109 protein-coding genes and 4 tRNA genes (2 of these 113 only partly in view) are annotated in these 115,343 nt (G+C 51.5%); 64 read left to right on the forward strand and 49 right to left on the reverse strand.

What is annotated here, in order from left to right; genetic code table 11:
* Nucleotides 1-360, forward strand: partial view of a 3-hydroxybutyrate dehydrogenase gene (locus LOS15_RS05775; protein ID WP_263068733.1) — the final stretch only. Its footprint begins 414 nt before the window's first position; 360 of the gene's 774 nt are visible here — the last part of the coding sequence; its start codon lies off the left edge, out of view; the stop codon is at nt 358-360.
* 131 nt (nt 361-491) lie between these two features.
* On the opposite strand, the gene LOS15_RS05780 is transcribed toward LOS15_RS05775, so the two are convergent.
* Genes LOS15_RS05780 through LOS15_RS05790 form a run of 3 tightly spaced genes read right to left on the reverse strand, consistent with a single transcriptional unit; the run spans nt 492 to nt 2,766 of the window.
* Complete coding sequence (locus LOS15_RS05780) at nt 492-1,031, reverse strand: response regulator transcription factor (RefSeq protein WP_263068734.1); 540 nt, start codon at nt 1,029-1,031, stop codon at nt 492-494.
* A gap of 36 nt (nt 1,032-1,067) precedes the next feature.
* Nucleotides 1,068-2,342 (reverse strand): ATP-binding protein, encoded by a 1,275-nt coding sequence (locus tag LOS15_RS05785; protein ID WP_263068735.1) that lies wholly within the window; start codon nt 2,340-2,342, stop codon nt 1,068-1,070.
* Nucleotides 2,343-2,349: 7 nt separating this feature from the next.
* Nucleotides 2,350-2,766, reverse strand: a complete 417-nt coding sequence (locus tag LOS15_RS05790; RefSeq protein WP_263068737.1) for a hypothetical protein — start codon at nt 2,764-2,766, stop codon at nt 2,350-2,352.
* 162 nt (nt 2,767-2,928) lie between these two features.
* Between LOS15_RS05790 and pyrC the strand changes: the two genes are divergently transcribed.
* Nucleotides 2,929-3,969: a dihydroorotase gene (gene pyrC / locus LOS15_RS05795; RefSeq protein WP_263068739.1), complete on the forward strand. Its 1,041-nt coding sequence runs from the start codon at nt 2,929-2,931 to the stop codon at nt 3,967-3,969.
* 80 nt (nt 3,970-4,049) lie between these two features.
* Here the strand turns inward: pyrC and mtnN are convergent, their stop codons facing one another.
* Nucleotides 4,050-4,757 carry a 5'-methylthioadenosine/S-adenosylhomocysteine nucleosidase gene (gene mtnN, locus LOS15_RS05800; protein WP_263068742.1) on the reverse strand — a complete coding sequence of 236 codons (708 nt, stop codon included), beginning with the start codon at nt 4,755-4,757 and terminating at the stop codon, nt 4,050-4,052.
* 59 nt (nt 4,758-4,816) lie between these two features.
* Nucleotides 4,817-5,677: a bifunctional methylenetetrahydrofolate dehydrogenase/methenyltetrahydrofolate cyclohydrolase FolD gene (gene folD / locus LOS15_RS05805; protein ID WP_263068744.1), complete on the reverse strand. Its 861-nt coding sequence runs from the start codon at nt 5,675-5,677 to the stop codon at nt 4,817-4,819.
* Nucleotides 5,678-5,886: 209 nt separating this feature from the next.
* On the opposite strand from folD, the gene LOS15_RS05810 reads away from it, so the two are divergent.
* From LOS15_RS05810 to LOS15_RS05825, 4 genes are all read left to right on the forward strand, one after another.
* Nucleotides 5,887-5,963 (forward strand) — tRNA-Pro (locus LOS15_RS05810).
* 92 nt (nt 5,964-6,055) lie between these two features.
* A tRNA-Arg gene (locus LOS15_RS05815) sits at nt 6,056-6,132 on the forward strand.
* A 93-nt stretch (nt 6,133-6,225) separates the two neighbouring features.
* Nucleotides 6,226-6,300 (forward strand) — tRNA-His (locus tag LOS15_RS05820).
* Nucleotides 6,301-6,333: 33 nt separating this feature from the next.
* A tRNA-His gene (locus LOS15_RS05825) sits at nt 6,334-6,408 on the forward strand.
* 159 nt (nt 6,409-6,567) lie between these two features.
* Here the strand turns inward: LOS15_RS05825 and amt are convergent.
* The gene (gene amt / locus LOS15_RS05830; protein WP_263068747.1) at nt 6,568-9,981 is read right to left on the reverse strand and encodes an ammonium transporter; all 3,414 of its coding nucleotides are present in this window, start codon (nt 9,979-9,981) and stop codon (nt 6,568-6,570) included.
* A 334-nt stretch (nt 9,982-10,315) separates the two neighbouring features.
* On the opposite strand from amt, the gene LOS15_RS05835 reads away from it, so the two are divergent.
* The 4 genes from LOS15_RS05835 to LOS15_RS05850 all read left to right on the forward strand — a co-directional run bounded on the left by LOS15_RS05835 (nt 10,316) and on the right by LOS15_RS05850 (nt 14,496).
* Nucleotides 10,316-11,557: an NAD(P)/FAD-dependent oxidoreductase gene (locus LOS15_RS05835; RefSeq protein WP_263068749.1), complete on the forward strand. Its 1,242-nt coding sequence runs from the start codon at nt 10,316-10,318 to the stop codon at nt 11,555-11,557.
* A gap of 121 nt (nt 11,558-11,678) precedes the next feature.
* A complete protein-coding gene (locus tag LOS15_RS05840; RefSeq protein ID WP_263068752.1) occupies nt 11,679-11,888 on the forward strand; it encodes a putative motility protein in 210 nt (69 codons plus the stop codon).
* 204 nt (nt 11,889-12,092) lie between these two features.
* Nucleotides 12,093-13,682, forward strand: coding sequence for a peptide chain release factor 3 (locus tag LOS15_RS05845; RefSeq protein ID WP_263068754.1), 1,590 nt, complete (start codon nt 12,093-12,095; stop codon nt 13,680-13,682).
* Nucleotides 13,683-13,698: 16 nt separating this feature from the next.
* Nucleotides 13,699-14,496 (forward strand): TatD family hydrolase, encoded by a 798-nt coding sequence (locus LOS15_RS05850; RefSeq protein WP_263068757.1) that lies wholly within the window; start codon nt 13,699-13,701, stop codon nt 14,494-14,496.
* A gap of 3 nt (nt 14,497-14,499) precedes the next feature.
* On the opposite strand, the gene LOS15_RS05855 is transcribed toward LOS15_RS05850, so the two are convergent.
* A complete protein-coding gene (locus tag LOS15_RS05855; RefSeq protein WP_263068759.1) occupies nt 14,500-15,453 on the reverse strand; it encodes a YgfZ/GcvT domain-containing protein in 954 nt (317 codons plus the stop codon).
* A 189-nt stretch (nt 15,454-15,642) separates the two neighbouring features.
* Here LOS15_RS05855 and LOS15_RS05860 point away from each other — a divergent pair, with 189 nt between their 5' ends.
* The 7 genes from LOS15_RS05860 to LOS15_RS05890 all read left to right on the forward strand — a co-directional run bounded on the left by LOS15_RS05860 (nt 15,643) and on the right by LOS15_RS05890 (nt 23,331).
* Nucleotides 15,643-15,840: a hypothetical protein gene (locus tag LOS15_RS05860; RefSeq protein WP_263068762.1), complete on the forward strand. Its 198-nt coding sequence runs from the start codon at nt 15,643-15,645 to the stop codon at nt 15,838-15,840.
* Entirely contained in the window at nt 15,840-16,247 is a 408-nt protein-coding gene (locus tag LOS15_RS05865; RefSeq protein ID WP_263068765.1) for an OsmC family protein, read from the forward strand. The genes LOS15_RS05860 and LOS15_RS05865 overlap by 1 nt, the downstream gene beginning before the upstream one ends.
* Nucleotides 16,248-16,285: 38 nt before the next feature.
* The gene (gene uvrB / locus LOS15_RS05870) at nt 16,286-18,310 is read left to right on the forward strand and encodes an excinuclease ABC subunit UvrB (RefSeq protein WP_263068768.1); all 2,025 of its coding nucleotides are present in this window, start codon (nt 16,286-16,288) and stop codon (nt 18,308-18,310) included.
* A 3-nt stretch (nt 18,311-18,313) separates the two neighbouring features.
* Nucleotides 18,314-19,138: an endonuclease VIII gene (gene nei / locus LOS15_RS05875; protein WP_263068770.1), complete on the forward strand. Its 825-nt coding sequence runs from the start codon at nt 18,314-18,316 to the stop codon at nt 19,136-19,138.
* A gap of 179 nt (nt 19,139-19,317) precedes the next feature.
* Nucleotides 19,318-20,823 carry a fumarate hydratase gene (locus LOS15_RS05880; RefSeq protein ID WP_263068773.1) on the forward strand — a complete coding sequence of 502 codons (1,506 nt, stop codon included), beginning with the start codon at nt 19,318-19,320 and terminating at the stop codon, nt 20,821-20,823.
* A gap of 120 nt (nt 20,824-20,943) precedes the next feature.
* Nucleotides 20,944-22,362 (forward strand): cardiolipin synthase, encoded by a 1,419-nt coding sequence (gene cls / locus LOS15_RS05885; RefSeq protein WP_263068775.1) that lies wholly within the window; start codon nt 20,944-20,946, stop codon nt 22,360-22,362.
* Nucleotides 22,363-22,413: 51 nt separating this feature from the next.
* Nucleotides 22,414-23,331, forward strand: coding sequence for a LysR substrate-binding domain-containing protein (locus LOS15_RS05890; RefSeq protein WP_263068776.1), 918 nt, complete (start codon nt 22,414-22,416; stop codon nt 23,329-23,331).
* Between the two features lie 32 nt (nt 23,332-23,363).
* On the opposite strand, the gene LOS15_RS05895 is transcribed toward LOS15_RS05890, so the two are convergent.
* Nucleotides 23,364-24,458, reverse strand: coding sequence for a bifunctional nicotinamide-nucleotide adenylyltransferase/Nudix hydroxylase (locus LOS15_RS05895; RefSeq protein ID WP_263068778.1), 1,095 nt, complete (start codon nt 24,456-24,458; stop codon nt 23,364-23,366).
* A gap of 165 nt (nt 24,459-24,623) precedes the next feature.
* Here LOS15_RS05895 and LOS15_RS05900 point away from each other — a divergent pair, with 165 nt between their 5' ends.
* The gene (locus LOS15_RS05900) at nt 24,624-25,523 is read left to right on the forward strand and encodes a YihY/virulence factor BrkB family protein (RefSeq protein WP_263068780.1); all 900 of its coding nucleotides are present in this window, start codon (nt 24,624-24,626) and stop codon (nt 25,521-25,523) included.
* Between the two features lie 13 nt (nt 25,524-25,536).
* Complete coding sequence (locus tag LOS15_RS05905) at nt 25,537-25,812, forward strand: acylphosphatase (RefSeq protein ID WP_263068782.1); 276 nt, start codon at nt 25,537-25,539, stop codon at nt 25,810-25,812.
* An 8-nt stretch (nt 25,813-25,820) separates the two neighbouring features.
* Here LOS15_RS05905 and LOS15_RS05910 read toward each other — a convergent pair whose 3' ends face one another.
* On the reverse strand, nt 25,821-26,771 hold the full coding sequence (locus LOS15_RS05910; RefSeq protein WP_263068783.1) for a D-2-hydroxyacid dehydrogenase: 951 nt from the start codon (nt 26,769-26,771) through the stop codon (nt 25,821-25,823).
* A 205-nt stretch (nt 26,772-26,976) separates the two neighbouring features.
* On the opposite strand from LOS15_RS05910, the gene LOS15_RS05915 reads away from it, so the two are divergent.
* The 13 genes from LOS15_RS05915 to LOS15_RS05975 all read left to right on the forward strand — a co-directional run bounded on the left by LOS15_RS05915 (nt 26,977) and on the right by LOS15_RS05975 (nt 37,911).
* Entirely contained in the window at nt 26,977-27,261 is a 285-nt protein-coding gene (locus LOS15_RS05915; RefSeq protein WP_263068784.1) for an FmdB family zinc ribbon protein, read from the forward strand.
* 65 nt (nt 27,262-27,326) lie between these two features.
* Nucleotides 27,327-29,105, forward strand: coding sequence for an aspartate--tRNA ligase (gene aspS / locus LOS15_RS05920; RefSeq protein ID WP_263068787.1), 1,779 nt, complete (start codon nt 27,327-27,329; stop codon nt 29,103-29,105).
* Nucleotides 29,106-29,213: 108 nt separating this feature from the next.
* A complete protein-coding gene (gene ruvC / locus LOS15_RS05925; RefSeq protein WP_263068789.1) occupies nt 29,214-29,768 on the forward strand; it encodes a crossover junction endodeoxyribonuclease RuvC in 555 nt (184 codons plus the stop codon).
* Nucleotides 29,769-29,837: 69 nt separating this feature from the next.
* A complete protein-coding gene (gene ruvA, locus LOS15_RS05930; RefSeq protein WP_263068790.1) occupies nt 29,838-30,446 on the forward strand; it encodes a Holliday junction branch migration protein RuvA in 609 nt (202 codons plus the stop codon).
* Nucleotides 30,447-30,513: 67 nt separating this feature from the next.
* Nucleotides 30,514-31,551, forward strand: coding sequence for a Holliday junction branch migration DNA helicase RuvB (gene ruvB, locus LOS15_RS05935; protein WP_263068791.1), 1,038 nt, complete (start codon nt 30,514-30,516; stop codon nt 31,549-31,551).
* Nucleotides 31,548-31,946 carry a tol-pal system-associated acyl-CoA thioesterase gene (gene ybgC / locus LOS15_RS05940; RefSeq protein ID WP_263068792.1) on the forward strand — a complete coding sequence of 133 codons (399 nt, stop codon included), beginning with the start codon at nt 31,548-31,550 and terminating at the stop codon, nt 31,944-31,946. The genes ruvB and ybgC overlap by 4 nt, the downstream gene beginning before the upstream one ends.
* A gap of 115 nt (nt 31,947-32,061) precedes the next feature.
* The gene (gene tolQ / locus LOS15_RS05945; RefSeq protein ID WP_263068793.1) at nt 32,062-32,757 is read left to right on the forward strand and encodes a protein TolQ; all 696 of its coding nucleotides are present in this window, start codon (nt 32,062-32,064) and stop codon (nt 32,755-32,757) included.
* 11 nt (nt 32,758-32,768) lie between these two features.
* A complete protein-coding gene (gene tolR, locus LOS15_RS05950; RefSeq protein WP_263068795.1) occupies nt 32,769-33,206 on the forward strand; it encodes a protein TolR in 438 nt (145 codons plus the stop codon).
* Between the two features lie 13 nt (nt 33,207-33,219).
* A complete protein-coding gene (tolA, locus tag LOS15_RS05955) occupies nt 33,220-34,401 on the forward strand; it encodes a cell envelope integrity protein TolA (protein ID WP_263068796.1) in 1,182 nt (393 codons plus the stop codon).
* Nucleotides 34,401-35,687, forward strand: a complete 1,287-nt coding sequence (gene tolB / locus LOS15_RS05960) for a Tol-Pal system beta propeller repeat protein TolB (protein ID WP_263068797.1) — start codon at nt 34,401-34,403, stop codon at nt 35,685-35,687. Before tolA ends, tolB begins: the two co-directional genes overlap by 1 nt.
* Before the next feature lie 45 nt (nt 35,688-35,732).
* On the forward strand, nt 35,733-36,275 hold the full coding sequence (gene pal, locus LOS15_RS05965) for a peptidoglycan-associated lipoprotein Pal (RefSeq protein WP_263068798.1): 543 nt from the start codon (nt 35,733-35,735) through the stop codon (nt 36,273-36,275).
* A gap of 46 nt (nt 36,276-36,321) precedes the next feature.
* Nucleotides 36,322-37,116, forward strand: coding sequence for a tol-pal system protein YbgF (ybgF, locus tag LOS15_RS05970; protein ID WP_263068799.1), 795 nt, complete (start codon nt 36,322-36,324; stop codon nt 37,114-37,116).
* Between the two features lie 33 nt (nt 37,117-37,149).
* On the forward strand, nt 37,150-37,911 hold the full coding sequence (locus LOS15_RS05975; protein ID WP_263068800.1) for a YciK family oxidoreductase: 762 nt from the start codon (nt 37,150-37,152) through the stop codon (nt 37,909-37,911).
* A gap of 54 nt (nt 37,912-37,965) precedes the next feature.
* Here the strand turns inward: LOS15_RS05975 and LOS15_RS05980 are convergent, their stop codons facing one another.
* Nucleotides 37,966-38,670, reverse strand: coding sequence for an HAD-IA family hydrolase (locus tag LOS15_RS05980; RefSeq protein WP_263068802.1), 705 nt, complete (start codon nt 38,668-38,670; stop codon nt 37,966-37,968).
* On the reverse strand, nt 38,671-39,414 hold the full coding sequence (ubiG, locus tag LOS15_RS05985) for a bifunctional 2-polyprenyl-6-hydroxyphenol methylase/3-demethylubiquinol 3-O-methyltransferase UbiG (RefSeq protein WP_263068803.1): 744 nt from the start codon (nt 39,412-39,414) through the stop codon (nt 38,671-38,673).
* 218 nt (nt 39,415-39,632) lie between these two features.
* On the opposite strand from ubiG, the gene LOS15_RS05990 reads away from it, so the two are divergent.
* From LOS15_RS05990 to LOS15_RS06015, 6 genes are read left to right on the forward strand one after another with little or no spacing between them, the layout of a single operon-like run.
* A complete protein-coding gene (locus LOS15_RS05990; protein WP_263068804.1) occupies nt 39,633-40,931 on the forward strand; it encodes a nucleotide sugar dehydrogenase in 1,299 nt (432 codons plus the stop codon).
* A gap of 2 nt (nt 40,932-40,933) precedes the next feature.
* Nucleotides 40,934-41,767 (forward strand): hypothetical protein, encoded by an 834-nt coding sequence (locus LOS15_RS05995; RefSeq protein ID WP_263068805.1) that lies wholly within the window; start codon nt 40,934-40,936, stop codon nt 41,765-41,767.
* A gap of 42 nt (nt 41,768-41,809) precedes the next feature.
* Entirely contained in the window at nt 41,810-43,666 is a 1,857-nt protein-coding gene (locus LOS15_RS06000) for an autotransporter assembly complex protein TamA (protein WP_263068806.1), read from the forward strand.
* Nucleotides 43,667-43,714: 48 nt separating this feature from the next.
* Nucleotides 43,715-47,683 carry a translocation/assembly module TamB domain-containing protein gene (locus LOS15_RS06005; protein WP_263069647.1) on the forward strand — a complete coding sequence of 1,323 codons (3,969 nt, stop codon included), beginning with the start codon at nt 43,715-43,717 and terminating at the stop codon, nt 47,681-47,683.
* An 11-nt stretch (nt 47,684-47,694) separates the two neighbouring features.
* Nucleotides 47,695-48,315: a peptide-methionine (S)-S-oxide reductase MsrA gene (gene msrA, locus LOS15_RS06010; protein ID WP_263068807.1), complete on the forward strand. Its 621-nt coding sequence runs from the start codon at nt 47,695-47,697 to the stop codon at nt 48,313-48,315.
* 17 nt (nt 48,316-48,332) lie between these two features.
* Complete coding sequence (locus LOS15_RS06015) at nt 48,333-48,845, forward strand: c-type cytochrome (RefSeq protein ID WP_263068808.1); 513 nt, start codon at nt 48,333-48,335, stop codon at nt 48,843-48,845.
* Nucleotides 48,846-48,921: 76 nt separating this feature from the next.
* Here the strand turns inward: LOS15_RS06015 and can are convergent, their stop codons facing one another.
* Entirely contained in the window at nt 48,922-49,569 is a 648-nt protein-coding gene (gene can, locus LOS15_RS06020) for a carbonate dehydratase (RefSeq protein ID WP_263068809.1), read from the reverse strand.
* Between the two features lie 156 nt (nt 49,570-49,725).
* Here can and gorA point away from each other — a divergent pair, with 156 nt between their 5' ends.
* The 4 genes from gorA (at nt 49,726) to LOS15_RS06040 (ending at nt 53,766) form a co-directional block, all read left to right on the forward strand.
* Nucleotides 49,726-51,111 (forward strand): glutathione-disulfide reductase, encoded by a 1,386-nt coding sequence (gorA, locus tag LOS15_RS06025; RefSeq protein WP_263068810.1) that lies wholly within the window; start codon nt 49,726-49,728, stop codon nt 51,109-51,111.
* 235 nt (nt 51,112-51,346) lie between these two features.
* A complete protein-coding gene (ectA, locus tag LOS15_RS06030) occupies nt 51,347-51,925 on the forward strand; it encodes a diaminobutyrate acetyltransferase (protein ID WP_263068811.1) in 579 nt (192 codons plus the stop codon).
* 79 nt (nt 51,926-52,004) lie between these two features.
* A complete protein-coding gene (gene ectB / locus LOS15_RS06035) occupies nt 52,005-53,273 on the forward strand; it encodes a diaminobutyrate--2-oxoglutarate transaminase (protein WP_263068812.1) in 1,269 nt (422 codons plus the stop codon).
* Between the two features lie 100 nt (nt 53,274-53,373).
* A complete protein-coding gene (locus LOS15_RS06040; protein WP_263068813.1) occupies nt 53,374-53,766 on the forward strand; it encodes an ectoine synthase in 393 nt (130 codons plus the stop codon).
* An 86-nt stretch (nt 53,767-53,852) separates the two neighbouring features.
* Here LOS15_RS06040 and LOS15_RS06045 read toward each other — a convergent pair whose 3' ends face one another.
* A complete protein-coding gene (locus LOS15_RS06045; RefSeq protein WP_263068814.1) occupies nt 53,853-54,395 on the reverse strand; it encodes a DUF3833 domain-containing protein in 543 nt (180 codons plus the stop codon).
* 222 nt (nt 54,396-54,617) lie between these two features.
* Between LOS15_RS06045 and LOS15_RS06050 the strand changes: the two genes are divergently transcribed.
* From LOS15_RS06050 to yidD, 6 genes are read left to right on the forward strand one after another with little or no spacing between them, the layout of a single operon-like run.
* On the forward strand, nt 54,618-55,454 hold the full coding sequence (locus LOS15_RS06050; protein ID WP_263068816.1) for an ATP-dependent zinc protease: 837 nt from the start codon (nt 54,618-54,620) through the stop codon (nt 55,452-55,454).
* Between the two features lie 38 nt (nt 55,455-55,492).
* Entirely contained in the window at nt 55,493-57,016 is a 1,524-nt protein-coding gene (locus LOS15_RS06055) for an inactive transglutaminase family protein (RefSeq protein ID WP_263068817.1), read from the forward strand.
* Nucleotides 57,013-58,011 carry an alpha-L-glutamate ligase-like protein gene (locus LOS15_RS06060; RefSeq protein WP_263068819.1) on the forward strand — a complete coding sequence of 333 codons (999 nt, stop codon included), beginning with the start codon at nt 57,013-57,015 and terminating at the stop codon, nt 58,009-58,011. Before LOS15_RS06055 ends, LOS15_RS06060 begins: the two co-directional genes overlap by 4 nt.
* Nucleotides 58,012-58,042: 31 nt before the next feature.
* Nucleotides 58,043-58,489 carry a transcriptional repressor gene (locus LOS15_RS06065; RefSeq protein ID WP_263068820.1) on the forward strand — a complete coding sequence of 149 codons (447 nt, stop codon included), beginning with the start codon at nt 58,043-58,045 and terminating at the stop codon, nt 58,487-58,489.
* Between the two features lie 2 nt (nt 58,490-58,491).
* On the forward strand, nt 58,492-58,959 hold the full coding sequence (gene hisI, locus LOS15_RS06070; RefSeq protein WP_263068822.1) for a phosphoribosyl-AMP cyclohydrolase: 468 nt from the start codon (nt 58,492-58,494) through the stop codon (nt 58,957-58,959).
* Nucleotides 58,959-59,288 (forward strand): membrane protein insertion efficiency factor YidD, encoded by a 330-nt coding sequence (gene yidD / locus LOS15_RS06075; protein WP_263068823.1) that lies wholly within the window; start codon nt 58,959-58,961, stop codon nt 59,286-59,288. Before hisI ends, yidD begins: the two co-directional genes overlap by 1 nt.
* Nucleotides 59,289-59,304: 16 nt before the next feature.
* On the opposite strand, the gene LOS15_RS06080 is transcribed toward yidD, so the two are convergent.
* A complete protein-coding gene (locus tag LOS15_RS06080) occupies nt 59,305-59,721 on the reverse strand; it encodes a SufE family protein (RefSeq protein WP_263068824.1) in 417 nt (138 codons plus the stop codon).
* Nucleotides 59,722-59,760: 39 nt separating this feature from the next.
* Nucleotides 59,761-60,927, reverse strand: coding sequence for a tyrosine-type recombinase/integrase (locus LOS15_RS06085; RefSeq protein ID WP_263068826.1), 1,167 nt, complete (start codon nt 60,925-60,927; stop codon nt 59,761-59,763).
* 211 nt (nt 60,928-61,138) lie between these two features.
* On the opposite strand from LOS15_RS06085, the gene LOS15_RS06090 reads away from it, so the two are divergent.
* Nucleotides 61,139-62,173 carry a DNA-binding protein gene (locus tag LOS15_RS06090; protein WP_263068829.1) on the forward strand — a complete coding sequence of 345 codons (1,035 nt, stop codon included), beginning with the start codon at nt 61,139-61,141 and terminating at the stop codon, nt 62,171-62,173.
* A gap of 84 nt (nt 62,174-62,257) precedes the next feature.
* On the opposite strand, the gene nfuA is transcribed toward LOS15_RS06090, so the two are convergent.
* On the reverse strand, nt 62,258-62,863 hold the full coding sequence (gene nfuA, locus LOS15_RS06095; RefSeq protein WP_263068832.1) for a Fe-S biogenesis protein NfuA: 606 nt from the start codon (nt 62,861-62,863) through the stop codon (nt 62,258-62,260).
* Between the two features lie 268 nt (nt 62,864-63,131).
* Here nfuA and metH point away from each other — a divergent pair, with 268 nt between their 5' ends.
* The 4 genes from metH (at nt 63,132) to LOS15_RS06115 (ending at nt 70,473) form a co-directional block, all read left to right on the forward strand.
* Complete coding sequence (metH, locus tag LOS15_RS06100) at nt 63,132-66,827, forward strand: methionine synthase (RefSeq protein WP_263068834.1); 3,696 nt, start codon at nt 63,132-63,134, stop codon at nt 66,825-66,827.
* A complete protein-coding gene (locus LOS15_RS06105) occupies nt 66,827-68,146 on the forward strand; it encodes an MATE family efflux transporter (RefSeq protein WP_263068837.1) in 1,320 nt (439 codons plus the stop codon). Before metH ends, LOS15_RS06105 begins: the two co-directional genes overlap by 1 nt.
* Before the next feature lie 136 nt (nt 68,147-68,282).
* Entirely contained in the window at nt 68,283-69,941 is a 1,659-nt protein-coding gene (locus LOS15_RS06110; RefSeq protein WP_263068839.1) for a nitrite/sulfite reductase, read from the forward strand.
* Nucleotides 69,928-70,473, forward strand: coding sequence for a DUF934 domain-containing protein (locus tag LOS15_RS06115; RefSeq protein WP_263068841.1), 546 nt, complete (start codon nt 69,928-69,930; stop codon nt 70,471-70,473). The genes LOS15_RS06110 and LOS15_RS06115 overlap by 14 nt, the downstream gene beginning before the upstream one ends.
* Before the next feature lie 75 nt (nt 70,474-70,548).
* Here the strand turns inward: LOS15_RS06115 and smrA are convergent, their stop codons facing one another.
* Nucleotides 70,549-71,139 carry a DNA endonuclease SmrA gene (gene smrA, locus LOS15_RS06120; protein WP_263068843.1) on the reverse strand — a complete coding sequence of 197 codons (591 nt, stop codon included), beginning with the start codon at nt 71,137-71,139 and terminating at the stop codon, nt 70,549-70,551.
* A gap of 138 nt (nt 71,140-71,277) precedes the next feature.
* On the opposite strand from smrA, the gene LOS15_RS06125 reads away from it, so the two are divergent.
* The 3 genes from LOS15_RS06125 to LOS15_RS06135 are packed head-to-tail and all read left to right on the forward strand — an operon-like array spanning nt 71,278 to nt 72,820.
* Nucleotides 71,278-71,748, forward strand: a complete 471-nt coding sequence (locus tag LOS15_RS06125) for a gamma-glutamylcyclotransferase (protein WP_263068845.1) — start codon at nt 71,278-71,280, stop codon at nt 71,746-71,748.
* Between the two features lie 56 nt (nt 71,749-71,804).
* Nucleotides 71,805-72,431, forward strand: coding sequence for an NAD(P)H:quinone oxidoreductase (gene wrbA / locus LOS15_RS06130; protein WP_263068846.1), 627 nt, complete (start codon nt 71,805-71,807; stop codon nt 72,429-72,431).
* A complete protein-coding gene (locus tag LOS15_RS06135; protein WP_263068847.1) occupies nt 72,428-72,820 on the forward strand; it encodes a DUF2069 domain-containing protein in 393 nt (130 codons plus the stop codon). Before wrbA ends, LOS15_RS06135 begins: the two co-directional genes overlap by 4 nt.
* 58 nt (nt 72,821-72,878) lie before the next feature.
* Here the strand turns inward: LOS15_RS06135 and LOS15_RS06140 are convergent, their stop codons facing one another.
* Nucleotides 72,879-73,565, reverse strand: a complete 687-nt coding sequence (locus LOS15_RS06140) for a cytochrome b/b6 domain-containing protein (RefSeq protein WP_263068849.1) — start codon at nt 73,563-73,565, stop codon at nt 72,879-72,881.
* A gap of 164 nt (nt 73,566-73,729) precedes the next feature.
* Here LOS15_RS06140 and pdxH point away from each other — a divergent pair, with 164 nt between their 5' ends.
* Complete coding sequence (gene pdxH / locus LOS15_RS06145; RefSeq protein ID WP_263068851.1) at nt 73,730-74,374, forward strand: pyridoxamine 5'-phosphate oxidase; 645 nt, start codon at nt 73,730-73,732, stop codon at nt 74,372-74,374.
* A gap of 102 nt (nt 74,375-74,476) precedes the next feature.
* On the opposite strand, the gene LOS15_RS06150 is transcribed toward pdxH, so the two are convergent.
* On the reverse strand, nt 74,477-77,224 hold the full coding sequence (locus LOS15_RS06150; RefSeq protein ID WP_263068853.1) for a bifunctional acetate--CoA ligase family protein/GNAT family N-acetyltransferase: 2,748 nt from the start codon (nt 77,222-77,224) through the stop codon (nt 74,477-74,479).
* 105 nt (nt 77,225-77,329) lie between these two features.
* Between LOS15_RS06150 and LOS15_RS06155 the strand changes: the two genes are divergently transcribed.
* The gene (locus LOS15_RS06155) at nt 77,330-78,271 is read left to right on the forward strand and encodes a histone deacetylase family protein (RefSeq protein ID WP_263068855.1); all 942 of its coding nucleotides are present in this window, start codon (nt 77,330-77,332) and stop codon (nt 78,269-78,271) included.
* Between the two features lie 68 nt (nt 78,272-78,339).
* On the forward strand, nt 78,340-78,972 hold the full coding sequence (locus LOS15_RS06160; RefSeq protein WP_263068856.1) for a helix-turn-helix domain-containing protein: 633 nt from the start codon (nt 78,340-78,342) through the stop codon (nt 78,970-78,972).
* 16 nt (nt 78,973-78,988) lie between these two features.
* Here the strand turns inward: LOS15_RS06160 and LOS15_RS06165 are convergent, their stop codons facing one another.
* From LOS15_RS06165 to LOS15_RS06185, 5 genes are all read right to left on the reverse strand, one after another.
* Nucleotides 78,989-79,339, reverse strand: a complete 351-nt coding sequence (locus tag LOS15_RS06165; RefSeq protein ID WP_263068857.1) for a TusE/DsrC/DsvC family sulfur relay protein — start codon at nt 79,337-79,339, stop codon at nt 78,989-78,991.
* A 3-nt stretch (nt 79,340-79,342) separates the two neighbouring features.
* Complete coding sequence (tusB, locus tag LOS15_RS06170) at nt 79,343-79,630, reverse strand: sulfurtransferase complex subunit TusB (protein ID WP_263068860.1); 288 nt, start codon at nt 79,628-79,630, stop codon at nt 79,343-79,345.
* Nucleotides 79,631-79,645: 15 nt separating this feature from the next.
* Nucleotides 79,646-80,017 (reverse strand): sulfurtransferase complex subunit TusC, encoded by a 372-nt coding sequence (gene tusC, locus LOS15_RS06175; RefSeq protein ID WP_263068862.1) that lies wholly within the window; start codon nt 80,015-80,017, stop codon nt 79,646-79,648.
* A gap of 6 nt (nt 80,018-80,023) precedes the next feature.
* On the reverse strand, nt 80,024-80,413 hold the full coding sequence (tusD, locus tag LOS15_RS06180) for a sulfurtransferase complex subunit TusD (RefSeq protein WP_263068865.1): 390 nt from the start codon (nt 80,411-80,413) through the stop codon (nt 80,024-80,026).
* 99 nt (nt 80,414-80,512) lie between these two features.
* Nucleotides 80,513-81,193, reverse strand: coding sequence for a Bax inhibitor-1/YccA family protein (locus tag LOS15_RS06185; protein ID WP_263068868.1), 681 nt, complete (start codon nt 81,191-81,193; stop codon nt 80,513-80,515).
* A gap of 160 nt (nt 81,194-81,353) precedes the next feature.
* On the opposite strand from LOS15_RS06185, the gene LOS15_RS06190 reads away from it, so the two are divergent.
* Nucleotides 81,354-82,154 carry a dienelactone hydrolase family protein gene (locus LOS15_RS06190; protein WP_263068870.1) on the forward strand — a complete coding sequence of 267 codons (801 nt, stop codon included), beginning with the start codon at nt 81,354-81,356 and terminating at the stop codon, nt 82,152-82,154.
* An 88-nt stretch (nt 82,155-82,242) separates the two neighbouring features.
* Here the strand turns inward: LOS15_RS06190 and LOS15_RS06195 are convergent, their stop codons facing one another.
* A complete protein-coding gene (locus LOS15_RS06195; RefSeq protein ID WP_263068872.1) occupies nt 82,243-82,410 on the reverse strand; it encodes a hypothetical protein in 168 nt (55 codons plus the stop codon).
* A gap of 222 nt (nt 82,411-82,632) precedes the next feature.
* Entirely contained in the window at nt 82,633-83,463 is an 831-nt protein-coding gene (locus LOS15_RS06200; RefSeq protein ID WP_263068874.1) for a 3-keto-5-aminohexanoate cleavage protein, read from the reverse strand.
* 412 nt (nt 83,464-83,875) lie between these two features.
* Between LOS15_RS06200 and LOS15_RS06205 the strand changes: the two genes are divergently transcribed.
* Nucleotides 83,876-84,679, forward strand: coding sequence for an SDR family NAD(P)-dependent oxidoreductase (locus LOS15_RS06205; RefSeq protein ID WP_009096944.1), 804 nt, complete (start codon nt 83,876-83,878; stop codon nt 84,677-84,679).
* Between the two features lie 68 nt (nt 84,680-84,747).
* On the opposite strand, the gene LOS15_RS06210 is transcribed toward LOS15_RS06205, so the two are convergent.
* The 12 genes from LOS15_RS06210 to LOS15_RS06265 all read right to left on the reverse strand — a co-directional run bounded on the left by LOS15_RS06210 (nt 84,748) and on the right by LOS15_RS06265 (nt 97,034).
* A complete protein-coding gene (locus LOS15_RS06210; RefSeq protein ID WP_263068878.1) occupies nt 84,748-84,930 on the reverse strand; it encodes a hypothetical protein in 183 nt (60 codons plus the stop codon).
* Nucleotides 84,931-84,947: 17 nt separating this feature from the next.
* The gene (locus tag LOS15_RS06215; RefSeq protein WP_263068881.1) at nt 84,948-86,519 is read right to left on the reverse strand and encodes an ABC transporter substrate-binding protein; all 1,572 of its coding nucleotides are present in this window, start codon (nt 86,517-86,519) and stop codon (nt 84,948-84,950) included.
* A gap of 33 nt (nt 86,520-86,552) precedes the next feature.
* On the reverse strand, nt 86,553-87,290 hold the full coding sequence (locus LOS15_RS06220; protein WP_188638765.1) for a sulfite exporter TauE/SafE family protein: 738 nt from the start codon (nt 87,288-87,290) through the stop codon (nt 86,553-86,555).
* Between the two features lie 115 nt (nt 87,291-87,405).
* Entirely contained in the window at nt 87,406-87,996 is a 591-nt protein-coding gene (locus LOS15_RS06225; RefSeq protein ID WP_263068884.1) for a malonic semialdehyde reductase, read from the reverse strand.
* A 59-nt stretch (nt 87,997-88,055) separates the two neighbouring features.
* Nucleotides 88,056-88,919 carry an intradiol ring-cleavage dioxygenase gene (locus LOS15_RS06230; protein ID WP_263068885.1) on the reverse strand — a complete coding sequence of 288 codons (864 nt, stop codon included), beginning with the start codon at nt 88,917-88,919 and terminating at the stop codon, nt 88,056-88,058.
* Entirely contained in the window at nt 88,912-89,859 is a 948-nt protein-coding gene (locus tag LOS15_RS06235) for an NAD(P)-dependent oxidoreductase (RefSeq protein WP_263068888.1), read from the reverse strand. The genes LOS15_RS06230 and LOS15_RS06235 overlap by 8 nt, the downstream gene beginning before the upstream one ends.
* A complete protein-coding gene (locus LOS15_RS06240) occupies nt 89,856-91,241 on the reverse strand; it encodes an amidohydrolase family protein (protein ID WP_263068891.1) in 1,386 nt (461 codons plus the stop codon). Before LOS15_RS06240 ends, LOS15_RS06235 begins: the two co-directional genes overlap by 4 nt.
* Entirely contained in the window at nt 91,238-92,317 is a 1,080-nt protein-coding gene (locus tag LOS15_RS06245) for a maleylacetate reductase (RefSeq protein WP_263068892.1), read from the reverse strand. The genes LOS15_RS06240 and LOS15_RS06245 overlap by 4 nt, the downstream gene beginning before the upstream one ends.
* A gap of 83 nt (nt 92,318-92,400) precedes the next feature.
* Nucleotides 92,401-93,945, reverse strand: coding sequence for a sugar ABC transporter ATP-binding protein (locus LOS15_RS06250; protein ID WP_263068894.1), 1,545 nt, complete (start codon nt 93,943-93,945; stop codon nt 92,401-92,403).
* Nucleotides 93,942-94,901, reverse strand: coding sequence for an ABC transporter permease (locus LOS15_RS06255; RefSeq protein ID WP_263068897.1), 960 nt, complete (start codon nt 94,899-94,901; stop codon nt 93,942-93,944). The genes LOS15_RS06250 and LOS15_RS06255 overlap by 4 nt, the downstream gene beginning before the upstream one ends.
* 16 nt (nt 94,902-94,917) lie before the next feature.
* Nucleotides 94,918-95,928, reverse strand: coding sequence for an ABC transporter permease (locus LOS15_RS06260; protein ID WP_263068899.1), 1,011 nt, complete (start codon nt 95,926-95,928; stop codon nt 94,918-94,920).
* A 167-nt stretch (nt 95,929-96,095) separates the two neighbouring features.
* Nucleotides 96,096-97,034, reverse strand: a complete 939-nt coding sequence (locus LOS15_RS06265) for a sugar ABC transporter substrate-binding protein (protein ID WP_263068901.1) — start codon at nt 97,032-97,034, stop codon at nt 96,096-96,098.
* 356 nt (nt 97,035-97,390) lie between these two features.
* On the opposite strand from LOS15_RS06265, the gene LOS15_RS06270 reads away from it, so the two are divergent.
* The 3 genes from LOS15_RS06270 (at nt 97,391) to LOS15_RS06280 (ending at nt 101,439) form a co-directional block, all read left to right on the forward strand.
* On the forward strand, nt 97,391-98,710 hold the full coding sequence (locus LOS15_RS06270) for an acetamidase/formamidase family protein (protein WP_263068903.1): 1,320 nt from the start codon (nt 97,391-97,393) through the stop codon (nt 98,708-98,710).
* 411 nt (nt 98,711-99,121) lie between these two features.
* Nucleotides 99,122-100,369 carry a tyrosine-type recombinase/integrase gene (locus tag LOS15_RS06275; protein WP_263068905.1) on the forward strand — a complete coding sequence of 416 codons (1,248 nt, stop codon included), beginning with the start codon at nt 99,122-99,124 and terminating at the stop codon, nt 100,367-100,369.
* A gap of 44 nt (nt 100,370-100,413) precedes the next feature.
* Nucleotides 100,414-101,439, forward strand: a complete 1,026-nt coding sequence (locus tag LOS15_RS06280) for a hypothetical protein (protein ID WP_263068908.1) — start codon at nt 100,414-100,416, stop codon at nt 101,437-101,439.
* A gap of 99 nt (nt 101,440-101,538) precedes the next feature.
* Here LOS15_RS06280 and LOS15_RS06285 read toward each other — a convergent pair whose 3' ends face one another.
* The 11 genes from LOS15_RS06285 to LOS15_RS06335 form a co-directional block, all read right to left on the reverse strand.
* Nucleotides 101,539-102,024, reverse strand: coding sequence for a hypothetical protein (locus LOS15_RS06285; RefSeq protein WP_263068910.1), 486 nt, complete (start codon nt 102,022-102,024; stop codon nt 101,539-101,541).
* A 132-nt stretch (nt 102,025-102,156) separates the two neighbouring features.
* Nucleotides 102,157-102,777 (reverse strand): hypothetical protein, encoded by a 621-nt coding sequence (locus LOS15_RS06290; RefSeq protein ID WP_263068912.1) that lies wholly within the window; start codon nt 102,775-102,777, stop codon nt 102,157-102,159.
* Nucleotides 102,778-102,800: 23 nt separating this feature from the next.
* The gene (locus tag LOS15_RS06295; RefSeq protein ID WP_263068915.1) at nt 102,801-103,364 is read right to left on the reverse strand and encodes a hypothetical protein; all 564 of its coding nucleotides are present in this window, start codon (nt 103,362-103,364) and stop codon (nt 102,801-102,803) included.
* A 12-nt stretch (nt 103,365-103,376) separates the two neighbouring features.
* Nucleotides 103,377-104,339 carry a restriction endonuclease gene (locus LOS15_RS06300; RefSeq protein ID WP_263069648.1) on the reverse strand — a complete coding sequence of 321 codons (963 nt, stop codon included), beginning with the start codon at nt 104,337-104,339 and terminating at the stop codon, nt 103,377-103,379.
* A 105-nt stretch (nt 104,340-104,444) separates the two neighbouring features.
* Nucleotides 104,445-107,519 (reverse strand): type III restriction-modification system endonuclease, encoded by a 3,075-nt coding sequence (locus tag LOS15_RS06305; protein ID WP_263068917.1) that lies wholly within the window; start codon nt 107,517-107,519, stop codon nt 104,445-104,447.
* A gap of 106 nt (nt 107,520-107,625) precedes the next feature.
* Nucleotides 107,626-109,308 (reverse strand): RNA-binding domain-containing protein, encoded by a 1,683-nt coding sequence (locus LOS15_RS06310; protein WP_263068920.1) that lies wholly within the window; start codon nt 109,306-109,308, stop codon nt 107,626-107,628.
* Nucleotides 109,309-109,311: 3 nt separating this feature from the next.
* The gene (locus LOS15_RS06315) at nt 109,312-111,285 is read right to left on the reverse strand and encodes a site-specific DNA-methyltransferase (RefSeq protein ID WP_263068921.1); all 1,974 of its coding nucleotides are present in this window, start codon (nt 111,283-111,285) and stop codon (nt 109,312-109,314) included.
* A gap of 39 nt (nt 111,286-111,324) precedes the next feature.
* Nucleotides 111,325-111,987 (reverse strand): DUF4391 domain-containing protein, encoded by a 663-nt coding sequence (locus LOS15_RS06320; RefSeq protein WP_263068923.1) that lies wholly within the window; start codon nt 111,985-111,987, stop codon nt 111,325-111,327.
* Nucleotides 111,988-111,995: 8 nt separating this feature from the next.
* A complete protein-coding gene (locus tag LOS15_RS16985; protein WP_411537597.1) occupies nt 111,996-112,595 on the reverse strand; it encodes a retron system putative HNH endonuclease in 600 nt (199 codons plus the stop codon).
* Nucleotides 112,588-114,006, reverse strand: coding sequence for an AAA family ATPase (locus LOS15_RS06330; protein WP_263068926.1), 1,419 nt, complete (start codon nt 114,004-114,006; stop codon nt 112,588-112,590). Before LOS15_RS06330 ends, LOS15_RS16985 begins: the two co-directional genes overlap by 8 nt.
* A gap of 42 nt (nt 114,007-114,048) precedes the next feature.
* Nucleotides 114,049-115,343, reverse strand: partial view of a helicase-related protein gene (locus LOS15_RS06335; protein ID WP_263068927.1) — the end only. Its footprint extends 2,014 nt past the window's final position; only the last 1,295 of its 3,309 coding nucleotides appear in the window; the start codon falls outside the window, past its right edge; its stop codon occupies nt 114,049-114,051.

Below are 115,343 nucleotides of genomic sequence, written 5' to 3' on the forward strand. Positions count from 1 at the left end.
TCCATCCATGCCCACGTGGCATCACCGGGCAAGTCTGCGTACGTAAGTGCTAAGCATGGCATGATGGGGCTAACCAAAACGGCTGCACTGGAAGGCGGGGAGCAGGGGATTACCGCTAACGCGATTTGCCCTGCCTATGTGAGAACGCCGTTGGTCGATAATCAAATCGCCGATCAAGCCAAGCTGCACAATATGGATGAGCAAGAGGTGATTGAAAACATCATGCTTAAGAATGCTGCGGTCAAGCGTTTAATCGAACCGGCTGAAGTGGCACAGATGGTGGCGTATCTGGCTTCGGATGCTGCCGGAGCGGTCACCGGGTCAAGCTGGAATATTGATTTGGGTTGGACAGCCCACTAACGCTGTTTTCCCCTGTTACTGCTGATGGTTCTCGTCCTGAAACGTTGCGTGAAGGGCGTAGGTAGCAGGGGAAGGTTTTCTGCGCCACACAATTTTCATCAACCCATTGTTAATTTTATTTTGTACTAGCGTTAGCGGCGAACCGGGCGCTTTTGTAATTTGCGCTGCAGAGTGCGCCGGTGCATGCCTAGTGCGCGGGCCGTAGCTGAAATGTTGCCATCATGCTCTTGGAGTACTTTTTGGATGTGCTCCCAGGTAATACGGTTAATCGAAGGTGGGTTGTCTGCCAGCTGGATATTGGGGTCACCTTCTTGCTGTTCAAACGCATGGATCACGTCATCGGCGTCAGCAGGTTTACAGAGGTAGTTGACGGCTCCCAGTTTTATCGCTTCGACAGCGGTAGCAATACTGGAGTACCCGGTAAGCACTACAACACGGCAGTGGGGAACGGTAGTAAGCAGGTCAGGGAGCAGTTTGAGTCCTGAACTGTGTTCAAGTTTTAGATCCAACGTTGCCATCGTTGGTAAAAATTGTGCGGCTATTGTGAGTGCCTGATCGGCATCGTGGGCCACCATTACTTCAAAGCCACGGCGGGTAAGTGCTCGGTTTAATACATGGCAAAACATTTCATCGTCATCAACGATTAGAAGGCGTTGCTCGTGGGTCTGCATGATGTCCTCGATGTTGCTGCGGCTGCCATGCCGCTGTTACCTATCTGGGGCGGAGCAGCGCGGAAGTGTTACTTCCGTTAATGTGCCGCCTTCAGGGTGATTGTACAGTCTAACGCCTCCACCCAGGCGGTTAATCGTGGCATGGGTTAAAAACAATCCAATGCCCATACCCTTGCTCTTTGTTGAGATGAAGGTATCCCCCAGTTGATCAGCAATAGACATGGCAATGCCGGGGCCATGATCGCGGATATCGATAATAACGCTCTCTTCCTGCCAGTCTAGCCGGATGGCAATCTTCTCTGGATTGGCATCAGCGGCGTTGTTTAATAAATTGGTGAGGGCTTGGTCAAGGGTTGCATCCACGGCAAGCCAGGGGCGTCCACGTCGCTCGGTAACATCAAAGTGATGGCTAACATCGGGTCTGATGACCAGCCAGCGCTGAACGACGCCTGCTAGCCACACTTCCGCATCGAGCACTTCAGGTTCTGCCATACGCCGACGGTCCGCATTGGTCACCAGGTGTTGTAAGCGTGATTTGCATACATCAACTTGCTGGCGCAGTAACGAAATATCTTGCTGAAGCACGCTTCCCGAAGGCGCTTCATCTTGCATCTCTTTAAGTAATACCGCCATGGTAGAGAGGGGAGTGCCTAGTTCGTGGGCTGTGCCCGCCGCTTGGGTCGCCACCGCTAAAACCTGTTCGTTGCGCAGGGCCGATTCTCGGGTAAGCGATAAGGCTTTGTCCCGATTACGCAGCGCGTGCGCCATTTTATAAATAAAAAAAGTCACCAGGCCTGCGGAAAGACCAAAGTTGAGCCACATACCCAGCACATGAAGGCTGAGGGGGCCATCGCTATTGATATGGCCTAATTGTGGAATGGGGTAATAGTAAAACATTAAGAAGGTGTAGCCCGCCATGGAGCAGGCGGCCACTGCCCAGGCATGGCGCCAAGGCAGCGTAGCGGCGGCAATGGTGACCGGTACGAGGTAGTACGTGATAAACGGGTTGGTGGAGCCGCCGGAAAAATAAAATAGCAACGTTAAACCGGCCACGTCCGCCAGTAGGTGGGAAAGGTACTCAATATGCTTGACCGCCCGGGGCCTGCCAAGGCGCCACCAAGTGGCAATATTAAGCACGCCCATTGCAATAACGACACCAACGACCGCTGTCACCGGCAGATCAAAGGCTAAGAATTCGATGCCGACAATAATCGCTAGTAAAAAGCCGGTCCATGTAATGCCGCGAACAATGGTTAACCGGACAAGATTGCGGTTGGGCGTTGATAGAGGCAGAGGGAGTGCGGTCGGCATGGCGGTTTTATTTACCTGATGATTTAACACTATGAATCACAAACTTGATAAAGAGAGTCATAACAAAGGTTAACCACCCCGCTGAGGCTAAAAAGTTGAACAACAGCATTTTGGGAGGTAGCCAGGCGCTCCCCACCAGGGCTTCAAGCATAATGTGGAAAAACATTGCCAAAAGGAGCGGTAAGGCAAGCGTATGAATCCACATGTCTGTTCGCCGCTTGCGGATATGGTAGCGCCGCAATAAATAGCGCAGAGGGCGGTGTGCCCAGCAAATGAGCACTAAGGCACCAACCACAAATAGCATTGCAACGGTAGGCTCTGTGCTGCCTTTGTACATTGAAATGGAAATAGACCAGGCAAGCCCAAGCCACATTAAGCCTTCAATGCTGGCGATAATGTCCGCATAGCGTCGCACGTTCTGCATAAACAACGAGATCCTTGATCCTACAAAGTGCCGCCATGATACGACACTTGATAAGGGCTGTGGGGCACATCGGTAGATTTATACCCCGCTGTATTGGGTATACTGTGCGCTCTCGATTTCTCTGCCCGTTTACTCTACAACCAGATAAGCACAGGACAAGCCGTGGACGCTATTACGTTAACCCGCCCCGATGATTGGCACCTCCATTTACGCGATGACGAGGCGCTAAAAGCGGTGGTAGGCCACACCGCCGCCCAAATGGGCCGTGCTATTATTATGCCAAACCTCAAGCCTCCCGTGACCACCACCGAGCAGGCCATTGCTTACCGCGAACGCATCTTGGCAGCACTTCCCAGTGGTAGCCAGTTTGAGCCGCTCATGACGCTCTACTTGACTGATACAACCCCTGCCAGTGAAATTGAAAAAGCGGTTGAGAGCGGCGTGGTTAAAGCCGTTAAGCTTTATCCAGCGGGGGCGACAACTAATTCAGCCTCTGGCGTTACGGATATTGCCCACTGTGATGAAGCCATTACGATGATGGCCAAGCTGGGAATGCCACTGCTGGTACACGGTGAAGTCACCGATAGTGATATCGATATTTTCGACCGCGAAGCAGCGTTCATAGAGCGAGTAATGAAGCCACTGCTGGCGAGACACCCTAATCTCAAGGTGGTGTTTGAACACATCACCACCCAGCAGGCGGCTGAATTTGTTGCGGCCGCGTCCGATAACATTGCAGCGACCATTACGGCTCACCATTTGCTGTTTAACCGTAATAAAATGCTGGCGGGCGGCATTCGTCCCCATTATTACTGTTTGCCAATTTTAAAACGCGAACAGCACCGCCAGGCATTACTCAAAGCAGCGACCAGTGGAAGCCCTAAATTTTTCCTGGGTACCGATAGTGCGCCGCATGCTCAAGGTGATAAAGAGTCGAGCTGTGGCTGCGCTGGTGCTTATACCGCACCTGCGGCAATCGAACTCTATGCCGTTGCCTTTGAAGAGATGCAGGCGCTAGATAAGCTTGAAGCTTTTGCAAGCTTAAATGGGCCGCGTTTTTACGGGCTTTCCCCCAATGCAGAAACCGTGACGCTTGAGCGCCGTGAATGGCGTCTGCCGGAACGCTTCCCCTACGCTGATGGGCAGGACATTATTCCGCTCATGGCAGGTGAAACCCTGCCGTGGGCGCTTAAAGGTGCCTAAACAGCTTGCATAGGATAACCTCAAGCGTTTTACGCAAAACGGAGCCGCATGGCTCCGTTTTGCGTCACGATAAAGTGAACTTAAGCATTGCCGAGCGCGATTAGCATTTGATCAACCATACGGGCGGAGTGATCTGCGGCGATATCGAGAAACTGTTCAAAAGAGAGGTGGTTGTCGCCGCTGCCGGGAATATCCGAAAGCGCGCGGATAACCACAAATGGGCACCCGTAGAGGTGGCAGGTTTGTGCAATTGCGGCGCCTTCCATTTCAACTGCCAGCATCGTAGGGAACTGTGCGCGGGTAATGGCCACGCGTTCCGGATCGGCCATAAAGGCGTCTCCTGTGGCGATTAATCCTTCACGAACGTTCACTTCCCCCAGCGCTGTAATGGCGCCGCGTGCTACGTCGCGTAGCTGCTTATCAGCCTGATAAGCGGCGGGCATGCCGGGCACTTGACCTAACTCGTAGCCGAACACGACGGCGTCCACATCATGGTGACGAACTTCATCAGAAATGATGACATCGCCGATGCTCAGATCGGTAGCGAAGCCGCCTGCTGAGCCGGTGTTAATGATAGCGTCAGGTTGATGGCGCTCAAGCAGTATCGCAGTGCCCACCGCGGCGTTGACTTTGCCAATGCCTGACTGCAAAACCACAATTTCGAGGCCATGACGCGTGCCGGTATAAAAGACAAAGCCAGCGTGTTCATAACGCTCAGCATTTTCAAGCTGGCTTGCTAATAGGCTAACTTCTTGCGCCATCGCGCCAATAATTCCAATCCGTCGCACGTTAGGGTGCTCCTTGGTTATTTAGTGCCATCGGTAAGTGGCGTTAATAATTAGCCTTATTACGGCGTTTGGTCGTGGCGTTCAGCGGCCTCTAGGGTGTTCTCAAGAAGAGTGGCAACGGTCATCGGTCCTACGCCGCCGGGTACCGGCGTTATAAAGCTGGCGCGTTCAGCGGCGATGGCAAAGTCGACATCTCCCGCCAGTGAACCATCTTCTTGTCGGTTAATACCTACATCGATAACAATCGCGCCAGGCTTGATCCATTCGCTATTGACGATACCCGGTTTTCCGACAGCAACCACCAGCAGATCAGCACGGCTAACATGCGCCTGAAGGTTTTGGGTAAAACGATGACAAACCGTTGTGGTGCAGCCTGCAAGCATCAGCTCCAGTGCCATAGGGCGGCCCACGATGTTAGAGGCGCCGACAACGGTGGCATCTAACCCACGCACTGCAATGCCGGTTTGTGCCAGCATCGTCATAATGCCTTTGGGTGTACAAGGGCGGAGTGACGGTATGCGCTGTGCCAAGCGGCCAATGTTATAGGGGTGAAAGCCGTCAACGTCCTTGTCAGGGCGAATGCGTTCTAAAATTGGTCTAGCATCCATATGCTCTGGCAACGGTAGCTGAACCAGAATACCGTCTACCGCTGGGTCATCGTTTAAACGATCGACTAAAGCCTCTAGTGTTGCCTGCGTCGTATTGGCGGGCAGGGCATGTTGGAAAGAGAGAATGCCCGCCTGCTCGCAGGCGCGATGCTTATTACTGACATAAACGTGAGACGCTGGGTCTTCGCCAACCACGACAACGGCTAGTCCGGGTGCTCGAACGCCGGCTTGTTGGCGTGCGCTGACTTTTTCGGCAACGGCGTGACGGACATTAGCGGCAATGGCTTTGCCATCGATGAGTTGGGCGGCCATGTAGAGATCCCTATACGAAGTGGAAGAGCGAAGCAGGCTGCTAAACGTGCGCAGCAAGGTGCTTTCTATAAGGGGCAATTTTCGCATGCTAGGGCGGGAAGGCAAAGCGTCTATCGAATCAATCACTTTAAGTGTTGACTTTAAAATTAAAAGTAGTAATATAAGCCTCGCTTGAGACGGGATATGCAGCAGCGTCTAAGGTAAGAAATCGGGATGTAGCGCAGTCTGGTAGCGCGCCTGCTTTGGGAGCAGGATGTCGGGGGTTCGAATCCCTCCATCCCGACCACATACCTAGCGCGGAAGGTGGTAGCTTGCTTTTCCAGACTTTGGTTGTTGTCAAGTGCTCATCAGTATTCTGAACATTGGAATGCCTCATGTGCGCCTATAGCTCAACCGGATAGAGCAACGGCCTTCTAAGCCGTAGGTTGCGGGTTCAAGTCCTGCTGGGCGCGCCATTAATTTAATCACTTTATCTTTCAAGTGGCTAAATTGATAATAGCGTTCACATGCAGCGATCAAAAAGTTGTTCTTGAAGTACTTCATCTATGGTGGATGTAGCTCAGTGGTAGAGCCCCGGATTGTGGCTCCGGTGGTCGTGGGTTCGATCCCCATCATCCACCCCATTGATGATATGTACTTTCCAGTTTTAGGTTGTGGTGGATGTAGCTCAGTGGTAGAGCCCCGGATTGTGGCTCCGGTGGTCGTGGGTTCGATCCCCATCATCCACCCCATTAACCTTTCCCCTCCTTGTATGCTTCCCCATTAATTCCAATAAGCTTTTTTTGCTTTCCAGCGCTTATCAACTCTTATCTTCGTTAATATTCATAGCTTTAAAATTACATATCTTTAAGACGATAGTTCTTCTCTCCACGATGTACCCCTCAGCGTTTTCACCTCGGCATTAATTTGATATTGGTATCGACGGTATCAGTAATCGGTTCAGGCTCCCCCAGTAAGTACCCTTGTGCAAAATCAATTCCCAATGACTGCAGTTTAGCTAGCGTTTCTTTTGTTTCGACATGCTCTGCGATGGTGTCCAAGGCTAGTGCTTTGCTAACAGAGTGAATGGCTTCCACCATTGCGCTATCGATGGGATCTTGGTGGATGTTGCGAATAAAACTGCCATCTATTTTTAAAAAATCCACTGGCAGATGTTTTAGGTAGCTAAACGATGACAGCCCGGTGCCAAAATCATCTAAGGCGAACCGGCAACCACACTTTTTTAATGCGTGAATCAGCTCGCTGACTTTTGAGAGCTGAGCAATGGCCGCACTTTCTGTTATTTCAAAACACAAACTTCCTGCGGGTAAATCTGCGCGTTGCACCTGTTGAATGAGGTCGCGGCAAAAATCGCTGTCTGAAAGTGAATCGCCCGATAAATTGATTCCCCAATAACCAACCTTACTCGTCTCACTATCAGGTGTCGCATCCTGGCTGACTAAGCAGCGATAGCGATCGGTGAGCCATGCAAGCGTATTACGAACTACCCAGCGGTCGATGCGCACCATAAAATGATAACGCTCAGCCGCAGGCATAAAGCTGCCTGGGGAGATAAGCGTGCCGTTCTCTTCAAGGCGCAGCAGAATTTCTCGATAGCCAGGGCCTGTGCCGCATACCGTTTGAACAGGTTGTGAGAAAAGTCTGAAGCTATCATTGTCTAGTGCGTTTTGAAGCCGCTGAAACCACGCTAATTGCCCATGGCGCTCTAACAAAAAGTGGTCGTCTGGTTGATGGCAGTGAATACGGTTACGTCCCGCTTCTTTGGCACTATAGCAGGCGGCATCGGCGGCATGCAGCGTGTCGGATAGGCGCATCGGTTGTTCTGATGCGATAGGGACGATGCCAATGCTGACCCCTATGCCGAACGTGTGGTCTTTCCAGGCAAAGCGGAAACATTCGATGTCGCGTCGCACTGCTTCGCAAATCAGCTTGGCTTTATCTAGCGGGCAATCTGGCAGGATAAGAGCAAACTCATCACCGCCAAGTCGGGCAACGGTATCGCTGTTGCGCACGTGGGATTTGAGTTTCACCGCGACCTGTCTTAACAGCTCATCGCCCGCCAAGTGGCCGCAGGTGTCGTTCACTATTTTGAATTGATCAAGGTCCAAGTAGCAGAGCACATGAGAGCTTTGGGGTTGCTCAAGCAGCTCGGTTAGCAGTGTTTCAAACGCCCGACGATTAATTAAACCGGTCAAGTTATCGTGAGTGGCTTGGTAATTGAGTTGTTCAGATAGTTTGTGGGTCAAGCTTACATCTTGGAAAACAACCACCGCCCCTAGCGTTAAGCCATTGCGTGAGCGAATGGGGGCTGCACTGTGCTGGATAGGGTGGCGTTTGTTGTTTTGATCGACTAATTGGCATTGTTCTCTAAAGTGAACGGCCTTGTGTTGGGTGAGTACCTGACGGGCAGGGTTGTTGAGAGGCTGGTCGTGGAGTTCGTCACGCAATTGATAAATCATTTGAATCGGTTTGTTGAGAGCTTCTTTAAAGTCCCATCCAGTGAGCCGCTGGGCCTCTGCATTCAGAAAGGTGACGTTGCCACTGGCGTCACAGGTAATGACACCATCGCCGATGGAGGCTAACGTTGTGCGAGCAAGGTCTCGTTCGCGATTGAGTTGCTCTTGGAGCTGTTTGCGCTCGGTAATATCGCGCACCATGCCAGAACACTCCGAGGCAGAGCCAAGCGCACCCTCACTGACCTGCACCTCCAGATAGCGTATTTGCTGCTCATCGGTGCGCCTTTTGACTTCATGGCGCGCTCCCGGGGTGAGTGGGTGGTCGGGCAATAGTTCACTGACGTGTTTGCCAATCAGTTGGTCAGCAGTGACACCAAAGAGTGCCTCAGCCCCTGGGTTAAGGTCGGTCAAGATGCCGTCCGCCTGCCAGGTAATGACGCCGTCACGTAAATTGCGCAGCATCACCTGGGTGTGGCCTACCGCTCGTTCTAGTGCCGCTGACACGCGGTTGTAACCGGCGGCGATTTCGCCTACCTCAGTAAACGGGTCTGCATCTATGCGTTGTCGCATATCGCCTTGTTGCTCATGCTGACGCATATGTTCCAACAGCTGGTTGAGTTCGTTTTTCGCACCGTGCTCGGCGAGGTTCAGGCCCATTTTTTCAGCGTCAGCAGAGACGCGTAGCGGTAAAACGTTGGGTAATAAACGCTGCGTGGTTTTAAATAGCAGCCACGCCATGCCAAAGCTCCAAGCACCGCATACAAGGACACCTATCAGCTGAACGCCAAATTGATCTGCTCTGCTCAGCGATAATCCTAATGTGTTTGGGTCGGCAAACCAGGGAAGGGCGAGGGTTCCCCATATGCCCGCCACTAAGTGCGCGGGTATTGCCCCTACGGCATCATCAATATGCCGTTTTAATAACCACTCGCTCGATAACACCATTAATATGCCGCTAATACTGCCCATTAAAAATGCCGCTGACAGTGAAATAACGTTGGCGCCGGCGGTAACCGCCACAAGCCCAGCGATAGCACCGTTAATGGCATACATGACATCGGCATAGCGGCGTACCCGCCAGCCCATCAGCATGGCTGATAAAATACCGCCTACTGCGCCGAGTATGGTGTTGGCGATAATCCCAGGAACGTCACTGCTGAGCGCGAGAGTGCTTCCCCCATTAAACCCAATCCAGCCTAAAATCATAAAGAGCGCGCCAAGCATGGCGAATGGTAGATTGCCAGCAGGAAACATGGCGGGTGGTTGGTTGGGTTGGAACCTGCCACGGCGAGGGCCGATAATCAAGACAGCGGCTAATGCCACCCAGCCGCCTACGCTGTGAACGACGGTTGCACCGGCAAAGTCCATAAAGCCAAGTGCTTCGAGCCATCCGGGCGCTCCTCCTAATAAACCACCCCAAGCCCAGTGACCGAAAAGGGGATAGATAAGTAGCGCTATCCAAAATGACGCCCAAAGGTAGCCAAGAAACGCCATCCGCTCAGCGACAGCACCGGCAACAATGGTGGCGGCGGTGGCGCAAAACATGGCTTGGAAAATAAACACGGTTAGCGTCCAACTACCGGCTGACTCAAGTTCCCAGCCAAATAAAGAGGTGCCCATCCAGCCTGAATGAGACGAGCCAAACATAACGCCAAAACCCACAAACCAGAAAACGCTGACAGCAATGGCAAAGTCAGCCAAGTTTTTCATGGCCACGTTGATCGTGTTTTTGGTTCTAGTGGTACCCGCTTCAAGGCAGAGAAAACCGGCCTGCATAGAGAAAACTAACGCTGCTGCCCATAATATCCAAAGCGTATCGATTAATGTGGTGTCAAAAGCGTGAGGCATGGGGCAATCCTTGTGCAATATTGGTGCGCATGGAGCACTGCTCTGGTGCTGCTCACTGACAGCCGCGCCACAGAGCGGTTGGGTTTGCCTCTTTATGGACGCGTTAGCAGGTGCTTATAAGCAAGTGCTCATAATGATTAAGCAATTGCCGTGCCGTATTTAGTTAACTCATCTTTATTTGTGTTTTTTACGGTATTAATAACTAAAAAAATCAGTAAAAACAGTTTTTAAAACTGTATAAAAGCCAGATAAATGGTGATATTTTTCAATCAGTTGGGTTTTGTGACATTCACTGGCAAAAGCTATTTAATAACGTTCGCAGGAGTGCATCAGAATGGCGCGTCAAACGGTGGTTTTAGGGGCAGGCATGGTAGGTGTCAGCATTGCGTGGCATTTACAGCAACGTGGTCATCAGGTGACATTAGTTGATCGCTGCCAGCCTGGCCGCGAAACCTCCTTTGGTAACGCGGGTATTATCCAGCGGGAAGCCGTTAGACCTTATCCTTTTCCAAGGGATATGAAGACCATTCTCAGCGTATTGCCCAATAACCGTGTGGATATTCGCTATCGCCCGGCAGGTATGATTAATGCGGCATCGCCTCTGCTGAGTTATTGGCACCACTCTTCCTCGCGTCTGTATAAAAAGATTATTCCTGAGTGGGCCTCACTGATTCAGCTTTGCCTAGAGACGCATGGGCCGATGATTGAAGCCGCAGGTGCAGAGCATTTAGTGCGCCGTGAAGGCTGGCTGGAAATTTATCGCACGCCGGCAAAGCTTGCGCAGCGAGTAAAAGAGGCTGAAGAAGCACGCTCTCTATACGGTGTGCAGTTTGCGGTGCTGGATCGAGCGGCCCTCACGGAAAAAGAGCCGGATTTAAGCAGTGATATTATCGGAGCGATTCACTGGCTCGACCCATGGACAGTGGCTGATCCAGGCGGTTTGGTAGCTGCATACGCTGCTTCGTTTGTTGAGCAAGGCGGACGAGTGCTTCAAACCGATATTAATAGCTTCCAGCAACAGGGAGATGGTTGGACAATCGATACCGCTGCTGAGCAATTAGAAGCAGATGAGGTAGTAGTAGCGCTCGGGCCTTGGGCAGGAGAGTGGCTGAAGAAATTGGGCTATCACTTCCCGACGTTTGTTAAGCGTGGTTACCATATGCACTATGCAACTCAGCCGGATGCTAAGTTGCACTACTGGTTGATGGACGCTGAGGTGGGTTATTTGCTGGCGCCAATGAATGCTGGCATCAGGCTTACAACAGGCGCCGAGCTGGATCGCCTTGAGTCACCGGCCCATGAACAGCAGCTGGGTGCTGCCGAAAAAGTGGCACGCACCGTTTTCCCTCTTGGCGAGCGTCGTGATGCTGCAGCGTGGAAGGGAGCACGACCATGCTTACCGGACATGAAGCCTGTTATTGGCCCAGCGCCACGCCACCCTGGATTATGGTTAGCGTTTGGTCACGGCCACCAAGGATTTACCCTAGGGCCAGCGACGGGGCAGTTGCTGGCCGATATGATGGAAGGCAAATCAACCGCTATCGATATGGCCCCATTTAGAGCAGAGCGTTTTTAATTCGAACTGCTTGATGCTGTCTGCATACCAAAATAGCTGAATCTAGATAATGAGAAAGTTGGTGTGGGGAGTGTGGTTTTGCTACGCTGGTTGTATGCATTTCTGAAATGTGGGGTGAAGTATGGACGTATCAGCAAGTAGTGCAGTCAGCACCGCGCTTTATATGAACCAGGCGCAGACCGCTGAGCAAGCCCAAATGGAGGTTTTTAGACAAGCACTTGAAGATCAGTCTGATCAAGTGACTGAAGTCTTAGCATCGGCTGACACCAGTGCTCAGCCAGATCTAGCAAAAGAAGGAAGCTTGGGCACTAACGTCAACACCTTCGCGTAAGCCCCTGCCGCTTGAAGATCAGTCTGACAAGTATACAAACGCCGGTTATCCGGCGTTTTTTTTGCTTTATTTTTACCTGAGCATTGCGATGGCGATGTCTCCTGGTATGCCGATATCGCCTAGTTGCGTTACCATATGCACACTTAAGCGCCGCTGCTGCGCGCGCTCCCTAGGATTGAATTGCATCATCTTTCAGAGAGTCTAATGTCTGACGCTAACATAGCGCGCGAAGCTGAACTGCGCCGTACCTTTGCTATCATTTCACACCCTGACGCGGGTAAAACAACTATCACCGAAAAGCTGCTGCTGTTTGGGAACGCTATCCAGATGGCTGGTTCGGTAAAAAGCAAGCGCAATGACCGCCATGCCACTTCCGACTGGATGAAAATGGAGCAGGAGCGGGGCATTTCAGTGACGACCTCTGTGATGCAGTTCCCTTATGGTGGACGGATTGTCAACCTATTGGATACGCCAGGGCACGAAGACTTCTCCGAAGATACTTACCGTACGCTGACAGCCGTTGATTCAGCGCTCATGGTGATTGATGGGGCGAAAGGGGTTGAGGATCGCACCATTAAACTTATGGAAGTATGTCGCCTGCGTACCACGCCTATTCTGACCTTTATTAACAAAATGGATCGCGATATCCGCGACCCAATCGAAGTCATGGATGAAGTGGAGACGGTGTTGAACATCCAGTGCGCGCCCATGACCTGGCCTATCGGCATGGGGCGGCATTTCAAAGGGGTATATCACCTTTATAACGATGTTATCCATCTCTATACCCAGGGGCAGGGGAGCCGTATTCCTGATGATAAGCGCATTGAGGGATTAGATAATCCAGAAGTAGACGCCGTGTTGGGTGAGGAGCAGGCAGAAGAGCTTCGTATGGAGGTTGAGCTGGTGCGCGGGGCGTCGCATGAGTTTGATCTTGATGCCTATCGCCGCGGCGAGCTATCGCCGGTCTATTTCGGTACCGCGATGGGGAACTTTGGTGTGCGTGAAATGCTAGACGGCTTTGTAGAACATGCGCCGGCTCCGCAGCCTCGTGAAACCAATACCCGTGAAGTGACCGCCCATGATGAGCGTTTCACCGGGTTCGTATTTAAAATTCAAGCCAATATGGACCCGAACCACCGGGATCGGATTGCCTTTTTGCGTGTCTGCTCCGGCAAGTACGAAAAGAACATGAAGATGCGCCACGTGCGTATCGGTAAAGATGTAAAAATCGCTGATGCACTGACGTTTATGGCCTCTGACCGTTCCCAAGTGGAAGAGGCGTGGCCAGGCGATATTATCGGCCTGCATAATCACGGCACTATCCAGATTGGCGATACGTTCACCGTAGGCGAAGATATGCGCTTTACCGGCATTCCACACTTTGCCCCTGAGCTGTTTAAGCGTGTACGTTTGAAAGATCCTCTCAAAATGAAAGCACTCCAGAAAGGCCTTCAGCAGCTTTCTGAAGAGGGGGCGACCCAGGTCTTTATGCCGATAGATAATAATGACCTAATCCTTGGTGCGGTAGGTACGCTGCAGTTTGATGTGGTCGCCCACCGCCTTAAAGAGGAGTACAAGGTCGACTGTCTGTATGAGGGCGTTAACGTGCAAACCGCTCGCTGGATATATTGTGAAGATGCCAAGATGCTTGAAGAGTTTAAGCGTAAAGCTAGCAGCAACCTTGCCATTGATGGCGGCGGCTACCTGACCTACATTGCACCCACGCGGGTGAACCTACAGATGACTCAGGAGCGCTGGCCAGATATTCGTTTCCAGCCCACTCGCGAGCATTAATACTTTAGGAGTTAGCGTGCTGATAGACGCCCACTGCCACTTGGATGCTGTAGAGTTTGATACGGATCGTGATAGCGTGTTTTCCGCAGCTCAAGCAGTGGGCGTTGGCCATTTTATAGTGCCTGGAACGCGTCGCGCGCGTTGGCACAATGTGCTCGCCCTGGCTGAGCGTGATGAAGTCAGTATCTGCTTAGGACTTCACCCCTACTTTGTTGCGCAGCATCAATTAAGTGATCTCGGTGCGCTAGAAACGTTAGTGAACCAGCAGCTTTCAGGCGCCAGCCCTGCTCGCCCCGTGGCTATTGGTGAGTGCGGTATTGATGGGCGTTTTTCGGAGAGCCTGAGTGAGCAGTGGCGCTACTTCGATGAGCAGCTACGCATTGCTAAACGCTGCAAGTTGCCTGTTGTCGTGCATTGTGTGAAAGCCAACGATACGGTGAGTAAGCGGCTTCGCCAGCTCTGCTTGCCTGAAGCTGGGCTTATCCATGCGTTTGCCGGTTCCTATGAGCAGGCGGTTAGGTTTTTAGATCTTGGCTATGTATTAGGAGTAGGCGGCGCTGTTACTTACGAGCGTGCTCAGCGTTTACGTCGCGTGGTAGCGAAGCTGCCTGATGATGGCTTTGTACTGGAAACAGATAGCCCTGATATGCCGTTAAACGGTTATCAAGGCCAGCGAAACGAGCCTGCGCGGTTAGCTCAGGTGGCACAAGAGGTAGCCAAGCTGCGTGGCCAGCGCTTAAGTACCGTTGCGTCACTCAGTAGTGCCAATGCCGCGCGGGTATTTAAGCTACCCCACGTTGACAGTAGGCGTTGACGTTCAGGCAAGCTGCGCCGCCACTTGTTCAGGGTCTAGGCGCTCTATAGGGTAGGGCAATGCATGCAATGTAATAGGCAGTTGATGCCAATAGACCGCTAGCATCTCATCCATCACTTTCGTATTCATCACGGCCAAAAACTCAACCTGTTGGTCGTTATTAAACGCGCTACTGACCACTTCGCCCAGCGACTTTCCGCTCTCGTCAACGATGGACTCCCCAATGTCAGGTAACGTACTGGCATCAACACTGGCGTGAACCAAGCGCTTTTTGACTTGACCGCGAAAGTGCGCACGAGCGACAACCTCTTGGCCTGTATAGCACCCCTTTTTAAAGCTGATACCAGCCAATGCTTCCCAGTTCAGCATTTGGGGTAGAAAGTGATCCTGCTGGGCATCGGTAAGCCATGCAAGTCCGCTACGAATATCGGCCAGCAGCCATTCGTTGCGCAAGGTCTCATCGTTGCTAACTAGGCTAGTTGCCGGGTCTTCTTCAAACATGAACAACCAGCGAGGGCTGCCGGGCATCTTCAGAGCCGTCCCTTTATCGCTGGTAGCATGCGTATAAGGTTGCCCAGGTAGGGTGAGGTTAAGTTGTTCCGCCAACGCGTCTGCGCACTGGCTGGCGCCTACAAAGGTGAGTGTCGGCACCCGTGTCAGCTCGGCTTTGTAAAAGGCGGCGAACTTTTTCAGGTGGTTGGCGAGTGTTTCCGCCAGCGAGGCATTGAGCACTAATCGGAAATGGTCGCTGCCAAGCCGCAATAACTGGCCGTTAGCCAGCATTCGTCCTTTAGGAGTACAGAAGCAGGTGAGCGGTGCAAATATGCCGTTCGCCAGACTCACCTGCGCGCTCGTTTGGCCTTGTAAAAATGTCTCCGCATCGGCCCCTTTGATATCAAGCGCGGCATACTGGGTTAAGTGTACGGCGCTAGAGAGCTGCGTGTTGGCGATGGCCATAGTCACTCCTGGGCGTGTCAGTGAGATGTGTTTGTAAATAGCTGTATGGGTCAAAGTGTGGGCATGATAGGCAGATTGCAAGGCCATGGGAGCATGCTAGACTCTTTAACCTGTATCAGGTTTGCATAGATAATCGTCTGTATACTGTAGCGTTAACAACACTGGCAATCGTTGAGCAAAGGATGCGGCATGGCATTTCAATCATTAAGTTTTCAGGGTGTCACGACTACTGAACAGGTTAATAAAATTACCACAGCGCTAATGATGCTCGATAGCGTGGAGAGCGTTGAGGTAGGCCGCCATGGAGCAGAAGTGGAGGGACGCGCTAGACGTGAAGCTCTCATCAACGCTATCGAAAAACTTAACCTAGGGGTCAAGGTATCGTAATGCATAAGCCCATCACTATTATTAGCGAGCGCAATCACGTTTTTCGTCAACGGGTTGAGGTTGATGGGCTTGAGGCGTTGTATGCGGATGTGCCCCCGGTTGTTGGGGGAGATGGTAGCGCCCCCGACCCGCATGATTACTTCGATATTGCACTAGGGACGTGTAAAGCCATTACTGTACAAATGTACGCCAAGCGGAAAGAGTGGCCGCTAGAAGGAATTACCGTGAAGGTCCAGCGCGACGATAGCCAAGAAAGGAAAGGCGTCTATAAGCTTGCTGTCACTCTAATACTTCATGGAATTGAAGACCCCGAGCAGCGCGCTAAGCTTGAGGAGATCAGTCATCGTTGCCCTATTCAGCGGTTGATGACCCAGTCAACAGTAGAAATTGCAACGCATACTGAATAGCGCGGCCTATTCGGCGATCCACCTCATAAGGAGTGACGATGAGCAAGGCGTTTAGGCTTCAGTCAAAGTTTAAGCCTGCCGGTGACCAGCCAACGGCAATTAGCAGTTTAATCAGTGGCCTGGAGTCGGGGCTTGCTCATCAAACCTTGCTGGGGGTAACCGGTTCAGGTAAGACATTTACCATGGCGAATATTGTGCAGCAGTTGCAGCGGCCCACCATTGTTATGGCGCCAAATAAAACGCTTGCTGCCCAGCTTTATGGTGAGTTCAAATCATTTTTTCCAGACAATGCGGTCGAGTATTTTGTCTCTTACTACGACTACTACCAGCCCGAAGCATACGTTCCCTCTTCAGATACATTTATCGAGAAAGATGCGTCTATTAATGACCACATTGAGCAGATGCGCCTTTCAGCGACAAAAGCGCTTCTTGAGCGCCGAGATGCGCTAATCGTTGTGTCGGTTTCAGCTATCTATGGGTTGGGTGATCCTGACCAGTACCTGAAGATGCGCCTGCATTTCACCCGTGGTGAATTAATTGATCAGCGGGCCTTTCTACGTCGTTTAGCCGAATTGCAATACACCCGTAACGATATGGATTTTCGTCGGGGAACTTACCGGGTGCGCGGTGATGTCATTGATATATTTCCCGCAGACTCCGATGAAGAGGCGGTGCGCGTCGAGTTATTCGACAGCGAAATTGATACCATCCGCCTCTTTGATCCGTTGACAGGCGCTGTCCGTGGCGAGGTGCCACGTATGACTATTTACCCCAAATCGCACTACGTCACACCCCGGGAAACGATTTTGGGTGCTATTGATGCGATTAAGGGGGAGTTGAAAGAGCGACTGGAGTGGCTGCGTAAGCACGAGCGGCTAGTGGAAGCACAACGTCTTGAGCAGCGCACGTTGTACGATATTGAGATGATGCTCGAATTGGGGTACTGCAACGGTATTGAGAACTACTCGCGCTACCTTTCTGGACGTGCACCAGGCGACCCGCCACCGACCTTTTTTGATTATCTGCCTGATGACGCACTACTGTTCATTGATGAGTCCCACGTTAGCGTGCCCCAAGTGGGGGGGATGTATAAGGGCGACCGCTCTCGTAAAGAGACGTTAGTGGAGTATGGTTTTCGGCTGCCCTCCGCGTTGGATAACCGGCCAATGAAGTTTGAGGAGTGGGAGGCGATCAGCCCACAGACAATTTTTGTTTCCGCTACGCCGGGGAAGTATGAAGCAGAACACGCCAGCCAAATCGTTGAGCAGGTGGTACGGCCAACCGGGCTGTTAGACCCTGAAATAGAAGTTCGCCCCGCTAGCACGCAAGTTGATGACCTGCTTTCTGAAATAGGCTTGCGCACCGCCGTTGGCGAGCGCGTACTGGTAACGACCTTAACGAAGCGGATGTCTGAAGACCTCACTGAATACCTGGATGAACACGGTATTCGAGTGCGCTACCTGCACTCCGATATTGACACGGTTGAGCGGGTCGAGATTATCCGTGATCTACGACTGGGTAAGTTTGATGTGTTAGTGGGGATTAACCTGCTTCGCGAAGGGCTAGATATTCCTGAAGTGTCGCTGGTGGCGATTCTGGATGCGGATAAAGAGGGCTTTTTACGCGCCGAACGTTCGCTCATTCAAACCATTGGCCGTGCAGCGCGTAACGCCAACGGTAAGGCGATACTCTATGGCGATCGAATCACCGACTCGATGCGCAAAGCGATGGATGAAACCGATCGCCGCCGTGCAAAGCAGGTTGAACACAATCAAAAACATGGCATTACGCCTACGACGGTCACACGTTCAGTCGCTGATATTCTTGAGGCGGCCCAAGCGCCGGGCAAGAAAAACAGCCGTCGCCGTGGATCAGAACGCAAAGTGGCGGAAAGTGCTGCTGAGTACGATGTTGCCACGATGAGCAAACAAGACTTGCTGGGCGCTATTAGTAAGCTTGAGGATGCCATGTTTGAAGCAGCGCAAAACCTTGAGTTCGAAGAGGCGGCACGGCTTCGCGATCAACTACATCAAATGAAAGAAAAGCAGCTGGCGCTAGGATAACCCATGCCTGAAGGTCCAGAGATTCGCCGCGCAGCGGATCGTATCGAAAAGCAAATCGGCGGTAAGGTGCTAGACGACGCGTGGTTTGCATTTCCCGAACTGTCCCGTCAAGCAAGCACGTTTATCGGCGTTAAAGTCTCGTCAGTTGATACCTGGGGTAAAGCCATGCTGATTCGGTTTGCCGATCAGCGGGTGCTTTACTCGCACAATCAGCTGTATGGCGTATGGAAGCTGCATGCCGAAGATAAACCGCCAAACACGTCACGTTCATTACGTGTTCGGCTGGTGGCAGAAGGGCGTGCCGCCAGTTTATACAGCGCTTCTGATATATCGCTCTGGGATGAGTCAACGCTGGCGCGTCACCCTTTTTTAGCTCGCCTAGGCCCTGATTTGCTCAGCCAACATGTAAATGACGATGATGTGAAGCAGCGACTGTTAATGCCTGCTTTTATGCGTAGAAGTCTTGGAGCACTGCTTTTAGATCAGGGCCTTGTCGCGGGGCTAGGCAATTACTTGCGCTCAGAGATTCTGTTTTTCTCCCAGCTACACCCTAAGCAGCGCCCCTGTGATCTTACGGACGAGCAGTTACGCGTGCTTTCATCGCATATTGTTGAGATAACGCGTACCGCATACCGAACTGCCGGGGTCACCAATCAAGCGGCTTGGATTGAGCAAGCCATTGCAGCGGGTGAGCCGCGCCGCCAATGGCGATTCAGCGTGTTTGAGCGTGCCGGGCTCTCCTGTCATCGCTGCGGCAATGTAATCGAGCGCATGATGGTGGGATCTCGGCGTCTGTACTGGTGTCGGCAGTGTCAGCCTGCTCTTTAATGTATTTTATACCGTTATCTTTGATTGTTTAACTGCATCTCTCCGACCAAAGCGCTAAAGGTTGAGCCAGACTTACAAGATGCACTGGCTGCCGCGTAGGTCTCAATACGGTATACTTGTTACACACTAGACGGCCGCAAAGGCTGCAGCCAAGACGATAACCGAGGAGCTGTTAATCCATGACCGTGATTCGCCAGGATGACGTGATTCAAAGCGTTGCCGATGCTCTGCAGTACATCTCTTATTACCACCCGAAAGACTTCATCGACGCGATGGCCGACGCCTACGAGCGTGAAGAGAACCCCGCGGCAAAAGACGCGATTGCACAGATTCTGATCAACTCACGCATGTGCGCCACCGGTCACCGTCCAATTTGCCAGGATACCGGCATCGTGACCGTGTTCGTCCATGTGGGCATGAACGTCACGTGGGACGCTGAGCTGAGCCTCGATGATATGATCAATGAAGGTGTGCGCCGCGCTTACCAGCTGCCAGATAATGTACTGCGTGCCTCGGTCCTGGCCGACCCTGACGGCAAGCGCCAAAACACCAAGGACAACACGCCTGCCATTATTCACCACAAAATTGTGCCGGGTGACAAAGTAGACATCCATGTGGCGGCGAAGGGCGGTGGTAGCGAGGCGAAATCGAAGTTCGCCATGCTTAATCCCTCCGATAGCGTAGTAGACTGGGTGATGGAGCAGCTTCCCAAAATGGGCGCAGGCTGGTGCCCGCCAGGGATGCTGGGCATTGGCATTGGCGGTACCGCTGAAAAAGCGATGGAAATTGCTAAAGAAGCACTGCTGGACCCCATCGACATCCAAGAACTGCAGGCCCGCGGTGCTAGCAACCGTGCTGAAGAGCTGCGCCTTGAACTGTTTGATAAGGTGAATAAAAGTGGTATTGGTGCCCAAGGCTTGGGTGGCTTAACCACCGTATTGGACATTAAGGTCAAAGATTACCCAACCCATGCTGCCAATAAGCCGGTGGCAATCATTCCTAACTGCGCGGCCACCCGCCATGCTCATTTCACGCTGGATGGTTCTGGTCCGGTAGCGCTGCCCGCGCCGAAGCTGGAAGATTGGCCAGAGATTACCCGTGAGGCAGGTGATAACGTCAAGCGTGTCAATCTGGATACCGTGACGCCTGAAGAAGTGAAAACCTGGCAGCCCGGCGATACGCTGTTGCTAAACGGCAAACTGTTGACGGGCCGTGACGCGGCCCACAAGCGCATGGTGGATATGATCGCCAAGGGTGAGCCGCTGCCGGTGGATATGAAAGGGCGGTTTATCTACTACGTTGGCCCAGTTGACCCGATTGGTGACGAAGTAGTGGGTCCAGCAGGCCCCACAACGGCTACGCGGATGGATAAATTTACCCGTACGATGCTGGAAGAGACAGGCCTATTAGGCATGGTAGGCAAGGCGGAGCGGGGCCAAGCCGCTATTGATGCCATTCGCGATAACCAAGCTGTGTATCTCATGGCGGTGGGTGGCTCTGCGTACTTGGTCGCTCAGGCGATCAAAAAGTCACGGGTGGTAGGCTTTGAAGACCTAGGAATGGAAGCTATCTACGAATTTGAAGTGGAGGATATGCCTGTTACCGTCGCGGTTGATAGCCTAGGTACTTCCGTTCACCAAACAGGGCCTGCCAAATGGAAGGAAATTATTGCTCAGTCAGCCTAATCTTTTGGTAGCCTAGTCAGAAGTATGCGAAATGAAGAAGCCCCGTCATGCACGGGGCTTTTGTGCATTGGAAGTGAACGGACAAGTCAGGAATCCCTACCGGATGACGAGGAATAGTCAATGACCTCATGGTTATTAGGGACAGGTATCATGCTGATACACTTTTTAGGAATTGTATCAGCCATTATGGCTTTGATGTCGAGCCGTACATCGCAAGGCGCTGTAGCGTGGATCATTTCGCTGCTCACCTTTCCTTACGTCGCATTACCTGCGTACTGGTTTTTCGGACGCCCGAGATTTTACGGCTATGTTTCGGCAAGAGGCGCGCGTGACAACGTCTTAAGGCGTGTTCTAGCGCGTTATCGCAACAACGTCAAACCACACGTTGCATTGCCCAAAAATGCTGATATTCAAGCCGTGGAACAACTCGCAATGATGCCCTTAACTAAGGGTAACAGTGCAGAGCTTTTGATTGATGGAGAAGCGACCTTCGACAGCCTTTTCGCAGGAATTGACCAGGCGAAAGATTACTTACTGCTTCAGTTCTTTATTGTTCGAGACGATGCGTTAGGGCGTCGCTTACAGCACCATTTGATTCAAGCTGCTCAGCGTGGCGTTCGTGTTTATTTTCTCTATGACGAAGTTGGCAGCCGAAAACTGAATCAAGGTTACTTTAGAGATCTCAGCAAAGAAGGGGTTGACGTAAAAGCTTTCCGATCTTCACGCGGCTTCAAACACCGTTTTCAGCTTAATTTTCGTAATCACCGTAAAATCATGGTGACCGACGGCAAAAAGGGCTGGATCGGTGGCTTCAACGTTGGTGTCGAGTACTTGGGGCAGGATCCTCGTCATGGGCCATGGCGAGATACCCATTTGGCCTTGCAAGGGCCTAGCGTATTGGGTTTACAAGAAGCTTTTTGGGAAGATTGGCATTGGGCAACCAATGAAGTCATCACGCTTAACTGGCATGCTGAAACACATCCGCAGGAAGATCACCAAGTCGTTATCGTTCCATCGGGGCCTGCGGACAAACAGGATACAGCCAGCCTATTAATTCAGCAGTTGATTCACAGCGCTAATGAACGATTGTGGGTTACCAGCCCATATTTTGTGCCCGACCAAGGAGTGCAGGATGCACTTCGTTTAGCAGCCATGCGGGGGCTTGATGTTCGTGTAATGATCCCCGAGCGTCCGGATCATTTGCTGGTATTTTTGTCGGCCTTTTCATTTTTACCGGACATGTTAAGAGCAGGCGTAAAAATATACCGTTATCTACCAGGATTTTTACATCAAAAGGTAATCCTGATTGATAAAGATGCCACATCAATAGGCACAGTAAATTTAGACAACCGATCATTCAGACTCAATTTTGAAATAACTGCTTTCATACCAAGCACCGCGTTCGCCGACAAAGTAAGTAAAATGCTGGAGGAGGATTTTACGAATTGCCGACGCGTGACAATGGATGAAATAAACCAACGCCCGATGTGGAAAAAAGTTATATCGCGGGCTGCTTATTTGACTGCGCCAATTCAGTGATCAACTGATCACTACCAACAGCTGCGAACAGGTGGGTACAAGGAGTTTTGGGTGAATTTAGAGACAAAATGGCTAGAAGACTTCGTCGCTTTGGCGAATACGCGCAGCTTTTCTGCATCCGCAAAACAACGTCATGTAACACAGCCTGCCTTCAGCCGTCGTATTAGGGCGCTAGAACAAGCAATTGGCGTTACGTTGGTTGATCGTACCACTACGCCGATAGGTTTAACGTCGGAAGGGCAGCTTTTCTTAATTACGGCGCGCAACTTGGTTGAGCAGTTAAATGAATCGCTAGGGCATCTTCGTGGTTTATCTATCGCTAACGAAGCGCTGGATATCGTCGCCGCGCACTCATTAGCACTGAGCTTTTATCCTCCCTGGATATCACGGTTACAAAAAGGGTTGGGAGAGCTGCCGACACGCTTAGTTGCTATGAATGTAGGGGAGGCTATTCATGTACTGCGTGAAGGCAACTGCGATTTGATGCTGGCCTACTATGACCCATTTGCCACCATGCAGCTCGACGCAGAAGTTTTCCCCTCATTTTCAATTGGCAAAGTAAAAATGTTGCCTGTCACTCTGCCCGACGAACAGGGTGAGCCGCTTTTTTCACTGCAGCGTGATAGTTCTATTCCTTACTTAGCCTATACGCAAGGTGCGTTTCTAGGCCGTAGCGTACGCATGCTGCTGAAAAATGACCCGTTGCGTATGAAGCTTCGCACGGTTTATGAAACAGCTATGGCCGAAGGCTTAAAAGGCATGGTGTTGCAAGGCGTGGGCACCGCCTGGATCCCAGATTTTTGCATTCGTGAAGAATTAAAAAGTGGCCGGCTGGTGAGGGCCGGTGACGAAAGTTGGGATATTCCTCTTGAAATTCGTCTCTACCGCTGCTCATTAGTGCATAAGCCGGGTGTTGAGCGTCTGTGGCGGCAAATGATGAAGCTACCTCGGGATTTTCTACAGGCTTAGTCCAGCGACCTGGGTGCTTTACGCCACTATAATTAGAAGCTACTAAAGTCTGCAGGCAATCCAAGAAAATTTTGGATAATAAAAAAGTGATCTTCAAACAGGCTTTCAGGCTTTAAATCGGCTAACGCTACCCAGCGTGCATGGTCGCCGCCGCGCACGGGTTTAAGACGAGGCAGCTGCTGATCTGGGCGCAGAGCAAAGTAAAACGCTTCCGCCAGTGTGCGTCCCCGCCAACTTCGATGCGGTTCGTCAAACAAGCGCTGTCCGCGAAGTGAGCCTTTTAAAACCGGTTCCGGCACTTTAAGGCGTAGCCGCTCGCGCAGCTCTCTCAAACAAGCATCTAACAGCCGCTCATGAGGATTAATGAAGCCTCCCGGTAAAGCTAGCAAGCCTTTGCCGGGAGCTGCTGTACGCCTGACCAATAAAACGTGGCCAGATTGCACAACCACTGCATTGACAGTGACAAAAATAGGGGGGTAGGGAGCTTGTGCCCATGCTTGGCGATACTGATCCAATAATTGCTGTTCTTCTAACAGCTGGTGGTAGGCGTCGCCTTTGCAAAAACTGCCTACACGCTTGACTACCCCAGGCGGCAAATCATGGTAAGCACCGGTGCTTAGGTAATCATCGGTGGAGCCCAGCGATCGAAAAAGGCGCTCGCGTATTTGACTCGCCGAAATACCTTCAACTAGCGGTACACTCACAGACTCCCACTGGGGGAAAAGCGATAAATAATAACTTGACTGTCCACGGCTTGCGCCGATTAGTCCAATGCGAGGCAAGCGGGCGTTAGCAGGCGCTGCCAAGTCACGAACTTTACGCTGCACATCTCTTACCCATACATCGTCATTATACAGCGCATCGAGCAGCGGCGTAATTTCCAGACGTTGGTTGTCGCTGTCATCAAACCCGGAGCGAATCATCGCTTGGCGTTCATCAAAGTGCCACGGATTGCGTAACGAGCGGGCCTGCCAAGAGGAGCCAACCAAGACGATGACTTGCCGAGCCTGCTTCAGCGCTTCACGGATAATTGCCAAGTGCCCTAAATGGGGTGGCTGAAAGCGCCCAATAAACACCAAACAATCAAAGTCGTAAGCCGAAGTAGGTTCAACAGCGTCCGAGTTCATAGCGCTTCCTTGATCGTTGGCAAATGTGGGTCATTATGGAGGGGGCTGGTAAGCGGTGCAATGCGATCATCCCTGTATCTAACGCTAAGGTTAGGTATGCTTACTCTTTGGAAGAGGCGTTAAGGGTCGAACAGACGCCCCATAAAGACATTTAAGGGAATGAATATGCTCAAGCGCACGCTGATTTTTTGGTGGAATGTGGTGCAAGATGCGATCTCCTTATGGTTGGAGCGCAATGCCTTTAGTTACGCAGGATCATTGGCGTTTTATACGCTATTTTCATTAGCGCCCACCGTTATCATCGCCGTTACCGTCATTGGGGTAGTATTAGGTGAAGACGCGGCACAAGGGCAAATTGTTGCTCAATTGCAGGGTACATTAGGGACAGAGGCCGCCTTGGCGATTGAGCAAGCAGTGGCGCAGTCGCGCATTGAAGAGTCTGGATTACTGCCCACATTACTTGGGTTTGCCGCGCTACTGGTCGGGGCAACCACGGTCTTCGCCCAAATGCAGTTTTCGCTCAATACTATTTGGGGAGTAACGGCTAAACCCACTTCAAATAGCATTTTTATATTTATTAAAAACCGTCTGCTATCACTAACAGTGGTTCTCTCAATAGGCTTTATCCTGCTCGTTTCTCTGGTGCTAGGGGTCGTGGTTAGGGGGATGCTGCAAGCCACCGACCACCTTCTGCCGTATGCCAGTTTGTTCACTACCTCGCTAGAGTCATTAATCTCGCTGGCCGTTGTAACACTGCTTTTTGCGACGATTTTTAAAGTGTTACCGGATGTGATTTTACGGTGGCAAGACGTATTTATTGGTGCAGTCGTCACTGCTGTGCTCTTTACAATAGGGCGAAGCATTATCGCCGTTTACTTGGCCTATACGGCTACCGCATCGACCTATGGTGCCGCCGGTTCAGTAGTAATGATTTTGCTATGGGTCTATTACAGCTCGTTAATTCTGCTATTTGGCGCTGCGTTTACACGTTCGCTATTATTGCGTCGTGGGCATTCACTAATTCCGCGTAATAGCGCTGTACTGGTTAAACGTGAGCTAGTGTAAAAAGGAGCGAATGATGGCAGAACGTTGTGTACGTGCGTATGTAACCGGAAAAGTGCAGGGCGTGTGGTATCGCAATAGCACTCAAGCTCAGGCACTTAAGCTGGGCATCACTGGCTATGCGAAGAACCTGCCAGATGGCCGTGTCGAAGTCGTAATGTGCGGGTCAGCCGATGCGGTTACCGCACTGGGTGAATGGCTTTGGCAAGGCCCCGACGGAGCGCGGGTCACCCATGTGACACTTGAAGTGCTGGATGACGTCCACGCTCCTGATCATTTTTCGACGTATTAATGCGCTATTTAATTAACGTCTTTTTGCCATGTTTTAATATTATCGGCTGTTAAGGCCACAATATTCTGACGGGCTTCAGGCGTTATCCATGCATTATGGGGCGTAACGATCAAATTCAGCGCCTCCGCATTCGCCAGTGCTTCTAAAAGCGCATGGCCGTCACGAGGAGGCTCTTCAGGCAGCACATCAACGGCCAAACCGCCAATTCGACCTTTACGAAGCGCTTCCAAAGCTGCTTCTTCGTCAATAATGCCGCCACGGGCACAATTGACGATTAAGAGAGAGGGCTTCGCAGCCGCAAGACGATCTTTATTGAGGAGATGTTTCGTAGCCTCACTAAGCGGACAGTGCAGGCTGATTATATCTGCGCTGGGCAATAGTTCATCTAACGATGGTCGCTTGTCATTAGCTTCATTTCCTGGCCGCGCAGCAAACGTCACTTGCATACCAAATGCTTCCGCTAAGCGGGCTACTTCCGAGCCAAGCTCACCTTGGCCGACCATGACGAGCTGCTTGCCCGCTAGCTGTAACGTGGGGTGTTCCTGTAAACAAAAAAAGTCACTCTGCTGCCACTTGCCGTTTGCAATATCCGCTTGGTAGCGTGGCAGGCGATTCGCTAGGGTTAGCATGAGCATCAACGTGTGCTGGGAAACACTGGCGGTTCCATAAGCAGTGACATTTTTAACCACTATGTTCTGCGCTTTAGCTGCCTCTAAATCAATGTTGTTAAGTCCTGTAGCAAGAACACAGATAAGCCGTAATTTTGGCAGTTTTGCCAACGTATCTGCGTCCAATTTCACCTTATTTAGAATAACAATTTCTGCTTCTGCAAGTCGATTGAGTGCTTGCTCTGAAGTACTCTGTTCATACACGTCAAGATGGCGAACAATAGAACGGATGGCGGTTAAATCAATATCAGGGCCTAGACTTTGGGCATCCAGCATGACCGCATGGGGCATTTTATTTTCTCCATTAACTACCGATAGGCACTGGGCCTTGCTCGGCAGGGGGCACAAAAGGGTATAATGTGTCGCTCTATCAACCGCAGTCTTGGAATTTATCCCGACAGGCCACATATTTACAGCCTGTTAACGTCATGTTTGCCAAAACGTTAGCCTGTGAAAACCTAGTCTATCGGAGTTGAGCTTTTCAGGAGTTATCAACATGCCCATCTATGAGTACGAGTGCAAGGCCTGCGGCCATCGCATGGAAAAATTACAGAAAATCAGTGCAGACCCTCTTAAAGAGTGTCCTGCCTGCCAACGCGACGGACTTGAACGCTTAGTGTCAGCGGCGGGTTTTCGTCTCGCAGGCGGCGGTTGGTACGAAACTGATTTTAAAACGGGTAGTAAGAAGAACCTGGCCGCTGATGGCCAAACGACTTCTAGCGCAACGGGTTCGAAAAACGAATCCAGCAGCACACCCACGAAAAAAGGCGCCGCGGCTTAGCCGCGGCTGTCAAAGGCGTACGCCCCGCGACAACCTCATTGCCACGTAACAGAACAGGATTAGACATGCGCAGCCATTATTGCGGCCAGCTTAACGAAACTTTGGTAGATCAAACGGTCACCGTATGTGGTTGGGTGCACCGTCGCCGTGATCACGGTGGGGTCATTTTTCTCGATATGCGCGATCGCGATGGCATCGCTCAATTCGTTGTAGACCCTGATACTGCCGAGGCGTTTGCCCATGCCGACCGCGTTCGCAGCGAATACGTCCTGCGTATTACCGGGCGTGTCCGGCTGCGCCCAGAAGGTACCCAAAACCCCAACATGCCCACGGGGATGATTGAGGTGCTGGCCAAAGAAGTAGAGGTGCTCAATACCGCTGCTACACCGCCTTTCCAGCTTGATGAACATGGCAAGGTAGGCGAAGAAGTGCGTCTTAAGCATCGCTATATTGACCTTCGTCGCCCAGACATGATCGAGAAACTGCGTTTGCGTTCGCGTATTTCTCACACCGTACGCGCGTATCTTGAAAACCAAGGTTTTCTGGACATCGAAACGCCAGTGCTGACGCGTGCTACACCTGAAGGTGCTCGTGACTACTTGGTTCCCAGCCGCACTCACGCGGGCAGCTTCTTTGCATTACCGCAGTCGCCTCAGCTGTTTAAGCAACTGTTAATGGTGGCTGGGTTTGATCGTTATTATCAAATCGCTAAATGTTTCCGCGACGAAGACCTCCGTGCTGATCGCCAGCCTGAGTTCACTCAGATTGATATCGAGGCGTCTTTCGTCGAAGAAAACGACATCATGAACATTACGGAAGTCATGATTCGTCAGCTGTTCCAAGAAGTGCTAAGCGTGGAGCTGCCTGAGTTCCCACGTATGACATGGCAAGAAGCCATGGATCGTTTTGGCTCTGATAAACCCGATCTGCGCATCCCCCTTGAGTTGACCGACGTTGACGATCTAATGCAACAGGTTGACTTTAAGGTGTTCTCAGGCCCGGCCAGTGCTGAAGACGGCCGCGTAGCAGCACTTAAAGTACCCGGTGGCGCCAAGCTTTCTCGTAAAGAGATCGATGAGTACACGAAATTTGTCGGCATCTACGGTGCCAAAGGCCTTGCTTGGATTAAGGTTAACGAGCGTGCCAAGGGCCTTGAAGGTCTACAGTCGCCTATCGTGAAGTTTATGGAAAACGTGGTCGAAGAATTATTAGATCGCGTGGGCGCAGAGGATGGCGATATCATCTTCTTCGGCGCTGATAAGGCACGCATTGTCAATGAAGCGATTGGTGCATTACGCGTCAAGCTGGGGGCTGATCTTGAGCTTTACACCCAAGCTTGGGCACCGCTGTGGGTCGTTGACTTCCCGATGTTTGAAGCCGACGATAACGGTCGATTAAGTCCGCTTCACCACCCCTTCACAGCACCTTCCTGCACGCCGGAAGCGCTGAAAGCAGACCCTGCAAAAGCGCTGTCTCGTGCTTACGATATGGTACTCAATGGCACTGAATTGGGTGGCGGTTCAATCCGTATTCACGACCAAGCCATGCAGAGCACTGTGTTTGAGATCCTAGGTATTGGCAAAGAAGAAGCGCAGGAGAAGTTTGGCTTCTTGCTGGATGCACTTCACTATGGCGCTCCGCCCCATGGTGGCTTAGCCTTTGGCTTGGATCGTCTGGTGATGCTGATGGCCGGCGCTAAGACGATTCGTGAAGTCATTGCCTTCCCGAAAACGCAAAGCGCGGGTTGCTTAATGACCGATGCGCCAGGAGAAGTCAGCGCTGACCAGTTAAAAGAGCTGAACATTCGCCTACGTCAAAAGGCCAAAGCGGACGCTGCTGAATAGCATTCCGTTATGCTAAGCGTTATCCAACACCGACGTTCTGCGTCGGTGTTTTTGTTCGCACCGCTTTTAAGAGTGATTTTTTATTGCCAGCAGCGTTGAGCACGTAAAATGAAGGGAATCGAGCCAGCCACCACTATTAGGATTTTAGGTATTGATCCTGGTTCACGTATTACCGGCTATGGGGTGATAGACCTAGTGGGCGTTACGCCGCACTACGTCGCGAGCGGTTGTATTCGCACCGCAGAAGGGGCCTTAGAACAGCGTTTGGCGCAGATCTATGCAGGCATCGCTGAGGTTATTGGAGTGCATCGTCCTAACGCCGTGGCCGTTGAGCGTGTTTTTATGGCCAAAAATGCCGATTCAGCGCTTAAGCTAGGGCAAGCCCGAGGAGCGGCGCTGGTATGCATCGCCAATCACGGCTTAAGTATTGGTGAGTACGCTGCAAGACACATTAAACAGGCGGTTACCGGGCAAGGTGGGGCAGATAAAAGCCAAGTGCAGCACATGGTAACCGCCATACTTAAACTCTCCGCAGCGCCACAAGCCGACGCAGCGGATGCGTTAGCCATTGCGCTCACCCATGCCTATGCAGGGAGTGGGCCGAGCACGACAAGCTCGCCACGAGGGCGTAGTCGCCGTTCATCAGGGCGCTGGCGGCTCTAACCACTACTGGTCATCTGTACAGAGTGGCTTTATAGTGAACAGCTGTTTTTGAATGTTGCGAGTAACCTTATGATTGGTCGTTTGAGCGGTTCTCTACTGGACAAACATCCCCCGTGGATTGTGATTGACGTTCACGGTGTGGGCTACGAGCTAGAGACCTCAATGAATACCCTAATAGCTCTGCCTCCTCTTGGGGAGAGCGTTTCACTTTATACCCATCTCACTATTCGAGATGATGCCCATCTTCTTTACGGCTTTGCTCGAGAGCATGAGCGCGCGCTGTTTCGCGCCCTGATCAAAGTTAATGGCGTTGGCCCTAAACTAGCGTTAGCTATCCTTTCCGGGATGGACGAAGATGCCTTTATGCAGTGCATTAGGGACGACGATAGCAAAGCGCTGACCAAACTCCCTGGGGTGGGGAAAAAAACCGCCGAGCGTTTGATTATCGAAATGCGCGACCGCTTCCCCGAATGGGAAAATGGCCATCATGCACCTCTAGCGTTGGAAGCGACAAGTGGACGTCCTGCCCCTCGTGATAGCTTTGCAGACGCAGAAGCGGCACTGGTTAGCCTTGGCTATAAGCTGACCGAGGCGACTAAAATGTTGGCGGATATTAATCCTAACCAATCCACGGAAGCGCTGATAAAAGCGGCACTAACAAACCGTATGAACGGATAAACGTCCTAGCTCATCACCGGTAATACCACTGCGTGCAGTTAAGTAAGCCATTAAAAAAAGAGCCTCTATGTTAGAACACGACCGGTTAATCGCTGCTGAGCCCGAACAAGGAGAAGTGCGAATTGACCACGCGATTCGCCCCAAGCGGCTTAAAGAGTACATTGGCCAGCCGCGGGTGCGAGAGCAGTTAGAGATATTTATTGGCGCGGCAAGGCTTCGTGAAGAAAGCCTGGATCACACACTGGTCTTTGGCCCTCCAGGCTTAGGTAAAACAACGCTTGCCAATATCATTGCCACAGAAATGGGGGTGGGGCTTAAATCAACTTCTGGGCCGGTATTGGAGCGTGCGGGTGATTTAGCCGCCATGCTTACTAACCTTGAGCCGGGCGATGTTCTATTCATCGATGAGATTCATCGATTATCGCCGGTTGTAGAGGAAGTGCTTTATCCGGCCATGGAAGATTTTCAGCTCGACATCATGATTGGTGAAGGGCCCGCTGCTCGGTCTATCAAGCTCGACCTGCCGCCTTTTACGCTGGTGGGTGCAACGACGCGCGCGGGCCTGTTAACGTCACCACTACGTGACCGTTTTGGTATTGTGCAGCGCCTTGAGTTTTATAACTTAGAAGAGCTCACTGAGATTGTCTCTCGCTCGGCACGCCTTCTTCGCGTCGAAACCAGCCAGGAAGGCGCTGTGGAAATTGCCCGCCGGTCTCGGGGCACGCCACGTATCGCCAATCGCCTGCTTCGGCGTGTGCGTGATTACGCAGACATTAAAGGTAATGGAGTCGTGGACGCTAACTTAGCGGATGCCGCGCTGAACATGCTTAATGTCGATCACCATGGGCTTGATCACATGGATCGTCGCTTGTTACTGGCAATGATCGACAAATTTGATGGTGGTCCAGTGGGAGTTGATTCACTGTCCGCAGCGATAGGTGAAGAGCGCGATACGATTGAAGACGTTATTGAGCCTTATCTTATTCAGCAAGGCTTGATGATGCGAACGCCAAGAGGGCGCATGGTAACCCGCCAAGCGTGGCTGCATTTTGATAGGGTGCCTCATGAGCACTCGGCAAACGTAGTAGGAGAGCGGCGGCCATGAGTCTTGGTTTCACCATGCCAATACGCGTTTACATGGAAGATACTGACGCTGGCGGGATTGTCTACTACGTTAACTACCTGAAGTTTATGGAACGTGCGCGCAGTGACTGGCTGAGAGAATTAGGAATAAATCAGCAAATGCTGCTAGACGAAGGAACACAGCTAGTGGTATACCGCTTGGCCTGTCACTATGCCAAACCAGCTCGCTTAGATGACCCACTGATGGTAAGCGCCTCGGTAGTCAGCGTTGGGCGATGCCGTATGACATTTGAACAGCAAGTTAGGCGCAATGAGGAACTCTTATGCGCTGCCACAGTCGAGATAGCCTGCTTGAGTGCTAAGACGTTGAAGCCTAAGAAATGGCCAGACACGCTTAGCATGATAAATGAGGCCTGACGTCCTAATTTATTGTGTGGCTCATGAGCGCTAAGTTTTAGAACGCCTGGTGGATATCACCACGAATATCACCGCCGTCGGAAATGCCGACGCAAATTGATTGATGAGGGCAACTGTGAACGATAACACCATGTCCATTCCCCACTTAATAATGAGTGCCAGCACGGTTGTTCAGCTGGTAATGCTGCTACTTGTAGTGGGCTCGATTCTCTCTTGGGTGGTGATTTTCCAGCGGAGCATTGCACTGCGTAAAGCAAAGCAAGAGTACAACCAGTTTGAAGAGGCTTTTTGGTCGGGCGTCGATTTGAACGAGCTTTACCGAGAAATTCCAGCCGACGACCCTCGCCATGGAGCTGAGCATGTCTTCCAAGCAGGGTTTCGCGAGTTCAACCGACTTTTGCCTAAGACACGTAATGCCGACTCCGTATTAGAAGGGGTTCAGCGTAGCATGCGCGTTGCATGGTCCCGCGAAGAGGACCGCTTAACACAACATCTGGTTTTCTTGGCCACCGTCGCTTCAGCTAGCCCTTATATTGGTCTGTTTGGCACCGTGTGGGGCATTATGGGCTCTTTCCAGGCGCTTTCCATGACGCAGCAAGCCACATTAGCAACGGTGGCACCCTGGATTGCAGAGGCGTTGATTGCTACAGCCATGGGGCTTTTTGCTGCCATTCCAGCGGTGATTTTTTACAATCGCCTATCCAATGATGCAGCTCGCTTACTGGGTAAATATGAAGACTTTGCCGAAGAGTTTCACGCTATCTTGCACCGTAATTTGCAAGGCCGTGACGGCAAGCCTAACGCCAGTTAAGGGAGTCTGCCATGCAAGGTCCATTCAACCGTAGCGGCAAAAGCAAGCCGATGGGGGAGATTAACGTCGTCCCTTTTATCGACGTGATGTTGGTGCTGCTGGTGATCTTCATGATCACTACGCCATTGCTTACACAGGGGGTAGACGTCGATTTGCCGCAAGTCACCTCAGAACCCATCGAAACTCAAGAGGATAGCGATCCCATTATCATCTCCGTCGACCGCGAGGGTAACTATTTTATTACCCTTGGAGAGGACACATCGGTCGTTTCTCTTGATCAGATGTCTGAGCGTATTATGGCGATTCTACAGCGTCGTCCAGGCACACCTGTGATGGTGCGTGGTGATCGCAACGTTCCTTATGGTCAGATTGTTCTGCTCATGAGTACGCTGCAACGCTCTGGCGTCGCTAATGTGGGGCTGCTTTCCGAGCCGCCACAAGATGGGTAAAGGTAACGCACCGATGGCTGCCGAAACTCATCGAGACCCTCAAGACGTTGGCTACACGCTTCCGGCTATTTTGGCCATTGCGGTGCATTTGATAGTGGTCGTGTTTAGCTTGATTAGTTTGCCAACCTCGACGTCAGAGCCCGACTCTTCTTCGATTGTGCAGGCGACGCTTGTCAGCACCGAAACATTTACGGATCAGGCGCAGCAGATTACTGAGCAACAAGCAGCCCTGAGCAGGGCAGCGGAAGCTAATGAAGCTGAACCAACGCCGGAGCCGGACCCAGAGCCTTTGGGTGAACCCTCGCAAGAGGCTGCTCAGCAGCAAGCAGCTGAAGAAGCAGCTCAGCGTGAGGCCCGGCAAGCCGAAGAGCAGCGTGCTCTAGAAGAAGCCCAAGCCCAAGCTGAAGAAGCGGCGCAAAGGCGTGCTGAGGAAGCCCAGCGCTTAGCAGAAGAACAGGCAATTGAGTCAGAAGCACGTGAGGAGGCGCAGCGCCAGCGTGAAGCAGAAGAGCAGCGTGCTCGTGAAGAGGCTGAAGCCCAGCGCCAGCGTGAAGCAGAAGAGCAGCGTGAGCGAGAAGAAGCCGAAGCCCAGCGCCAGCGCGAAGCAGAAGAGCAGCGCGAGCGGGAAGAGGCAGAAGCTCAACGCCAACGCGAGGCAGAAGAGCAGCGCGAGCGGGAAGAAGCCGAAGCCCAGCGCCAGCGCGAAGCAGAAGCTCAGCGTGAGCGGGAAGAGGCTGAAGCTCAACGACAACGGGAAGCCGAAGCTCAACGCGCCAGAGAAGAGGAGGCGCGGCGTGAGCGTGAAGCCGAAGAGCGTCGTGCGGCGGAAGCCGCTGAAGCGGCTATGCAGCGTCAGCTAGCGGGTGAAGCGGAAGCCGCAGCCAATGCACAGCAGGCACAGCAGGCGGCTAATAGTTTCATTAATATTGTCCGCCGCGCGGTGGAACAGGCTTGGATCATTCCGCCAGGTGCAAGTAATGCGATGAGTGCTACGATTCAAGTAAGGCTAGGGCCATCAGGTGAACTGCTGGCAACCTCTATCGTTACCTCAAGTGGCGATAGCACGTTTGACCGGTCTGCGATGCAGGCCGTTGAACAAGCTGCACCTTTCGGCGAGTTACGAGACTTACCCGCCGATCAGCAGCGTAATTTACGCCAATTTAATCTGCGATTTACCCCGGGGGATGTTCGCTGATGCAAACCTTTAGCAAAGTGTGGCTGTTTTGCGTATTGCTTTTTGTCAGCAGTGCCGTGCAGGCAAACCTTACCATTGAAATAACGCGTGGAAGTGATCAAGCGCTCCCCATTGGAGTCGTACCTTTTGCTGGCGGCGACAATATGCCAGAAGACATTGCGCAAATTATTCATGACAACTTAGAGAGAAGTGGCTATTTCTCGCCACTAGAACGTAACGCTATGTTTGACCGCCCAAGTCAGGCAAGCGAGGTAGCATTCGGCACATGGCGCTCGCTGGATGTACGTTACTTGGTGGTAGGGCGCGCACAGCAAACGGGCAGCGGCTATCAACTGCAATTCGACTTAATGGATATTAGTGGTCAACGCCGCATAATGGGCGAGACAGTCACTGCCGATGCCAATGACCTACGTGGCGCAGCGCACTACATTAGCGACCAGATTTTCGAGGCCATTACCGATATCCGAGGCGCTTTCTCGACGCGCATTGCTTATGTAACCGCTCAAGGGCTAGGCGACAATATGCAGTTCGGACTGTATGTCGCTGATGCGGATGGTCGTAATAGCCAGCAAGTGCTCACCTCAGATCAGCCGATCATGTCACCTTCATGGTCACCAGATGGTAGAAAGCTTGCCTATGTCTCTTTTGAGACCGAGCGTCCTGCTATTTATATTCAAGACGTAGCGACCGGACAGCGGGTGCAAGCTACCTCGTTTGAAGGCATTAATGGCGCGCCGACATGGTCGCCCGATGGTCGCCGTCTTGCCATGTCGCTTTCCAAAGACGGTCAGCCGGAAATTTATATCTTAGATGTGGCTAATCGCTCTATTGAACGCATTACGCAGAGCAACAGTATTGATACCGAGCCTGCTTGGTCACCTGATGGCCGCAGCCTTATTTTCACCTCTGACCGCAGCGGTGGGCCGCAAATTTATCGCCACGTATTAGGTAGCGGTGAAACAAATCGCGTGACGTTTACGGGCAATTACAATGCTCGTGCACGTTACTCGCCAGACGGTGAACAGATATTTTTAATTCACCGCTCAAGCCGTGGATACCAAGTAGCACGTCAGGAACTCGATGGTGGTCGCTTAGTTGTGCTAAGTGAATCAACAAGAGATGAATCGCCTAGTGTTGCTCCGAACGGGACCATGGTAATCTTCGCTACCCAACAGGGTAACAATGGGGTGCTGAGTGCTGTATCGGCCGATGGTCGTTCGTCATTTAGATTACCCGCAGCACAGGGTGATGTCCGCGATCCCGCGTGGTCACCTTTCTTAAATTAAAATTGAACTGCATTTGTTTTCTGTTTTCAGGCAAGGAGTCTGATTATGCAACTTAAACCGTTGGCTCGCTCATTGGCAGTGGCGTTATCTATCGTAGTTATCGCTGGCTGTTCCAGCACCGGCGGAACCCAAGATGGTGACTCCTACGGCAGCCAAGATGGCAGCAGCATGGGATCCACTTCGGGTGTTGGCACGGGTGGCCAATACGGCTCCACATCAGGCGCTGGTGCAGGTGCTGGTCAGCAAGCCGACTCACGTATCCCTGAAGTACGCACCATTTACTTCGATTTTGACCGCGATACTATCAAGGGTGAATACGAATCAGTGGTGATGGCGCACGCTCGTTACCTGCGCGCTAATCCCAATGCGCAAGTTGTACTTCATGGCCATACTGATGAACGTGGTACGCGTGAATACAACATGGCACTGGGTGAGCGTCGCGCAGGAGCTGTACAGCGTTTCCTGAACATCCAAGGGGTATCCTCTTCACAAATGAGCGTAGTTAGCTACGGTGAAGAGCGCCCAGCCGCAAGCGGACAAACTGAGAGCGCGTACTCACAAAATCGCCGCGTTGTCTTTAATTATTGATGGCATTGGCGTGCTAATGACACGCCAATAGCGTAACGGAGTCATCATGAACCACAGTCTCAAACGCTATTTTGAGAGGCTGTGCGGTGCGGGAGCCATAGTGCTCCCGCTGTCCGTATTGCCCCTGGCTGCTGTGGCTCAGCAGCCGCTTGTTCAAGACCTTTCATCGGGCTCTTCCAGTAGTTTTTATCAGCAAACCCAACGACAAGAAGCCTCGGCTGGAAACCTGGTACTTTTTAATCAGGTGCAAGAACACCAGCAGGAAATTCAGCAGTTGCGCGGGCAGATTGAAGAGCTTCGCCACCAGCTGGAGCAACTGCGTCGCCAGTCGCAGCAGCAGTATCTCGACATTGAAGACCGCTTAATGAGCAGTGGCCCCAGTCAAATCGAGCAATCCACTCCACAGGTCGAGCCCGAGGCGGCAGAGCAGGTAGTAAACGCCCCCTCTGTACGCAACGTTAGTGAAGAAGCGCAGGCGGATTACCAAGCGGCCTTTGCCCATGTGCAAGCAAGACGCTTTAGCGACGCTATTGCTGCTTTTGAAGCATTTGTGGCTGACCATCCCGACAGTAGTTTGACCGCCAATGGCCACTATTGGCTGGGTGAACTTTATGCTGCTGAAGGCGAACTAAGTTCAGCGGATGAAGCCTTTAGCCGTGTAATAGAGCAGTACAGCAGTAGCAGCAAAGTGCCCGATGCACTTTACAAACTTGGGCTTGTAAAAGCACGCCAGGGTGAGGCTGAGCGCAGCAGAGAACTGCTGGAGCAAGTACGCGATGACTATCCGCAAAGTAGTGCTGCCGGTCTCGCGAATGATTTTCTCCGTCAGTCTGCTGGATAGGCCTGAACTATTTTTTCGCTTCAAGGAAACCTCATGAGCTGCAAAATCGACTATCAACCAACGGCCAACCTGTTAGAAAACCGCGTCGTGTTGGTAACCGGTGCGGGTGACGGTATTGGCCGCGCTGCGGCGCTAAGCTATGCCCGCCATGGGGCAACGGTTGTGCTATTAGGGCGTACCATCGCAAAACTCGAAAGCGTTTATGATGAAATTGAAGCGGCAGGTGGCCCGCAGCCGGCCATTTTTCCGCTGAACTTTGAGGGCGCATCTCTCAAAGACTTTCATGATATGGCTGAGACGCTGGATAAAGAGTTTGGGCGCTTAGATGGGTTACTCCATAACGCCGGGTTGCTAGGACGCATTACGCCTTTTGAGCAGTATAATCCCGAGCTCTGGGAACAGGTAATGCAGGTAAACATAAACGGGCCGATTTGGATGACACAGGCATTATTGCCACTGCTTCAGCAATCCAAAGATGCATCAATTATCTTTACATCATCAAGCGTCGGCCGCAAAGGAAGAGCTTATTGGGGGGCCTATTCAGTTTCCAAGTTTGCCACTGAAGGCTTTGCGGAAGTGTTGGCAGATGAGCTGGAAAACCAGTCGAATATTCGCGTTAATACACTCAACCCTGGTGCCACACGTACACAAATGCGACGCACCGCCTTTCCAGGAGAAGATCCTGCGACGCTGCGTACGCCTGAAGATATTATGCCAACATACCTATGGTTAATGGGACCAGACAGCACGGGCGTTAGCGGCCAAAAACTTGATGCCCAGCCACCCCGCGTTTAAAAGCTCAGTCAAAAAAGCAAGACTTGCAAGGTGCTCTAAACGTTTATTGCTTATTTAATGTTGAGCAATGCGGTGAAATGCGTTTAGAGCATCGACTAAATCTTCACAGGTTTCAAACCAGATATCGGCGGGCCACTGCTGGTAATTATCTTCTTCACTAATATAGCCGTAGCCAACGGCGACGGCCGTCATCCCTGCTGCTTTAGCTGCATCTATATCACGTACGTGATCACCAACATACCAGCACGCCTGTGGAGTAACGCCAAGGCGCTGTGCAGCTTCCCACAGTGGCTCAGGCGAGGGCTTCTTAACACTCAGGTCATCTGCACAAAGTAGTGCACCTGGCTTTAAGGCTAAGGCCTCAAGCAGAGGTAGGGTGTAGCGTCGCGGTTTATTGGTAACAATACCCCATAACCGCGATTCTGCATGCCAGCGAGTGAGCCACTGATCTAACGGTTTAAATACCTGGCTATGAACTGCTACTGCTTGTTCATAGGCGTCTAATAAATATTGCCGGGCGGCATTATGTGCCTGAGTCCCACTTTCAAGGCCAATCGCCAATGTGACCAGAGCACTGCCCCCGTTAGACACTTGCCCCCGGATTTTCTCGAACGCCAGCGGCGCCAAGCCGTGATGTTGCCTTAAGGCATTGGTCGCTTGCGCTAAATCTGGCGCGGTATCCACTAACGTGCCATCTAAGTCAAAAAGTATCGCCTCTGGCGCTGTTTTTGAAACTGCTCTCGAAAATGTCGTTGGCATCTATTGGCTCACCTTGCGGCAGTACATCATGTAGTTGACCGATACATCATGGGCAACCAAGCGATAACGCCGTGTTAAGGGGTTATAGGTAAGCCCCGTTTGCTCCCGTATTTCCAACCCGGATGACCGAGACCAAGCAGCCATTTCAGAAGGGCGGATAAATTTAGCGTAGTCATGGGTACCGCGGGGTAATAGCCTCAACACGTACTCGGCGCCTAATATGGCAAACGCATAAGATTTGGGGGTTCGGTTTAAGGTTGAGAAAAATACATAGCCGCCTGGACGTACTAGACGGCTGCACGCTTGAATGACGGAGGCTGGGTCAGGAACGTGCTCTAGCATCTCCATGCAGGTAACAATGTCGAAGTCGCCTGCCTGTTGATCTGCCAATGCTTCAACACTGACGTTTCGATAGTCAATCTCAACGCCGCTCTCTTCTGCATGTAAGCGGGCAACCCCCAAGGGCGCCTCACCTAGATCAATACCCGTCACCTTGGCACCCCGGTGCGCCATAGACTCGCTTAATATGCCGCCACCACAGCCAACATCCAGTACCCGTTTGCCAGCCAGCCCTGCACGGGCGTCAATAAAGTCAAGTCGTAAGGGATTAATCTCGTGCAGTGGTTTGAATTCACTTTGTGGGTCCCACCAGCGACTGGCGAGCGCTTCAAATTTAGCCACTTCCGCTGCATCGACGTTGCCTTGATAGCGATTAGCAGTGCTATCCTGAGGTGACGCTTGCATATTTTGCACTCCTTAACCTGAAGGGGGTTTGTCTATCTACTTGTGCTGGGATGTTATTGCCTTCGCCTGACGGGGGATCACGTGCAAGGTGGCATCCGGCTCATCGTTCAGTATTATGTCATTCTAAACACTCCTTGGGTGGAACGCATGAAAAGGAACTTTGCATAATGTATAACGGCCTATTTTTCCGAACATTATCTTGTCGTGGAGTGTAAACGATGCGCGTATTACTCCACGGTAGTGAATTAAGTGCCGCGACGGCTGCTGCTGCACTAGCCTGGGTGGGTCATCACGTAGACTGGCTGCTGCACGAAGATGCCCAATGGTCTGCACTTTCTGGTGAAGACTGGCTACGTCGTGAACCAGAGCTTATGACGCATATTACTCAAGCCTTCGCCAACGGTACGTTGCGAATTATCGAAACGCTTGAACAAGCCAGTACACCCGATGTGGTATGGCTAGCATTATCCCCCGGACAGCGTCAGTCAGCTAATACGTTACTCCAACACCCTATTTTTGCGTCTCACAGCGGTGCAGTGCTGATCAATAACTCTACGTTCCCGGTAGGTGAAACTGAGCGTCTTCATGCGGTCATGGGCGCACAGCATAGTAGTGTTGCGCTGCCAGACACGCTTGAAGAGGGCCGAGCGTGGACATCGTTTACCCGCCCTTTGCGGTGGTTGTTAGGCTGCGATGACGCGAGGGGTGAACAGATAACCCGCGAACTCTTACGTGCCTTTAATAGGCGCAGCGAGGTGTTCCAGCGGATGCCCTGCAGAGCAGCTGAGCTGACCAAACTTGCCATCAATGGAATGTTAGCAACACGCATAAGCTATATGAATGAAATTGCAGGCCTCGCCGATACCCTCGGCGTTGATGTAGAGCATGTTCGCCAAGGGATGGGGGCGGATACCCGCATCGGGTTTGAGTATTTATACCCAGGCTGCGGTTTCGGTGGGCCTAATTTCTCTCGTGATTTAATGCGTTTAGCCTATGTCCAATCAGCCAGCGGCAGATATTCGGCGCTGCTTGAGCAAGTCATGGATATCAACGAGCAGAAAAAAGAGACCTTGTTTAGAAAGCTATGGTCTGTCTTTGAAGGTGACTTAGCGGGAAGAACTATCGCCATTTGGGGGGCTGCTTTTAAGCCTGGCACCGCACGTATTGACCATGCACCGGTATTAACGCTACTGGAAGCGCTATGGGCGCAGGGTGTTAAGGTGAGACTGCATGATCCAGCGGCGATTCCAGCCTTACACGCCGCCGTAGGTAAGCGTGACGATCTGATCACGTTTGAGGAAGACCCCTACGCAGCGTGTGAGGGCGCCGATGCACTGATGCTGGTCACAGAGTGGAAATCCTATTGGAACCCTGACTGGCATCGTTTAGCCTCGTTACTAAGTGCTAAGTTAGTGCTCGATGGGCGCAACATCTACGACCCGGCCTTTGTAGCAAGCTGCGGCCTACGCTACAGAGGGATCGGGCGCCGTGCCGACCCGACGACTTTCGAGGAATAATCATGCCTAATAGCACTTCGTCCCAGCGCATTGTTCCCGATGTGGATCAAAGTCTGACCGCGCAACACTTGCGTTACCGCAAGGGGCCAAGGCTATGGCCTCTGTGGTTAGTGATGACAGCCATCGTTATGGCACTGGGTGCTGCGGCAGTGGGTCTCTGGTACGAGCGCGAGCGTTTATTAAACGACCTTCACCGCGTTAGCGGGGAAGTATCAAACATACACGCCAGGCTGGACTCGGATGACACAGATGCCCAAGATGCGATAACCTTTGTACAGGCTCAGATGGCAACACTCTTTCAAGAGCAGGAACAGCTGGCTATGGCCGTCACCAATACTCGTCAAGAGCTTTATGGTTTGTTAACGGCCAATGAAGAGCTTGTTTCAAATGATGCGGTAAGCTCGCTCTCACAGTCTCTCGAACAACTTCGTGAACAAGCCAGCCTTCGTGATGGGCAGTTGGCGGCTATTCGCAGCTCCTTAGAGGCACTGGAACAGTCGGGTACATCAGGGCGGCAGAATCTGCTTGAGGAGGTTTCTCACCTTGAACAGGATACAGCTCAGCGCTTAGCAGTGCTTGAACGCCAGCTGGCAGCCGAAAGTGATGAATTAGAGACGGAATTTACCCGCTGGCGTGAAGCTGTAGATCAGCGATTAAGTACGCTTTCTTCAACCGTCGAAACACTGAATACGACTGAGTCATCGGCGGCGAGTCAAGCATCACTGGATGCGTTAGAACAGCAGTGGGCACAAAAAATCAATACGTTAGAAAGCGACATTCGGCAGGTACGCCAAGCACAATTAGCCTTTAGTGCGCAGATGGAAATGCTCCGGTAGAAAATATCTATCGAATTGCTGATTTAGTTAGGGATAAACCGTATGGGAAAACAACGGCGATGGCTGGTAGCCAAAAAATCAGCCTGCTTAATGGCACTGCCTTTCTTGACGTTGAGTCCCACTTCATGGGCATTAAACGCTGCAATTAGTGGTGTCAGTAGCCCAGTTGAGAACAATATTGATGCTTATCTACAAAGCATTGATGAAGAGCTCTACACCGACGTTCGCCTGGAAGGAGAAATTAGGCAACGGGCGCGTGAAGCCATGCGTGTGTTTGGTTATTACGAACCTGAGATTACGGTGGATCTGAATCAAACGCCGGTGTCAGTTCAAATAGAGCCAGGACCTCAGGTTAGGATTGAGGTGTTATCGATCAATATTGCAGGCGATGCGCAGAGCGATCCCCCTTTTCAAAACGCCCTCAACAATTTTCCTTTACGTGAGGGTGATGCACTACAGCATGCACCCTGGGATCGACTGCGTAACCAACTGTCAGGCCTCGCCATTGAGCGAGGTTACTTTGATTGGGCGTTTGCTGATCGCAAGATGGAAGTCAGGCCTTACCTTGAAAGCGCTCGCCTCTACATGGACTTTAATAGCGGGCCTCGTTATCGATTTGGTGAGACGTCTATTGTCGGCAGTCACATTGAGCCTGAGCGTCTGCGTCAGATGCAGACATTTGAAACCGGCGCCCCCTATCTAGCGGAATCCTTAGCCCGCTATAACCAGCGTCTAGCAGAGACAGGGTGGTTTAGTTCCGTCAGCGTACGTCCCCGGTTAGAAACCGCTCAAGAGCTTACTATCGCGCCCTTTGCTGGCGGTGCTCCTTGGTGGAACGAAGCGACCGCTTCTCAGCCCCAGCGACCCCGCCTCTCCAGTGCGGCACTGGCCAGCGCCTTGAGCCTTAACCGCCGCGATGAAGACGATACACGCCTACCCATTGATGTCAGCGTTGAACCCGCTGATCGCCATCAGTTTGAGGTGGGTATTGGCTTCGCGACAGATGTCGGGCCTCGATTACGCTTTGGCTGGCAACAACCTTGGATCAATCGCTTTGGGCATAGCCTCAATCATGACGTGTATATTTCCGCACCTGAACAGCGTTTTACCGGTGTCTATAACATTCCGTTGGAAGACCCTATCCGCGATAACTACCGCCTTCAATATGGTGTGCGCAACCGAGACGATGGCGACACACAGTCGCTGGAAGGTACGGTTGAAGTCGCTCGCCGGTGGGAATTTGAGAATCGCTGGGTGCAAACGCTTTATTTTAGAACCACGTTTGAAGATTTTACCCAAGGCGGGGTGTCCGATGACGCTTGGTTATTTTATCCGGGGATCCAATGGTCTCGAACGCGAACACGGCCACAGCGTTTTCCACTATGGGGTGACCGCCAGCAGCTTTCCATCGAGTACTCTGACCCGGCTTGGGGGTCTGACGCCCAATTTGCTCGCGTAACAGGGGATACGGAGTGGATCCGCACGATTGGCAATGACAACCGGTTCTCCGCAAGGTTGAGCATTGGTGCCATAGAAACCGATGACTTTGATAAATTGCCACCTTCTCTGCGTTTCTTTGCTGGGGGTGACCGCAGCGTACGGGGTTACTCGTTTGAAAGTTTATCGCCCAAAAATGAAGAGGGGCGTTTACGTGGCGGGCAGCAGTTACTCACCTCAACGGTTGAGTACCAGCGACGAGTGACGGGAGATTGGTGGGGCGCCACGTTTGTGGATAGTGGTGATGCCTTCGACAACTGGGGGCCAGAAGATCTCAAAACCGGTGCAGGGGTGGGGGTACGCTGGATTTCTCCCGTAGGCCCTATTCGTTTTGATGTCGCGCACCCTTTCGATAGTGAAGATGACTGGCGTGTGCATTTTTCCATTGGCCCTGAATTCTAGGAGAGCAGTTTGTCTAAGGTTGAAACAGCGGCTTCTGTACGCCGCCAGATGCTCTCACCTAAGCGGCGCCTTTGGTTAGCGGTGTGGAGTTTTATACGCTTATTAATCGTGTTACCTCTTTGGTTGATGGGCCTCGTCGCGCTGCTACTGGGCGTGGCGCTTTCACCTTGGGGCACTGAGCAGCTATTTTCACAAGGTGAGCAGCGCGGTTATTTTACGTTTGAGCAGCAGGATGGCGCGCTTCTGGATCGCTTTACGCTCCAGGGATTCCAGCTTGATATCGGTGATACACATGTCCAAATTGACAGCTTCGAACTTGCCTGGGCAGATGACTGTGTTCTTTCGGGACGCCTTTGCCTGGATCTGCTACGCATTAAAGGTGCCGATATCCGGCTGGGGAGTGGAGCAGGCGCCTCAGAAGAAGAGGCGCAGGATGCTAGCGAGCAATCCCCCATACAGCTGCCATTCCCTATTGAATTGCGTGCTATTGAAATCACTGATGTTCAAATCCAGTTAGCCGACGGAACTCGCGTTACCTGGGATGCGTTTACGACCTCGGTGATCGCAGAACAGAGTGACGTGCGCGTTGCAGCCACTGAGCTTGTGGGGCCAACCCTGTATCTCCCCCCGTCGCCTGGCGTTCAGCTGACTCAAGGCATCGATACGCCGCTGATGGCCGAGGGTATTGATGGGGCTGTCGCTGCTGCGCGTCCAATGACTAACGATACTGCTGTTGCTCAACCAAGTACCGCACCATCCGATGAGCGGTTAGCACTGCCAGAAATTACCCTACCCATAGACCTTCGCCTTGAAGCCTTAACGGTGACTGACTTTCATCTGGAAGGTGCGTTTGACTACCGTGTTGAACGCCTAACGCTGAAAGCTGAAACTCAAGGCAATCAGATAACGATTAATCAGCTAGACGTGCTAACTCCCGATGCGTATGCATCGCTGGCCGCCCAGTCTTCATTAGAAGGGGACTATCCGCTAGAAGCACGGTTAACCGCAGAGCTTTTCCTACCCGAACGCTTCCCAGAGCTTGAGGGAGAAGAACTGGTACTTGAGCTATCGGGTAACCTTGCCGAGCTTTACGTTGATTTAGCAGCAAGCGGGCAGGTGAATGCAAACCTAACAGCCCACGTTGACGCTTTGTCGCCAACGGTTCCCTTTGAAGCTCGCCTGCAAAGTGAGCGCTTGCAGTGGCCACTCACTGAAGCCAGTGATAGCGAGCAAGAGGTCTATTCAGTCGATGCATTCGACCTTGCTATCACGGGTAGCTTAGAGGCGTATCAACTTTCACTTGCGTTTAACGCTGAAGGGCCACAAGTACCCTCTACTCAGGTAAATATTACCGGTGATGGGAACCTTACGTCGTTTCGTTGGGAGCCACTCACGCTGCGCATTGATGAGAGCCTGCTCCACAGCGAAGGGCAAGTAAACTGGGAAGCGCCGCTGCAGGTTGATTCACGCATCCGCTTAGAGCAGTTTGATCCTTCGCATTTTGTGGATCAACTTAATGGCAATTTGACGGGTGACATTGCCCTAAACGTGCGCCAAGTCGACGACTTATGGGAAGTAAACATTCCTGAGCTTGCCATTGACGGAGAGCTGCAAGAGTATCCACTCACGTTACAGGCAGCCTTGGAGGCGAATAGTGATCTTGACGTTAATATTCAAGAGCTACTATTTACCCAAGGAGAAAACCAACTGACCGCCCAAGGTCAAGTCAGCCAAGAATCGATGTCGTTAGACGCTAATATCGCCCTGCGTCAGCTACAAACCCTGCACCCTGACTTGGCCGGCACACTAACCGGTAGCATACAGGCGAGCGGCAGCTTTTCTCAGCCATCTCTGGTCGCTCAGCTGTCTGGACAACGTTTGCGCTTTGCCGAGAACCGGATAGAGCAGCTGTCACTTGCCGCAGATGTCACAGGCATCGATGATCCAAGTCTTGATATTGAGCTAGATCTGCAACAGATCAATGCGGGAGGCCAGTCGCTATCCGGGGTGGCGCTAGCGTTGAGTGGCCGTTTATCCCAGCATACGCTGACAATAAACGCTCAAGGCGAACCCAGCAGTGCGCTTAGCCGAGCACAGCTTGGTATTAACGGTCGATTTGACCAGCAGACCCAGCAGTATCAGGGTCAATTGACGCCACTGGAAATCGACTCCGACGGAGGAGACATTCGCCTGGAAGCGCCGCTCGACCTAGGTTACAACCTTGTTAGCGGACAGCTGCGGGTTTCGCCATTCTGCCTGCGTAGAGAGCAGGGTGGGCTCGTATGTTCCGAAGAGGCGATTGATGGCTCGGCTGAGCAGGGGCGTGCTGTTCTCACCGTGCGCGAAGTACCCATGGAAATGCTGGAGCCCTTCTTACCCGAAGAGTGGCGTTTTGAGGGCGATACCACCGCCGATGTGACGGCCTCTTGGCGCCAAGGGGGAGCCCAGTGGCAAGCCGATGTGCAACTTCTCAGTGAATTAGCTATCACGGCTGTTAATGATTACGGCCAGCCAGTCCAACTGCCTGTCATTAGCGTCAATGCGCAGATAGACGCTAACCAGGCAAGGGCAGACGCTGATATAACGCTATCACTTTCAGAAGCGGGCGAGCTTTCACTCAACCTTTCCGTTAATGATCCAGTGGGTGAGGGAGCACTTGCAGGTGAACTCCGTGCGAACAATATCTCGCTCGAACCTTATCGCCCTCTGTTAGTGGGCATGGATCGCTTAGAGGGCAACTTGAACGGCAGTGTGCAAATTAGCGGCACTACCCAGCAGCCAGATTTACAGGGGGAGATGGCCTTGCGCCGTATTCGTGTCCACGGGTCTGAGATACCCGTTGATATTCAAGACGGTGCATTAGTCGTTGCCTTTGATGGCGAACAGGGGAGTATCGATGGCTTCTTAGCCGCCGAGCGCGGCCGACTCAATATTACGGGTGACGCTTACTGGCCCACCGGCGACAACTGGCGAATTGGGGTCGATTTAAGCGCCACCCAAGAGCCCTTGCTCGTCGCGCTACCGCAATTCGGGCGTTTAGAGGCGGCACCTGATATCCGGATCAGAGTAACACCTGAATTGCTGCAAGTACGCGGCAATGTGGATATCCCCTGGGCACGCCTGGAGATCGGCGAAAGGTCTCCTTCAGCGATTTCACCCAGCGCTGATGAAGTTATCATCACCGAACGCGATGATCGTGAAGCCGAGCGCTTAGCTCAGCAGCGAGCCGACAATGGAGAGCCGAGCGCCGCTGAGGAGCTAGCCCAAACCGGTATGGCCCTCGACATCCTTATTACGCTGACGCTGGGCCACGACATGCTGTTTTCAGCCTATGGGCTTGAATCTGGTTTAGGCGGTACATTAGAAATCCGTCAGGATAGCGGCGCGTTGCAGCTGTTCGGGGATGTGAATTTAGTGGACGGACGTTTTCAAGCCTTCGGCCAAGACCTGCTAATACGCCGTGGGCAGCTACTCTTTAGTGGCCCTCCCGGATTACCCGTGCTGGATTTTGAAGCTGTTCGTAATCCTGAAGTGACAGAAGATGACGTTATAGCCGGCCTGCGGGTGACGGGCAATGCTGAAGAGCCCAACGTATCTATCTTCTCAGAACCGGCCATGGATGAAACGCGCGCTCTCTCTTATCTCTTGCGTGGACGCGCCCCTGATGCCTCTGGTGGAGGAATAGATAGCGCTTTAACCACGGCACTTATTGGTATGTCTTTGGGTCGTACAGGGGGCGCCGTTGGCTCTATTGGCCAAGCGTTTGGTATCGATGACTTAACACTAGACACCACCGGTGCTGGTGACGAGAGCCAAGTAGCTGTCAGCGGTCAGCTAACCGATGATATTCGTATTAGCTATGGCGTGGGTATTTTCTCACCCATCGCCGAATTAACACTTCGCTATACGCTTTGGCGTAATTTATATGTGCAAGCGGTTTCTGGAGCCAACCAAGCGGTGGACTTGATCTATACGTTTACCCGATCCGGCGACCCCTACATTTACCCACGGGATTGAGAAAAGACACGATGGCACTATTTTCTGACACGACAACGGTACTGCCTGGTCGCGATACAGCAATCGAAACCAGTCAAGCACATACTATTAATGGCCACTCCCTTCATCCCCCTTTTCCGGAAGGGCATGAAGAAATCGTCCTAGGCATGGGGTGCTTTTGGGGAGTCGAGCGTCTATTTTGGCAGCAGCCAGGCGTTTATGTCACAGCGGCGGGGTACGCGGGAGGCTCAACGCCTAACCCAACGTACCAAGAAACCTGCACCGGTCGCACAGGGCATACTGAAGTTGTCCGAGTCATCTACAACCCAAACCAAGTCACACTTGAAACCTTGCTGCAAATCTTTTGGGAGCAGCATGATCCTACCCAAGGTAACCGGCAAGGTAACGATATTGGCAGCCAATACCGCTCAGCTATTCTTACTACCACCGATGCACAACTCGACGCTGCTAAACACAGCGCTGCCGCTTATCAGCAAGCACTTAATCGCTCCGGCAAAGGGGCTATTACCACTGAAATCAAACCGCTGGATACTTTTTATTACGCTGAATCATATCATCAGCAGTACTTGGACAAGAATCCAGGCGGCTACTGTGGTTTGAAAGGTACCGGTGTCACTTGCCCCATCGGATGAGTAGGAGTCAATCCATAATGCCATGTTTAGCCCGTTACACTCGACTAAGCGGCTTGATTGCGGCAGTGGTCATGTCCTCTGCTCTCGCTTATGCAGCGGACGAAGAGGAGGCTTCCCACGTACCGCCAACGCTAGAGAGCTCCCCCTTTACTAGCGAACGAGAAGCCGTTACGTGGCGTCAAAATGAGCTAAAAGATTTGGAGCGTCTACTGCGACAGCTCCGGTTTGATTTGGTTAATAATCGCGATGCACGAGGTGCGGCGCCACGCTTAGCTGAATTACAGCAGCATGCAACCCCGGAATATTTTCTGCCTGCATTTATAGAGGGTACTGGTGGGCGCGGCTCTGACGCGCGCCCAGAAATATGGGAGGAGTGGGACGATTTTATTGCTGGCTTTCAGGACCTAGAGCAGAAGGTGTCAGTTTTGGTCGAGGCCGCTGAGCAGGAAGATTACCGTGCCGCTACACGCGCTTTTTCAGAATTGAGCCTGAGCTGCCGTAGCTGCCACCGTGCCTATCGGTATAAATAACGTTTGATCGTATTGATGGGTTTACACATTAATACGATCAAACGCCGGGTTAACACGGGATGGTGAGTGTTTAGTGTCAGTCCTCAGATTGAAGACGATCAATGCGATAGAGCGTTTCTACTTGGCTAAGGCCATTGATAGTGCATTTTAAATCTTTAACCCGGCCATCGCTCAATCCATAGACCCAGCCATGCACTGAGATACTCTGACCGCGCTGCCATGCTCGCTGAAGTATCTTAGTGCGGCAAAGGCTATTCACTTGAGCTTTAACGTTCAGCTCACACATGCGATCGATTTGCTCTTCCATAGGCAGATGCTCAAGCGCATCACGGTGACGATTGTACTGCTCTCTAACAGAGTGAAGCCAGTAATCCACCACACCACACTCACCGCCTGTGACTGCTGCCTTAATACCCCCACAACCGTAATGGCCCACAATCATCACATGGCTGACTTTTAGTACATCAACGGCATACTGCACCACAGAAAGCGCATTCATATCAGTATGGTGGAGCAGGTTAGCTACGTTGCGGTGGACAAATACCTCACCCGGCGGTAGTGAAATAATCTGGTTGGCAGGAACCCGGCTATCAGAACATCCAATCCATAAATAATCAGGATTCTGTTGATTGGAGAGGCGCTTGAAATACTCGGGATCCTCTTTGCACATGCGCTCCGCCCAGGCACGATTATTTTCCAGAAGCGTCGCAATAGGGTCAGACATTGAATCTCCATAGGATGGCATCATCAGGTTGTAGGGTGCTGGACGCGAAATGACAGCGTTATTTTAGAGCAGGAGGTTTTAACCTTCTGAGAATATAAGGTCAATTGCCAGTTTAGCGCTAGCATGATCGCTAAGCGCTGTAAATAGGAGTCCACTATGTCAGCTGATGCTGAGTTTGAATATGATTTATTCGTTATTGGCGCGGGGTCTGGTGGTGTACGCGCTGCCCGTATGGCGGCTGCCGCGGGCGCACGCGTTGGCATAGCAGAAGACCGCTATTTAGGCGGCACCTGTGTCAATGTGGGATGTGTGCCCAAGAAGCTTTACGCTTACGCATCCCATTTTCACGATAGTTTTAGTGATGCTGAAGGATTTGGTTGGCAAATGGCTGGGCCAGCCACGTTTAACTGGGCTACCCTGCGTGACAATAAAACGAGTGAAATCAAACGGCTGAATGGCATATACCAGCGAATGCTTGAAGGCGCGGGGGTCACGCTTATCAATGCAAGGGCAACGCTAACGGGAGCGCATACCGTTTCATTGCTTAGCTCAGACGGTAAGCAGCTACAAATTACGGCCAAAAAGATTTTATTGGCGACAGGTGGTTGGCCTTGGGTGCCCGATTTTCCAGGGAGCGAACTCGCGATCAATTCAAACCAAGTGTTTGACCTGCAGCGCTTTCCAAACCGCTTTTTAGTGTTAGGCGGTGGCTATATTGCTGTTGAATTTGCGAGTATTTTTAATGGCTTAGGCAGTGAAACGCACCTGATTTACCGAGGCGAACTCTTTTTGAAAGGCTTCGATCAAGAAGTGCGCGAATTTACCCGCGAAGAAATGGCTAAGAAGGGCGTTAACCTCCATTTTAATACCAATATCGAACGAATCGAGCCTAACGGCACTGCATTGAATGTGTACCTCACCACAGGCGAAGTGGTGGAGGTAGATGCTGTTCTTGCAGCGACGGGGCGTAAGGCAAATACAGAAGGTTTAGGGCTAGAGGCAGCGGGGGTTGCGTTAGATGCTAGCGGCAAAATAGCAGTTAACGAGCGTTATGAAACCTCGGTACCCTCTGTCTTGGCATTAGGTGACTTAACGCATGGGCCTGAGCTAACCCCTGTCGCCCTGGCCGAAGCGATGCAATTGGTTGACATGCATTTTAATGAAGCCAAACCCAAACCACTGGACTACGCCACTATTCCAACAGCCGTTTTTTGCCATCCTAATATCGGCACAGTCGGGCTTTCAGAAGAAGCGGCAAGGGAGAAATATGCCAGAATCCGCGTTTATCGCACGGACTTTAGGTCGATGAAACATACGCTCTCTGGCAATACGGAGCGTGTATTGATGAAACTTATTGTCGATGATGCATCGGACATCGTGGTCGGCGCGCACATGGTGGGAGAAGACGCCGGAGAACTCATTCAGGGCATAGCAATAGCCGTTAGGGCGCGACTGACCAAGCATGATTTTGATACTACCGTGGGGATTCACCCAACGGGTGCTGAGGAGTTCGTCACGATGAGAACACCGTCACGCTACTAAAATGATGCGGCCAGTCTGTTTGGCGAGCGAAAGCTCGCCTTTTTTATCTCGCGCTGTCTGAACGTTGCTCTAAACTTTTAAAACAAGCAGTGCGAGAAAAGCGCCATCCAGGGCGGTTTAAACGCCTATCATAACCAAAAATTATGGAAAACATACCTGAGGATAATATGATTTTTGAATTGCTCATAATCAGCTGTTATAATAAAAATCAAATTCGCTACAGCGAAGCATAACCATGAGTACGCCTATAACGCCTTTTACACCTTCTGCCGATCTAGCGCGGCCTACCGTTGCCGATGCGGTGGTAGGCCATGCAGAAACACCACTGTTCATCCGCAAACCCAATGCAGATGACGGTTGGGGTATTTTCGAGCTAATAAAAGCTTGCCCACCTCTCGATGTGAACTCAGCCTACGCCTACTTGTTACTCGCAACGCAATTTCGTGATACCTGCGCTGTCGCTACCAATGAAGAGGGCGAGATTGTTGGCTTTGTTTCCGGTTATGTAAAAGACAATGCGCCTGACACGTATTTCTTATGGCAAGTAGCCGTTGGAGAGAAGGCGCGCGGTACGGGGCTAGCACGCCGTTTGGTGGAAGCTATTATGTCGCGCCCCGAATTAGCGAATGTCCACCATCTGGAAACAACCATCACCCCGGACAACCAAGCCTCTTGGGGGTTGTTTCGTCGCCTTGCCGCCCGTTGGCAAGCGCCTCTTAACAGTCGCGAATATTTCTCTACTGAACAGCTGGGCGGAGAGCACGATCCGGAAAACTTAGTGCGTATAGGGCCGTTTCAAACCGAAGCGCTTTGACGTTCCGTTTTTCCCGCTTGTGTGATCCCAGCCTGTTGTCAATCTACTTGGCTCAACTATCTAAAAAGGAGGTCGCTAAATGCAGACCCAAACGCTTGAACGCTTAGAATCTAATGTACGTACCTATTCGCGCTCGTTTCCGGTGGTCTTTACTAAAGCACAAAACGCACGATTAACCGACGAGAACGGCCGTGAGTATATCGATTTCTTAGCAGGAGCAGGCACGCTCAACTATGGCCACAACAATCCCCACTTAAAGCAAGCAATGATTGATTATCTTGCAACGGATGGGGTAGTACATGGCTTGGATATGTGGACAGCCGCCAAGCGTGACTATCTTGAAACCCTTGAGGAAGTCATCCTAAAGCCTCGTGGACTTGACTATAAAGTTCATTTGCCAGGCCCAACCGGTACTAACGCAGTAGAAGCGGCCATCCGTTTGGCCCGTGTTGCTAAAGGTCGCCATAATATTGTGACCTTTACCAACGGCTTCCACGGCGTCACTATGGGCGCATTGGCCACCACCGGAAATCGCAAATTCCGCGAAGCGACGGGTGGCATACCTACCCAAGGCGCAAGCTTCCTCCCCTTCGATGGTTACATGGGCGAGCATGCGGATACCCTTGATTACTTTGAAAAACTGCTCCACGACAAGTCAGGCGGGCTAGATATTCCTGCAGGCGTTATCGTAGAAACCGTGCAAGGCGAGGGCGGTATTAACGTGGCAGGCCTCGAGTGGCTGAAGCGTTTGGAGAGTATCTGCAACGCCCACGACATTCTCTTGATCGTAGATGATATTCAAGCAGGGTGTGGCCGTACGGGAAAATTCTTCAGCTTTGAGCACGCAGGCATTACACCTGACATTGTGACCAACTCTAAGTCTCTCTCTGGCTTTGGGCTGCCTTTTGCTCATGTCCTAATGCGCCCAGAGCTAGATAAATGGAAGCCCGGCCAGTATAACGGCACCTTCCGCGGTTTTAACCTTGCCATGGTGACCGCCACGGCGGCGATGAAAAAATATTGGTCTAATGATACGTTTGAGCGTGACGTTCAGCGTAAAGCGCGTATTGTTGAAGAGCGTTTTCAAAAATTAGCAGCGCTACTCAGTGAAAACGGCATGCCTGCTACAGAGCGTGGCCGTGGTCTTATGCGCGGTATCGACGTTGTATCCGGCGATATTGCCGATAAGATTACCAGCAAGGCATTTGAGCATGGCTTGATTATTGAAACGAGCGGCCAAGATGGCGAAGTCGTCAAATGCCTCTGCCCGCTAACGATTACCGATAACGACCTGCTTGAAGCACTGGATATTTTAGACGCATCAGTGAAGGCTGTTATCAGCAAGTGAGTTAGCGTTTTGTGATCATGCTACGCACGAGTGATTGGCGTATGTACCGATTCAATAGTAGGCCCTAGTTAGCGCTAAGCGCCTAGTAAAGGAGTATCCTATGATCGTTCGCAACATTGAAGAAGCACGCAAAACTGACCGCTTAGTCACCGCTGAAAACGGCAACTGGGATAGCACGCGCCTGGTACTTGCCAATGACGGTGGCAACTTTTCATTTCATATTACCCGAATCTTTGAAGGCACTGAGACACATATTCATTACAAGCATCACTATGAATCTGTGTACTGCATTGAAGGAGAGGGTGAAGTTGAAACACTGGCAGATGGCAAAATCTGGCCTATTAAGCCAGGCGACATCTATATTTTGGACCAGCACGACGAGCACTTGCTCCGCGCCCACAAAACCATGCATCTAGCCTGCGTATTTACACCACCTATTACCGGCACCGAAGTACACCGAGACGATGGTTCCTATGCGCCTGCTGATGAGTAAGTAACCAACATCTAGCGTACGTTAAGCAGAGAAGCAGCCTCGCTATTTAGCAGGCTGCTTTTTGCTACGGGATAAGAATCCTAGCGCTAGTCGTTCGTTTCTACTTTTTCAAAAACTAAGGTAATTTCGCCTAACGTAAGGCCAAATTTACGCATTGCAGTTCGGTTAATGACTCGGCCATCTGGCTGCAGGTACATCCAGTCGTCCATAGTAAAGCGTATATTTCGTCCGCCAACGTCGATAACCAGTGGATAACGCATATTGAAAGCATGTCCCGATTGGCGAGCATCAACGTTGCCATCAACGTCGTTAGCAGTTCCTAGCCACTCGTTGGGCCCAGTGCGCTCGAAGATCCAAACGCGCCGGTCAGTTTCACCATCATCAAACAAAAACGCTTCATCCAGCGTCAACGTGCCATCTTCATAGGTGCCGACAATATCAACAGTAAAACGCCTCTGAACCTCACCTGAGTAGTCCTGTACCATCCCCCAAGCACGCGTGGTACCGGAGAAGTACTCAGCAATGTCAAAATGGGGTGTCGTTTCAGCGTAATCCTCAATATCTACGCTTGCGCACCCGGCAAGCAGGAAGAGAGAGGCCAAGAGAGGCAGCCATATTCTACGTTTCATACAGGATTCCTATATATGGTAGACAGCATGTATAGTCATTGTAAGAGGAAAGGCGCTTTAAAAGTAGCGATCAGCGAATATTAAGGCACTAGCAAAGGTTCGCATAATATATATTATGTTAAATCAAATAAATGTTCGTAGTGAAAACCACGACTACGTTGGACAACCGGTCTCCCTTCTCCTTATCATTCGTGCTCTTATTATCCAAGGATACTACTCGTTATGCGCCCAGGTGTTTTGTGGCTGTTGGCTAGTTTGTCGCTTACGTTTGCAGGCTGTGCCACTATCCAGCCTGATACTAATGAACCATTACCGCTGAGCGAAGCCTCATTCAATAGCCGCATTATTGAGCTAGAAAACGCCTTGGCACAGCAGTGTGGCGCAACATCTACGCTACAAGAACGCCAGCTTAATCAGCAGCAAGTGCTCATCGCTGACGTTCGAGAAGTAGGCAGCCTGCTGCGTTTTTTACGCGGTGATATCGCTAGCCTAGAGGCTCGTGGCTCAGACCCAGTCATTATTCGTGAAGAGTGTGAAGCGGTAAGCATTGAGGATACTAAGACCATGCTGGGCCGTAATGAGTGGGTCGGCTTGCCTAGCATTGGCACTTACTTGAAAGCGCGGGTCGATTCTGGCGCTCACACGTCGTCGCTTTCTGCTTCTAACATCACGCGCTTTGAGCGAGATGGTGAGAACTGGGTGCGCTTTAAGCTTGCCCTAAACGAAGAAGATATTGTTGTAGAGCGTGTCCGTGACGAGTGGATTGAAGCGCCTATCCTGCGCAGAGTGCGTATTGTTCAGGCTTCTGGCGAAGAGTCACGCCCAGTTATCTCGCTATTAATGACCCTTGGCCCTATCCGCGAAAACGTTGAGTTCACCCTGAACGACCGCACGCATTTAGACTATCCCGTGCTGCTAGGGCGTCGTTTCATGATGGACATTGCCACGATTGATGTTGCTCAAACCTACATTCACGAACGTCCTGAGTTTCCTGGCGGTGAGCCAGCCGAGCAAGCCGCTGATGATGAAGTGGCTGATCAAGACGATACCGAAGAATAACCGCTCTCCTCTGCCGCTTTTCGTTGAAAGGAATCTTCATGTCACGGCTGCCGTTTTATTTAATCGTAGGATTTTTGCTCGTCGCGGGTATTGCTACCAGCATTCACAGGCATATCCAGTTTGAGATTCCCTGGTTTCCCGGTGAACAGCGTCAAGTGTGGGAAATTGAGGCCGTCATTAATTTCAATGCGCAAAATGGGCCTGTTCAGGTCGATTTGGCGCTGCCCAGCCATCAGGCTGGTTTCCGTGTGCTCACAGAAAACACTGCTTCCTCCGGCTATGGGTTAGCGTATCAGGCCGATGAGCTGGGTCGTCAGGCGCAATGGACTATCCGTGAGGCTGCGGGTAGCCAGCAGCTTTACTACTCTGTACAAATGCTGGTTTCTCCTGATGCCCGCTCCCCGGTACAAACACCACCCGACCTCTCTCCCCCACCTCCCTGGGAGAGCCCTTATGACACAGCGGCTAACCAGCTCATTGAACGTGCTTGGGGACGTAGTGCGAATAACGCGACCTTTGCCCGTGAGCTGATACTTGATATCAATGGCGATCGACAAGGCGAAAACGCCCGCTTACTGCTCACACAAGAGCAACCTTCTACCCTGGTGGTACGCTTACTCAATCAAGCGGGCGTTCAAGCGCGCGAAGTTAGCGGCCTGCTACTGGAAGATGGGCGTAGGCGTCAGCTATTAAGTAGCTGGATACAAGTATTTGACGCATCTGCCGAACGCTGGGCGATATTCAACCCCACCACCGGCGAACAGGGTAAACCGGATAATTTAGTGCTGTGGGAAACAGGCGGCCGTGCCGTACTAGAGGTTCAGGGCGGCACCAACTCACGTGTTAGCTTTTCTATGTTGACGCACTATCAACCGGCGTCGGCTGCGGTGCGAAATCATTATTCAGACGATACCCTTCTAAACTTCTCCATTCACAGCTTGCCGCTGGAAGAGCAAGCGCTATTTCAAACGATTCTGCTCATTCCGATAGGCGCGCTGGTCGTGGTCTTTCTGCGTGTACTGGTAGGGGTCAAAACGTCGGGCACCTTTATGCCGGTACTGATTGCCCTGGCCTTTATTCAAACCACCCTGCTGACCGGGTTAATCGGCTTTTTGTTAATCGTAGCCGTTGGCTTAATTATTCGTAACTATCTCTCTTACCTCAACTTATTGCTTGTCGCGCGGGTGTCTGCGGTGATCATAACGGTCATTGCGATCATCTCTATTTTTACCGTGCTGGCGTACCGCATGGGATTAAGCGCTGGGTTAACAGTGACCTTCTTCCCGATGATTATTTTAGCGTGGACCATAGAACGTATGTCCATTTTGTGGGAAGAAGAAGGTCCTAAGCAGGTACTGATACAAGGCGGCGGTAGTCTACTCACGGCTGTGCTGGCCTACCTTGCGATGAATAACCCATGGGTACGTCATATCACGTTCAATTTCCTTGGCGTCCAGCTAATACTGATGGCCTTGATTCTGTTGCTGGGTAATTACACCGGATATCGGCTACTTGAGCTACGCCGTTTCAAGCCCATCACCGATGATGAGAAACCCTCATGAGCTGGCTAAAAAACTGGACTTGGCCAACCCGGTTACGCGATAAAGGAATTATCGGCATGAACCGGCGAAATATCCGTTACATCGGCCGCTACAACTCCCGCCGCTTATACCCGTTGGTAGACGATAAGCTAAAAACCAAATTATTGGCTCAACAGTACGGCATTACAACGCCAGAGCTCATTGGCACCGTCACCACTCAGTTCGGTGTCAAGCACATTGGCGAGATGCTCGTGGGCCATAACGGCTTTGTTATTAAACCCGCCAAAGGCAGCGGCGGAAAAGGCATTCTGGTGATCGAAAAAGTCGAAAACGATGCCTTTATTAAACCCAGCGGGATGCACCAGTCGATTGAGGATATTGAGCGTCACGTTTCTAATATTCTTTCCGGACTTTACTCGCTAGGTGGGTCCCCAGATGTGGCGGTGATTGAAACTCTCATTAATTTTGATGAGAGCCTATTAGCCTATACCTATGAGGGCGTGCCAGATATTCGGGTCATCGTTTTTAAAGGTTACCCGGTTATGGCCATGATGCGCCTCTCAACCGCTGCGTCCGACGGCAAAGCCAATCTTCATCAAGGAGCGGTAGGTGTTGGTTTAAATATCGCTACCGGTGCGGCAATTCGTGGCGTTCAATTTGATCGCCCTTGCTTTAGCCATCCTGATACAGGCCATGATTTGGCAAGCCTAGTGGTGCCAGAGTGGAATACCCTGCTTCACTTGGCAGCTGGCTGCTATGAAATGACCGGGCTGGGTTATTTGGGAACCGACATGGTGCTTGATCGTCAGCACGGCCCGATGCTCCTAGAGCTAAATGCTCGTCCAGGGTTAGCCATTCAAATGACCAACGGCGAAGGGTTGCGAAGGCGCCTTGACTTGATTGAACGTCAACCGGACGGGGTCTCTGTTGAAAAGCGCGTGGCGTTCGCTCAGCACCACTTTGCACGACAGAGCGAGCTGGTCGAAGGCACTGACAGCGCTTCAGCGAGCGCGTAGACTTACGCTAACGATGTTCAATGAGTTCCCTATGACTGAAGCTAATGCGCTACTGCTCCAAGCAGAAACTCAGTGCCACACTCGCGGTGTCCGGTTTACGCCCATCCGCCGCCGTGTGCTTGAGCTAATTGCGGAAAATGGAGGCGGCTTAAAAGCCTATGACCTGTTGGACAAGCTCTCCACTGAACATGCTGCCGCGCGGCCGCCTACGGTTTATCGCGCGCTGGAGTTTTTAATCGACCAAGGGCTTGTGCATCGCATTGAATCGCAAAATGCCTACGTCGCTTGCGCGTGTCCAGAGCACGCCCACGGCTTTCAACTGTTGATTTGTCGGCAGTGTGGCTATGTGGAAGAACTTCATTTGGACGCTATTAGCGATGAACTAGCCACCTTGGCAAAACGCCAAGGCTTTAACGTTGAACGACAAACCATTGAACTTCAGGGCCTGTGCCAACACTGCCGACAAGCGAGTGATTAATTATGTCCCGTTTTGATGATGCAGATCTTGCGGATCTGTTTAAGGCGCTGGAAGACGCCACTCCACACGATGCGCTCCCTGCTATGTCGACGTTGTTAGATGCAGTACGGTTCAATAAAGAGGGGCTTTTGCCCGCCATCGCCCAGCAGCATGACACCGGTGAAGTGCTGATGATGGCATGGATGAACCGCGATGCTTTGGAAGAGACGCTAGCGACTCACCGGGTCTGTTACTACTCTCGCTCGCGTCAAACGCTGTGGCGTAAAGGTGAGTCTTCTGGGCAGCAGCAACACTTGAAAAGTGCGGCTCTGGATTGCGATGGGGATACGCTTCTGCTGCAAGTTGAACAGACCGGGCCCGCTTGCCACACTGGTCGGCGCAGCTGTTTTTACGTTAATGTAAGCCATGGACAGGCGAGCATTAATAGCCAACCCTTGATTGACCCAGCCACCCTTTACGGCAAAAAGTAATGCGCCGGTTCTTTGGGATGCTGAGCCGTCTCGTGCTTCAGCTCGTTGGGGGCACCATGGTGATGTTAGTAAAAATCTACCAATACACCCTTAGCCCTCTGCTCGGCCCTCGCTGCCGCTTTTGGCCAAGCTGCTCTTCTTACACCATAGAAGCCATTCAGGTTCATGGCCCCTTTAAAGGGGGCTGGATGGCAGCTAAACGTATCGTTAAGTGCCACCCAGGTAACCCTGGCGGCATGGACCCGGTGCCCGGAGGCAGAAGCGAACGCCTGTGCCAAGAAGATGAAGACTTACTCCCGCCCCAAGCAAAATGCAATCATCGGCATTAACCATGCCCATGGGCGACTAGCCCTGCTGCGCTACCTGGTAAATACGCTCTAACATGGCATGCAGGCCGTTACTGCGTGTCGGCGATAAGTGCTTATCCAATCCAAGATCTTTCATAAAGTGCGGTTCGGTACGATTAATTTCATCAGCGCTTCGTTCGCTGTAAATTCTCAGCAGAACCGCAATCAAGCCGGATACGATGGCAGCATCAGACGTGGCTTTAAAAATTAGCTTACCGCCCTCCTTCTCATGCTGCATCCAGACATTAGACTGGCATCCCTGAATTTTAAACTCGTCTGTTTTACACGCCTCGGGAAAATCAGGCAGCTGCTTTCCCATATCAATAATATATTGGTATCGATCCATCCAGTTATCAAACATTTCAAACTCTTCGATTAGCTCTTGCTGGGCTAGCTCGGCGCCGGAGGTGCTCATGGCATTTCCCTTTGGTTAAATGTCGCTGAATGCGCCCTATTATAACGGTTCATTGCGATCTTTTGGGGCCGTTTCCCCTAAACGGTGCTGCTGCTGCTCTTGATGCCACTCTGCCTCTTCACTGTGGAGGTAACGCGTTGTGGTTTCTATTCGCGCGTGGCGCGCACTTTCTGCCAAATAGCGCAGACTGATGCCAGATTGCGCCTGGTGAGTGATCGATGTATGGCGCAGCCAGTGAGGGGTAGCCTGTCGCAGCGCTTGGATATAGCTCGGCTTGCCACCCTGCTCTTCTAACGCATCGGCGGCATCGAAAAATGCTTTGCGTATCAGTCGGTAGAGCTGGTTATCACTAATTCCACGCTGCTTGTCTAAGGCGCGAATTACTGGCGTTGCATCGTCCGGCTGGGGCAGCCCCCGCAAGCTCAGTGCGTTTCGCCATTCAGATAGGCAATCCAGCATGTCATTAGGTAGCGGTATACGCGCCAACTTACTGCCCTTGCCGACGACTACCCACCACCAGCGCCCTTCGCTTTGTTGAAAGTCACCCATTTGTGCGTTCGACATTTCGCTAATACGCGGAGCTAGCAGATAAGCAAAGCCGAAGATGAAACGTCGGCGTGCATGCTCATACCGTGTGCGCTCGTTGGGCTGGGCCACTGACATATTGATCCACCCCCATAACCACTCCCACAGCGCGCGCTCTAAGTAGCGCTCAATTCGCTGGGCTTGGTTGTTAAGGCGCCGCGACTTATCGCGCATTAACACAAATGGATTGTGGCTCACCCACCCTGCTTCAACTAACCAGCTAAACATCCCCTGCAAAATGACTAGGCTTTGGCGCCGGCTGGCTGGTGAAAGCCCGCCACGAAAAGGCCGCCATTGAGGATGATGACGCGGCCTTGTTGGCCCTACCCACTGCGTTGCAGGCTGCGGATTTTCTAAGAAAGCCTCAAATTGGCGAAGCATCTCGCGGTTTATATCCTGCAACTGATAGCGCTGGCTGGCTAACCAAAGCAGCAGTCGCTCTGCCTCTCGCCGGTAGCATTTCCACGTTTGCGGGCTGCCCTGATACTCAGCAAGCCAAGCCGCTACCGCTTCTGCGTCGCTTTTCGCTTCTATTCGCTCCAACGAACTGTGTAGCGGTAATCGTTCTATCTCTACGCCCTTCTCTTTGGGTGACAGTGAGATAGCCACAGGGTTGGGCATGGTTATGTCCTTATCGGCCTTCACCGTGATTAGGTAGATATTCAACAGGCTAAGTGTGGGCTTACACGATCAAAAATTCAAGATAAGACGGGTAATCTTGAATTTACATAGTAAACCATAAACATTATTACATAATACGTATTACGTAATATTTGAAATATACATCAATTACTACGACAATGCTGATCTACTTTTAACTGAGATAACCACGATGGCGCGCAGTGGCATTCAATACAGTGATGTTCAGCAAGCAATTGACACCCTGCTTGAACGGGGCGATTCGCCTAGCGTTCAGCGCATTCGTGAGGTTTTGGGCACTGGGAGCTTCACCACCATCAGCGAGCACTTCCGTTTGTGGCGCACCGAGCGCGAACAGAACCGGGATGTGCCGCCGCCTAAAGGGGTGCCAGAAGTGATTGTCAATGTCGCGAGCGAGCTCTGGCGAGAAGCCCAGGAAGTGGCCAACCAAGCACTTGTTCACTACAGAGAAGATGCCAATCAGAAAGTAGAGAGCGCTCAAAAAGAGGCAGCTGACGCGGCACAAAACGCGGCCAACGCTGAACAGCGTGAAAGCGCGTTAGCTGAACACCTTCGCCACACCGATCAGCGTTTAGAAGCCGTCAATAGAGAATTAGCCGCCAGTCAAGCCAAAGAGAGCCAATGGCAGGAACACGCAGAAAAAGCGGAGCAATTGGCTGAGGAGTATCAACAGAAACATGCCCAGGCGGAGCAGCGCATTGCTGAGCTCAAATCAGACTTTGCCGAAGAGCAACAACAACAGCTGGCGGCGTGGCAAGAGCGGCTAACGCAAGAAGAGCAACGCAACGAAGCCGCAGAGGGAAAGCTGATGGCTCTGCTCGATACGCTGCGACAGGAGCGCGCCCTGGAAGAGAAAGCGCTTCAAAAGCGCTTACAGCACTGGGAGCAGCGGGCAAACGCACTGGATAAGGAGCTTCAGCTTAAAAAACAGGCGTTGCAGCAGTACCAATTAGATAACAGCAGCTTGCAACAGCGTATGGAGGAATTTGAGCGTAACAACCGATTGCAACAGGAGCAGCATTCTAGCCTGCAGAGCGAGCTTGATAAGGCCTATCAAGCGTTAGAGAAGCAGCAGCTAGCGGCTCAAAAAGATGAAACGTGGCAACAACAGCTTTGGCAACGCATGGAAGCGCTTCAGTCACAGTTATCTGCCCTGCCAGAAGTGCTATCAACGACTGAAAAACAAGACAGCCCAACTAACGAGTAGTCCGCCACGCAAAAGCCCAGCACACATTGGCTGGGCTTATGATGCGCCGACTAGTGCATCGGCGTACTCGTGTAACGGCTAAAATTAGCGATAATAAGCGTTAGAGGTATCCGTATGGTCGGTCACATCACGAATGCCTGCAAGCTCAGGAATCCGCTCCATCAAGGTCTTTTCAACGCCGTCTTTAAGCGTTAAATCTACCGCTGCGCAACCCTGACAACCGCCGCCAAACGCAAGCACAGCCACCCGGTCTTCGGTTAACTCAACCAGCTTAATCTCGCCGCCGTGAGCTGCCAATCCAGGGTTAATTTCACTGTAAAGCGTATAGTTAATGCGGTCTTCCAGAGGGCTGTCCGCATTCACTTTAGGCATTTTTGCGTTGGGCGCTTTAATGGTCAGTTGACCGCCCATGCGATCCGCATTGAAATCGACCACTGCTTCTTCTAAGAAGACCAAGCTGTTTTTGTCGAGAAATACGTTAATTTTCTCCAGCTCAAGCTTCATGTCGGTAGGTTCTTCTTCACCAGGGCGACAATACGCCAAGCAAGTCTCAGCGTAGGGAGTACCCGGCTGAGTAATAAAAATACGTACTGCAATACCCTCAACGTTCTGCTTTTCCAGCAATTCTGCGAGGTAATCTTGTGCGCTTTCGGTAATATCAATACCGGGAGCTTCGATAGTCGTGGTCATGAGGGGTGTTGTCCTCCCGTGGTAGTGGCGCGGCCACTTCACATGTCATTTGTACCCATGGTAAGCAAAACTGGCCTCTGACACAATCCTGAGTGTTTTAGTCGGCTATTGCTTGCGTCTATGAACGCGCCTAATAAAGATGCTGCAATAACTTCACGCCCGCACTTGCTGCCGTATGGTGTGCCCTTTGCTATGATAGGCGCCGCTCACACTATGACGACTATAAAAACATCCTTTTCGACTGAGACGCTGGAGATTCCCCCCTGCCATGGCTGCTAGTGATTTGACTGCTTCCCTCACCCAACGCCTTACCCAACGCATCCTGATTCTTGATGGCGGTATGGGTACCATGCTGCAGAATGCTGAACTCAGTGAGGAGGATTTTCGCGGTGACCGGTTCAGTGCCTGGCCGTCTGACCTAAAAGGTAACAATGACCTACTAGCGCTTACCTGCCCCGATGTCGTTGCGCGTATTCATCGCGACTATTTGGAAGCTGGCGCCGATATTCTTGAAACCAACACGTTTAACAGCACCCGGCTGTCTCAGGCCGATTATGGCATGGAAGACCTGGTGCCAGAACTCAATCGTGAATCAGCACGTTTGGCCCGGGAAGTATGCGATGCGGTAGCCGCGGAAACCGACATTCCGCGTTATGTTGCAGGCGTGCTTGGCCCAACATCGCGCACTGCCTCTCTCTCACCAGATGTTAACGATCCCGCTAAACGTAATGTCACTTTCGATGAGCTGCGTGAAAATTACTATGAAGCGGCCAGCTGTTTAATTGAAGGTGGCGCCGATCTCATCATGATCGAAACCATCTTTGATACGCTCAACGCCAAAGCGGCCATCTATGCCCTTGAAGAGCTCTTCGATGATTTAGGCCGTCGCCTGCCGGTGATGATTTCTGGCACGATTACCGACGCTTCCGGCCGCACGCTTTCTGGCCAAACGACCGAAGCGTTCTGGAACTCCGTTCGTCATGCCCAGCCGCTTTCCGTGGGGCTTAACTGTGCATTGGGCGCCGAAGAGCTGCGCCCTTACATTGAAGAGCTTTCTACCAAAGCCAATACCTTTGTTTCTGCCCACCCCAACGCCGGCTTACCTAATGAATTTGGTGAGTATGACCAAACGCCCGAGGAGATGGCCGCGATAGTCAGCGAGTTCGCTGCGAGCGGGTTGGTTAACATCATCGGTGGTTGCTGTGGGTCAACGCCTGAACATATCCGTGCTATTGCTGATACCGTGCGCCCCATGGCGCCTCGCCAAGTGCCCAAGCGTGACCACGCTTGCCGCCTATCGGGGCTAGAGCCCTTTAACATTCAGGCTGATTCGCTGTTTGTAAACGTAGGCGAGCGCACCAACGTTACGGGCTCAGCGCGCTTTAAGCGTTTGATCGTCGAGGAAGATTTCACCACCGCGCTTGAAGTTGCGCTAGAACAGGTGGAGAACGGCGCGCAGATCATCGACATCAACATGGATGAAGGCATGTTGGAGTCCCAGGAAGCCATGGTGCGCTTTCTGAACTTAATCGCCGGTGAGCCTGATATTGCCCGCGTGCCGATCATGATCGACTCCTCCAAATGGGACATCATCGAAGCGGGCCTAAAGTGCGTTCAGGGTAAGGCGGTCGTGAACTCGATATCGCTTAAAGAGGGCGAAGCCGCGTTCCGCGAACAAGCCACCAAATGCCGTCGCTTTGGTGCCGCCATTGTCGTCATGGCGTTTGACGAAGAGGGTCAAGCGGATACCTTCGCCCGCAAAACTGAGATTTGTGAGCGCGCCTACCGCCTGCTAGTCGACGAAATCGGCTTCCCTGCTGAAGACATTATTTTCGATCCGAATATCTTCGCCATCGCCACCGGCATTGACGAACACAATAACTACGCAGTCGATTTCATTGAGGCCACACAATGGATTCGTGAGCACCTGCCCCATGCCATGGTTTCAGGTGGTGTGTCTAACGTCTCGTTCTCGTTTCGGGGTAACAACCCGGTACGTGAAGCGATCCACTCCGTGTTTTTATACCACGCTATTCGCGCCGGTCTTAGCATGGGGATTGTCAATGCAGGGCAGCTTGCGGTCTACGATGACTTGCCCGCTGAGCTTCGCGATGCTGTAGAAGATGTCGTGCTCAACCGCCGCAACGACGGCACTGAACGGTTGCTGGAACTTGCCGACAAGTACAAGGGTGATGGCAGCGGTGCGGCCAAAAAAGAGGATCTCGAATGGCGCAGCTGGCCAGTCAACAAGCGCATTGAACATGCACTGGTAAAAGGTGTTACCGCGTATATTGAAGAAGATACGGAGCAAGCCCGTGCCGAAGCGGCCCGCCCCATCGAGGTCATCGAAGGGCCGCTTATGGACGGCATGAACGTGGTGGGCGACCTATTTGGCGCGGGCAAAATGTTCCTGCCCCAGGTTGTGAAGTCAGCACGGGTTATGAAGCAAGCCGTTGCCTACCTCATTCCTTATATTGAAGCCGAGAAAAGTGAAGAGACCCAGGCCAAAGGCAAAATTGTCATGGCAACGGTCAAAGGTGATGTTCATGACATCGGTAAAAATATCGTTGGTGTGGTCTTGCAGTGTAATAACTATGAAGTTATTGATCTGGGCGTGATGGTGCCCACTGAAAAAATTCTGCAAGCCGCTATCGATCATAATGCGGATATTATTGGCCTTTCCGGGTTAATCACACCCTCGCTGGATGAAATGGTGCATGTGGCCAAAGAGATGCAGCGCCGCGGTATGAACTTACCGCTGCTCATTGGAGGTGCCACGACGTCAAAAGCGCATACCGCTGTAAAAATTGAGCCACAGTACGAGCACCCGGTGATCTACGTTACCGATGCCTCCCGCGCGGTGGGCGTGGCTGGCAAGCTGCTCGCACCTAACTTAAAGCCCGCTTACACGGCTGAAATCCGCGAAGAGTACGAAAAAGTACGTGAGCGTAACGCCAAACGTCGCCCGAAAGCGGCTGATCTGGATTACACCCAGGCGCGCAAGCGGCGTTTCCGCACCGACTGGGCGAACCATACCCCCGCCAAGCCAAGCACCTTAGGCTTGATGACCTTTGATGATTACGACCTCGAAGAGCTTGTGGAGCGTATTGATTGGACGCCCTTCTTTATGAGCTGGCAGCTCGCTGGAAAGTACCCCAAAATTCTCACTGATGACGTGGTAGGCGAAGCCGCTCAGAGCCTGTTTGCTGATGCCAAGGTAATGCTGCGCAAGCTAATTGACGAAAAACGCGTTCAAGCGCGCGGGGTTATCGGTTTATGGCCCGCTAACAGCGTTGATGATGATGTGATCGAAGTGTATGCGGATGAAAACCGCACGGAAGTGGTAGAGCGCTTACATCATATTCGCCAACAAACCACTAAAGGCAGGGACGGCATTTGCTACAGCCTTGCAGACTTTATTGCCCCCAAGGAGAGTGGCAAGCCCGACTGGATTGGCGGTTTTGCAGTGACCACCGGCCACGGCGTTGACGAGCTCTCCAAAGCGTATGAAGCGGCCGGTGACGATTACAATGCCATCATGGTGCAAGCGCTAACCGACCGTTTAGCAGAAGCATTCGCTGAACGTATGCATGAGCGAGTTCGCAAAGAGTTTTGGGGCTACGTACCTGAGGAAACGCTGGATAATGAGGCGTTAATTGCTGAGAAATATCAGGGTATACGCCCCGCTCCCGGCTATCCTGCCTGCCCTGATCATACGGAAAAAGCAACGCTGTTCCGTTTGCTCAATGCTCCGGAAAATACCGGCCTTACGCTCACGGAAAACTTTGCCATGTGGCCTGCCGCGGCGGTGTCTGGCTGGTATTTCGCACATCCCCAATCGAAGTACTTCTCTACGGGAAAAATCACCCGAGACCAGGTAGAAGCGATTGCTGATCGCAAGCAGATGCCGCTGGCTGAGATGGAACGCTGGCTATCACCGGTGCTCTCTTACGACCCTAGCTGATGCCACCTGCCGTACGCCGCCATGGCAGGGTCATGCGCTTGGCCCTACCTATTATGTTGGGCATGCTTTCTCAAAGCATGCTCAACTTAGTTGATGCCGCGCTAGTGGGCCACTTAGGCCAAGAGGCATTAGCGGGTGTGGGGTTGGGTGGCTATGCCATGTTTATGGTAACGGCAGTGGTCTTCGGCCTCTCCTCCAGCGTACAGTCCCAAACCGCATATAATATGGGCGCTGGCCGCTATACCGCCTCACGCCCGCTCAATGCTGGCCTTACTATTGGCGCCTTAGTCGGCATACCGCTGTCTTGTGTAGCGTGGTGGCAAGCCCCGGCGCTGCTCCAATTACTGGCCCCTTCCGACGAGGTTACGCACATCGCCGTGGAGTACTTTCGCTGGCGCGTTATCTCTTTAACAGCCATTGCATTAACACTGTGCTTTCGTGGTTATTGGAATGGCTTGCAGCATACCCACCTGTATTTACGCATTATTGTGATCGTGCACGTATTTAATGTATTCGCCAGCGCAGGCCTTATTTATGGCATCGCAGGACTGCCTACGCTTGGCACCAACGGTGCAGGCATTGGCACCACGCTTTCCCTGTTATTGGGGCTTATATTATGGATTGGTATTACGTTTAAACATAACCGCGTTTTCAGCTTCATCTGGCCTCAATGGAGCACAGTTCGGTCAACTCTTTCGCTTGCCGTCCCACACTCTATGCAGCAATTGTGGTTTGCAGCAGGCTACGTTGTTCTCTTTTGGCTTCTCGGTAAAATGGGTACTGAGAGCGTTGCGGTAGGCCATGTGTTGGTTAACCTATCGCTGCTACTTATTTTGCCAGGCGTCGGCGTCGGTATGGCGGCAATGAGCTTGGTGGGAGAAGCTCTTGGGCGCGAAGATCAGCAGGCAGCACACCGCTGGGGTATCGATGCACTCAGGGTTGCCGGTACGCTTTTGGCCGTTTTGGCGCTCCCCATGCTGCTGTTTCCGAGCACCGTGTTGACCATTTTTTTTACTGACCCTGAATTAATAAAGCTCGGCACCCTACCGCTACAAATTACTGGTTTTATGATTGTACTAGATGCTGCTGCACTCGTACTGGCCCAGGCATTAATGGGCGCTGGCGCACAGCGAACGGTAATGCTGCTTACTTTAAGCATGCAGTGGTTAGTATTTCTACCGCTGGCTTGGTGGGTGGGCATTGAGATGGGCTATGGATTGCTAGGGGTATGGCTGGTACAGCTATTTTATCGCCTCTTAAACTCAGGCAGCTTCTTATGGATATGGCAGCGTCGACGTTGGTTATCCCAAACGCTTTGATGCCGCATTCAAATATCATTTAGCGATAAAAAGATAATTATATATTCTTTTGTAGAATATGACACCCGCGTTAAGGTGACGGCACAATGCCGTCCGTTTCGACGTGACCACTTCGCTTTTAGCAGGATCGTGCCACATGTACCGTTATGATATTCACGACCAAACCTTGGTTGACGAGCGCGTTGCTCAATTTCGTGACCAAATGGAACGCTACCAGGCTGGACGTTTAGGGGAAGAAGAGTTTCGCCCACTGCGACTGCAAAACGGCCTGTATATCCAAAAGCATGCCCCTATGCTCCGTATTGCGATTCCGTACGGCATGCTCGCGGGCGAACAGCTTCGTGCGTTAGCGGATATTACCCGCCGCTATGACCGCGGCTACGGCCACTTCACAACACGACAAAACCTGCAGCTGAACTGGCCCGCTCTGGAAGACGTGCCCGATATTTTAGGTGAACTGGCCAAGGTTCAGATGCATGCGATTCAGACCAGCGGTAACTGCATCCGTAATACAACAAGCGATCAGTTTGCCGGGATCGCGGGCGACGAAGTGGAAGATCCACGCCCCTGGTGTGAATTAATTCGCCAGTGGTCGACGTTGCATCCTGAGTTCGCCTATCTGCCGCGTAAATTTAAAATTGCCGTTAGCGGTGCCGCCCAGGATCGTGCCGCGATTCAAGTACATGATATCGGCTTACGCTTTTGGCATAACTCAGATGGCGAACTGCGGGTTAAAGTACTCGCCGGTGGTGGCCTTGGCCGCACGCCCATGATTGCCGACGTGGTGCGCGAAGATCTCCCCTGGCAGCACCTGCTCACGTATTTAGAAGCGTGCGTTCGCGTTTACAACCAGTTCGGACGCCGAGACAACAAGTTCAAGGCGCGTATCAAGATTTTGGTAAAAGCGTTGGGGATTGAGGAGTTCCGCCGTCGCGTTGATGAAGAGTGGGCGCATCTTAAAGATGGTCCACAAACACTCAACCAAGCAGCGGTTGATGCCGCCAAGCGTCACTTCCCTGAACCAGAGCGCCGCCCGGTTACGGATACCGCTATTGCCCACTTTGAAAAGCTGCGTAGCGAAAACCGGAGCCTGGCGCGCTTTGTTACCAACAATGTGACTGACCATAAAGTGCCGGGCTATAAAGCGGTGACGCTATCGCTTAAGCGTCGTGAGCACGCCCCCGGTGATGTAACAGCAGACCAGATGGAAGCCGTCGCCGATTTGGCCGACCGTTACAGCTTTGGCGAAGTTCGTGTCACTCACGAGCAGAACCTCGTACTGTCTGATGTGCCAGTGGACGAGCTCGAAGCGCTGTGGAAAGAGCTTGATGCACTAGGCATGGCCAACCCAACGGTGGGCACGTTGAACGATATTATCTGCTGCCCTGGCGGCGACTACTGCGGCCTGGCGAACGCGGTCTCCATCCCCATCGCGCAAGCACTGCAGGAGCGCTTTGAAGACCTGGATTTCCTCTACGACCTAGGCCCACTGGATCTCAACATCTCAGGCTGCATGAACGCCTGCGGGCACCACCACGTGGGTCACATCGGCATCCTTGGCGTCGACAAAAAAGGCGAAGAGTATTACCAAATCTCGATTGGTGGTAACTCAACGGACGATGCGTCGTTAGGTAAAATTCTTGGCCCCTCTTTCTTCCGCGAGGACGTGCCGGACGTTGTCGATAAAGTCCTTCAGGTCTATGTAGCTGAACGTCATGAAGACGAGCGATTCCTCGACACCTATCGCCGTATTGGTTTAAAACCCTTTAAGGAGCGTGTTTATGCCCAGCAATGACACCAAGACTGATACGGTTGAGCTAGTGCCGGTACATGTCGACCATCTGATTACTGATGGCGAACTGGCAGCGGAGAACGCGTGGTGCGTGTCCTACGACACAGAAACGCTCCCTGAACAGCGCCCCGCCTTTTTGCCATTAGCACTCTGGCAAGCGCATCAGGAAGATGCCGAGTTAGCACCACTGCTCGCAAGCGACACTGAGTTAACCACTGCACTGGGTCAGCAGTTAAACAGCACCCGTGCCGTTGCCATCGACTTCCCAGCGTTTACAGATGGACGTGGCTACACACTAGCTCGGTTGCTTCGCGAACGCTACGGCTATAACGGCGAAGTACGTGCAGTTGGCGATGTCTTGGTCGACCAGTTGGATTACATGCGTCGCTGTGGCTTTACCGCCATGGCCCTGCGCGATGATCAACATCCCGACGATGCTATCCGGGCGTTAAACATGTTTAGCGTCCGCTATCAAACCGATGTAGAAGAGCGCCAGGCGTTGTTCGAACGCCGTCTAGCCAATAGTGAACAGTAATCCTCTCCCTAGACATAGAAAACAACAAGGGCAGCCTCTCAGGCTGCCCTTTTGCTGGGTCACCCGTAGCGGACGTTAGCCGCGTCGTTTTTGCTGGCGCTCACGGTTGTTGGCCTTTGCGCGGTCACTTTTACGTAACATGACCCAAGTGGCGCCAAGGCCTCCCTCCGAAGGCTGCGCGGAAACATACGCTTGCACTTCGTCAAACTGAGTCAGCCATTTAGCCAGATAGGAACGCAGCACATTCGCAGGGCTGTCGATGTCTCGACCTCTGCCATGCACAATCAGCACAGAACGGAGGTCGTGAGCGTAGGCTTCTTGAATAAACGGAAATAGCATTCTGCGGCACTCTGCCAAGGGCCGTCGTAACAGATGCAGCTGCGCCTGTACGCTATAGCCACCGTGTTTCAGTTTATCAACCACGCCCTGCTGAATACCCTCGCGGCGGTACTCAATGGGATCAAAGGGGGGCCGAAGATCGACAAAATCATCGGATAAAAAATTACGTTCATTCAATTGCTCTTCAGCGCTTTCGCGACGCGCTAACTGGGCTTCTGTGGGTCGCTGTCGCTGAGTGCCTGTATCCGCGCGGTTGTGCTTGGGCAGCGGCTTTACATCGCCGACCAAGGCACTGAAATCCATCTCATCACGAAGTGATTGATTCATAACAGGCTCCTCCGGTAGGGTCGAATGCTTAAAAGCATTTCAAGCGTATCCTAGCAAACCCGTGAGAATTGCTTAAGACGTGAGTTCATTAAGTAGGCACGCCAAGCTTGATATAGGGTATGACAAAGAGGAAAGCGTATGGTTTGGTTGAAACGATGCCTGCTAGGCAGCACATTAGTAGCGCTAAGTATTGCCGTATGGCTATGGCTAACCATGCTGAGCCCATGGTTCTATGAACGACCTAGTCACCTGCCCGATATTGAGCAGCGCTCCCATCAGGTATTTGTTTACGGGACGCTACGCTATGCCCCCGTCCGCTGGGTGGTAATGTACGCATCAGGCAACCCGACGAAGGCTACGCTGGAAGGTTATGAGCGCACCAACTTGGATTTGACGCCAAATCAAGAAGCGCATGTAGACGGTTTATTACTTGAGGTTACACCGAACCAGCTGGCGCGTTTAGATCGTTACGAACGCCTGGGCATTCGCTATGAGCGCGTAAAACAGACCTTGGCTGATGGAACAACGGCCTGGGTCTATGTACGTCTGCCTTCACTTAGCCGATTGCGCTTGCCCTCTCCTGACTATCAAGCCGCTCTGGTACCATAGGTGAATAACGCAGCGCCTTCGATTGCTGGCTTCTCTTTTCACCCTTAGGACATATCATGAGTGATTCCACACCGTTCGTTCTGATTCTTTACTATTCCCGCTCTGGCGCGACAGCCGCTATGGCGCACCAGATAGCTGCAGGTGTCGAGAGCATTCCAGGCATTGAAGCAAAGCTGCGCACGGTGCCGCCGGTGTCTCCCACATGCGACGCCGTTGATCCAGAGATTCCAGAAGAAGGTGCTATATACGCGGATTTAGAAGACCTGCGCCAGTGCAGTGGGTTAGTGCTAGGTAGCCCTACGCGGTTTGGCAATATGGCTGCGCCGCTGAAATATTTTTTAGACACGACCAGCAGCCTCTGGATGAACGGAGCATTAATTGACAAACCCGCCAGCGCCTTTACATCAACCTCCAGTTTGCATGGAGGCCAAGAGAGTACGTTACTCACCATGTTAGTGCCTTTACTGCACCATGGCATGGTATATGCAGGTGTTCCTTACAGTGAAACCACGCTTATCAACACCCAAACGGGTGGTACACCCTACGGTACTAGCCATGTAGCCGGTGTTCGCAGTGACCGGCCTGTGGATGAAGACGAGCGTTTGCTATGCGTTGCTCAAGGTAAGCGTATGGCAAGGTTAGCTTTAGCACTCCATCACATGCGCGGGGAGAAAACATCATGAGGCAGTGGTTAGAATCGCTGGAAAGCCGCCATGGAATCGATAACTTAACTCGTCAATCGCGGCAGCTGGTCCTGATCAGTTTTGTGATTCTCTTTCTACTGGTGGTTTATCGTGGCTTTTTCATTCAAGAAGACGCGTTTAATTGGCGCCCCGTGGTGGCGTTTGTATTGCCACTGGTGCTATTCCTGCCGTCCATTATAGGTCAGCGCGCCCGTGGTCATGCATGGCTTGCGTTTGTCAGCCTACTCTATTTTACTCAGGGAATAATGCTGGCGACCCTGCCAGGGCAAGGGTTTCGCGGCGTGTTAGAAGCGCTCGTTTCACTTGCACTGTTTACCGGCTGCATGGCGTATGCTCGCTTTCGCAGTCGACAGCTGCGTCAAGCGTAGAGGTTGGATGGCCTTGATATCTTTTATCAAGGCCATCGCTCGTTACCAACAAAGATTGCTAATAAAACCAGAGCCAGCCAACGACACTCACTGCAAAGAGCAGCGCAGCGCCTGCTCGAAACCGGCGCATGGGAAAGTTCGTCGGCGCTATATCGTGAGGGGTATGGTTAAACCGCTTAATGCCGGTCACCATGGCTGCCACTAAGTGTTCCCCTTGCAGTTGATGGGCCACAATGGCCAACACATGCACACTTATCAATACTAGAAGAAGGTCACTATTGAACGCGTGCAAAGTAGCAAGCTCACCGCTGATATCGCGGCCTACTAAGCCATATAACGGCCCCTGAAAAAAAATATCATCACTAAGAAACAAACCGCTAAGCGATTGAAAAGCTAGTGACACAAGCATGAAAACCACCATCCAACCGCCCAAAGGATTATGACTGGCATAGCGGGGCGCACGGCGAGTCAAAAGCAATTTAGTATATGCAGCGGTTGCGACCGGAGGGTATAAAAAATGACTGAAACGAGCGTAAACAGTACCTACAATTCCCCAAATAACCCGAAACACCAGCAGGCCTATAATGATATAGCCCGCTTGAGCGTGAACTTCGATGGGAAATAGAAATGGAGCTCCATCAGTTTTAGTGGTGTAGTAAGAAAAAGCGACAGACGCTAGCAGTCCCCAATGAAATAACCGTATTAGCCCGTCCCATACCAACACGCGCTGTGTATTATTAAGCATTTACAGTCCTCTATCGTTATGCTGAGAGAGTTTCTCATTAATCCTGAGCGACGCCTAGGACAAAACATCTGATGCACCGCTATCTGATCAATACTTGAGCTTTATTAGCAGACCAGCGAACATGAAAAGCAAAGTTCAACTTTACCGCAAGGGAGCACCATTCAATGACGCGTAACATAGCTGATATTAGGCGTGATTATGAAGGCGGACGCTTAGATGAGGCGCAAACCCCCGACAACCCATTCGAACTCTTTGACGAATGGTTCACGCTCGCGCTTGAAAGCGAGGGGAAAGACGGTAACGCCATGACCCTGGCAACGGTGGATAGTCAGGGACGCCCCCATGCACGGGTTGTGCTACTCAAAGGGTTCGATGAGCGCGGCATGGTTTTCTTTACCAATTACCACAGCCATAAAGGCAGCGAATTAAGCAATGTGCCTTATGCTGCTATGACGTTTTGGTGGCCATCGCTATCGCGTCAAGTCCGTATTGAAGGGCCGGTGGAGCAGGTAACGGCCGACGAATCCGATGAGTACTTCTCAAGCCGCCCGCGTGGCAGCCAGTTAGGCGCTTGGATTGCTACCCAAAGTGTTGTAATCCCTGACCGTAACTGGATTGTAGAGCGCCAAAAGCGCTTTGAACAAGCTTACGATGGGCAAGATATTCCTCGGCCCATTCATTGGGGTGGGTATCGGGTTGCACCTGAAATGATCGAATTTTGGCAGGGGCAGCCTAGCCGTCTGCATGATCGCCTAAGGTTCGAACGGCGTGACGGTGGTGCGTGGAGTCGCTTTCGCTTGGCTCCATAGCAACGTTTCAGGGGCCTGTATATCGACAGGCCCCCTTCTCTTCTCCTCACCCTTCTCAACAACGTATCGAGAAAGGCAGCGTCGACTGAAATACAGCAGCGGTTAATCGGGCTGACTCTCTAAGCGATGCCGCTGCCACTCGCTCTCTGGTTCATTGAGACGCAACACCGCATCAACGACCTGCTCCTCCATGTTATAGCGGCACTTAAAGCCCAAATGCTTCATTAATGCCCGCATTGGGTGGTTATCGACCATGATTTTGCCAATCATTTCAAGGGTGCCAATGCTGGTGCAGTAATCGATCATTTTTTTCATTAAAAGACTACCTATACCCAGCCCCTGCAGATCATCACGAATAATCACTGAAAACTCGGTGCGAATATTATCCGGATCATTCCACACCCGAACGACACCCAGCATTTCCTTGCTTCCATCATCATGCTGATGCTCAGCAATAAAGGCCATTTGGCGATCGTAGTTAATATGCGAAAGGATCGATAAATCGCGCTGCGTCAGGTTGGATTTATGATGAAAGTAGCGGAAGCGAATACTCTCTTCCGACAGTTGACGATGGAATGTGGTGATCAGTGGCGCATCTTCCGCTCGAATAGGCCGAACCTCTACTTTCCAGCCATTTTTCAACGTCACCCATTCACGCAGCTCTTCTGGGTAAGGCATGATAGCAAAGCGCGCGGGGGGGCCTAAGTCCATTGCGAAATCGACCGCCAGCATTCCATCACGATTTAACAGTAGCGGGTTCAATTCCAAACCGCGTAAATCCCCTAGATCGGACGCCATTTGCGATAACTTCACCAACAGCTGGCATAAATGTTGAATATCTCGCTCGGGATCTGCCGAGTGCTCACGAATCAACGAAGCAGCATGGGTTCTACCCACCATATCGGCGGCCAAGCTCATATTAAGGGGAGGTAAAGCAATTTGACGATCGGCTAAAACATTCACCTTATAGCCCCCAATACCAAACACAATCAGAGGGCCAAAAACCGGATCTCGTGTAATGCCAGCGCATATCTGCATCGAGTGCTTACCGCGTTGCATTGGCTGTAAACAGTATTCACGAATCGTGTATTCAGGAAATTTTTCACGCACCTTATCGCCTAACTGTCTCACACCCTCCGCTACTTGCTCAGGTGTTGTTAAATCCTGCATTAGGCCTGCAGATATTTTATGAGGATGCTTTCGATAACGATAAGGCCGACAGTTGCCTTCATGTATGACTTTGAGTGCCTTTGGCCCTGGGATATCGTCGGCTAATGCCAACGCCTCTTCGGGGCTGGATAAATAAACACTCGGAGCGGCTGGAATACCATAGGCTTCCAACACCTGTGCTGTCTCAGAATGGGTAAGCGTCTGCCTACCTTGCTCTTTTGCTTGAGTAATCAGAGCGCGGCATTCAGCGCGTATCGCGGGGCTGGTAGAAAAAGGCAGGCTGGGTGGTATTTCTTGAAGGAGCGCCTGCACTCGCTGGTAATCCACCATATGCATAAATGCTTTGACTGCTTTTTCGGGCGATGTATAAGTAGGGATACCCGCTACGTTGCACTCATGCCGAGCATTTAAGGCCTCTTTTAAGCCCATCCAACTCGTTAATAAATTACGTTTAAACAACTTACGGTTATCAATCAGGGCTTTTGCCGTCGCTACCGACGGGGCTAGTCGCGTAGGCGCATGCACCACCAGGACGGCATCGACATTGGCATCATTAGCCACAATTGTTAACGCTTCAACAAAACGCGCTGGCGTCGCATTCCCACCCAAATCCACAGGATTTTCACCAGGCTTACTCATATCGACGTGGCTTTTATGCAGTGCTGCCTGCGTTTCTTCGGTGAATTCAGCCAGTTTTCCCCCCGCACTAATGAGCTTATCGATTGCCAACATGGCGGGGCCTAGGCCATTGGATACCACGGCTAACCGATCACCACGTAGTGGCTTCATGCGTGATAGCGTCTCAAGAGCATCGAGCAGCTCATCTGAGTCATCTACCCTAACCACACCCGCGCGAGCAAATGCAGCGTCGAATACCACGTCGCGGTTGGCAATGCCTGGGGTCGGCGCCATACCTGAAATATCCGACTGTGCCGTACGACCACTTTTGATGGCCAAAACAAGGCGATTGCGGGATGCGTCACGCACTGAGGTCATAAAATGCTGGGCATCTGTGACGCGTTCAAGGTGGAGCAGAATTGCCTGGGCAGGTGAAAACTGGTTAACGTAATCAATTAAGTCTGGCAACAACACATCAACACTGTCGCCCACCGTGATTAAATGAGAAAAACCTACATCGCGCCCTGCTGCCCAGTCGATCATGGCGTTAGCAAGCATGCCTGACTGGCCTAAATAAGCGACCCTTCCCGCTTTCACAGGCTGACTGGCATAAGAAGCATTGAGTTTTTTACCGGGCACAATCAGCCCCATGCATTCAGGGCCCAGCACGCGTATTCCTGACTCCCTTGCCGCTTGCAGCATTTGTTGGCGAATAGATCCCTTATTACCTTTCTCGCGATCTAGATAAGCCCCCCCCGAAAGCACAAGGGCCGCTTTCACACCGAACTGGCCAAGCTTTTTGATGAGACTTGCCACTCCCTCGATGGGCGAGCAAATAACCGCCAAGTCAGGAACCTCCGGCAATTCGCTTACATTTCGTACACAATCGGCGCCAAATACCTTGTGATAACCTTTGAGGTTAACTGCCCAAATTTTGCCCTTGAAGTCAGCTTCTTGAAGGTTTCGAAGCACTAAACCGCCAAGTGACGCGGGTTTCTCAGAGGCGCCAAACACCGCTACCGTACGAGGCTCAAAAAAATGATGTAAAAAGCGTGTGCTCACGGACATGCCTCCCTGGGATGATTAACCACTGTGTACGACTTATTGTGACTGTCGCGCAAGCCCCCCTGGCGATTATGGTAACGACAATATGACTGGAGCGCTTGCATGATTACTGCCTACCTTACCCATCCTGACTGTTCATTGCACCATATGGGCCCTGAGCACCCTGAAAGCCCTTTGCGGCTGGAAGCGATCCAGGCACGTTTATCGCTTGCTGGCCTCCTTCAGCAAACTATGCAAGCCGATGCGCTGGAAGTTAGTGAAGAGGCGCTCGCCAGAGTGCATCCAGTCAGGCATTTAAAAGCGCTAGAAAAGTGTGTACCAACGCAGGGCATTGTGACGTTAGATAGCGACACTATGATGAACCCTGACAGTTTGAATGCCGCACGGGTGGCTGCTGGCGCCGTGGTTCGCGGCGTGGATCAGGTATTCAAACGCCAGGCGGATAATGTTTTTTGCGCTGTGCGTCCACCGGGTCATCACGCAGAAGCCGCCGACGCGATGGGCTTCTGTTTTTATAACAATATTGCCGTAGGCGCTGCTCATGCAAAAGCCAAATACGGTGCTAAACGCGTTGCTATCCTAGACTTCGATGTGCACCAGTGTAACGGTACGATTGATATTTTTAAGAACGACCCGAATGTACTTATTTGCACCAGTTTTCAATACCCTTTTTACCCTTGGCGTTACTTGCGTAGCGAATGGCAAAATGTGGTTAATACTCCTTTGGAGGTAGGCACTGATAGCATTGAATTCAGGCGTGTTATTGAGCGACGTTGGCTACCCGCGCTGCACGCGTTTAAACCTGACTTAGTGATGCTTTCAGCAGGATTTGATGCGCATCGAGACGACCCTATGGGCGATGTTTGTCTTGGTGACGAGGATTTTTACTGGATCACCCACTTAGCCATGGAAATTGCCGCCCTCTACGCAGAGAACCGCGTGGTGTCTGTACTTGAAGGGGGCTATAACCTTAAAACATTAGCAAGCGGCGTAGAAGCCCACATGAAAGCATTATTAGGCTTACCTTTTACGAACACCCCCTAGTGTGCCCCCTACGGCATGAATGGCTGTGCTAGTATGCGGTTTTATTGACGCTTTACTACGTGGCTTTTATGACCGCAACCTCTGAAGAGCACGCCGCCCTGCGCATCGCGTCAGGGCGAAAACCTTTTGTTGAGCCGCTCCGTTTAGGTGAGCGGTTAAAACAAATACGTCTGGCAAATCAATGGACACTGGAAGACGTGAGTCAACGCACCGGTATTGCCCGCTCCACGCTCTCCAAAATTGAAAACGATCAAATCTCACCAACGTTTAGCGTCGTCCAGAAACTCATTAACGGCCTTGGTATTGATTTACCCCAGCTTTTAACTCCGCCCAAGCGCGAACGCTATACGATGGGGCGCCGTGACCTGACTCGCAAAGGAAAAGGACAGCTGCACCCCACCCCCACTTATGAGCATGAGCTGCTAGGCCATCAGCTTGCGCAAAAGCGCATGATTCCGTTTAAAACCATCGTGCGAGCGCGCAGTTTTGAGGAGTATCAGCAGTGGGTGCGGCACGATGGCGAAGAGTTTTTGATGGTGCTGTACGGCGATATCATGCTTTACACAGAGTTTTATGCGCCTCTAGTACTGGCAGAAGGCGACAGCATCTATTTTGATAGTGATATGGGTCATGCTCTGGTCTCTACCAGCGAAGACGATGCTGTCGTGCTTTCAGTGTGTACACGAGGAGATTTGGCGTAACGCCTTCGACTCTCAGCTATAAACAGTTCGTCGGTTTTGGCAACCCTGCAATGCGAGCCAATCGCTTAGGCGGACTGCCTGGAAAAAGCGCCATTAGGTATACCGAACGCCCCTTTTCATCACCTAAAGCCTGTTTAGTAGCTTTAACTAATGGCCGCATCGCGGGTGCCATTTCATAGCGAGCATAGAAATCACGCACTAAATGAATCAGTTCCCAGTGTTCATCAGTGAGTGTTACACCCTCGTCTTCTGCAAGCAGCTCAGCGATTTCGGGGCTCCACACATCCTGCTTTACTAAATAACCTTCAGGATCCAGTTCAATTTTATTGCTTGAAGGAAGATAACGGTATAAATTTTTATCATTCATGCGTCAGTACCAGGATATGATGTTTGCATGTTGCTCAGTCAGCGCTACAAAGCCATCCATATCAACCACTTTGGCACCTGTTGTGGCCGCTAGAAAAAGCAATCCGCGAGACGCCGCATCCTCTTTCAATAGAAATATTTGCTCGCCAACGGCACGCCAGCCTTGCCAGTCAGAATGCAGTACTGCTTGTACGGCATCCTCGATTAACAAAACACTATCGCCTGCTGACGCGGTCGAGAGCATTTGCTGGGCTGCCTCGCTATACGGGGGCTCATTCAAAATATGTAGCATGTCACCCTGCCCGATTTAAAAGTTCAGTACATTAGAGTGGCGGTTGAGCAGCTCAGGAAGCTCATTATCAGTAATGATCGTTACCCCATCCACTAGCTTATCGGCGTTCAAATTCAGTGCCTCTAGGTCCCGTGCTGTCACCAGCAACTGATCAATATCGTACATTTCAAGCATATCGATGGTAGGTAATGTCGCTTTTTGTCCTGGTGCGCCTGTTGCCTGCTCCTTCACCAGAGCCAGCACGCCCTGTCCCATAAACAGCAAGTTGACCACTTGGCCAAAGGCCGCTGCCACTAAGGCGACATCTAGCCCTTCTCTCAGGGCATTGGAGCTAAACGGTGCATGTCGAATAATTACGAGTCGCTCGTTTTCATTACTCACTGGCATCCGCTCCTATGCAAAGGTGACTAAACGATCACAGCGCTGCTGCAACGATAACAGCTGACCTAACCCTGTTAATTCAAAAGGCGCCGCCAAGCTGAAATGTGATTTGCCATGCCGTTTTGCCTCAGCTTCACTCATCACGCCACGACGCAACGCTGCAGCAATGCAAACATCTAATGCAACACCGTGTTCGTGATGTAGTGCTGCCCATGCGTCATGCATGTTGAGCTCATCCTGAGGGGGCGCCATCAGCATAGAGGCGTTATGTATACCCTCTTGATAGAAAAATACCCCCGTCACTTGGTGGCCTCTGCTAATCACCGCTTTAGCAAAGCGCAGAGCGGAGTGAGGCGCTGCACTCGTGTAAGGCGCGCCCATTACTAATAAGCCGTACTCCATAACGTCATCTCGTGCCGACTCAACGAAAAAAAACAGACCCTACTGAGTAGGGTCTGCCGTTAGTGCCACTTCAGTAAGCGACTGCCTTCTTGCCACTAATCAGTCGTTGCTCATGATGCCCAAGATAGACAGCAGGCTGACGAACAGATTGTAGATGGAAACGTACAGCGTCACAGTCGCGAGGATGTAGTTGGTCTCGCCAGCACGGTGCACAATTTCGCTGGTTTGGTAAAGAATCGCTGCTGAAGCAAACAGCACGAAACCAGCGGAAACCATTAGCGAAAGCGCCGGTATATTGAAGATCAATCCAGCTACCATCGCCAAGATAAGAACAATAGCGCCCGCCATCAAGAAGTTACCCAGGAAGCTAAAGTCTTTCTTAGTGGTGAGCGCTACTGCGGAAAGACCAATGAACGTCAGGCCCGTCATGGCTAGCGCGTTCATGATGAGCGCACCGCCATTGGGAAGCGTTAAATAGGCAGAGATGATGGGACCAAGCGTGAACCCCATAAAGCCTGTAAACGCGAAAGTTGATAACAGACCAACCGCAGAGTTAGCGGTTTTGTGAACCAAGAACATCAGACCATAGGCGCCAATGAAGAACACAAAAATGTTCATCTGCTGGATACCCATCGCAACAGAGGCACCCGCCATGACAGCAGAAAACAGCAGCGTCATTGCCAGTAGTGCGTAGGTATTACGCAGCACCTTGTTGGCACTTACACCACTTACCGCGCTGTGGGTTTGCGTTCTTGCCATGTTTGAATCGTTAAAAGCCATGTATCTATGCTCCCTAGTAGTCGTACTAACAACGGACAAGCATGCCGTCACCAAGTTCCAGACGCAAGTCTTTGTCTTACACGTTAGGTGGGTGCTTTTATCGCCCTCCTTTGGATAAGGTTGACTATGCTTTAACTTCTACCTTGAATTGGACAAAAAAATGCCTGATAAAATCCCTACCTCACTCCCACGCCCGGGTATTGTTTCACTTTCTATCGCTACCCTATCCAGCTTGCTACTTTCAGCAGCCGCTTACGGCTTTACCCCCAGCGGCGAAGACATTAGCTATGATGTGAATGGCGAAAGGTTTGAAGGTTATTTCGTCTCGGCTGGTGAGCATGCCAAAGGCAGCGTGATCATTGTGCACGACTGGGACGGGCTGGATGACTACGAGCGCCAGCGAGCCGATATGTTCGCAGAGAAGGGTTACGATGCATTTGCCGTCGATCTTTTTGGTGCCGGCAACCGCCCACAAGCCACTGAAGATAAACAGGCCGCCACCCGTGCGCTTTATGAGGATCGTGAGCGGATGCGAACTCTCACCCTTGCTGGTTTGGCTCAAGCTAGAACCGAAGGGGCTGATACCCGCACCGTCATCATGGGCTACTGCTTTGGCGGGGCGGTCTCCTTAGAAATTGCACGCTCTGGCGAGGCAGATAACATCGCCGCATACGCTACCTTCCATGGAGGCCTAGACACACCCGAAGGCCAATCGTACGCCAGTGACACGCCACCAATTTATATTGCTCATGGCGGTGCAGACACCTCTATAAGCCTAAAAGACGTAGCCACCCTAGCCAGCACTCTTGAACAGGCCGGCGTGACTTACGAAGTAGGGATTTATTCAGGCGCCCCCCATGCCTTTAGCGTGTTTGGCAGCGATCGTTACGACCAACGCGCCGACGAACGCTCATGGGAAACGTTTCTACAGTGGCTTGAGGACACGCAGGCTGATTCATGAATTCGATATGGCAGTGGCTCAAGTACGAGCGTCAGCCACTGCCAATGATTAAAGATAAACAGTATCAGCAAAAAAATAGCAGTTCTTTTCAGGACTGCTCGCTCTTTTCCTCAACTTCATCATCTTTATGCGGTGTAAGAGCCGCTGTATTCGCTTGTCGAACGTCTTGTGCGTTGTACAACCGTGCATCAAGAATATTGAGAACCGCCAATTGCGCAAATAATACTGCAAAGCACAGCACAAGCCCCTTCAACATGGCGACTTTTCCTTAGTAGGCTAATAAAAACCACGCACAAATGGATAATAGCCCAACACCTACAAAAATCAACGAACAAATGCAAAGAGTATTGTAGTTAATTTCCAGCACATCACTCGGCATGGCGAGCATTTCCTTCATTGCCAAAACGCCTATACCAAACAGCAGAACGGCGCTTACTTGGAAGCCAGCGATGGCATCGCACCACGCTGGGAGATAGCCTTACGCCATCTGCAGCCCCAGTGTGTCGCGGGCCTGCTGCCAAGTGGCGACCGGGCGCTGATATTTTTCGCACAGCGCGACGGTTCTCTCGACTAGGGCTGCGTTGGAGGCGGCTAAGGTATCGCGATCTAGGCGCACGTTATCTTCAAGCCCGGTGCGGGTATGGCCGCCTGCTGCAATCGACCACTCGTTAAGCAGGTATTGGTTGGCTCCTATGCCTGCGCCGCACCACTGGGCGTCGGGGGCTAGTCGTTTGAGCGTTTCAATAAAGAAGTCAAAGCTGTGTTTGTCGGCGGGCATTGAGTTTTTCACCCCCATGACGAACTGAACGTATAACGGCGCTTTTAACTTGCCCTGCTTTGAGAGCGCAACCGCCTGGTGGATGTGCGAGAGGTCAAACGCCTCGATTTCAGGCTTCACGTTGTACTTGAGCATTTCGTCTGCCAGCCACTCCACCAATTGAGGAGGGTTTTCGTAAACGCGACTGGGAAAATTATTCGAGCCCACCGAGAGGCTAGCCATATCCGGTTTCAGCGGCAGCATGCCGCCGCGAGCTTCACCGGCACCGGATCGGCCGCCGGTGGAAAGCTGGATAATCATGCCTGGGCAGTGTTTCTTGAGCCCTTCCATCAGGCGGCCAAATTTTTCTGGGTCGGATGACGGCGTTTGGTCGTCGTTACGCACATGGCAATGCGCAATACTGGCACCTGCTTCAAAAGCTGCCTGGGTACTTTCGATTTGCTCATTAACGGTAATCGGTACCGCGGGATTATTTTCTTTACGTGGCAGGCTGCCCGTAATGGCAACACAGATAATGCATGGCTGAGACATAAGCACCTCGATTTATTTTTATAATAAGCACTAACAATAGGAATAAACGTTAAATGCAATACGGTTAACACCTAACATTAAAAAAACGCACTAATAACTTTCACAATACTCACATTCGCTATTAACGGCTGCACTCCCTATGACTCTGAGGCGATTAAAGCACTGCCACTTTCGCTTTTCATAACGCTGGGAATGAAAAAAAGTCCAATCTGGCCATATTAACAATAAGGCGCTCTGTCCTTAGCGACAAGACCACCTGAGAATGCCTATCACAAGGTTGCACTTCTGTTATTCGCAACGCCGATTTAACAACGCACGTCCTTGTTAGCGCTAGCTACCTACACCCAACCACCACAATGTGGCGAAGGTGGCAGCGCATACTGTCCCACAACAAAACTTACAAGGTGACCTCATGGATAACACTCGACTCAAAGGCAAACACTGTCTCATTACTGGTGCTGCACGTGGCATGGGAGCGGCTGTCGCTGAGCATTACGCTGCGCAAGGGGCAAAGGTCTGCGTGGCAGACCTCAACATTGAGGGGTGCGAAGAGGTCGCTCAGCGCATCAAATCAAAGGGTGGCGATGCCATTGCCATTAAGTTAAATGTTACTAACCGCGCGGAAGTGCAGGCAGCCGTTAACGCCACGGTAGAAGCGTTTGGTAGTTTGAACGTGATGGTGAACAATGCCGGTATCAATAAGCCATTAATGTTTCTGGATATCACTGAAGAAAATTGGCATCAAATTATGGATGTTAATGCGCTGGGTTGCTTACTCGGTATGCAGGAAGCGGCTAAACAGATGATTAGCCAGGGCAAAGAAAGCGGCCCTTATAAAATCATTAACGTAGGTTCAATTCTCTCCCGCCAGGCATTTGACGATGTGGTGCCCTACTCCTGCAGCAAGCATGCCGTACTAGCGATGATTAACGGCGGTGCAAAAGCACTGGTTGACCACAACATCACCGTTAACGGCTATGCCCCAGGCGTGGTGCGCACCGAGCTTTGGGAACAGCTGGATAAAGACTTAGTCAGCATCGGTAAATTCGAGAAGCAGGGCCAGTCAATGGATGAACTGGCTGAAAAAATGATTCTGATGAAGCGTTACTCTTACCCAGAAGATGTGGTCGGCACCGCGTCGTTCCTCGCCAGCCAAGAGTCTGATTACATGACCGGGCAGCTGCTAATGATCGATGGCGGCATGATCATGCAGTAAGCCTCTAGCCAAGAAGCCATTTCCCCCATACCTGCCTCTCAGGTATGGGGGTTACTCCTTCCATCTGCTTAATAATGCCCCTTTTCCCGCATAACGTTATCAGCGCGCTCTTGGGCGATAGAGAGCGCTTTTTTAATTGAACGCCGCCCATCCAGCACCTCGAAAATTTCATTACCTGCGATGCTGATTAGCTCGGTAATGCCTGGAACCGGCGGGCGTGGCCACGCCTGTAAAACATCCTGCTTCGCCATATCATCGACAATCGTAATCAACGGCTCAACGGCGACAGCGCGGACACTTCCGGGTCTTGGCTAACGCTAAAACGCGGCGTGACCAAGCTACCGTTCATGATGTAGAGCTTAGACATATTGGGCGACGTGAGGTGTTTTAACGCCGTCCACACGGCCTCCACTCGCTCTTTAGATAAGTTGGCCGGTATCGCCAGCGCATACCCACCAATAGGCGTAATCGCCCTGCCGTGATTGCCCACCGGATGGGATAAATACCCCGTATTGCCGTATGCCGGTGATCTCTTATCGAACTCGATCAAAGGTGCCAGCAGCGTGTAGCAGTAAGCCATGCACGACTCACCCGAGGCATAGGATTGCGCCCGTTCGTACCAAGACATATTGAGAATATTCGGCGGAGAGTATTTGAGAATATCCAGCATATACTCGCAGGCTCGGTAAGCGGCGTCCGATTGAAACATCGGCCGCAGCTGCTCACCGCTGGCGTTTTGAAAATCGAAGCCGCCTGCATGCAGCGGTAGATCGACAATGGGCTGCCCAAATTTAGCCATCAGGAAGCTAAACGTATGCCCCAGCGGCGTGCCACGGGCGGCGTTCCAAGCGATCCCGTATCGCCCCTTCGCGGGGTCGTGCAACTGTCTTGCAACTTTTACCAAGGCCTCGGTGGTGCTGGGGGGCGTTAACTGCGCAGCCGCCAAAATATCCTTGCGATAACAGAGCAGTTCAGGGGTGGTTTGTACCGGCATACCGTACTGACAACCCCCATAGCCGGCGCTTTGGATCGCCATCGGGTGGAAGTCAGAAAGATCGTAGCCATCGCGCTGGATGAGCGCATCTAGCGGCATCAAAACGCCCTGTGCGACCAAGTCGCCAAACCAGGGTAAGTCGCAGGCGACAATGTCGTAGCGGGATTTTGCTAAACGGGCATTGTCGAGAATGTCATCTAGCAAGTTATCAATGGAGCGCGCTTTATTGCGAATTTCCACGCCGAAAATAGACTCTAGCTGGCGTTTTAAATTATGCATGGCCATGAACGTAGGGTCCGCATGCGCCAGCACACGTAAGCCCCCTTTCAGCTCCAGCCGCGCGGAGAGCACAGCGGGCGTCGAGATCACCTGCTGAGACGCTGACGTGCCTAAAAATATCTTGCTGCCAGACTCTGAGGCGGGGTCGATCCCAAACAGCGGGCCCAGCAGGCCCTTGATGCGCTCCGCGTAGCTTTCCCACTCTTCTATCATCTGTGGGGAGGGATGCAGCGAGACGGTTTTTCCTGTCTTTGTGCGTGGGCGCGAAATGAGCAGGCCTCGCTGCATAATGCTTTCAATGCCACGCTTGGCGGTGCCGTAGGTCAGCCCTGAGGCATCCGCCAGCGAGGTGGGCGTGGTTAAACGGCCCGCCAGATGATTGCGCATCACGTGCAGCAACATCCGCATCTCACGATACCCCAGCGACATCGAGAGTGTTGATTCGGTCTCGTTTTCAAATTTCTCAATGAACTCAATGAAGCGCGCTAACTCGGTGTTCGATATTTTAGATAAGGGCGTTTGTGAAAGCGTATCGTAAGGCCCTTCAGGGTGCGAATCGTCAAACATGGTCAGCCCACTCGCCTCTTTTTCATGGTGGCTTTAACTTACTCCATCGATGATCAACCGGATACCTAACAAAATGAGTAGGCAAAGAATCACCCGGAAAAACAGCTCGCCATCCATCCGCCGCTGAATGATCAACCCTAATTGAATGCCCAGCCACGCCACCGGCATCAGCAGCAGTGCAATGGTGAGATTATCGAACGTCACCAGGCCAAGCAGCGTGTAGGGCACCAGCTTCACCAAGTTGGTGATCGCGAGAAACACCACCGCCGTGCCTAAAAACTGCTGCTTAGTGAGTTGGCACTGCAGCAGGTAAAAGTTCAGCGGTGGGCCGCCCGCATGGGCAATAAAACTGGTAAAACCTGCTATTCCTCCACACAAACGCCCCACCCACGTGGGCAGCAGTCGGCCGCGCAGCGGTTTAAGCAGCCCCCACAGGCCAAACAGCACGGAAAAAATGCCGAGTAGCAGTGTCAGCAGCGCCTCATCAAACCAGCCATAGGTGAAGTAGCCCACCGCAACGCCCAATATCGCAGGCGGAAACATCAGCCATAACAAGCGGTCCACCCGCTGTCGCCACCACGCTTTTAGGCTAAACACGTCCATCACAATCAGCAGCGGCAGCATCACCGCCACCGCAAAGGTCGGGCTTGCCTTTAGCGAGATCAGCGGTACAGCAACCACCCCCACCCCACCCGCAAACCCTGATTTGGAAATCCCCGTCAATAACACGGCCACGATCATCAGCGCTACAAACACCCAATCAAACGCCATCAGAACACCCCTTTTAGATAGAGCCTCAACGCCAGGCCACCCACGCAGAAAAAAGGGCCATGACAGGCACGGCCCTTTTTCGGTAGTTCAAACAGTATGCGTCCGTAAGGCGTGCTTACAGTACGGTGCACACTTCATCGAAGGCAAAGCGATCGCCACGCGGGAACAGGGCGCTGGCATCGCCATAGCCTAAGTTGCACAGGAAGTTGCTCTTCACTTTACCCTCTGGGAAGAACTCTTCATCCACCGCAGCGTTATTGAAGCCCGACATAGGGCCTGCATCCAAGCCCAGTGCACGGGCCGCCAAAATCAAATAGCCGCCTTGAATTGAGCTATTGCGGAACGCCGTAGAGTGAATGAAATCCGGCTTGCCTTCAAACAGCGATTTAGCGTCTTTGTTATGGGCAAACATGCGCGGCAGGTGCTCGTAAAACTCCGTATCAAAACCAATCACTGCCACCACCGGGGCTTTCATGGTTTTTTCCTGGTTGCCTGGCAAAAGCGCTGGCTTCAGGCGTTCCTTGGCTTCGTCAGTGGTCAGGAAAATAATCCGTGATGGCTGGCAGTTCATCGAGGTGGGGCCGTAATGCATGAGGTGATACAGCTCGCGCAGCGTATCCTCGCTCACCTCGCGGTCCTGCCACACGTTATGGGTGCGCGCTTCTGTAAATAGAGTGGCTATCGCTGCTTGGTTAATCGTTGTCATGGTGTTGCCTCTTTCGGTGTAACCCGCTCAGTAGGAGCCAGGCGTTCAGGGTGAGTCGTTCAGGCCGTCTTTAAGCCGAAGTCGTATTGAAAATAGCGGTAAGGGGTGTCCATCTGCCGACCGTCGGGCGCTTGCCCCGCTGGCTTTTGAATGAACTCCTTTACCAAGGAGTCCTTCACGCCAAATACCGCGTCAGAATCAAGGTAAGGGTCGTCTTCCGCGAAGATTTGAGTCACCAGGGTTTCGTAGCCCGGTGCCATCAGCATGAAATGCACATGGGCGGGGCGATAAGGATGACGCCCGGTGATCTCAAGCATTTTGCCAACGGGCCCATCGGTCGGAATGGGATAGGGAGACGGCGTCACCGTCCAAAAGGCGTAGCGGCCCTGGCTATCGGTATGAAAACGAGCGCGCAGGGTCGCGCTTTCAAGCTCAGGCTTCTGGACGTCATAAAAGCCTTCGCTGTCTGATTGCCAAACGTCGATGGCGACATTCGCCAAAGGCTTGCCATGGGCGTCGTGTACGTAACCTTCGATGAACAGAGGCTCCCCTTCCACGCCCCAGTTAATGGCATCGCCCTGGTTGGCTTGGGGAGGGTCGGCGACGTAAAAAGGCCCCAACACGGTGCTTTCGGTAATCTTAGGGTCGCTGCTGGCGTGGTTAATCGCATCCACCAGCATAGTGACGCCCAGGGTGTCAGACAGCAGGATAAACTCCTGGCGTTCGTCGTCGCACATTTGCCCGGCTCGAGTGAGAAACTCAATCGCCTGAGTCCACTCTTTCTCGGTGGGCTGCACTTCGCGCAGGTAGGCATGCAGGTGGTTGACCAAGCCATTGAGCAGCGTTTTCAGCCGCTCATCTTCACAGCGTGAGAACTCATCCATTACGGCGGCGGTAATATTGTCGGTGGTGAGATTACGCATGTGTGTGCCCTCCCTGCTTCATTGGCGAAGGTTCACCCAACCCTGACAGGCGCTCGGTATGATGAACGGTCGCGATATAGTCATCGTTACCATGCCCGGTCGCGATCAGGGCGGTATAGGCTTCGCGCATTTGCGCTGCTAGCGGGGTCGAGACCCCAGTGCCGTGGGCGCAGTCGAGGATAAGATCAAGATCTTTGGCCATCTGCGCGGCGGAAAACGTCGAGGTAAAATCCCGCGCTAACAGGGGCGGCACCTTGTACTTCACCATGGGAGAGCCCACCGCGCTGTCTGAGATCAGCGCTAACATGGCGTCCCATTCAATGTTGCCCTTACGCGCCAGCGTCAGTGCTTCACTCATCATCCCAGCACTAACGGCAATCATCAGGTTAATGGCCAGTTTGGCCACCCGGGCCTGCTCTTCATCACCCAGCCAGTACTGCGCTTTAGTGAACGCGGCAAACACGGGCTTGGCCGTTTCCAATGCTTCCCGTGGGCCAGAGACCATTGCGGAAAGCGTGCCCGCCTCGGCTGCTACAGGATTACCGGATACCGGGCTGCGCAGATAGACCACACCTTGAGCCGTTGCTGCCTCAGCCACTCGTGCAGAGGCTTCCACGCTCACCGTGCTTGTCTCAATCAAGGTGCTGCCGGGCATCATGTGACGAATCAGCTCGCCCGATTCCAGGCACAGGCTGATCAACGCGCGGTCATCGGGGATGGACACAAACACCAAGTCGCAATCGGCCACGGCATCTGCCAGCGTTTGATGGGGCGTCACACCGATCTCTGCGGCGAGAGCAAGGCGCTGCTCCGACAGATCAAAGCCTTGAACAGCAGTCCCTGATTGAACAATTCGGGCGGCCATTGGCAAACCCAGTTTACCCAAGCCTACCCACGCCACTTTTGGGGTCGTTGAGGACGTTGTAGAAGCGGTTGTCATTGGGTGACCTCCTGTGTTGATTGCGCTTCACGCGCTAGCAGTTCGGCGTGAATGCGGTGGCCAGATTTGGCCAGCTCAGCGATGCCCTGGTGGGTATCCATAAACAGACGGCCGCCACGTTTTTTGAACTGCCCGGCTACCATCACGCTGTCGACGTTGGCCAGGCTGGTTTGCATGACCACTGTGGAGATAGGGTCGTTCACTGGCTGCATGTTGAGCTGGTTGCTATCCAGCAGCACTAAGTCGGCCTGTTTACCCGGCGTGAGGCTGCCAATACGGTCATCAAGACCCAGTGCTTTTGCCCCATCGAGGGTGATCCAGCCCAGCGCTTCCCGCGTGGTAATGGTGGAGGTATCGGGGATCTTGCCCTGCTCACGGCGCGAGGCGTCGTTATCCAGCGAGCGCTGCATACCCAGCGCTGCCCTGGCAACGCTGAACATATCCCCAGAGAGCACTGATTCAAGATCCACGCCCAACGACACCACGCCGCCGTGCTGACGAACGATCCCAGTCACCGGAAAACCGTGGCCCTGGGTCATCTCGTTTTCAGGGGCAATGGAGAACGTCACGCCGCTGGCACAGAACCGGGACATTTGGCCATCGTCTAAACTTTGGCCATGCACAATGTTGATATCGGGGCCTAACATGCCACGCGCTTCTACTTCGTCCCAGGCACCGGGGGCCACGGCCTCTCCGCCGCCCTGGTGCATTGAAGCAACTAGGCCAAACTCTTTGGCCAAAGCAAAGTCTTGCAGTGTCACGTCTAGGGTTGAGTAGTGAGGGCCAAGAATAGCCATGCCCAAGGTGACGAGCCCTTCTGGGTTTGCCAGCTCGCCGTTTAGTAAGCGCTCTATTTCATGGCGGGGATGGGGAATTTCACTGAAGTGCGGCTGGCCAGGTTGTGGGTCCGGTTTTGGCGAGCCATGCAGAAACAACGCGCGTATGCCCGATTCCTTTAGCCCTTTCACCGCAGCGTCAGTGTGATCCGGGGTTGGGTTGTTATGGCACCAATCACCCAGCGTGGTGGTACCGCAATTCAACTGGTTAACCGCGCCCATCCGGGTGGCGATGTAGATATCCTCTGGCGTGAACAGCGCCGCCAACCCCCGGTGAACATGGCGAAAATACTCCAGCAGCGTCCAGTTGGCGGCAACGCCGCGTAGCCCGGTCTGCCAGGTATGCATATGGGCGTTCACCAACCCGGGAATCAGGAGACCGCCGCCGCAGTCGATCACCTCGGCTGCATTTGCCTTGGGGTGATCGGTCAAGTCATGCCCCACAGCGACAATACGGTCACCCTCGATGAGTACCTGGCCATCGCTCAGTTCGCCCAACTGCGGGTCCATGGTGATCACGGTGGCGTTCACAAACAGCGTGCTCATTGGCCACCTCCACTGTCTGCCTGCGGCCGTTTGCCCGACTGGGCATCGCTGAGCAAACGGTGGATGCCCTTGGCTTCCACATCGCGTGGGTTCCAGTAAGGGTTGCGGGTCGCAATCTCGGTGGCTTGCTCCACATCTTCTACGCTAAAGCCTAGTTCGGAGAGTGCGCTAGGGGCCCCGACGGCACGCCCCAAGTCGTAGAGGCCAGCCGCCGCGTCGTCACAGCCCAGCGCACGCCCAATACGCGCCATCGCTTCCGGCACCGCTGGCGCGTTATAGGCCAGCGCATACGGCAGCACAATGGTGTGCGTTTCCGCATGAGGAAGGTTGAAAGAGCCACCCAGGGTATGGCACAGCTTGTGGTGCAGCGACATACCCACCGAGCCCAGGCAAGTGCCGCACAGCCAAGCGCCGTAGAGCGCATCAGAGCGTGCTTCAACGTGGGTGGGGTCGTTGGCAATCACCGGTAGGCTTCGCGCCAGCGCCGCAATTCCCTCTTCTGCCATCAGCGCAATCACCGGATTGCAGTCGCGGGCATACAGCGCCTCTACCGCATGGGCAATCGCGTTAATCCCGCTGGTGCCTGACATCACCGCAGGCAGCGTTAGGGTCAGGTCAACGTCATAAATGACCGTCTCCGGTAGTACGTCCAGGGTGCGCTGGGTGGTTTTGATACCGTCGCTTGTTTCACCCAGGATCGGCGTCATTTCTGAGCCTGCGTAGGTGGTGGGTATCGCGATCTGAGGTAAGCCCGTGCGTAAGGCAATGGCTTTGCCTAAGCCGATGGTGGAGCCGCCACCAATCGCCACCGTGCAGTCTACCTTTAGCTCTTTGACCACCTTTAGAGCGCGCTTGGTTACCTCAACCGGTGTATGCATCACGGCATCCGCGTAAACACCCACGCCCTTATCGCCCAGCAGTGCTAGTACATGGCTTGCCTGCTCGTGCTGTTGAGGCGTGGCTAACACCAGGGCGCGGGAGCAGCCGAGATGTTCAAGCTCTTGCCTCAGCTGAGCCAGGGTACCTTGGCCAAATACCACCCGGGATGGCAGGCCATCATAAACAAAAGGTTGCATAAAACATTCCTTAGTCGTTTGAAGTGGGCTGTGTGCTCGCTAGCTTCTACCTGCTAGCGAGCACACCAATCGCAGCAAGTGAGCTAGCTCGCCTGCGCCTGCTTTCCCATACCGGTAATGGCTTGCACCAACGCGTCCTCACTGACATTGTCACCATCAAACTCCGCGGTGACGCGGCCGTCATACATCGCGATAATGCGGTTACTCAGGCCCAGCACTTCAGGCATCTCTGAAGAGATCACCAACACGGCGTAGCCGGATTTGGCTAAGTCTTTGACGAGGGTATGGATTTCGGATTTAGAACCGACATCGATACCTCGGGTAGGCTCATCGAGGATGAGCAATTTAGGATGCGTATGAAGCCACTTACCGATGACGATCTTTTGCTGATTCCCGCCGCTTAAATTGCCGACCTTTTGGCGCCAGCTGGGCGTTTTGATTTTCATGGCTTGGTGATATTTGTCATAGACTTCGCGCTCTTTTGCGTTGGTCATAAAGCCTAATGACGACACGCTGGAGAGGCTTGCCAATGTCATGTTGTCACGACAGTTCATCCCCAGAATCAGGCCCTGGTCTTTGCGGTCTTCAGGGACTAACGCAACGCCGCTTACCACCGCATCGTGAGAGTTGCGAAAGTTCACCACATCACCATCGAGTACGACTTCTCCAGCAGAAGGCGTACGCAGGCCAAAGATGGTTTCTGCTACTTCTGAACGCCCCGCGCCTACCAGTCCGTACATGCCGACAATCTCGCCCTTGCGAACGTTAAAGCTGACATCCTCGAAGACTCGCTTCACTGACAGGTTGCGCACTTCCAGCATGTTGTCGCCAAAATCAGTGGGCTTGCTGGCATGATCAAGCTCTAAACTGCGGCCGATCATCATCCGCGTGATTTCGTCTTCGTTGGTATCGGCGGTATTGACCGTGCCGGTGTACTCGCCGTCTCGCAGGACTGAGATACGGTGCGAGAGATGGAAAATTTCATCCATGCGGTGGGAGATATAAACAATGCCCACGCCCTGCTCACACAGCGAGTTAATTACGTCGTAAAGCACCGGCTTTTCATGGTCGGTGAGCGATGCCGTCGGCTCATCAAACACAACAACCTGCGGCGTAAAGGCAAGCGCCCTGCCAATTTCCACCATCTGTTTTTTGGCAATCGACAGCGAACCCACTACATCGTCATGCTGAAAACTGCACTTGAGCCGCTCAAGAATCTTATTGGTATCTTCGCGCAGCTTTCGCCAATCAACGCGGTTGAACGGTTTTCTTGGCAAACTGCCGAGAAAGATATTTTCCGCAACCGTCATTTCAGCGACCAGCGACTGCTCCTGATGGATCAGTACGACCCCCGCGCGTTTGGCATGCTTGGGGTTCTCGAAGGCCATTTCCTGGCCACCTAGAATAATCTTGCCTTCGTTGGCCTGGTGCTTACCGGCCAGCACTTTCATCAGGGTCGACTTGCCCGCACCGTTCTCACCCAGCAAGGCGTGCACCTCGCCGGGGCGAACGTCAAAATCGACGTTATTGAGTGCGACCACACCGGGGAATCGTTTGGTGATGCCTTGAAGTTCCAGGATGGGTGCTGCATCGATGGGCTGACGTGATTGCGTTGAAGAGGCGTTCATATCCGCACCTCCTTAGCCGAGGGTGCATTAAGCTTCTTATCAATGATCAGCACAGAGATGAGAATCGCGCCGAGAATAACGAGTACGTAAAAAGCGGGCACCTGCATCAAATTCATGCCGTTACGCAGAATACCGATGGCCAGCACGCCGCCGAGAGTGCCAACAATACTGCCGTAGCCACCGGTCAACTTCGTGCCTCCTAAAACCACCGCCGTGATCACCCAAAGCTCGTAGTCACGACCCAGGTTGGGCGTTGCGGCCCCCATTTGGCTGGCAAGCAGCACGCCTGCTAACGCAGAGAAGAAGCCCACGATAATAAAGTTAATCATCATATGGCGGCCTAAGCGGATGCCAGCATCAATCGATGCTTCAGGGTTGCCGCCTACGGCAAACGTATTGCGGCCATGGCTGGTTCGCGTCAGCACCAGATGCATGATCAGCGCGCACACCAGAAAGATGATTGCCAAAACGGGAACCGGCCCGATAGTGCTCGTGCCGAAGTCGGCGAACGCAAAGTTCATGGCGAAGAAAGACTGCTCACCGGTGTATAGAAAGATCAGGCCACGCACACCCAACATGGCCCCTAGCGTTACGATGAACGCGTTAACACCGGTTTTCCAAACAACAAAGCCATTGATGGCGCCCAGCAAAATACCCGAGATCAATGCGGCGAGAATCGCCAGCGTCATGCTAATTTCCTGCAAGCCTACTGCTAAAGAAGCGGATAGCCCCAGTATTGCGCCCACCGACAAATCAATGTTGCCGTTAATCATCACAAAGGTCATGCCCAGGGCAATCAGGCCTATCGTTGAGGTCTGTACCAGAATGTTGCTGATATTCCCAAATGACAGGAAGTACTCCGACATAACGCTAAAGAAAATAAAGAGAGCGATAACAAATACCCAGATCGGCTGTATTTTCGCTCTACCACGGAAGAACCCTTTAATCGATGTCATCTTGCATTCCTCCGCGTTACGAGTGGGTCGTAAACAAGCGCTTGCGCTTGTTGGCGAGATCCAGCCATACGGCCAGAATGATAATTACCCAGGTCACGATCCACTGGATGTAGTAGGGATAACCCATCAACAGCAGGCCATTTTGGATAAAGCCCAGAATCAACACGCCAATCACCGTTTTCCAGATACTACCTGCACCGCCCAGCAAGCTCGTTCCGCCAAGGATGATGCCGGCCAACACCAGTAGCTCGTACCCCTGCCCTACATTGTTTTGCGAGCCCATTACCCGCGAGCCAAGCACCAGGGCGGCGCATGCGACGCAGAAAGCAGAAATTAGATAGGTGCTGAACACGCACCAGTTTTTACGAATACCCGAATAAACGGCCGCCATTGGATTACCGCCCACGGCAAAGATACGACGCCCATATCCGGTGTAAGACATGACTACTTGAATCAAGATAGCGAGCAGTCCAAACATCAGAACCGGGACCGCAATACCCCCCACAAACCCACGGCCGAAGAAGGCGAACCAGGTGTTCTCTTGATTGGCAATATCGACGTTCTGGCCGCCGCTATAAATCAGCACAAACCCTTGTATGGCTGACAGCATGGCCAACGTCACAATCAACGAGTTGAGTCGTAGAAAACCAATCAAAAACCCGTTGACGGCACCAATCATCAAGGTCAGCGCGAACATCAACAGAATGGCGTTAGTGGGCCCAATTTTGTCATGTAGATCAACCACAAGGACTGTCGAGAACGACAGCATGGAGCCGACGGAAAGGTCTAGGTTGCCGCCAATAATGACCACGGTGACACCCACCGCGATAATGCCAATAATGGATGCCTGGCGGACAACGGTCATAATGTTTGACTGAGAGAGGAACTGCTCAGAAAAAAACGAAAAAACGAACATGCCAATCAGGAAAAAAATGAGAATTCCCTGAGCCGATAAAAAACTCAGCACACCTGCTTTGCTAAGCCTTCCTAACGGCACTCCAACCTTTGTTTGTTCTGTGGAAGCCATGCTATTCACCTGTAAAAATCACCTAGGGAGGCAGCCTTGAATGTGACGATGCACGATGTTTGTCGTCACACTAGCGCCACCTCCCAGCGCAGGAAGCCTGCATTCAGGTTCGCACCCCTTCTGTATTGAGTTTTCGTACCATCAATACTGGGTAATACGCCCTATGCTCAGAAAACCGGACGATCAAACTCTTCAAGGTTCTCTGCGGTGATTTTCGGTGTTTCAAAGAAGTTCATTTTCGGAAGCTCTTCGCCAGCTAACACATCTAGTGCGGTTTGCAGCGCTGCTTCTGCATCATCCACCGGGGATTGGTAGATAGAGCCGTAATATTCACCGCGCTCAATAGCATCGTAGCCAACGGCGAAATTCGTGGCCCCAATAAAGATGATTCCATCTGCACGTCCAGCGCCTTTAGCGGCATTTAAAGCGCCTACGCCCATGTTGTCGTCGCCCGAATACACACCGTCGATACGGTCATATTTTGTTAGGAAATCTTCCATTACCCGCTGGGCGCGCTCACGGTTCCAGTTACCTGGCTGCGTTTCCAACAGTTCGACACCTGGGCAAGCTTCAGCCAAGCGATCCTCAAACCCACCTGCGCGCTCCATTGCCGTGGTGTAGCCGGGCTGGCCGGAAATCTGCACAATCTGACCCTCCCCGCCCAGGGCATCGCACATCATTTCAGCTGACGAAATACCTTGTTGAACGTTGTCGGGCCCTGAGAAAGCAGCGATAAAATCCAGGCCCGCATCGGCAATTTTAGAGTTAGTCACGATGACAGGAATGCCGGCACTATGAGCTTGGCGGATGGCAGGAATAACGGCTTGGCCGTTAGTTGGCCAAATTATGATGGCATCGACACGTTGCTGAATAAGATCCTGCATTTGACCGATTTGGCGAGCCACATCGCCACCCGCGTCCAACACCACGACATCGACATTCCCTTCACGCGCTGCCGCCGCTTCAAACGCACTCTCATACGTCGTCTGATAGCTATCGACACCGACATTGTTTTGCGTAATACCTATACGATAAGGGCCTTCGGCGTGCGCTGCTGCAATCGACATCAATGTGACCGATACAGCAATAGCGGTTTTATTGAACATTGTGTTTCTCCTAGCGTTTTTATTAATTGTTTTTGGCTTACAGACTCGTAAGGCTGTGTTCGGAGCTTACTGCCCGGCTTTGTTGAGGCACAACGTGACCGCACTATAGAAATGACCAATTTGGTTTTTTTCATGCGCTTCGCCTTGCATCCCAGCCGCCCAAGTCAACACCCGCTACGCTGGCACAAGACTCCAAGATTAAAACGCAGTCTCTCTAGACAGCTCTTGTACACACCACCCACTTTGGGTTAATAGTTAATAACCACGCTAACTTCCTATTGCTATACGGCGGGCAACACCGGTACGTACTTCACTTCATGACGCACTAATGCATTAAAAACAAGAGGATAATCCCCATGCAACATGATCAAAGCGCAACTCCTGTACGTAGAAGCGTTGTGGTTCAAGAGTTCACCAACAGCGTATTAGACCCTCATGCCCCGATGCTGGGACCGGTAGAGAATGGTGGCACCATCATCGCGAACACCGCCCCTGGTTGCTGGGGGCCGATGATTACGCCCCGTTTGCGCGGCGGACATGAAGTAACCACCCCGGTGTTTGTCGAGGGTGCCGAGGTGGGCGATGGCGTCGCGATACGGATACGCGAGATTACCGTCACCTCTATTGCGACGGCTTCCGGGCACGACAGCTCACCGGAAGGCTTTTGCCTTGGCGACCCCTACGTGGCAGCCCGCTGCCCTACCTGCGACACCGTGTGGCCTGAAACGCACATTGAGGGTATCGGGCAAGACGCGGTGAAATGTGATGTATGCAACAACCCCGTCAAACCCTTCGAGATTGTGCATGGCTATACGGTAACGTTTGACGACACGCGTACCGTTGGCCTCACCGTGCCTAGCGATGTCGCTGCCACGTTCGCAAAACGCGCCGACCACTATTCAGCGCTACCCGACGGCAGTAAGCAGCACTCGATTCTTAACTATGCGCCGTCTGATATGCCAGGCACACTCATTCGCACACGCCCCTTTATGGGCCAGCTAGGCACGTGCCCTTCCATGCCGATGCCGGATAGCCACAACGCCGGCGACTTTGGCGCTTTTCTAGTCGGCGCGCCCCATGAGTATGCGATTACGCCCGAGCAGCTATCGGAGCATAAAACCGATGGCCATATGGACATTGATGCGGTACGGGCAGGTGCCATTCTGATTGCGCCAGTGAAGGTGCCAGGTGCGGGTGTTTACATGGGCGATATGCACGCAGGCCAAGGCGATGGTGAAATTGCCGGGCACACCATGGACGTTGCCGGCAGCGTCACGCTGCAGGTAGAAGTGGTCAAACACTACCCGCTAGATGGCCCGGTACTCTTTCCCCTACTAGAAGATTTGCCACCGCTAGCCAAACCGTTCAGTGCCTCGGAAAAAGCCAAAGGGCAACGGCTTGCGGAAAAATGGGGCGTTGCTCATATCGAGCCGCTAGCGCCCATTTCAGTAGTCGGCACCGCCGCCAACCTGAACGACGCTATTGAAAACGGCCTGGAACGGGCAGCTAAGTTGCTGAAGGTAAGCGTCGCGGAGATTCGCAACCGAGCCACCGTTAACGGCGCCATTGAGATTGGCCGAGCACCGGGGGTTATCCAAGTAACGTTTTTAGCGCCGCTCGCGAAACTGGATGAGGTAGGGCTGGGGGATTATGCCAGGGAGCAATATGATTTGTAGGTTCATAAATGACATACATACCTGCTAATGGTTTTAAACGAGGTATCCGTGCAAACGTAACTTGCGGCGGCTGCCTACACACACTTTTCATCTCTCCCAGACACAATCTCAACACAGTGAAAGACCGGTGCATTTATAGAGGGCTTGCTAGGGAGGAAACGAAGGGCCTAGAAACGAAAAAAGCCCCTGACGAATCAGGGGCTTTTCGAGATAAGTGGCGGAGGGACAGTCCGTATACTGCATATCCCAAATAATCCACAGAAATCCAACAAACTATTGATTTATATAAAAACAAACTTCAAAACAGTCCAGTTTCATCCACGCAGATACCACATAAAACAGAGACCAAGTATGGGCTGGAGTATGGGCTGGGATATGGTACGCTAAAGACCTACTATGGGGATAGCGGCTATGGGCAAACTCACGACAAAAGGTGTTCAAAAGCTTGTCCGGGAATCAAACCCAGGCATGACCAATGATGGCGATGGGCTGTACCTCAAAATTGGTAAAGGTGGTGGTGCAAGCTGGATTTATCGCTTTCGCTGGAATAGCAAGTTACGTGACATGGGGCTTGGTAGTTACGCCGATATATCGCTATCAGAGGCAAGGGATTTAGCTTCTGAGCAACGCAAACTCGTCAAGCAAGGCATCGACCCACTGGCAGCACGTGAACAGAAAACTGATAAAGATGCAGGCCCTGTAACGTTCACTCACTGTGCAGCGCGTTACATTCAATCCCACCGCCGCAGCTGGCGAAATACCAAGCATGCGCGTCAGTGGGTAAGCACACTTAAAACATACGTGCGTCCGGTGATAGGAAGCCTCCCTGTAGAGGAGGTCACCACGCAGGACATATTGAAGATTTTAACGCCTATCTGGACGATCAAAAACGAGACCGCAAAGCGTGTACAAGGGCGCATTGAAAACGTACTAGATTTTGCAGCGGCCCATGAATATCGCGACCCGGTTAACCCTGCTCGATGGCGGGGCCATCTGGATAAGCTATTAGCTAAGCCATCGCGGGTGCAAAAAGTAAATCACCACCCTGCTATGCCTTACGATCAGGTAGCGGCGTTTATGAGCTCTATTCAGCACTACAGCAGCATGTCTTCGAAAGCATTGCAGTTTCTCATATTGACCGCCACACGCACGTCAGAAGTACTCAATGCTGAGTGGCATGAAATCGATATAGCAAAATCAACTTGGCAGATCCCTGCAGAACGTATGAAGGCGAATCGCGAGCACCGTGTACCTTTGTCTAAGCAGGCAATGGATCTGCTACTTAGCCTCCCACGAGTGAAAGGGAATAATCATATTTTTTCAGGAATGAAAGCGGGTCGCCCGCTTTCCAATATGTCTCTTCTGCAGTTCATGCGGGGGTTGGGTTACGGCCCAAGTGGTGAGAAAGGGAATTATGTACCGCATGGTTTTCGCTCAAGCTTCAGGGATTGGACAGGTGAAGTGACTAGCTACCCGCGTGATGTAGCTGAGATGGCACTTGCACATGCCATTGAAAACAAAGTGGAAGCCGCCTACCGGCGAGGCGATCTATTTGAAAAGCGTAGAGCAATGATGCAGGAATGGGCAGAGTACGTAGCACCGCAAGACACGGGAAATATATTTGGTTTAGATTTGACTGACCTAAAATCCAAGCGATAAGCTTTACTCAAATTTTAAGAGTATGTTCTTCAGAGCTACTTATCATGCCCATTTTTTACCAATCCGATGAGCCAATTTCCTCCGCAAAAAATGCCATGAGGGAGATTGGCTGCAGTTTAGAAGAATTAACAATTGCTTTCTGTGAATCAAAAGCATCCTTAATAGTAGTTCCCAGCACACCTTTTCATATTGGTGTGCGATTTCCTGGAAACTACCGAAAAGGTATTTTTGACCGTGCAGGTGAAAATCCGCTTACAATCGATATTGAAGATGCAGATGGCTTTACCCTCTCGCCTATTGATAGTGCAAAAGTTTTACGCATTCGCAACTGGAAGACTGTAACGCCTCAAAAAATAGCGTGGCTTACTCATAATTATCGCAGCGTGAATCTACATACCCCCTATAGTCTTTCGTTACAGCAAAGCCTACACGAAGGAGAGTGCCCTCCTCACTGTGTTTGCGGCATCGAAGACCGAAGAAATACTTATAAAAATCAAGTATTTTTCTTTAAGAACAAGCTACTACTGTCAACACAAGCAGACCTAAATAACTGTTACATTTTACAGTCGGATCTTGATCTAATTGCTAAAAAAGTTCATGAAAAAACAAAGCCTAATTTTGAAAATATTGGCGACTACCAAGTAAATGAATGGTCGAATAGCTTTATCATAGATATAAATGCAGCATGCCATCACCTAAAGAATATAACCCAAAAAAGCAATCATCATCTTTATAACACTAATGAAGAAGCGATAAAGGCTTGGTTCGGAGAAAGATGGAAAGGCAAGAAAGGTTTAACAGCAGCATGTTTAAGGCAAATTCACAAAATAGTAAAAAATGAAAACATAGGAATAGACTTAGATGCGCTAGGCATTTCTGAAGAAGAAATATCCCGCAACCAAAAAGGCGCAGCAGATATATTAATATTAATTGACATTGCAGCAGAAAGGCGCATGAAGAAGATGCGAGATTATCAGGGCTCAGAAAAATTTCATGATAAATTGATGAGCATTGGAGTAGAAACAGATGAATTGCGACAAGCAATATACAGTATTATAAAAGCAAAATGATTCATGTTCAGTTTGTCCATCGATTATTCCTGTAATTCAACAACGCCAGCAACATAATTCCTGACACTAGCTATTTGTGGTTGGTGTCGGCTATAGCGCTCACAGCCAACCTAACCATTTAACCATTCCGGCCACAACTACTGGGCCAGCGATACCACCAAACCAAATCATAACTTTTTTCAACAGCTCCCAGCGCCCAGCTTTGAAACCAGGATGGCCTTTGATGTAGAGTTTATTAACGTTTTCTCCCACATTAAATAAGTCTCGATACGTAGTATCTCCGATATTTGGATAAACGTAGTCATGACCTGGACCATATAGCTGATCTAGCTCTTCGCGCTCTTTAATCCGGAGTGCGTTTTTCTCGATTTCGCACGAGTTTTTCGTGCAAATAATTTCAACTGATCGCAAATTTTTTATTGAGATTATTTCGTTACTCTTAGATATAAAGTCATTTCCCTTTTCATAAGGCTTAATAAAACATTTCACTAATTCGCTATGAGTCAAATCAATAAACAATGTACGCCGGTGAATTAAAACCTCTTCAGCTTCACCAACTTCACCAAAAACGTGATAAAAACTCATAATTTTTAGATCCATATGCGAATTGAAAAAAATAAACTACTATTTTCAATTCGACTCGGGCTCACCTATACCCTTCAAATAGTTGAAAGTTAAGCTTCACCAGCAGCCTTACTCTTTAATAAAAAAATCTTATTAATAATCATGTAAAATAGCAGGTAACGCAGCACGATCTACATCATCATTTACATTTAAGGAGAGGCACATCAAGCCTCTAGCAGTATTTGATAAATCTTCCCACATCGCCGATAAATTCAATGATATCTGGTTTAAAGCTCTATATAGCGGGTCTTCAGGCTGCAGCGCTTCATAAATAACATGTTCAAGCTCTTCAAGTTCTGAAGGCATTTCGAAACTATCATCAATCGAATCAATCAAATCTTCCATATCAATCAGCGCTGTCTCTAAAACTTCACGCTCTTCTTGCATCCAGCGTTTAAAATTTTCTTCAGTCATTTCAAATTCTTGTTTCAACCCTCGTGGTACATCTTTAAGCCCGCCTACTTGGCGCCTTTCAGGATTTAAGCGCACTGTTAGAGAAAATCTTTCAATATCGCTAAAAACGTCGCCTTCGGGAAGCAAACCCGCTGTTTCATTTATATCATGAGCGGATTGCACAAGCTCACTAATATCCTCCAGCTTGCCGACAAGTGTGGTTCTATTGAGAAGAGCTTCCCAAAACAACAATAGCTCTTCAAAAACAGCATATTCCTTCAAGTATTCCGATGCTTTTTGATCAATGTTGTAGTGCGCCATGAATGTCTCATCCTTGTTTTTTTTTAACTCATTGCCCGAATAAGACGTTTTCTTATTCTTAAATCGCCTGCCTGCATGGCCATCACTGGCTGATCCCACCACTCCATGAATAGCCGGTGTGGTCGATCTATTTCCACCATTGCGAGTAAGTCCAGCATAATAGCAGTTTGTGCAAGCGGACTAGCTTTTGCGTAATGGGACACTTTGATAGCGAAGTCAGTGCTGTCGTTACCGGTATAGATATCACTTCCAGGGCTCGCTTGCCTCAAAAAATCATACACATCAGTCCCAAAAGACTGCTTTGCAAGCTCAAAATTCTGGCCGGTAGACTCAAATAAACAAATCAAGCCTGCTAATGCACCCAATCCTGCTGGAAGATCCTCTTGCGCAGCAATTTCCCCGGCTTTATTCCCTCGCTCAGAATCGTAGCGCTCATCTGGCGGAGTCATTTCAAACATAAACCCAGATTTAGCCTCTATTTTGGCCAGCGCATAAGCTATGCTGTTAAAGCTTTCTGTACCTGCTGCAATATCACTAACAAGCACATTCAATTCAATCCGTTCAGCTTGCTTGCCCCATATTTTCATTATAGGCCTTTTCTATACCAGCACTGGTGCATCAGAAAGCCCCAGGCGGCTTCTGGTCGTTATCTTCAAGTGATGAGCTTGCTCAAAGAGCCAATCAACAAACTCCGCCCCATCCATCACCTGCACATCATGGCTTTCTGCATAAGTCTTTGTTTGCTCCTCAATGAGAGCAGAGGTGATGAGCCAGCGCTGTGCGCCCTCTTCTTCGATGGCCGCTAGCTGCTTAATTCCATGGGCATCTGTTGTGCCCTGGTGGTGCTTAACCTGAAGCAAGAGCTTTGTCTGGATGAAACGATCTTGCCGATACGCTTCAATATCAGCATCCGCTATACCTGCATAGTGACGCTTACTCGGGCGATGAACGCTATAACCCTCTAACTCCAATAGCTCCATAACCAACCGCTCAAAGCCCTCTCCACCGCTTGCTAAGTAGGTACCTCCCTTTTGAATACGCTTGAGTAGTTCGCTTTTTGCCTCAGCTACTAAATCATTGTTTTGTGCTTCGTAGTGGCTGCTAATGCTGCTATGCCCACCCTTTTCGAGCGTAGAATAGAGACGCTCTAGCTCATCGGAGAACTCGTCCAGTGGTGCAATCGCCATGCGGATTTTTAGACGAGTTTCGAGTGCATTGGAAAGATCGTTCCGAGGAACACGCTTTAAGCTTCCGTCCGGGTTGCGCAGAAACTCTGCACCAATGCGATTTTCACCATAACCTACGTCCTGGCAAAAAATTTTTTGGCCTGTTGCGCGTGCAAGCAATATCGCTCGGTTAACAGGGACAATGATAAGATCGCCTGGTTGAATATTAAAAAACCGGCGGATTTGGTTCTCCTTGCGACCAATATCAATTGTGCGCTCGCGAAAAGCGCCTATAAGCTCATCAGCGCTGGCATAGTCAGAGAAATTCATATTTGACCAGCCGTAGCCTATCTGATGCAGATCGCTCAAGGCCGCAGGGCTGCGTACTAAAAGCACTCGACTCAAATCACTCCTCCTATTTCACCAAACAAGCAAACCAGCTATTTATCAGTAGCTTAGAATGAAATCCACCTAACTTACGAAACGGATATTACCTAAAAATCACCGTACTAAATCCAACAGCTTATCGTAGGAATCCACCACATCGTATTTCACCTGGGCGGTGGCAATAGTATCGAAGAACTCTGTCGCGCATTTGATCTTGGCTTCTTCCACCTTGCGTAATTCCATAGACGACATGCTGCCTTTGGTCTCTGCAATGAAGTAGACGTGCTTGACATCATTTTCATGAAAGGCAATCGCCCAGTCTGGATTGTAATTGCCCACCGGGGTCGGGATGAAGAAACTCTTAGGCAGCTTGGCGTATACCACGACCTCTTTGCGCGTCTCCATATCTTCCACAAAGTCACGCTCAATGCCGGAGTCAGTGACCACGTAATCGTAAATATGCCGTTTGGCTTTGTAAGCGGTGTCCAGCCGGTTTTCAGGCTTCTCAATGGTGAAGATGTCTTGGCTATGAGTCTCGTTAATCGGGTCGTAGCTGATGTGCTCGACCACCATGGTCGCCTTCTGCTCATTGATAAGGCGCACGGCCTGCATCATGAAGTCTTCAGGGTTCATGGCATACTGCTTGAAGGTACTCGCCTGAACCTTAGAAAGCATCGCAGCAATGGTGCGGCGCGTTAGCTTTGTACCATCGGCTAAGCGACCGATCAGGTCATAGGTCACCGCTGAATGCACTGAGCCTTGGTATTTCTGGTTATCCCTTTCTTTGACCGTAAAACCTTCGCCGCGCTTAAGGTCTTCATAGCTGGCATCCACATTCTGCTCGCCACGCTCAATTTTGTATTCAAGGCGCTTCACCTGAAGCTTTAAATCCAGATAACCGACGCATTTTTGAATCAGCTCATCCGAGTCAAAGCGCACTGAATATGCCGCTTTGCGATTTATCTTCTCCCACAGCGCCTGAAACTCCTGCTTGTGGAAATTATCGTTCAGAGGATTGAGCTTGGTGCGACGGCCATCGTCGATGTGCGGCAATTGAGCATTGCTGTAAACGCTATCGATCAGCTGACCAATTTGTGCCTCATAAGGCTTCAGTGAGTCAGGCAGCTCCGCCAGTGCGCCCTTTTCTTTGGCCTGGTGATAAGTATCGGTGATGTGGTCATCGTTATCGGTATAATCATGCTTGAGCAAGTAACGATATATATCCTTCGCCATGGCAGCCGTTACTTCGGTCTCTTCACCGGCATCGTTCACCAGTAGCTTGCCCTTGAAGTAATCCTCATCGGCCTTACGGGGCCGTTCAGAAAGGTTATCGTGAATATCTTTCTGCAGCGCGGTAACGAAATCTTTGTAGCTTTCGCTGGCTATCACGGTTAGACCGTTGATGTCGTGGACGGTCATGGGGTCATCCATCCGCTCACCCAGCTGATTAACCGCCAAGCGCAGCCCGCGTCCGACTTCTTGACGGCGTGAGATGGTGTTATCGCTGTGCTTTAACGTGCAGATAACAAAGACGTTCGGATTGTCCCACCCTTCTCGCAGCGCTGAATGCGAGAAAATAAAGCGCGTTGGCTCCTTGAAGGAAAGCAGCCGCTCTTTGTCTTTCAGAATAAGGTCATAAGCGTCTACATCTTGAGAAACCGGTGATTTAGAGCCCGTCTCAGGATCTTTAGTAAGCTTCAAAGCACCATCAACTAGCCGCTTGGACTTCTTGTCGATAGAGAAGTAGCCGTTGTGGGTTTTCTCGGTGGCAATTCCCTTCAGATAGCGATGGTAGTCACTATCTTCCAGCGTCATCACCTCGTTGAGTTCGCGGTTGTACTCCTCTTCAAACATTTGAGCGTACTCACCGGCCACCTCGCCACTCTCGTCATACTGGCGGTACTTGGCCACTTCATCGATAAAGAACAGCGTTAAGACCTTGATGCCTTGAGAAAATAGCTGCTGCTCTTTTTTGAAATGGGCTTTGATCGCTTCACGAATCTGTATCTGCCGCAGTACTTTTTCAGAGATATCAGCGGTGATATCGCCCACCGTCAGCTCAACGCCATTTTTAAAGCTTAGCTGGTCAACCCTGGCATCAATGTCAGAGACCACAAAGCCCTGGTACTGGGCTAACCCACCTGATAACTCATAGACATTGTCGCCCTGCCTGAGTTTGCGACGCTTACGCCGAATACCGCTTGCCCCTTTTTCTTCGTACTCCACTACCGCAACGGGTGGTTTGCTGCGGGAGGTTTCGATATTTTCAAGGTACAGATAGGCATCCGTGCCGGTTAAGCCACGGGTAGTGATGCCATGCACTGATATTTTTTTAACCAGTTTTTGGTTGTAAGCATCCAGCGCATCCAGCCGGTGGATTTTGTTGTAGGTCGTTTTGTGTGTGGCTGAGTAGCGCACGATAAACAGAGGGTTAAACTCGCTCAGTGAGCCAAGCGTTTTGCCGCCCTCCATCTTTTGCGGTTCATCAAGGAATAGAATGGGCCGATTAGCCTTGATGACGTCAATAGGCCGACGAGACTGAAAATCATCTAGCTCATTGTAAATTCGCCGATTATCTTCACTTCGGGAGTTAAACGCCTGGACGTTTATGACCATCACGTTAATGCCCGCATTTGAGGAAAAATCCTCTATTTGGTGCAGCTGCTTCGAGTTGTAGATAAAAAATCGTGCTTTCTTGCCATAGGCTTCTTGGAAGTGGTCTGCCGTGATTTGCAGCGACTTATATACACCCTCGCGGATGGCAATACTGGGTACGACAATGATGAACTTACCCCAGCCGTACTTTTCGTACAGCTCGAACATGCTCTTCAGGTAAACGTAGGTTTTGCCAGTACCGGTCTCCATCTCAACATCAAGGTTAATGGAACAACCAGTTTTATCATCCTTGGCCAGCGCATCTGAAACGGGCAAATTCTGGCGCTGCTGTACCGCCTTTATATTGCCCAATAGCTCCATCTCAGAAAGCTCAATATCTGCATTTCGAAAGCCTGCATCAGCCGCTTCAGGCGACGCATAAAGGTCACGCTGCATAGGGGTAGAAAGCTTGCTCACCCTGCCTGGGTCGATCTGGTACGTTACCCCACGGCTTGGCGGCTGGCCTTTGAAGCAGGCTACTACGGAGTCAACGGCTCGGGTCTGATACGCCTGGGTTTTAAATTGGAGCTTCATAGCCATCCTAACGCTTTCTCTCTGCAAGCTCTCTGCAACTATCTTTTGCAGAGAGACATAAACATCTGATTTTATTTACCTAATCACCGGCTTTCAGAGCAGCTCTCTATGCATCTCTTTGAAAGCTCTCTGCAAGATGCCAACACGGTGCGGTATCAGAGCCCCTATTCACAATCACACCACGTCGCCTTAGCTTGGTCAGTAGGCTACTGACTTTGTTGTACTTTTGCTTGTCACTTAGCCCATCACTTAACTTATCCATCAGTAGCTCATTGATGTCTGCCCGATTCGCCTGACCAAACTTTTGCAAGTAATCTGTCAGCAGTTTTGCATAAAACTCATCATCCTGAGCACGGGTTTTGATGTATCCCGCTTTTTTTGATATTGCTCCAGCCACCTGAGCCGACACATAAAAATTAGGCTTTCGCCCCTCAATGAGACCTGCACGCTTCAAGCGCGTCACGGCATCATCGGCAACAGGTAGCTTTTTCTGCACGCGATCAAGTGCCAACACGTCTACCAGCGAAAGGTCAGTCTTCTGGATCAGCAAGCGGCTATATGCTGCGTCCACAACGCTGCCGTACAGCTGCAGCCTGACGGCTCCCAGTTCGCTCAAGTCGTAATCGGGCAGTGGTAAATACCGCTTCACCTGACGGGCATACATATCGTGAATACCGTAGCCCATGGTATCGATCATATTGAGCTCGGCCATGGCCTGCGTCAGGAAGGGGTTTCGATAGCGCCTTGGCACTCGATGCCCTTCTAGGTAATCACTTGGCTGCCCATCGAAAAAGCTACCTTCGTTTTCAAACACCAAGCGATCTGTCCGCTCAACCACCACAACACGTGCATTGCGGGTGTAATCCTGATGGGCGATGCAGTTGTGCAACGCTTCAAGCACGATTTTTTGGTCGTACTTAGAGACTTCGATAGGCAGCAGTTCGTCTTGCGGTAATAGCCGCAGTTGGATATTACGAATGCGTTGATATAGCTGCGTGGTCGTGAGCAGAAACGGGGGAGAGAAATGTTCGTAAGCCCGCTCCGGCCCTTCCAGCTTCCAGGTCAACTGCGCGGGATGCGGTGTAAGCAGTGGCGCGGCTTCTTCGTTACCCACCAACAACAGCGCGGCTCGGGTTATTTTGCCGTCTACTGTTAACTTGGCACGATCTAAAAAAGTCGCCAGTGGCCATCCCATAACCTCATCATGTTCGAAGCGGTTAGCGTATTTCTTTGCGAATGATTCTCTGGCTTTATCGACAGCAGCTGTGTCCAGGTGGTCGAGCGTTGCGTTCGGCACCAACTGGGCAGTCCAATCCGTAGTGTCTGTCTGGCGGCGAATCGTATCCAGCTTATCCAGGCCCAGGTTTGTTAGGCTTTCTCCGGCACGAGCATAATAGTGGCCTTGCCAAGCAATTGGCATTCCCATTGGGGCAGCTGGTATTTCAAACAGTACGACACGCCCTTCTGGCGTTGCCAACTCGTGAATAGCGCGGAAGGTAATGCTAGGCTCAGTGCCGTCTGCGATCTGCATCTTGAGTTTCTCAAGCTCACCGGCACCTTGGCGGTATTCTGATCCAACAACTGCGCGCGTCTTGTCATCAACGCCAAAAATCAACCAAGCGTTGTCGCTATCGTTCAAATTCGCGGCGTTAGCAAGGGCTGAGAAGTACTTACCCAAGTCTGACGTGGAGAACCCTGATACTCCGCGTTTAAACTCGACAATCTCCCCTTCCCATCGCTCAATAAGCTCGTACAGCTGTGCTTTGAGTGCCTGTTCGTCCATTGCCATGAGTTAAATCACCTTCACTTCACTAGTGGGCGATTTCTGGGCAAATATCTGTTCAACATTGATTTTGACGCTGTCGTTAGCAAAGCCAGCATCGCGGAACACGGCACGTAGCGGCTCATACTCGGCCAGCTGCTTGACGAAGGCCTCATCGATATCAAGATCAAAGCAGGCGGCTAGCGCCATGTGCTTGTCGCTACCATCCACGAAGTAAACCGTTTTACCCGCAATGTTTCTTTGCGCTATCGGAAGGCTGAGATCAACGCCCCAGTCTAGTAACACCTGAAACAGCAGATCTTCAGGGTTTCGGTCTTGGCGGATATTATCAATAGCTTGATTAAGAATATCCTGGCTAAATACTCCAGGGTTGTAATAAACGTCTGAGAAACATGATACGTCCAGCTTCAGCACACGAAAACCATAATCTTCGAAATTAACATTTCGACGAACATTGTCAGCTAACTTTTTTCCGACACGCCGAATCCTTTCTTTACTAATCATGTCAATAGACAGAAGACCTTTTTTATACGCTTCACTAGAAGGTGCACATGGCTCAGGCAACTGCACCATGATGAACGGCCTATTTTTAGAATCCTTTTTGTTTAAATCCATTAAAGCATGAGCGCTAGAAGAAGAGCCTGCAAAAAAATCTAAAAAGACATCACCGTCTTCTTCCATAGTCAGGGATAATAACCGCTGCAATAGCTTAACAGGCTTAGGGTTTTCAAATAGGGTTTTATATTCCGGAAAAAGCTCTCTAACATCATATGCTCCAGACCTACCGTCTAGCTCTATGACGCTAGAAAGCTTTTCCTTATAGTCATGCGCATAAGCTTTTAACTCAATAAGCTTATTGTGATCATCACCAAAGATTATCCTATCTTCTTCTAAAAGCCGATTCATTGTTTCTTTGGGAAACCTATACCCCATTAATGGTTCAACGCAGGCTTCACCAGTCTTAGGGTGAAGGACATCGTAACGGTACCCTTCTTTGCCGGGGTTATGCACTCCACGTATACCTGCATATACGCCACCTTGGTCTATATATTTATAACCATCAAGCGGCCACAGCTGCGACTTATGTTTCTTAAACCACTCCTTATAAGCTTCTCTTAAAGCACCCTCATCTTTATAAATATCATTCAATTCTTTACCTTTACTAACTATAACCTCTTTAATATCTGTAACTGCAGACTTCCACACAGGGTTTAAATATTGACGATTTTTACAGCAAGCCAATATGTACTCATGCTCAACAGCTATATTTGAAGGATTATTATCTGTTGCGTTCTTCCAAATGATCCTACCCAGCAAGTTATCCTCACCAAAAATCTCAGAACACATGCGTTCTAAATTAGCAATCTCATTATCATCTATTGATATAAAAACCACTCCATTATCTCTCAATAGATTTCTTGCCAGCTTTAGCCTTGGGTAGATCATCGACAACCAATTCGAGTGCTTTTTCCCCTGAGCTTCAGATGAACTAACTAAACCTTCACCATAATCACCTCGTTGATTAGACTTAGTCATGTAGTCTTCAAATGTATCTGAAAATCGATCTTTATATATGAAATCTTTTCCCGTATTGTAAGGAGGGTCTATATAAATGACCTTTATTTTTCCTAGATATGATTCCTGAAGTAATTTTAATGCCTCTAGGTTATCACCCTCGATAAACAAGTTTTTTGTGCTGTCAAAATCAACACTTTCTTCCCGGCAAGGGCGCAGCGTTTTAGCAATCGGCGCATTAGCCGCCAGCAAGGCGTCACGCTTGCCGGGCCAATTGAGGTGGTAACGTTCTTGTGGGCCTTCAACAATATGGTCGGAAAGCTCCTGGCGCAGCTGATCGAAGTCGATTGCTTGCTTTACCTTGCCATGCTCATCACGCGCTTCCGTCACGCAGCTAGGGAAGAGTTCTGCCAGCTTGGCGATGTTGCCCTCTGTTAGGTTGGGCGAGTGCATTTTGAGCTTATCCATGGTGCTTTCTTTCTCCTGGCCTGCTAGGCGCTTCTGCCTCTAGCGGGCAATATAGTCGGCAATTTTTTCTCGAATTCCGCGAAGCTCGGCATTCAGCTCAACTTTGCGGTTAAATTGTTTCGTGTTGCGTAACCGTTTCTCTAATTTCTCAGCCTGCTTTTCTAAGGTGCTGGCAGCACTGAAGCGTGATAGCTGCTCTTCCAAACGCTCGCCATCTCGCTTGGGCGTGGGTATCAGCTTACTCAGCCACTGGTGGTACAGTGCCTGCAGATGGATAGCGGGAGGTAGCGGATGGCGCTCTGTATTCTCTGCATGCCAACCGCTGCTGAGATAGCTTTCGTCTGTGACCCATTTGTTGGCATCTGCCTGGCTTGGGCGTTTATAAGCCGCTTTAACACACACGCCGCTTGGCCCTTTCAGCTCAAATACAATGGGAAACGGGATAGCGTGGTCAATGGCGCTCAACACATCGTCGTGGAGTGCTTCACCTTTCAGGGTGACCACAAACACCTGTAGCTCGGGCACATCCTTCGTGCCGGGTAAATTCAGAGTGCTAGGGGCTATTTTGGCATGCCAAGTGATTTGCTCTACTTCATCACGAAAACGCTCACGCAGCTTGTTGCTTCCCTTGGTGTGAGCAAGCACCTTCTGCTTGGCTACCACGCGGTCTAAGCGGGTTTTATCTGGGTAGTGATAGAACATGACTGACGTTACCGGAGCAGTGTGGCGAGTAGGTATCGATACGGCGCACTGTCAATGAACTGGTCTATCACTTCTGGGTGAGCTTTCGCCACTACCTCAAATTGTTCAATCCATTTTTTTCTGTCACGTACAAGCTCAGCGTGCCTGTTTAACCCCAGCATATCGCGGGTTTGCGTCACTTTGTGTCGCTGTGCCCGGCTCAATCCCGTCAGTGGTTGGATAGAACCGTCTTCGGTGCTTAGGGTCCAGTGATCATTGCAGCCCGGCCCTGGTGGTATGGGTAACACCTTTGCTTGTTTACTATGCCCACAGGTGTTGTTTGTGGAACAGCTATGAGCAAAGTTGGTGTACACGAAGCAGAGCGTTGGTTGAGCATTTGGCCCACCTTTGGGCACTATATGCTCAATATGCCCTTCCTCGTCGCTCAACCAAGCCTCGCAGTAAACGCAGCGCCCTTCCTGCAAAAGGTTAAGGGCCGAGCGTATTTCGTACTTAATAGCCTGAAACTGCTGATTCTCGTTAAAGTCTATTACCTGCAAGCCAGGGTGCTGCTGCTTGAACGCTGTCAGGACGGGCGGTTCTGTGCTGCCATGCTGTAGTTCAACCATCGTTACGGCTCTTTTTCAGGTCTGCCAAAAAGCGCCAAGTGTGAAGCTCTGCTTCAGTAAATTCGTAGCCCATGGCCGTTAGGGTTTGCATAGCTTGCTGCGCTTCTGGCGTTTGCTCTTTGCCTGCACGAATCAACTGCTCGGTTTCCGCCACCAGTTCTTCAATGTTGTCTATGGCGGGAGTGGGCGTTACCCCCATGACATAAGAGAGCGCATCCCCTGACGAATGCCCTAACGGGCTGAAGTCTGGCATCACGACATCAAACTGGCCGTCCTCTTCGTGAATCACGCGCAGATTTTCCCGCGCCACGGTTGTGATCACTTGGGGGCTATGGGTAGTCACCACAAATTGAATAGAGGGAAACGATGTTTGTAATGCCTGCAAAATCCGCTGTTGCCAGCGAGGATGCAGGTGCATATCTACTTCATCAATCAACACAACGCCGGTTGTTTTCGACGGAGCCTCTGACCCTAGATGGGGGTTCAGGCGAATACAGCGGTAGGCTAAGTCTCCTACCATTGCCAAAACACTACGTATGCCGTCGCTTAGCTGATCGACTGATAAGTAACCTGCATTATCGTGGTTGAGAATCAGGGTTTCGCCATCTTCCAGGCTATATTCGAGAGTATGCCAACCGGTGGTCGGCTTAAGAATAGCGTCGATAGCATGCTGGACGGCTTCAATGCGCTCATGGGCGCGTATTCGGTCAGCTGATGTTGCTGACTTACGCTCGTTCGTATTGGTACGGCTTTTCCAAGCCCAGATAAACCAGTCACGAAAATATTTGAACGACGAGGCCGGGTCCATACAGTGTCGGTAGGCAAATGTGCGCACGTAGAAGTCATCTTTCTCAGACTGCTTTTCTGAGCGACGATCTGCTTCTGATAGTAGGCGCTTTTGCATCCACAAACGGCCGGTGCCGTAATAACCAAAAACGGGTAAGGGAGAAGCATCTTCTGGCTTGCGCACGGTTTCCTGTAGCGCTTTGGCCCACTTCTCCAACTGTTTGGTATCGCCATCACCCCGTGTTTTGGTGCGACTAGCTTCACTTTCACGAAAACGATGCCAGTGTGACGCTGGCATGGTGTTGCCGCACTCAACGGAACAGAGCTCGTCCCAATCGGCTTCCATTTCGATAATGGTGGGCAACTGGCGCTTCATCCCCACGCTGCTCTCCATCACACGGCGCACGTCTGCGACTGCAATACCGTTTTGCGGGTCGCTGTATCCTGAAGCTTTCGCTAGATCAAAACTGCTGATGAAGGGCCAAAGGCCAACGCGTATCGCATCTAGCAGGGTGGATTTTCCCTGGCCGTTCTCTGCCACAATTACCGTCATTTGGGGGTGCAAAGACAGGCTCACTGACTCAAAGCAGCGATAGTTCCTGACATCAACTTTGTTCAGCTTCATCCTTCCCCCAGTTAACCGCAGCGATATCGTCTTTTAATAGGCTTAGTGCGCGGCGTCGCGGATCACCACGAACGCCATCAACTCAAAATCGCTAAGTCCTTGTATGGTATCGACTAAGGCCGTGGTTGTCCCGCCTCCGAACAAACTATCCACCTCTCGCTCTTCCTTGGCAGCCACCATAGAGCGGATTGCTTGATCCAGCAGTGCTGAATAAACGCTCATATCACGTCCATCCTGGGTTTCTTCATTAAACGGACGGTAGGCAGGCTCTATAGCAGTGGAATACCCTTTGCAGGCTGTGCGCGCTAAATCTAGCAGGCGTTTGACCTCAGTGTAATCGTTCAGCACCTCTCCATCATTGCCAATATAGACCAGGTAGTAAGGATGTAAGCGGTTCTGTTGCTGCAGTTCGCCTTCTGCTTTGTGGCCGGAGTTCGTGAGGTGTCGCAACAGAAAAATCACTCCTGGAAACAGGCCTTTGTCAGGCTGTGCCGGTGCAACGCTATGCAAGCCATTGGGCAGACGGCTTAAATCTCCGTGCTCTTTGATATCGCCCAGCAGATCCATACGGAACTCGTTCAAGCCCAGATCCGTAATAGAGACACCGGACTTTAAATCTTCCATCTCGACGACTTCGTCTTGAAGACGGCGCAGCTGCTCCCGCCGATAGGCAGTATCGTTCGCTTGAGCATTGAGTACGTTGTCGTCCCCCGTCGCGGTGACATCGGCAATCACCATGCGGTTTTCTACCCGCTCTTTGAGGTTGATGTACTCATCTAAACTGATGTCCGGCCAGTAGTTAACTAGCTGAATAGTCTCGTTAAGTGAGCCAATACGGTCAATTCGCCCGAAACGCTGAATGATGCGCACCGGGTTCCAGTGAATATCGTAGTTAATGAGGGTATCGCAGTCCTGTAGGTTCTGGCCTTCTGAGATGCAGTCTGTCGCAATCAGGATATCAATTTCACGCGGCTCGTTCGGAAACACCTGCGCTTTGCTTTTGGAGTGCGGCGAAAACAGAGTGAGTAAACCTTGGAAATCGTAATGGCGGCGGCTACCGGGCATATTACCTAGTGTAGAAACCGGGGCATCGCTACCAGTTACCAAGGCAGTGTGAAGGCCATGTACTTTTGATAGTGCCGGGGCCAACTGCTCATAAAGGTACTTCGCGGTATCCGCAAAGGCAGTAAAGATGAGAATTTTCTTATTGCCGGGGTTGATAGGTGACGCGATTTTGTCAGCAATGTAAAGACCTAGATGCTGCAGCTTGGTATCGTCTTCAGGCGTGACTTTTGCCATTTGTTCTAACAGCAACTCGATCCACACTAAGTCGTTGT

The sequence above is a fragment of the Halomonas sp. 7T genome (assembly GCF_025643255.1).
Classification (GTDB): domain Bacteria; phylum Pseudomonadota; class Gammaproteobacteria; order Pseudomonadales; family Halomonadaceae; genus Vreelandella.

Bases quoted from the DNA above. Each gene is read 5' to 3' on its own strand.
- LOS15_RS05780 (WP_263068734.1), bottom strand. From the start codon at position 1,031: ATGCAGACCCACGAGCAACGCCTTCTAATCGTTGATGACGATGAAATG.
- LOS15_RS05785 (WP_263068735.1), bottom strand. From the start codon at position 2,342: ATGCCGACCGCACTCCCTCTGCCTCTATCAACGCCCAACCGCAATCTT.
- LOS15_RS05790 (WP_263068737.1), bottom strand. From the start codon at position 2,766: ATGCAGAACGTGCGACGCTATGCGGACATTATCGCCAGCATTGAAGGC.
- folD (WP_263068744.1), bottom strand. From the start codon at position 5,677: ATGGCCGCCCAACTCATCGATGGCAAAGCCATTGCCGCTAATGTCCGT.
- amt (WP_263068747.1), bottom strand. From the start codon at position 9,981: ATGCCTCACGCTTTTGACACCACATTAATCGATACGCTTTGGATATTA.
- LOS15_RS05835 (WP_263068749.1), top strand. From the start codon at position 10,316: ATGGCGCGTCAAACGGTGGTTTTAGGGGCAGGCATGGTAGGTGTCAGC.
- LOS15_RS05840 (WP_263068752.1), top strand. From the start codon at position 11,679: ATGGACGTATCAGCAAGTAGTGCAGTCAGCACCGCGCTTTATATGAAC.
- LOS15_RS05845 (WP_263068754.1), top strand. From the start codon at position 12,093: ATGTCTGACGCTAACATAGCGCGCGAAGCTGAACTGCGCCGTACCTTT.
- LOS15_RS05855 (WP_263068759.1), bottom strand. From the start codon at position 15,453: ATGGCCATCGCCAACACGCAGCTCTCTAGCGCCGTACACTTAACCCAG.
- LOS15_RS05860 (WP_263068762.1), top strand. From the start codon at position 15,643: ATGGCATTTCAATCATTAAGTTTTCAGGGTGTCACGACTACTGAACAG.
- LOS15_RS05865 (WP_263068765.1), top strand. From the start codon at position 15,840: ATGCATAAGCCCATCACTATTATTAGCGAGCGCAATCACGTTTTTCGT.
- uvrB (WP_263068768.1), top strand. From the start codon at position 16,286: ATGAGCAAGGCGTTTAGGCTTCAGTCAAAGTTTAAGCCTGCCGGTGAC.
- nei (WP_263068770.1), top strand. From the start codon at position 18,314: ATGCCTGAAGGTCCAGAGATTCGCCGCGCAGCGGATCGTATCGAAAAG.
- LOS15_RS05880 (WP_263068773.1), top strand. From the start codon at position 19,318: ATGACCGTGATTCGCCAGGATGACGTGATTCAAAGCGTTGCCGATGCT.
- cls (WP_263068775.1), top strand. From the start codon at position 20,944: ATGACCTCATGGTTATTAGGGACAGGTATCATGCTGATACACTTTTTA.
- LOS15_RS05895 (WP_263068778.1), bottom strand. From the start codon at position 24,458: ATGAACTCGGACGCTGTTGAACCTACTTCGGCTTACGACTTTGATTGT.
- LOS15_RS05900 (WP_263068780.1), top strand. From the start codon at position 24,624: ATGCTCAAGCGCACGCTGATTTTTTGGTGGAATGTGGTGCAAGATGCG.
- LOS15_RS05905 (WP_263068782.1), top strand. From the start codon at position 25,537: ATGGCAGAACGTTGTGTACGTGCGTATGTAACCGGAAAAGTGCAGGGC.
- LOS15_RS05910 (WP_263068783.1), bottom strand. From the start codon at position 26,771: ATGCCCCATGCGGTCATGCTGGATGCCCAAAGTCTAGGCCCTGATATT.
- LOS15_RS05915 (WP_263068784.1), top strand. From the start codon at position 26,977: ATGCCCATCTATGAGTACGAGTGCAAGGCCTGCGGCCATCGCATGGAA.
- aspS (WP_263068787.1), top strand. From the start codon at position 27,327: ATGCGCAGCCATTATTGCGGCCAGCTTAACGAAACTTTGGTAGATCAA.
- ruvC (WP_263068789.1), top strand. From the start codon at position 29,214: ATGAAGGGAATCGAGCCAGCCACCACTATTAGGATTTTAGGTATTGAT.
- ruvA (WP_263068790.1), top strand. From the start codon at position 29,838: ATGATTGGTCGTTTGAGCGGTTCTCTACTGGACAAACATCCCCCGTGG.
- ruvB (WP_263068791.1), top strand. From the start codon at position 30,514: ATGTTAGAACACGACCGGTTAATCGCTGCTGAGCCCGAACAAGGAGAA.
- ybgC (WP_263068792.1), top strand. From the start codon at position 31,548: ATGAGTCTTGGTTTCACCATGCCAATACGCGTTTACATGGAAGATACT.
- tolR (WP_263068795.1), top strand. From the start codon at position 32,769: ATGCAAGGTCCATTCAACCGTAGCGGCAAAAGCAAGCCGATGGGGGAG.
- tolA (WP_263068796.1), top strand. From the start codon at position 33,220: ATGGCTGCCGAAACTCATCGAGACCCTCAAGACGTTGGCTACACGCTT.
- tolB (WP_263068797.1), top strand. From the start codon at position 34,401: ATGCAAACCTTTAGCAAAGTGTGGCTGTTTTGCGTATTGCTTTTTGTC.
- pal (WP_263068798.1), top strand. From the start codon at position 35,733: ATGCAACTTAAACCGTTGGCTCGCTCATTGGCAGTGGCGTTATCTATC.
- ybgF (WP_263068799.1), top strand. From the start codon at position 36,322: ATGAACCACAGTCTCAAACGCTATTTTGAGAGGCTGTGCGGTGCGGGA.
- LOS15_RS05975 (WP_263068800.1), top strand. From the start codon at position 37,150: ATGAGCTGCAAAATCGACTATCAACCAACGGCCAACCTGTTAGAAAAC.
- LOS15_RS05980 (WP_263068802.1), bottom strand. From the start codon at position 38,670: ATGCCAACGACATTTTCGAGAGCAGTTTCAAAAACAGCGCCAGAGGCG.
- ubiG (WP_263068803.1), bottom strand. From the start codon at position 39,414: ATGCAAGCGTCACCTCAGGATAGCACTGCTAATCGCTATCAAGGCAAC.
- LOS15_RS05990 (WP_263068804.1), top strand. From the start codon at position 39,633: ATGCGCGTATTACTCCACGGTAGTGAATTAAGTGCCGCGACGGCTGCT.
- LOS15_RS05995 (WP_263068805.1), top strand. From the start codon at position 40,934: ATGCCTAATAGCACTTCGTCCCAGCGCATTGTTCCCGATGTGGATCAA.
- LOS15_RS06000 (WP_263068806.1), top strand. From the start codon at position 41,810: ATGGGAAAACAACGGCGATGGCTGGTAGCCAAAAAATCAGCCTGCTTA.
- LOS15_RS06005 (WP_263069647.1), top strand. From the start codon at position 43,715: ATGCTCTCACCTAAGCGGCGCCTTTGGTTAGCGGTGTGGAGTTTTATA.
- msrA (WP_263068807.1), top strand. From the start codon at position 47,695: ATGGCACTATTTTCTGACACGACAACGGTACTGCCTGGTCGCGATACA.
- LOS15_RS06015 (WP_263068808.1), top strand. From the start codon at position 48,333: ATGCCATGTTTAGCCCGTTACACTCGACTAAGCGGCTTGATTGCGGCA.
- can (WP_263068809.1), bottom strand. From the start codon at position 49,569: ATGTCTGACCCTATTGCGACGCTTCTGGAAAATAATCGTGCCTGGGCG.
- gorA (WP_263068810.1), top strand. From the start codon at position 49,726: ATGTCAGCTGATGCTGAGTTTGAATATGATTTATTCGTTATTGGCGCG.
- ectA (WP_263068811.1), top strand. From the start codon at position 51,347: ATGAGTACGCCTATAACGCCTTTTACACCTTCTGCCGATCTAGCGCGG.
- ectB (WP_263068812.1), top strand. From the start codon at position 52,005: ATGCAGACCCAAACGCTTGAACGCTTAGAATCTAATGTACGTACCTAT.
- LOS15_RS06040 (WP_263068813.1), top strand. From the start codon at position 53,374: ATGATCGTTCGCAACATTGAAGAAGCACGCAAAACTGACCGCTTAGTC.
- LOS15_RS06045 (WP_263068814.1), bottom strand. From the start codon at position 54,395: ATGAAACGTAGAATATGGCTGCCTCTCTTGGCCTCTCTCTTCCTGCTT.
- LOS15_RS06050 (WP_263068816.1), top strand. From the start codon at position 54,618: ATGCGCCCAGGTGTTTTGTGGCTGTTGGCTAGTTTGTCGCTTACGTTT.
- LOS15_RS06055 (WP_263068817.1), top strand. From the start codon at position 55,493: ATGTCACGGCTGCCGTTTTATTTAATCGTAGGATTTTTGCTCGTCGCG.
- LOS15_RS06060 (WP_263068819.1), top strand. From the start codon at position 57,013: ATGAGCTGGCTAAAAAACTGGACTTGGCCAACCCGGTTACGCGATAAA.
- LOS15_RS06065 (WP_263068820.1), top strand. From the start codon at position 58,043: ATGACTGAAGCTAATGCGCTACTGCTCCAAGCAGAAACTCAGTGCCAC.
- hisI (WP_263068822.1), top strand. From the start codon at position 58,492: ATGTCCCGTTTTGATGATGCAGATCTTGCGGATCTGTTTAAGGCGCTG.
- yidD (WP_263068823.1), top strand. From the start codon at position 58,959: ATGCGCCGGTTCTTTGGGATGCTGAGCCGTCTCGTGCTTCAGCTCGTT.
- LOS15_RS06080 (WP_263068824.1), bottom strand. From the start codon at position 59,721: ATGAGCACCTCCGGCGCCGAGCTAGCCCAGCAAGAGCTAATCGAAGAG.
- LOS15_RS06085 (WP_263068826.1), bottom strand. From the start codon at position 60,927: ATGCCCAACCCTGTGGCTATCTCACTGTCACCCAAAGAGAAGGGCGTA.
- LOS15_RS06090 (WP_263068829.1), top strand. From the start codon at position 61,139: ATGGCGCGCAGTGGCATTCAATACAGTGATGTTCAGCAAGCAATTGAC.
- nfuA (WP_263068832.1), bottom strand. From the start codon at position 62,863: ATGACCACGACTATCGAAGCTCCCGGTATTGATATTACCGAAAGCGCA.
- metH (WP_263068834.1), top strand. From the start codon at position 63,132: ATGGCTGCTAGTGATTTGACTGCTTCCCTCACCCAACGCCTTACCCAA.
- LOS15_RS06105 (WP_263068837.1), top strand. From the start codon at position 66,827: ATGCCACCTGCCGTACGCCGCCATGGCAGGGTCATGCGCTTGGCCCTA.
- LOS15_RS06110 (WP_263068839.1), top strand. From the start codon at position 68,283: ATGTACCGTTATGATATTCACGACCAAACCTTGGTTGACGAGCGCGTT.
- LOS15_RS06115 (WP_263068841.1), top strand. From the start codon at position 69,928: ATGCCCAGCAATGACACCAAGACTGATACGGTTGAGCTAGTGCCGGTA.
- smrA (WP_263068843.1), bottom strand. From the start codon at position 71,139: ATGAATCAATCACTTCGTGATGAGATGGATTTCAGTGCCTTGGTCGGC.
- LOS15_RS06125 (WP_263068845.1), top strand. From the start codon at position 71,278: ATGGTTTGGTTGAAACGATGCCTGCTAGGCAGCACATTAGTAGCGCTA.
- wrbA (WP_263068846.1), top strand. From the start codon at position 71,805: ATGAGTGATTCCACACCGTTCGTTCTGATTCTTTACTATTCCCGCTCT.
- LOS15_RS06135 (WP_263068847.1), top strand. From the start codon at position 72,428: ATGAGGCAGTGGTTAGAATCGCTGGAAAGCCGCCATGGAATCGATAAC.
- LOS15_RS06140 (WP_263068849.1), bottom strand. From the start codon at position 73,565: ATGCTTAATAATACACAGCGCGTGTTGGTATGGGACGGGCTAATACGG.
- pdxH (WP_263068851.1), top strand. From the start codon at position 73,730: ATGACGCGTAACATAGCTGATATTAGGCGTGATTATGAAGGCGGACGC.
- LOS15_RS06155 (WP_263068855.1), top strand. From the start codon at position 77,330: ATGATTACTGCCTACCTTACCCATCCTGACTGTTCATTGCACCATATG.
- LOS15_RS06160 (WP_263068856.1), top strand. From the start codon at position 78,340: ATGACCGCAACCTCTGAAGAGCACGCCGCCCTGCGCATCGCGTCAGGG.
- LOS15_RS06165 (WP_263068857.1), bottom strand. From the start codon at position 79,339: ATGAATGATAAAAATTTATACCGTTATCTTCCTTCAAGCAATAAAATT.
- tusB (WP_263068860.1), bottom strand. From the start codon at position 79,630: ATGCTACATATTTTGAATGAGCCCCCGTATAGCGAGGCAGCCCAGCAA.
- tusC (WP_263068862.1), bottom strand. From the start codon at position 80,017: ATGCCAGTGAGTAATGAAAACGAGCGACTCGTAATTATTCGACATGCA.
- tusD (WP_263068865.1), bottom strand. From the start codon at position 80,413: ATGGAGTACGGCTTATTAGTAATGGGCGCGCCTTACACGAGTGCAGCG.
- LOS15_RS06185 (WP_263068868.1), bottom strand. From the start codon at position 81,193: ATGGCTTTTAACGATTCAAACATGGCAAGAACGCAAACCCACAGCGCG.
- LOS15_RS06190 (WP_263068870.1), top strand. From the start codon at position 81,354: ATGCCTGATAAAATCCCTACCTCACTCCCACGCCCGGGTATTGTTTCA.
- LOS15_RS06195 (WP_263068872.1), bottom strand. From the start codon at position 82,410: ATGTTGAAGGGGCTTGTGCTGTGCTTTGCAGTATTATTTGCGCAATTG.
- LOS15_RS06200 (WP_263068874.1), bottom strand. From the start codon at position 83,463: ATGTCTCAGCCATGCATTATCTGTGTTGCCATTACGGGCAGCCTGCCA.
- LOS15_RS06205 (WP_009096944.1), top strand. From the start codon at position 83,876: ATGGATAACACTCGACTCAAAGGCAAACACTGTCTCATTACTGGTGCT.
- LOS15_RS06210 (WP_263068878.1), bottom strand. From the start codon at position 84,930: ATGGCGAAGCAGGATGTTTTACAGGCGTGGCCACGCCCGCCGGTTCCA.
- LOS15_RS06215 (WP_263068881.1), bottom strand. From the start codon at position 86,519: ATGTTTGACGATTCGCACCCTGAAGGGCCTTACGATACGCTTTCACAA.
- LOS15_RS06220 (WP_188638765.1), bottom strand. From the start codon at position 87,290: ATGGCGTTTGATTGGGTGTTTGTAGCGCTGATGATCGTGGCCGTGTTA.
- LOS15_RS06225 (WP_263068884.1), bottom strand. From the start codon at position 87,996: ATGACAACGATTAACCAAGCAGCGATAGCCACTCTATTTACAGAAGCG.
- LOS15_RS06230 (WP_263068885.1), bottom strand. From the start codon at position 88,919: ATGCGTAATCTCACCACCGACAATATTACCGCCGCCGTAATGGATGAG.
- LOS15_RS06235 (WP_263068888.1), bottom strand. From the start codon at position 89,859: ATGACAACCGCTTCTACAACGTCCTCAACGACCCCAAAAGTGGCGTGG.
- LOS15_RS06240 (WP_263068891.1), bottom strand. From the start codon at position 91,241: ATGAGCACGCTGTTTGTGAACGCCACCGTGATCACCATGGACCCGCAG.
- LOS15_RS06245 (WP_263068892.1), bottom strand. From the start codon at position 92,317: ATGCAACCTTTTGTTTATGATGGCCTGCCATCCCGGGTGGTATTTGGC.
- LOS15_RS06250 (WP_263068894.1), bottom strand. From the start codon at position 93,945: ATGAACGCCTCTTCAACGCAATCACGTCAGCCCATCGATGCAGCACCC.
- LOS15_RS06255 (WP_263068897.1), bottom strand. From the start codon at position 94,901: ATGACATCGATTAAAGGGTTCTTCCGTGGTAGAGCGAAAATACAGCCG.
- LOS15_RS06260 (WP_263068899.1), bottom strand. From the start codon at position 95,928: ATGGCTTCCACAGAACAAACAAAGGTTGGAGTGCCGTTAGGAAGGCTT.
- LOS15_RS06265 (WP_263068901.1), bottom strand. From the start codon at position 97,034: ATGTTCAATAAAACCGCTATTGCTGTATCGGTCACATTGATGTCGATT.
- LOS15_RS06270 (WP_263068903.1), top strand. From the start codon at position 97,391: ATGCAACATGATCAAAGCGCAACTCCTGTACGTAGAAGCGTTGTGGTT.
- LOS15_RS06275 (WP_263068905.1), top strand. From the start codon at position 99,122: ATGGGCAAACTCACGACAAAAGGTGTTCAAAAGCTTGTCCGGGAATCA.
- LOS15_RS06280 (WP_263068908.1), top strand. From the start codon at position 100,414: ATGCCCATTTTTTACCAATCCGATGAGCCAATTTCCTCCGCAAAAAAT.
- LOS15_RS06285 (WP_263068910.1), bottom strand. From the start codon at position 102,024: ATGAGTTTTTATCACGTTTTTGGTGAAGTTGGTGAAGCTGAAGAGGTT.
- LOS15_RS06290 (WP_263068912.1), bottom strand. From the start codon at position 102,777: ATGGCGCACTACAACATTGATCAAAAAGCATCGGAATACTTGAAGGAA.
- LOS15_RS06295 (WP_263068915.1), bottom strand. From the start codon at position 103,364: ATGAAAATATGGGGCAAGCAAGCTGAACGGATTGAATTGAATGTGCTT.
- LOS15_RS06305 (WP_263068917.1), bottom strand. From the start codon at position 107,519: ATGAAGCTCCAATTTAAAACCCAGGCGTATCAGACCCGAGCCGTTGAC.
- LOS15_RS06310 (WP_263068920.1), bottom strand. From the start codon at position 109,308: ATGGCAATGGACGAACAGGCACTCAAAGCACAGCTGTACGAGCTTATT.
- LOS15_RS06315 (WP_263068921.1), bottom strand. From the start codon at position 111,285: ATGGATAAGCTCAAAATGCACTCGCCCAACCTAACAGAGGGCAACATC.
- LOS15_RS06320 (WP_263068923.1), bottom strand. From the start codon at position 111,987: ATGTTCTATCACTACCCAGATAAAACCCGCTTAGACCGCGTGGTAGCC.
- LOS15_RS16985 (WP_411537597.1), bottom strand. From the start codon at position 112,595: ATGGTTGAACTACAGCATGGCAGCACAGAACCGCCCGTCCTGACAGCG.
- LOS15_RS06330 (WP_263068926.1), bottom strand. From the start codon at position 114,006: ATGAAGCTGAACAAAGTTGATGTCAGGAACTATCGCTGCTTTGAGTCA.